General features: G+C 29.8%; 104 protein-coding genes, 3 rRNA genes and 7 pseudogenes (1 of these 114 running past the window's edge). 25 read left to right on the top strand and 89 right to left on the bottom strand.

The genetic code is table 11. The features are described from left to right. Window positions 1-79: 79 nt before the first annotated feature. From VLK81_RS01915 to VLK81_RS01895, 5 genes and pseudogenes are all read right to left on the bottom strand, one after another. Window positions 80-1,303: a DUF4097 family beta strand repeat-containing protein gene (locus VLK81_RS01915; RefSeq protein ID WP_324618819.1), complete on the bottom strand. Its 1,224-nt coding sequence runs from the start codon at window positions 1,301-1,303 to the stop codon at window positions 80-82. Between the two features lie 24 nt (window positions 1,304-1,327). Beyond that, window positions 1,328-1,690, bottom strand: coding sequence for a DUF2089 domain-containing protein (locus VLK81_RS01910; RefSeq protein WP_324618818.1), 363 nt, complete (start codon window positions 1,688-1,690; stop codon window positions 1,328-1,330). A 280-nt stretch (window positions 1,691-1,970) separates the two neighbouring features. Further along, a pseudogene (locus VLK81_RS01905) lies at window positions 1,971-2,790 on the bottom strand (tRNA 2-thiocytidine biosynthesis TtcA family protein). 19 nt (window positions 2,791-2,809) lie between these two features. Then, entirely contained in the window at window positions 2,810-3,289 is a 480-nt protein-coding gene (gene rlmH, locus VLK81_RS01900; protein ID WP_324618817.1) for a 23S rRNA (pseudouridine(1915)-N(3))-methyltransferase RlmH, read from the bottom strand. 1 nt (window position 3,290) lies between these two features. Continuing rightward, a complete protein-coding gene (locus VLK81_RS01895) occupies window positions 3,291-4,079 on the bottom strand; it encodes an MBL fold metallo-hydrolase (protein WP_324618816.1) in 789 nt (262 codons plus the stop codon). Window positions 4,080-4,357: 278 nt separating this feature from the next. Between VLK81_RS01895 and VLK81_RS01890 the strand changes: the two genes are divergently transcribed. Then, window positions 4,358-7,060, top strand: coding sequence for a calcium-translocating P-type ATPase, SERCA-type (locus tag VLK81_RS01890; protein ID WP_324618815.1), 2,703 nt, complete (start codon window positions 4,358-4,360; stop codon window positions 7,058-7,060). Between the two features lie 653 nt (window positions 7,061-7,713). Here the strand turns inward: VLK81_RS01890 and VLK81_RS01885 are convergent. From VLK81_RS01885 to VLK81_RS01875, 3 genes are read right to left on the bottom strand one after another with little or no spacing between them, the layout of a single operon-like run. Next, on the bottom strand, window positions 7,714-8,547 hold the full coding sequence (locus tag VLK81_RS01885) for a serpin family protein (protein ID WP_324618909.1): 834 nt from the start codon (window positions 8,545-8,547) through the stop codon (window positions 7,714-7,716). A gap of 19 nt (window positions 8,548-8,566) precedes the next feature. After that, window positions 8,567-8,695, bottom strand: a complete 129-nt coding sequence (locus tag VLK81_RS01880; protein ID WP_324618814.1) for a hypothetical protein — start codon at window positions 8,693-8,695, stop codon at window positions 8,567-8,569. A gap of 7 nt (window positions 8,696-8,702) precedes the next feature. Then, a complete protein-coding gene (locus VLK81_RS01875) occupies window positions 8,703-8,936 on the bottom strand; it encodes a hypothetical protein (protein ID WP_324618813.1) in 234 nt (77 codons plus the stop codon). 130 nt (window positions 8,937-9,066) lie between these two features. Between VLK81_RS01875 and tpx the strand changes: the two genes are divergently transcribed. The 3 genes from tpx (at window position 9,067) to VLK81_RS01860 (ending at window position 13,342) form a co-directional block, all read left to right on the top strand. After that, on the top strand, window positions 9,067-9,573 hold the full coding sequence (tpx, locus tag VLK81_RS01870; RefSeq protein ID WP_324618812.1) for a thiol peroxidase: 507 nt from the start codon (window positions 9,067-9,069) through the stop codon (window positions 9,571-9,573). A 630-nt stretch (window positions 9,574-10,203) separates the two neighbouring features. Continuing rightward, window positions 10,204-11,829, top strand: a complete 1,626-nt coding sequence (locus VLK81_RS01865) for a coiled-coil domain-containing protein (RefSeq protein WP_324618811.1) — start codon at window positions 10,204-10,206, stop codon at window positions 11,827-11,829. Window positions 11,830-12,055: 226 nt separating this feature from the next. Further along, window positions 12,056-13,342, top strand: a complete 1,287-nt coding sequence (locus tag VLK81_RS01860; protein WP_324618810.1) for an ABC transporter permease family protein — start codon at window positions 12,056-12,058, stop codon at window positions 13,340-13,342. 267 nt (window positions 13,343-13,609) lie between these two features. Here VLK81_RS01860 and VLK81_RS09745 read toward each other — a convergent pair whose 3' ends face one another. From VLK81_RS09745 to VLK81_RS01805, 14 genes and pseudogenes are all read right to left on the bottom strand, one after another. Then, the gene (locus VLK81_RS09745) at window positions 13,610-13,744 is read right to left on the bottom strand and encodes a PqqD family peptide modification chaperone (RefSeq protein ID WP_378143042.1); all 135 of its coding nucleotides are present in this window, start codon (window positions 13,742-13,744) and stop codon (window positions 13,610-13,612) included. A gap of 129 nt (window positions 13,745-13,873) precedes the next feature. Beyond that, window positions 13,874-15,532, bottom strand: a complete 1,659-nt coding sequence (locus VLK81_RS01855; RefSeq protein ID WP_324618809.1) for an ABC transporter ATP-binding protein — start codon at window positions 15,530-15,532, stop codon at window positions 13,874-13,876. Next, window positions 15,533-15,814, bottom strand: a pseudogene (locus tag VLK81_RS09740) (SPASM domain-containing protein); the annotation flags it as partial. 338 nt (window positions 15,815-16,152) lie between these two features. Next, the gene (locus VLK81_RS01850) at window positions 16,153-16,356 is read right to left on the bottom strand and encodes a helix-turn-helix domain-containing protein (RefSeq protein WP_324618808.1); all 204 of its coding nucleotides are present in this window, start codon (window positions 16,354-16,356) and stop codon (window positions 16,153-16,155) included. Further along, on the bottom strand, window positions 16,356-16,826 hold the full coding sequence (locus tag VLK81_RS01845; protein WP_324618807.1) for a DUF2975 domain-containing protein: 471 nt from the start codon (window positions 16,824-16,826) through the stop codon (window positions 16,356-16,358). The genes VLK81_RS01850 and VLK81_RS01845 overlap by 1 nt, the downstream gene beginning before the upstream one ends. A gap of 19 nt (window positions 16,827-16,845) precedes the next feature. Further along, the gene (gene lipA / locus VLK81_RS01840; RefSeq protein WP_324618806.1) at window positions 16,846-17,700 is read right to left on the bottom strand and encodes a lipoyl synthase; all 855 of its coding nucleotides are present in this window, start codon (window positions 17,698-17,700) and stop codon (window positions 16,846-16,848) included. After that, window positions 17,675-18,106, bottom strand: coding sequence for a lipoate protein ligase C-terminal domain-containing protein (locus VLK81_RS09735; RefSeq protein ID WP_407651954.1), 432 nt, complete (start codon window positions 18,104-18,106; stop codon window positions 17,675-17,677). Before VLK81_RS09735 ends, lipA begins: the two co-directional genes overlap by 26 nt. After that, a pseudogene (locus VLK81_RS09730) lies at window positions 18,104-18,394 on the bottom strand (lipoate--protein ligase family protein); the annotation flags it as partial. The gene VLK81_RS09735 and the pseudogene VLK81_RS09730, both read right to left, overlap by 3 nt. A gap of 20 nt (window positions 18,395-18,414) precedes the next feature. Beyond that, window positions 18,415-18,690, bottom strand: coding sequence for a lipoate--protein ligase family protein (locus VLK81_RS01830; protein WP_324618804.1), 276 nt, complete (start codon window positions 18,688-18,690; stop codon window positions 18,415-18,417). Next, complete coding sequence (locus VLK81_RS01825) at window positions 18,687-19,385, bottom strand: gamma-glutamyl-gamma-aminobutyrate hydrolase family protein (protein ID WP_324618803.1); 699 nt, start codon at window positions 19,383-19,385, stop codon at window positions 18,687-18,689. Before VLK81_RS01825 ends, VLK81_RS01830 begins: the two co-directional genes overlap by 4 nt. Beyond that, complete coding sequence (locus VLK81_RS01820) at window positions 19,378-20,088, bottom strand: gamma-glutamyl-gamma-aminobutyrate hydrolase family protein (protein WP_324618802.1); 711 nt, start codon at window positions 20,086-20,088, stop codon at window positions 19,378-19,380. Before VLK81_RS01820 ends, VLK81_RS01825 begins: the two co-directional genes overlap by 8 nt. Continuing rightward, entirely contained in the window at window positions 20,081-20,635 is a 555-nt protein-coding gene (yfcE, locus tag VLK81_RS01815) for a phosphodiesterase (protein WP_324618801.1), read from the bottom strand. Before yfcE ends, VLK81_RS01820 begins: the two co-directional genes overlap by 8 nt. Window positions 20,636-20,655: 20 nt before the next feature. Further along, complete coding sequence (locus VLK81_RS01810) at window positions 20,656-21,534, bottom strand: thymidylate synthase (RefSeq protein WP_324618800.1); 879 nt, start codon at window positions 21,532-21,534, stop codon at window positions 20,656-20,658. Continuing rightward, window positions 21,527-21,817 carry a glutaredoxin domain-containing protein gene (locus VLK81_RS01805; protein ID WP_324618799.1) on the bottom strand — a complete coding sequence of 97 codons (291 nt, stop codon included), beginning with the start codon at window positions 21,815-21,817 and terminating at the stop codon, window positions 21,527-21,529. Before VLK81_RS01805 ends, VLK81_RS01810 begins: the two co-directional genes overlap by 8 nt. A 122-nt stretch (window positions 21,818-21,939) precedes the next feature. On the opposite strand from VLK81_RS01805, the gene rbr reads away from it, so the two are divergent. The 3 genes from rbr to VLK81_RS01790 all read left to right on the top strand — a co-directional run bounded on the left by rbr (window position 21,940) and on the right by VLK81_RS01790 (window position 23,792). Further along, window positions 21,940-22,521 (top strand): rubrerythrin, encoded by a 582-nt coding sequence (gene rbr / locus VLK81_RS01800; RefSeq protein WP_324618798.1) that lies wholly within the window; start codon window positions 21,940-21,942, stop codon window positions 22,519-22,521. A gap of 351 nt (window positions 22,522-22,872) precedes the next feature. Next, window positions 22,873-23,643, top strand: a complete 771-nt coding sequence (locus VLK81_RS01795) for a hypothetical protein (protein WP_324618797.1) — start codon at window positions 22,873-22,875, stop codon at window positions 23,641-23,643. Then, window positions 23,640-23,792: a hypothetical protein gene (locus VLK81_RS01790; protein WP_324618796.1), complete on the top strand. Its 153-nt coding sequence runs from the start codon at window positions 23,640-23,642 to the stop codon at window positions 23,790-23,792. Before VLK81_RS01795 ends, VLK81_RS01790 begins: the two co-directional genes overlap by 4 nt. Window positions 23,793-23,895: 103 nt before the next feature. Here the strand turns inward: VLK81_RS01790 and VLK81_RS01785 are convergent, their stop codons facing one another. After that, window positions 23,896-24,444, bottom strand: coding sequence for a phosphoribosylformylglycinamidine synthase subunit PurQ (locus VLK81_RS01785; protein ID WP_324618795.1), 549 nt, complete (start codon window positions 24,442-24,444; stop codon window positions 23,896-23,898). After that, a complete protein-coding gene (locus VLK81_RS01780) occupies window positions 24,419-27,595 on the bottom strand; it encodes a phosphoribosylformylglycinamidine synthase (RefSeq protein ID WP_324618794.1) in 3,177 nt (1,058 codons plus the stop codon). The genes VLK81_RS01785 and VLK81_RS01780 overlap by 26 nt, the downstream gene beginning before the upstream one ends. Before the next feature lie 109 nt (window positions 27,596-27,704). Here VLK81_RS01780 and glsA point away from each other — a divergent pair. Then, a pseudogene (glsA, locus tag VLK81_RS01775) lies at window positions 27,705-28,620 on the top strand (glutaminase A). Between the two features lie 36 nt (window positions 28,621-28,656). On the opposite strand, the gene VLK81_RS01765 reads toward glsA, so the two are convergent. From VLK81_RS01765 to VLK81_RS01750, 4 genes are read right to left on the bottom strand one after another with little or no spacing between them, the layout of a single operon-like run. Next, window positions 28,657-29,769 carry a hypothetical protein gene (locus VLK81_RS01765; protein ID WP_324618791.1) on the bottom strand — a complete coding sequence of 371 codons (1,113 nt, stop codon included), beginning with the start codon at window positions 29,767-29,769 and terminating at the stop codon, window positions 28,657-28,659. Next, the gene (locus VLK81_RS01760; RefSeq protein WP_324618790.1) at window positions 29,762-30,409 is read right to left on the bottom strand and encodes an ABC transporter ATP-binding protein; all 648 of its coding nucleotides are present in this window, start codon (window positions 30,407-30,409) and stop codon (window positions 29,762-29,764) included. Before VLK81_RS01760 ends, VLK81_RS01765 begins: the two co-directional genes overlap by 8 nt. Continuing rightward, window positions 30,402-31,217 (bottom strand): hypothetical protein, encoded by an 816-nt coding sequence (locus VLK81_RS01755; protein WP_324618789.1) that lies wholly within the window; start codon window positions 31,215-31,217, stop codon window positions 30,402-30,404. The genes VLK81_RS01760 and VLK81_RS01755 overlap by 8 nt, the downstream gene beginning before the upstream one ends. Next, a complete protein-coding gene (locus VLK81_RS01750; RefSeq protein WP_324618788.1) occupies window positions 31,211-32,041 on the bottom strand; it encodes a hypothetical protein in 831 nt (276 codons plus the stop codon). The genes VLK81_RS01755 and VLK81_RS01750 overlap by 7 nt, the downstream gene beginning before the upstream one ends. Before the next feature lie 555 nt (window positions 32,042-32,596). Between VLK81_RS01750 and VLK81_RS01745 the strand changes: the two genes are divergently transcribed. Then, complete coding sequence (locus VLK81_RS01745; protein WP_324618787.1) at window positions 32,597-32,953, top strand: EamA family transporter; 357 nt, start codon at window positions 32,597-32,599, stop codon at window positions 32,951-32,953. After that, entirely contained in the window at window positions 32,910-33,440 is a 531-nt protein-coding gene (locus VLK81_RS01740) for a DMT family transporter (protein ID WP_324618786.1), read from the top strand. Before VLK81_RS01745 ends, VLK81_RS01740 begins: the two co-directional genes overlap by 44 nt. Before the next feature lie 884 nt (window positions 33,441-34,324). On the opposite strand, the gene VLK81_RS01735 is transcribed toward VLK81_RS01740, so the two are convergent. The 5 genes from VLK81_RS01735 to VLK81_RS01715 all read right to left on the bottom strand — a co-directional run bounded on the left by VLK81_RS01735 (window position 34,325) and on the right by VLK81_RS01715 (window position 43,084). Beyond that, window positions 34,325-35,314, bottom strand: a complete 990-nt coding sequence (locus VLK81_RS01735) for a CAMP factor family pore-forming toxin (RefSeq protein WP_324618785.1) — start codon at window positions 35,312-35,314, stop codon at window positions 34,325-34,327. A gap of 32 nt (window positions 35,315-35,346) precedes the next feature. Then, a complete protein-coding gene (locus VLK81_RS01730; RefSeq protein WP_324618784.1) occupies window positions 35,347-37,035 on the bottom strand; it encodes a CAMP factor family pore-forming toxin in 1,689 nt (562 codons plus the stop codon). 67 nt (window positions 37,036-37,102) lie between these two features. Continuing rightward, a complete protein-coding gene (locus VLK81_RS01725) occupies window positions 37,103-39,580 on the bottom strand; it encodes a lectin like domain-containing protein (RefSeq protein ID WP_324618783.1) in 2,478 nt (825 codons plus the stop codon). Window positions 39,581-40,231: 651 nt separating this feature from the next. Continuing rightward, window positions 40,232-40,528, bottom strand: a complete 297-nt coding sequence (locus VLK81_RS01720; protein ID WP_324618782.1) for an ArsR/SmtB family transcription factor — start codon at window positions 40,526-40,528, stop codon at window positions 40,232-40,234. Window positions 40,529-40,852: 324 nt separating this feature from the next. Next, window positions 40,853-43,084: a C1 family peptidase gene (locus tag VLK81_RS01715; protein WP_324618781.1), complete on the bottom strand. Its 2,232-nt coding sequence runs from the start codon at window positions 43,082-43,084 to the stop codon at window positions 40,853-40,855. Window positions 43,085-43,378: 294 nt separating this feature from the next. Here VLK81_RS01715 and gloA point away from each other — a divergent pair, with 294 nt between their 5' ends. Further along, window positions 43,379-43,753: a lactoylglutathione lyase gene (gene gloA / locus VLK81_RS01710; protein WP_324618780.1), complete on the top strand. Its 375-nt coding sequence runs from the start codon at window positions 43,379-43,381 to the stop codon at window positions 43,751-43,753. A 74-nt stretch (window positions 43,754-43,827) separates the two neighbouring features. Here the strand turns inward: gloA and VLK81_RS01705 are convergent, their stop codons facing one another. The 11 genes from VLK81_RS01705 to VLK81_RS01655 all read right to left on the bottom strand — a co-directional run bounded on the left by VLK81_RS01705 (window position 43,828) and on the right by VLK81_RS01655 (window position 57,455). Continuing rightward, on the bottom strand, window positions 43,828-46,320 hold the full coding sequence (locus VLK81_RS01705) for an ABC transporter permease subunit (RefSeq protein WP_324618779.1): 2,493 nt from the start codon (window positions 46,318-46,320) through the stop codon (window positions 43,828-43,830). 44 nt (window positions 46,321-46,364) lie between these two features. Then, window positions 46,365-46,694 carry a hypothetical protein gene (locus VLK81_RS01700; RefSeq protein WP_324618778.1) on the bottom strand — a complete coding sequence of 110 codons (330 nt, stop codon included), beginning with the start codon at window positions 46,692-46,694 and terminating at the stop codon, window positions 46,365-46,367. A 249-nt stretch (window positions 46,695-46,943) separates the two neighbouring features. Continuing rightward, a complete protein-coding gene (locus tag VLK81_RS01695; RefSeq protein WP_324618777.1) occupies window positions 46,944-49,412 on the bottom strand; it encodes an ABC transporter permease subunit in 2,469 nt (822 codons plus the stop codon). Between the two features lie 157 nt (window positions 49,413-49,569). After that, the gene (locus tag VLK81_RS01690; protein WP_324618776.1) at window positions 49,570-49,749 is read right to left on the bottom strand and encodes a hypothetical protein; all 180 of its coding nucleotides are present in this window, start codon (window positions 49,747-49,749) and stop codon (window positions 49,570-49,572) included. 294 nt (window positions 49,750-50,043) lie between these two features. Continuing rightward, window positions 50,044-52,503: an ABC transporter permease subunit gene (locus tag VLK81_RS01685; protein ID WP_324618775.1), complete on the bottom strand. Its 2,460-nt coding sequence runs from the start codon at window positions 52,501-52,503 to the stop codon at window positions 50,044-50,046. Between the two features lie 44 nt (window positions 52,504-52,547). Beyond that, the gene (locus VLK81_RS01680) at window positions 52,548-52,805 is read right to left on the bottom strand and encodes a hypothetical protein (protein WP_324618774.1); all 258 of its coding nucleotides are present in this window, start codon (window positions 52,803-52,805) and stop codon (window positions 52,548-52,550) included. A 156-nt stretch (window positions 52,806-52,961) separates the two neighbouring features. After that, entirely contained in the window at window positions 52,962-53,222 is a 261-nt protein-coding gene (locus VLK81_RS01675) for a DUF3343 domain-containing protein (RefSeq protein WP_324618773.1), read from the bottom strand. Next, the gene (locus VLK81_RS01670) at window positions 53,215-54,495 is read right to left on the bottom strand and encodes a double-cubane-cluster-containing anaerobic reductase (RefSeq protein ID WP_324618772.1); all 1,281 of its coding nucleotides are present in this window, start codon (window positions 54,493-54,495) and stop codon (window positions 53,215-53,217) included. Before VLK81_RS01670 ends, VLK81_RS01675 begins: the two co-directional genes overlap by 8 nt. Beyond that, window positions 54,496-55,317, bottom strand: coding sequence for a 2-hydroxyacyl-CoA dehydratase family protein (locus VLK81_RS01665; RefSeq protein WP_324618771.1), 822 nt, complete (start codon window positions 55,315-55,317; stop codon window positions 54,496-54,498). A 293-nt stretch (window positions 55,318-55,610) separates the two neighbouring features. Continuing rightward, window positions 55,611-56,732 (bottom strand): ATP-NAD kinase family protein, encoded by a 1,122-nt coding sequence (locus VLK81_RS01660; RefSeq protein ID WP_324618770.1) that lies wholly within the window; start codon window positions 56,730-56,732, stop codon window positions 55,611-55,613. A gap of 15 nt (window positions 56,733-56,747) precedes the next feature. Next, entirely contained in the window at window positions 56,748-57,455 is a 708-nt protein-coding gene (locus tag VLK81_RS01655) for a TrmH family RNA methyltransferase (RefSeq protein ID WP_324618769.1), read from the bottom strand. Window positions 57,456-57,559: 104 nt separating this feature from the next. Here VLK81_RS01655 and VLK81_RS01650 point away from each other — a divergent pair, with 104 nt between their 5' ends. Continuing rightward, window positions 57,560-58,243: a DUF554 domain-containing protein gene (locus VLK81_RS01650; RefSeq protein WP_324618768.1), complete on the top strand. Its 684-nt coding sequence runs from the start codon at window positions 57,560-57,562 to the stop codon at window positions 58,241-58,243. Here the strand turns inward: VLK81_RS01650 and VLK81_RS01645 are convergent. Together VLK81_RS01645 and nagA are read right to left on the bottom strand one after the other, a co-directional pair. After that, window positions 58,240-59,367 (bottom strand): FAD:protein FMN transferase, encoded by a 1,128-nt coding sequence (locus tag VLK81_RS01645; RefSeq protein ID WP_324618767.1) that lies wholly within the window; start codon window positions 59,365-59,367, stop codon window positions 58,240-58,242. The genes VLK81_RS01650 and VLK81_RS01645 overlap by 4 nt on opposite strands. Next, on the bottom strand, window positions 59,354-60,466 hold the full coding sequence (nagA, locus tag VLK81_RS01640) for an N-acetylglucosamine-6-phosphate deacetylase (RefSeq protein WP_324618766.1): 1,113 nt from the start codon (window positions 60,464-60,466) through the stop codon (window positions 59,354-59,356). The genes VLK81_RS01645 and nagA overlap by 14 nt, the downstream gene beginning before the upstream one ends. Before the next feature lie 88 nt (window positions 60,467-60,554). On the opposite strand from nagA, the gene VLK81_RS01635 reads away from it, so the two are divergent. Then, the gene (locus VLK81_RS01635) at window positions 60,555-61,409 is read left to right on the top strand and encodes a universal stress protein (RefSeq protein ID WP_324618765.1); all 855 of its coding nucleotides are present in this window, start codon (window positions 60,555-60,557) and stop codon (window positions 61,407-61,409) included. A gap of 661 nt (window positions 61,410-62,070) precedes the next feature. Here the strand turns inward: VLK81_RS01635 and VLK81_RS01630 are convergent. The 4 genes from VLK81_RS01630 to VLK81_RS01615 form a co-directional block, all read right to left on the bottom strand. Beyond that, a complete protein-coding gene (locus VLK81_RS01630; RefSeq protein WP_324618764.1) occupies window positions 62,071-62,841 on the bottom strand; it encodes a patatin-like phospholipase family protein in 771 nt (256 codons plus the stop codon). 115 nt (window positions 62,842-62,956) lie between these two features. Beyond that, complete coding sequence (locus VLK81_RS01625) at window positions 62,957-63,391, bottom strand: HAD family hydrolase (protein WP_324618907.1); 435 nt, start codon at window positions 63,389-63,391, stop codon at window positions 62,957-62,959. Beyond that, window positions 63,381-63,593 carry an HAD hydrolase-like protein gene (locus VLK81_RS01620; protein WP_324618763.1) on the bottom strand — a complete coding sequence of 71 codons (213 nt, stop codon included), beginning with the start codon at window positions 63,591-63,593 and terminating at the stop codon, window positions 63,381-63,383. Before VLK81_RS01620 ends, VLK81_RS01625 begins: the two co-directional genes overlap by 11 nt. A gap of 17 nt (window positions 63,594-63,610) precedes the next feature. Further along, entirely contained in the window at window positions 63,611-64,030 is a 420-nt protein-coding gene (locus VLK81_RS01615) for a deoxycytidylate deaminase (protein WP_324618762.1), read from the bottom strand. A 341-nt stretch (window positions 64,031-64,371) separates the two neighbouring features. On the opposite strand from VLK81_RS01615, the gene VLK81_RS01610 reads away from it, so the two are divergent. Genes VLK81_RS01610 through VLK81_RS01590 form a run of 5 tightly spaced genes read left to right on the top strand, consistent with a single transcriptional unit; the run spans window position 64,372 to window position 67,490 of the window. Continuing rightward, window positions 64,372-64,737, top strand: coding sequence for a metal ABC transporter substrate-binding protein (locus VLK81_RS01610; RefSeq protein ID WP_324618761.1), 366 nt, complete (start codon window positions 64,372-64,374; stop codon window positions 64,735-64,737). Next, window positions 64,727-65,557: a metal ABC transporter solute-binding protein, Zn/Mn family gene (locus tag VLK81_RS01605; RefSeq protein ID WP_324618760.1), complete on the top strand. Its 831-nt coding sequence runs from the start codon at window positions 64,727-64,729 to the stop codon at window positions 65,555-65,557. Before VLK81_RS01610 ends, VLK81_RS01605 begins: the two co-directional genes overlap by 11 nt. 45 nt (window positions 65,558-65,602) lie before the next feature. Then, window positions 65,603-66,313 (top strand): metal ABC transporter ATP-binding protein, encoded by a 711-nt coding sequence (locus VLK81_RS01600; protein WP_324618759.1) that lies wholly within the window; start codon window positions 65,603-65,605, stop codon window positions 66,311-66,313. After that, window positions 66,313-67,107 (top strand): metal ABC transporter permease, encoded by a 795-nt coding sequence (locus VLK81_RS01595; protein WP_324618758.1) that lies wholly within the window; start codon window positions 66,313-66,315, stop codon window positions 67,105-67,107. The genes VLK81_RS01600 and VLK81_RS01595 overlap by 1 nt, the downstream gene beginning before the upstream one ends. Then, on the top strand, window positions 67,107-67,490 hold the full coding sequence (locus VLK81_RS01590) for a Fur family transcriptional regulator (RefSeq protein WP_324618757.1): 384 nt from the start codon (window positions 67,107-67,109) through the stop codon (window positions 67,488-67,490). The genes VLK81_RS01595 and VLK81_RS01590 overlap by 1 nt, the downstream gene beginning before the upstream one ends. 338 nt (window positions 67,491-67,828) lie before the next feature. Here the strand turns inward: VLK81_RS01590 and VLK81_RS01585 are convergent, their stop codons facing one another. From VLK81_RS01585 to VLK81_RS01560, 6 genes are all read right to left on the bottom strand, one after another. Further along, window positions 67,829-69,004: a sensor histidine kinase gene (locus VLK81_RS01585; protein ID WP_324618756.1), complete on the bottom strand. Its 1,176-nt coding sequence runs from the start codon at window positions 69,002-69,004 to the stop codon at window positions 67,829-67,831. Continuing rightward, window positions 68,991-69,608, bottom strand: coding sequence for a response regulator transcription factor (locus tag VLK81_RS01580; protein ID WP_324618755.1), 618 nt, complete (start codon window positions 69,606-69,608; stop codon window positions 68,991-68,993). Before VLK81_RS01580 ends, VLK81_RS01585 begins: the two co-directional genes overlap by 14 nt. 30 nt (window positions 69,609-69,638) lie before the next feature. Next, window positions 69,639-72,197: an FtsX-like permease family protein gene (locus tag VLK81_RS01575; RefSeq protein WP_324618754.1), complete on the bottom strand. Its 2,559-nt coding sequence runs from the start codon at window positions 72,195-72,197 to the stop codon at window positions 69,639-69,641. Between the two features lies 1 nt (window position 72,198). Then, a complete protein-coding gene (locus VLK81_RS01570) occupies window positions 72,199-72,876 on the bottom strand; it encodes an ABC transporter ATP-binding protein (protein ID WP_324618753.1) in 678 nt (225 codons plus the stop codon). A gap of 115 nt (window positions 72,877-72,991) precedes the next feature. Next, entirely contained in the window at window positions 72,992-74,359 is a 1,368-nt protein-coding gene (locus VLK81_RS01565; RefSeq protein WP_324618752.1) for a Na/Pi cotransporter family protein, read from the bottom strand. Next, complete coding sequence (locus VLK81_RS01560; RefSeq protein WP_324618751.1) at window positions 74,334-74,762, bottom strand: Na/Pi symporter; 429 nt, start codon at window positions 74,760-74,762, stop codon at window positions 74,334-74,336. The genes VLK81_RS01565 and VLK81_RS01560 overlap by 26 nt, the downstream gene beginning before the upstream one ends. Before the next feature lie 186 nt (window positions 74,763-74,948). On the opposite strand from VLK81_RS01560, the gene VLK81_RS01555 reads away from it, so the two are divergent. Both VLK81_RS01555 and VLK81_RS01550 read left to right on the top strand, forming a co-directional pair. Further along, window positions 74,949-75,143: a DUF6440 family protein gene (locus VLK81_RS01555; protein ID WP_324618750.1), complete on the top strand. Its 195-nt coding sequence runs from the start codon at window positions 74,949-74,951 to the stop codon at window positions 75,141-75,143. Next, window positions 75,143-76,795 (top strand): hypothetical protein, encoded by a 1,653-nt coding sequence (locus VLK81_RS01550; RefSeq protein WP_324618749.1) that lies wholly within the window; start codon window positions 75,143-75,145, stop codon window positions 76,793-76,795. The genes VLK81_RS01555 and VLK81_RS01550 overlap by 1 nt, the downstream gene beginning before the upstream one ends. Window positions 76,796-76,845: 50 nt before the next feature. Here the strand turns inward: VLK81_RS01550 and VLK81_RS01545 are convergent, their stop codons facing one another. From VLK81_RS01545 to VLK81_RS01385, 33 genes and pseudogenes are all read right to left on the bottom strand, one after another. Then, entirely contained in the window at window positions 76,846-79,254 is a 2,409-nt protein-coding gene (locus VLK81_RS01545; RefSeq protein WP_324618748.1) for an ABC transporter permease, read from the bottom strand. Continuing rightward, window positions 79,247-79,913, bottom strand: a pseudogene (locus VLK81_RS01540) (ABC transporter ATP-binding protein). The gene VLK81_RS01545 and the pseudogene VLK81_RS01540 overlap by 8 nt, the downstream one beginning before the upstream one ends. Before the next feature lie 4 nt (window positions 79,914-79,917). Continuing rightward, window positions 79,918-81,054: a sensor histidine kinase gene (locus tag VLK81_RS01535; RefSeq protein ID WP_324618747.1), complete on the bottom strand. Its 1,137-nt coding sequence runs from the start codon at window positions 81,052-81,054 to the stop codon at window positions 79,918-79,920. Between the two features lie 84 nt (window positions 81,055-81,138). Continuing rightward, window positions 81,139-81,831, bottom strand: coding sequence for a response regulator transcription factor (locus VLK81_RS01530; RefSeq protein ID WP_324618746.1), 693 nt, complete (start codon window positions 81,829-81,831; stop codon window positions 81,139-81,141). 172 nt (window positions 81,832-82,003) lie between these two features. Further along, window positions 82,004-82,312 (bottom strand): hypothetical protein, encoded by a 309-nt coding sequence (locus VLK81_RS01525; protein WP_324618745.1) that lies wholly within the window; start codon window positions 82,310-82,312, stop codon window positions 82,004-82,006. A 546-nt stretch (window positions 82,313-82,858) separates the two neighbouring features. Then, window positions 82,859-83,365, bottom strand: coding sequence for a DNA-deoxyinosine glycosylase (locus tag VLK81_RS01520; protein WP_324618744.1), 507 nt, complete (start codon window positions 83,363-83,365; stop codon window positions 82,859-82,861). 1,301 nt (window positions 83,366-84,666) lie between these two features. Next, window positions 84,667-84,783 (bottom strand): 5S ribosomal RNA (gene rrf / locus VLK81_RS01515). 53 nt (window positions 84,784-84,836) lie between these two features. Next, a 23S ribosomal RNA gene (locus VLK81_RS01510) occupies window positions 84,837-87,723 on the bottom strand. A 155-nt stretch (window positions 87,724-87,878) separates the two neighbouring features. Next, window positions 87,879-89,396, bottom strand: a 16S ribosomal RNA gene (locus VLK81_RS01505). The 16S, 23S and 5S rRNA genes sit together here, the layout of an rRNA operon. A gap of 319 nt (window positions 89,397-89,715) precedes the next feature. Then, window positions 89,716-90,777, bottom strand: a complete 1,062-nt coding sequence (locus VLK81_RS01500) for a uroporphyrinogen decarboxylase family protein (RefSeq protein WP_324618743.1) — start codon at window positions 90,775-90,777, stop codon at window positions 89,716-89,718. Window positions 90,778-90,783: 6 nt separating this feature from the next. Continuing rightward, window positions 90,784-91,839: an ABC transporter ATP-binding protein gene (locus VLK81_RS01495; protein ID WP_324618742.1), complete on the bottom strand. Its 1,056-nt coding sequence runs from the start codon at window positions 91,837-91,839 to the stop codon at window positions 90,784-90,786. Window positions 91,840-91,938: 99 nt separating this feature from the next. Beyond that, entirely contained in the window at window positions 91,939-92,772 is an 834-nt protein-coding gene (locus VLK81_RS01490; protein ID WP_324618741.1) for a carbohydrate ABC transporter permease, read from the bottom strand. Continuing rightward, window positions 92,762-93,661: a carbohydrate ABC transporter permease gene (locus tag VLK81_RS01485; RefSeq protein WP_324618740.1), complete on the bottom strand. Its 900-nt coding sequence runs from the start codon at window positions 93,659-93,661 to the stop codon at window positions 92,762-92,764. Before VLK81_RS01485 ends, VLK81_RS01490 begins: the two co-directional genes overlap by 11 nt. Next, complete coding sequence (locus tag VLK81_RS01480; protein WP_324618739.1) at window positions 93,637-94,899, bottom strand: ABC transporter substrate-binding protein; 1,263 nt, start codon at window positions 94,897-94,899, stop codon at window positions 93,637-93,639. Before VLK81_RS01480 ends, VLK81_RS01485 begins: the two co-directional genes overlap by 25 nt. 441 nt (window positions 94,900-95,340) lie before the next feature. Next, entirely contained in the window at window positions 95,341-96,120 is a 780-nt protein-coding gene (locus VLK81_RS01475) for a SigB/SigF/SigG family RNA polymerase sigma factor (protein WP_324618738.1), read from the bottom strand. A gap of 2 nt (window positions 96,121-96,122) precedes the next feature. Continuing rightward, a complete protein-coding gene (locus VLK81_RS01470) occupies window positions 96,123-96,458 on the bottom strand; it encodes an ATP-binding protein (RefSeq protein WP_324618737.1) in 336 nt (111 codons plus the stop codon). A 1-nt stretch (window position 96,459) separates the two neighbouring features. Next, window positions 96,460-96,765, bottom strand: a complete 306-nt coding sequence (locus VLK81_RS01465) for an STAS domain-containing protein (protein ID WP_324618736.1) — start codon at window positions 96,763-96,765, stop codon at window positions 96,460-96,462. Between the two features lies 1 nt (window position 96,766). Next, on the bottom strand, window positions 96,767-99,205 hold the full coding sequence (gene gyrA, locus VLK81_RS01460) for a DNA gyrase subunit A (protein ID WP_324618735.1): 2,439 nt from the start codon (window positions 99,203-99,205) through the stop codon (window positions 96,767-96,769). A gap of 16 nt (window positions 99,206-99,221) precedes the next feature. Next, the gene (gene gyrB / locus VLK81_RS01455; RefSeq protein ID WP_324618734.1) at window positions 99,222-101,135 is read right to left on the bottom strand and encodes a DNA topoisomerase (ATP-hydrolyzing) subunit B; all 1,914 of its coding nucleotides are present in this window, start codon (window positions 101,133-101,135) and stop codon (window positions 99,222-99,224) included. Between the two features lie 12 nt (window positions 101,136-101,147). After that, complete coding sequence (locus VLK81_RS01450) at window positions 101,148-101,414, bottom strand: extracellular matrix/biofilm biosynthesis regulator RemA family protein (RefSeq protein ID WP_324618733.1); 267 nt, start codon at window positions 101,412-101,414, stop codon at window positions 101,148-101,150. Further along, window positions 101,411-102,292 (bottom strand): DNA replication/repair protein RecF, encoded by an 882-nt coding sequence (recF, locus tag VLK81_RS01445; RefSeq protein ID WP_324618732.1) that lies wholly within the window; start codon window positions 102,290-102,292, stop codon window positions 101,411-101,413. Before recF ends, VLK81_RS01450 begins: the two co-directional genes overlap by 4 nt. Further along, window positions 102,225-102,482, bottom strand: coding sequence for an AAA family ATPase (locus VLK81_RS01440; RefSeq protein ID WP_324618731.1), 258 nt, complete (start codon window positions 102,480-102,482; stop codon window positions 102,225-102,227). The genes recF and VLK81_RS01440 overlap by 68 nt, the downstream gene beginning before the upstream one ends. Before the next feature lie 12 nt (window positions 102,483-102,494). Next, a complete protein-coding gene (gene yaaA, locus VLK81_RS01435) occupies window positions 102,495-102,701 on the bottom strand; it encodes a S4 domain-containing protein YaaA (protein ID WP_324618730.1) in 207 nt (68 codons plus the stop codon). Then, a complete protein-coding gene (gene dnaN, locus VLK81_RS01430) occupies window positions 102,702-103,820 on the bottom strand; it encodes a DNA polymerase III subunit beta (RefSeq protein WP_324618729.1) in 1,119 nt (372 codons plus the stop codon). Window positions 103,821-104,052: 232 nt separating this feature from the next. Then, the gene (dnaA, locus tag VLK81_RS01425) at window positions 104,053-105,486 is read right to left on the bottom strand and encodes a chromosomal replication initiator protein DnaA (RefSeq protein WP_324618728.1); all 1,434 of its coding nucleotides are present in this window, start codon (window positions 105,484-105,486) and stop codon (window positions 104,053-104,055) included. Window positions 105,487-105,784: 298 nt separating this feature from the next. Then, the gene (locus VLK81_RS01420) at window positions 105,785-107,113 is read right to left on the bottom strand and encodes a sensor histidine kinase (protein WP_324618727.1); all 1,329 of its coding nucleotides are present in this window, start codon (window positions 107,111-107,113) and stop codon (window positions 105,785-105,787) included. Next, window positions 107,110-107,763 carry a response regulator transcription factor gene (locus VLK81_RS01415; protein ID WP_324618726.1) on the bottom strand — a complete coding sequence of 218 codons (654 nt, stop codon included), beginning with the start codon at window positions 107,761-107,763 and terminating at the stop codon, window positions 107,110-107,112. The genes VLK81_RS01420 and VLK81_RS01415 overlap by 4 nt, the downstream gene beginning before the upstream one ends. 107 nt (window positions 107,764-107,870) lie before the next feature. Further along, window positions 107,871-109,247, bottom strand: a complete 1,377-nt coding sequence (locus VLK81_RS01410) for an ABC transporter permease (protein ID WP_324618725.1) — start codon at window positions 109,245-109,247, stop codon at window positions 107,871-107,873. 1 nt (window position 109,248) lies between these two features. Continuing rightward, window positions 109,249-109,891 (bottom strand): annotated as a pseudogene (locus VLK81_RS01405) (ABC transporter ATP-binding protein). A 9-nt stretch (window positions 109,892-109,900) separates the two neighbouring features. Beyond that, window positions 109,901-111,064 carry an ABC transporter permease gene (locus tag VLK81_RS01400; RefSeq protein WP_456151804.1) on the bottom strand — a complete coding sequence of 388 codons (1,164 nt, stop codon included), beginning with the start codon at window positions 111,062-111,064 and terminating at the stop codon, window positions 109,901-109,903. 120 nt (window positions 111,065-111,184) lie between these two features. Further along, window positions 111,185-112,070 (bottom strand): annotated as a pseudogene (locus VLK81_RS01395) (4Fe-4S binding protein). Beyond that, the gene (locus tag VLK81_RS01390; protein WP_324618723.1) at window positions 112,063-112,215 is read right to left on the bottom strand and encodes a CD1871A family CXXC motif-containing protein; all 153 of its coding nucleotides are present in this window, start codon (window positions 112,213-112,215) and stop codon (window positions 112,063-112,065) included. The pseudogene VLK81_RS01395 and the gene VLK81_RS01390 overlap by 8 nt, the downstream one beginning before the upstream one ends. A 21-nt stretch (window positions 112,216-112,236) precedes the next feature. Then, complete coding sequence (locus VLK81_RS01385; RefSeq protein ID WP_324618722.1) at window positions 112,237-113,424, bottom strand: TlpA family protein disulfide reductase; 1,188 nt, start codon at window positions 113,422-113,424, stop codon at window positions 112,237-112,239. 375 nt (window positions 113,425-113,799) lie between these two features. On the opposite strand from VLK81_RS01385, the gene rpmH reads away from it, so the two are divergent. The 5 genes in view from rpmH to jag are tightly spaced (at most 10 nt apart) and all read left to right on the top strand, a layout consistent with a single transcriptional unit that may run on beyond the window. Continuing rightward, a complete protein-coding gene (rpmH, locus tag VLK81_RS01380; protein WP_324618721.1) occupies window positions 113,800-113,934 on the top strand; it encodes a 50S ribosomal protein L34 in 135 nt (44 codons plus the stop codon). A gap of 4 nt (window positions 113,935-113,938) precedes the next feature. Further along, window positions 113,939-114,280: a ribonuclease P protein component gene (rnpA, locus tag VLK81_RS01375; protein ID WP_324618720.1), complete on the top strand. Its 342-nt coding sequence runs from the start codon at window positions 113,939-113,941 to the stop codon at window positions 114,278-114,280. Next, window positions 114,277-114,489, top strand: a complete 213-nt coding sequence (gene yidD / locus VLK81_RS01370) for a membrane protein insertion efficiency factor YidD (protein WP_324618719.1) — start codon at window positions 114,277-114,279, stop codon at window positions 114,487-114,489. The genes rnpA and yidD overlap by 4 nt, the downstream gene beginning before the upstream one ends. A 10-nt stretch (window positions 114,490-114,499) precedes the next feature. Beyond that, on the top strand, window positions 114,500-115,210 hold the full coding sequence (locus tag VLK81_RS01365) for a YidC/Oxa1 family membrane protein insertase (protein WP_324618718.1): 711 nt from the start codon (window positions 114,500-114,502) through the stop codon (window positions 115,208-115,210). Next, window positions 115,210-115,343, top strand: partial view of an RNA-binding cell elongation regulator Jag/EloR gene (jag, locus tag VLK81_RS01360; protein ID WP_324618717.1) — the 5' end (the start) only. 799 nt of this gene lie beyond the right edge of the window; 134 of the gene's 933 nt are visible here — the first part of the coding sequence; its start codon is at window positions 115,210-115,212; the stop codon falls past the right edge of the window. Before VLK81_RS01365 ends, jag begins: the two co-directional genes overlap by 1 nt.

Here is a 115,343-nt window from a genome sequence, read left to right as displayed (position 1 = left end):
AAAGGGATTCTAAACATAGCGTTAGAATCCCTTTTGATTTGAAAATTTTATATTTTAAAAACTCTACTTTTTAATATCTCTAGTCAATATTTGTAGATCCAAATAGAGCCTTTGCTTCTATTATTAGTGAAGATTCATCATCGTCTTTGTAATTATCAGAAAAAGCTATAACTTCGCTCTTTTCATCTATAACTGAAGTGAATCTATTTCCAAAATTAAGGTTGGATGTATTCCTATCTTTTCTTTTATATATAACTTTTACTGCTTGTAGAAGTTTATCAAGAGAAATATTTAGATTTCCTGATACAATATCTACCTTTATTTTTCTAGAAGATTTACCTACTCCATCTATATTTATCTTGCCACTTGTTAGCTCGAAGCTAGAATTTACATAATTAATATCTTCTGCTACTAATTTTCCTGAGACAGATTTTGCTTTTAAATCATCGCCGCTTATTTTTTCTAATAGAACTTTACCATCTACTGTCTCAACTTTAGCATCGCCAAGCTTAGTATCACATACCATAGCTTTACCAGAAATAACTTTTAATTCAGCTTTTTCAGCTTCTACTCCCTTTACTAAAAGTTTTCCATTTGTTACAGATGCTTTTACTGATTTATAGACTTTTTTTGGTAGGTAAAGGTCTATATTTGCCTCAAATGAATCTATTCTAAAATATTCATTTAATGGTTTGATTATTAAAGTACTTCCCTCTTTTGTCATATCAAAGTATCTATTATTTTTGTTTGAGTTTAGCCTATCGTCATAAAAAATCTTTATATTTGCCCTGATATTATTTGGACTTTTTCCTTTACTTTCTTCTTTTTTATCTTCCTTACTTTCTTCTTCATTTAGATTGAAGTCATCACCCTCAGCAAATTCTAAGTCTAAAGGATCTTTCTTTTCATCTAGCTCCTCTTCTTCATCTTCTAAGCCGTGGATGGTAATTTTCCCATTGTAATTTTCAACCTCAATTGAATCAACATCTCCACTCTTTTCCAAATCGTAGTCAAATACTTGTTCAGTCTTTCCCTTAAATTTTGAAAAAGTAGATCCAATATCACTAATGGTCTCCTCAATATTAATCTTTTGTATGGCTTCTTGTGTTCTTCTTCCAATAGATGCAATTGAGTCTGTAATCTTTGAAACAAAATCATCTTCCAAAAACTTAAACTTATTTTCACCAATATTTTTCTTTGTATTTTTATCTTCTCCCATAGCTTCTAAGAGCTTAAGGGCTTCTTCTTCGCTAATTTTACCTTCTTTAAGCATTTGTAGAACTAAAAGTTTCTCTTTACTCATAATTATACCTCCATTTTAATTCTATTATTTATAAGCGTTTAAAAGTTCTGTAGCTTCTTCAGGAGTTATTTCTCCTTCGTTAAGTCTATTTAATATATCTATTCTAGCTTCTTTTACTCCAACTTCGTGTCCCAATGATTTAATTACGCTGTCAAGTTTATTCCTTACAGTAGGATAGGAAATGCCAAGTTCTTTTTCTATTTCTTTGATTGATCCTCTTTTCATAACAAAAACTTCTATAAAGTCTTTTTCTTCAGCCGTTAATTTTGAAAATTTATCTTCTTCAAATTCTCCTCTAATAGTTGTGCCGCATCCGTTGCAGGAAAGTTCTTTTATAATTAATTCTCCTCCACAAACAGGGCATTTAGATAATTTATTATTTGCCATCTCTATCACCTCAAATATATATTAACAACTACTTTTTATTTTGTCAAGCTTTTTAAGTATAAAAATTGATAATATTAATTTTACTTTTAATATATTTAATATTTTTCTTCAAAATGATTATTTCACCTCTAAATATTAATGAATTTTTATTTTGATTTATATGATAGATTTACTTATATCTAATTAAAAATACTTAAATCATTTTTGAAAATAAAAAAACTCTCATGAAAGAGAGTTTAAAAATTATAAATATTTTTATTTAAGTCATAGAAAAGATTTTTTAATATTCATCTAAAAAATTTATTTTTTTACCAGCTTTAGTGTAAGCTAACACCATATCTATATTGACATTTTCTGATGATTTAAAGATTGAATTTTCTACATTTGGGAATTTTTCTTCCAAGCCTTCTATTAATTTTTTTATTTCTTTCCTAGTTCCATCTTCTTTTCTTTCTGTAAAGGAGCAGGCACAGTTCATCGCTTCCAGACCAATATGGTCCCTCCAGCTAATAATTGACTTTTCTCTTATATAATACATGGGTCTAATTAGCTCTATTCCTTCAAAATTTTTAGACTTTAGTTTAGGCATCATAGTTTTGTAGCTTCCTGCCCTTAATATGTTTATCATGGTCGTTTCTATAACATCATCAAAATGATGACCAAGGGCAAGTTTATTTGCTCCAAGTTCTTTAGACTTTGAATAAAGGGCTCCCCTTCTCATTCTTGCGCACATATAGCAGGGAGCATTTTTAGATATTCCTTCTGATATTTCAAAAATATTTGTTTTAAATATTTTAAGATCTATCCCAAGCTGGCTCGCATTTTTTAAAAGTTTTTCTCTATTCTTTTTCGCTATATCCAGGATCCATAGCTATATAAACCGTTTCAAATGAGTATAGTCCATGTTTTTGAAGTTCTTCTATTAGCTTTGCAAGTAATAAACTATCCTTCCCGCCAGATATTGCAACTGCAACCTTATCTCCTTCTTCTATAAGTCTATAATCTTTACAGGCTTTTATAAATTTGCTCCATATATATTTTCTATATTTTTTAATAATTGAATTTTCAGCTAAAAACTTTATGTCTTTATTTTCTTCCATCTTTTTAATCTTTCTAATATTATTTATGGTAGGGCTCACCATTTAAAATTTTAAATCCCCTATAAATTTGCTCTAAAAGTATAACTCTTGCGAGTTGGTGAGGAAAGGTCATCTTTGAGATTTTTAGCCTATAATTTGCTATATCTTTTATTCCCTTTCCTAGTCCATGACTAGATCCTATAATAAAAGTAATCGAAGAATATCCATCTACAGTAATTTTTTCTATCATACTTGAAAATTCTTCACTAGTAAGTTCACTTCCTTCAAGTGAGAGTTCAATTACAAAAGAGGAAGGATTTACTTTACTTTTAATTTTTTCTTCTTCTTTTTCAAGACAATCTAAAATATTTTTTTGAGAAGCCTTTTCTGAAAGTTTTTCTTCTGGAATCTCGATTATTTCCATTCTAGAAAATTTTGAAATTCTTTTTTGATATTCCATAGAACATTCTTTTAAAAATTGCTCTTTTAAATTTCCAACAGCTATTATTGTTATTTTCATTTTATACCTCTACAAGCTCTCCCCTATAATATCTTGATGCCACTTTTAAACTAAGCGTATCGTCAATTTTAAGTCCCTCTCCTTCAAGTATAGCTTTAACCGTCTCATATGAATGATCCTCGCTATTATTTATCTTTGAAACATGTCCAAGATATACTTTTTCTCCATCTCCTCTTAAAAGATCCAAAAGTGCCCTTGCAGTTTCTTCATTTGAAAGGTGACCAAATTTTCCAGAAACTCTTCCCTTTAGTTTAGGACTATAAGGTCCATTAATTAGCATTTGTGGATCATAATTTGCCTCCAAGAAATATAGATTAGAATCTTTTATCCTATCCATCATACTGGAGTTTAATTCTCCTGTGTCAGTTATATAAGAAAGTTTTTTATTTTTTTCATAAAATGCAAAGCCAATCGCTTCCTTACAATCATGCTTTAAGCCTATTGTTTCAATATCTACTCCAAGTACCTCGTTTAAGCTATTCGTCTTTAGAAATCTAATATTTTTTTCTGAAACTTTTCCTATGAATTTACTTATTTCCATATGAGTCTTTTCATTGGCATAGATTGGAATATTGAATCTTCTCGAAAGAATCCCAGCCGCACTTGAATGGTCCTTGTGCTCATGGGTTAAAAGTATGGCATCAATTTGAGACATCTTTTCATCTATTGATTCTATTTCTTTTTGTATAAATCTTCCAGATAAGCCTACGTCTATTAAAAATTTTTTCCCACTTAATTCAATGTATGAACAGTTACCACTTGAACCAGATCTAATTGAACAAAATTTCATAATTAAATATCTCCTCAATATATATTATATCATTAAGATTTTTATTTTAAACTATTAGTAAAATGTTGGTATATGGGTATATAAAAAATTATATAGAAATTAATTTTATTTTGTTTCTATTTTCTATTATAAATTTATTTTAAACTTAAGCGTAATTTGTATAAGGGGAGTAGCCTATAAAGCGCCAATCCGTCAGTACGGAATTTTTCCCGGTTGGCCCCAATTTTTGGAGAGCGAGACCTTACTCAAAAGTCCAAATTTTTTAATGGAGGTATTTTATGAATTGGTTTACCAAAACTACACTAGAAATTGAAAAAGAGCTTTCTAGTAACCTTAAAGAAGGACTTTCAAGCGAGGAGGCTAGTAAAAAACTTGAAAGTTATGGTAGAAATGAATTAGAAGAAACAGAAAAAAGGTCCATCTTCTCAAAACTTAAAGATGAATTTAAAGACCCCTTAATAATTATTCTTATACTTGCTGCACTCATTTCTTTTTACTTAAAAGATTTTATTGAAGGAGTTATTATCTTAGCTATAGTTATTATTAACGCAGCTCTTAGTATCTATCAAGAGGGAAAGGCAGAAGAAGCTATTGACTCACTTAAAAAAATGTCTTCACCCAATGCGAAAATTCTTAGAGATGGAAAAATAAAATCTATTCCTTCAGAAGAAATTGTCCCTGGGGATATAGTCCTACTTGAAACTGGGGATATAGTTCCTGCTGATACTAGATTAATAGAAAGTTCAAATCTTAAAATTGATGAATCTTCTTTAACTGGAGAATCTGTACCAGTAGAAAAAGAAGCGATCGATATAACTGATCCCCATCTTGAAATTGGAGATAGAAAAAATTACTGCTATTCTTCAACTATTATTTCTTATGGCAGGGCTAAGGGGATAGTTACTGAAACTGGGCACAAAACTGAAATTGGTAAAATTGCATCTTCTCTTTTAAAAGTTGAAGATGAAGAAACTCCCCTACAAAAAAAATTAAACCAACTTTCAAAATTACTTGGAATTATTATCGTTGGAATTTGTTTAATAGTTCTAGTCGTTGGTCTAATTTATAAGCATGAAGCCTACCAAATGTTTTTAACAAGTATTTCACTTGCTGTTGCAGCTATACCTGAAGGTTTAGCCGCAATTGTTACAATTGTTCTTTCACTTGGAATGACTAGAATGGCAAAAAGAAATGCCATTGTAAAAAGACTACTTGCAGTTGAAACACTAGGTACTACAACAACTATTTGTACAGACAAAACTGGAACTCTAACTCAAAACGAAATGACTGTTAGAAAGGCATATCTTGACCACAAAGTTCTCGATGTTGAAGGGATAGGATATGAACCGGTAGGTAAAATTAAATATAGTGGAAATAATGCTAGCGAAGAAGATTTTCCTTCCCTATATACCCTAATGACAATTTCAAGTCTTTGTAACGATGCAAAGCTAGAAAGAGAAGATGAAAAATATAAAATAATAGGAGATCCTACAGAAGGAGCCTTAATAACTTTTGCCGGCAAGAAAAATTTAGAAAAAAATAAGCTAGAAGAAAAATATCCAAGGGTTTCTGAACTTCCTTTTGATTCAAATAGAAAAATGATGACAAGTCTGCACAAAGGTTTTATTGATGGTAAAATTTCTTCCTTTACAAAAGGAGCTCCTGATATTGTCCTTGAAAGATGCAGTAAAATCCTTATAGATGGAAAAGTTATGCCAATAAGTGAGAATGATAAAAAGGAAATTTTAGAAAATAATAAATCCTTTGCTCTTTCTGCTCTTAGAGTCCTTGCCTTTGCTTTTAAAAATTTTGACTCCATGCCAGATGACATTAGCGAAGAAAATTTAGAAAAAGATATGATATTTGTTGGACTTTTAGGAATGATTGACCCAGCGAGAGAAGAAGCTATTGAAGCAATCGCTAGATGTAAAAAGGCTGGAATTAGAACAATTATGATTACAGGTGACCATCTTGACACTGCTTTTGCTATTGGAAATAAACTAGGAATTGCCGATTCCATTGATGAGGCTATAATGGGCAGAGAATTAAATAAAATGTCTGATGAAGAAATAAGGCAAATTGTAAAAAAGAAAAATATATTTGCCAGAGTTTCTCCTGAAAACAAGGTTCAAATAGTAACTGCTCTTAAAGAAAATGGCGAGATAACCGCAATGACTGGGGATGGAGTAAATGATGCTCCAGCTATTAAAAAAGCGGATATTGGAATTTCTATGGGAATCACAGGAACAGACGTTGCTAAAAATACAAGTGATGTAATCCTAACTGATGATAATTTTAAAACTATAGTCGATGCAGTTGAGGAAGGAAGGATAATTTATTCAAATATTAAAAAATTTGTTTCCTATCTACTATCTTGTAATATAGGTGAAGTTTTAATAATTTTCATCTCCATTATATTAAATATTCCCCTACCTCTTACAGCCATTCAGCTTCTTTGGTTAAATTTAGTAACCGATTCTTTTCCTGCTATGGCTCTTGGATTAGAAAAAGGAGAAGAAGATATTATGGAATTAAGTCCTAGGGATCCTGACGAAGCAATTATCGATAAAAAATCTGCACTAACAATTGGACTTCAGTCTATATCTATAACAATAGCTACTCTTGGAGCATATTTTTATGGAATGAATGTTTATGGTGTAGATTCTATTGAATCTAGAATGATGTCTTTTACAACTCTTATAGTATGTGAATTATTAAGAGCTTATTCTAGTAGGTCAAACCATCTTACTTTAAGAAAAATTGGCGTATTTTCCAATAAATCAATGGTCTATGCTAGCATATTTTCATTTGCCCTACTCCTATTAGTTCTTTATATTCCATTTTTAAATAATATATTTAAAGTAAGTTCTCCTTCATTAAGTGACTGGATAGTAATTCTTTTATTTGCTATAATTCCAGTTGCCATAGGAGAATTAAGAAAGGCTATAAAAAATAAAAAAAGATTTCAATTAAAAATCTAACCATTAAAATAATAGTATAAAAACTAGCTATAAGCTAAGTTGCTAAAAACCAGCGTCTTAAGTGCGCTGGTTTTTACTTTTTCCAAAGCTAACTAATTTTTCCTCTTTAGCTAGCTTTGAAAGACCTTTTTCATATTCTTTTAGCTAAAAGCTCATATTTTTATGCTCATTTTATCTATTCCTATCTCGCATTTCTTCTATTAACTTATATGTTTTTTTCTTTGCTTTTTTTAATCTCACCCTACTTGCATTTTAAGTTTATATGCCTGTAAAAATCATAAAGGCTCTTTCTCTTTTTAGAAGTCCCATAAAATTTGATATAAATATTTTTTATAAAATGCTTAGAAAATATATATAGAATCTATATTAAATCCTATTTTCATCTATTTTTTGCTATAAAGATAATATGATATTTCTAAATAAACTTTATATGTAATTATAAAATTAAATTTTGATTAATATAAGCCATCTACTGTCGTTTTATCTAAATAGGATAGTTTAGATCCCTAAGTGATTTTATATCTATACTATTATGCTTATCCAAAAAGTATTTGATTTTTAATCTCGCAAGTATTATTTACTAAGAGGCCTTTATTTTACAAAAAAAAGCAAGCTATAAAAAGCTTGCTTTAATTTATATTTTTTAAAAATATTTATTTGATATCATTTACAATCCCCATAAAAAGAATTTCTCCATCATACTCTATAAAGAATAAAAATGGTCTATCAAAAACTAGTTCAATCATTTCTCTTTGGGCAGGAGCAGACATCATTTCCATGCCTATAAGTGTAGCTGCCCCAGCTTCAGTTCCAGTTTCGTTGAATGAAATAAATGTTTTATGGATAATATCAGATACTTTTAACTTCTCATCAGATATTTTAGAAAAATCAGCTTCATTTGAAAAAATATTCTCAATTCCCATATTTTCAAATATTTCCTTCAAGTCGCCCTTATATTCAAAGTCAAATTTAGGGATTTTTACTGTTAAATCGGCGTCTTCTCTGCTTTTACTTATAAATTCAGATATTTTTTCTCTACTTAGTAGGCCTAATTTATCCTCTATTTTTCCTTCTTTTGCCATAAGACCAATAAAGTTCGCTCCAGATAGATATTCTTTTTTAAAACCTTTAAAATCATCATTTTCAAGATAATATTTTTCTGATGAAACTAAAAAATCACATTCCTTTTCTTCCTTAGCTTTAAAGATTAGTTTTTGGATATCATCTTTAGTATATTTCTTTTGCCACTCATCATTAAAATAAAGTGTATTTATTAGAAGCATTCTTAACTCTTCATCTAAGTCATCTAGCATTTTATCAATCTTGCCATTTGTTCCTTCACTTACCCAAGAATTAATCTTTTCAAGTGTAGATTTATCAAAAGGCTCCTTAAATACTTCCCCAGAACTTTCTTTTAAATAATCTTCTTTTACACTAAAATTATTCTTTATCCAAATTGAATTTAAAGATTTAAAGCTAGGATCTATTTCATAATAATCTTTATTTTCATCTATATTTTTTTGGATTTTTTTCGCCTATATTTTTCGCTCTATTACTAATAGTATCTACATCGCCGCCAAGTAGTTTTTCAATTTCTTTTAAACTTTCTCCCTCAGCTCCCTTAGCTAAAAGCAAAAGAGCCTCATTTATAGAATATGGAGAAACGAGTAAGTTTTCGCCTTTTTTTCTTTTTTGTTTCCCTTTCTAAAATGTTTATTGGGTAGTAGTCTGAACTCATAAATACTTCTCCTTTATTAGAATTATTATCATTTTCAACAGTTTTATTTTCATCTTTTCCATTCTTATCTTTATTATTTTGACAAGAAGCCAAAATAAATAAGGCAAGTATAATATATATTATTTTTGTCTTTTTCATATATAATGCCTCCTTTTATTTCTAAGTATTATTTTATCATAATAAATAAAATTTCGCAAAAAATTTTTAAGCCTTATGATAAATTGGGTATATATATGTAGGAATTAAAATTTAAATGGAGGTATTAATTATGACAAGACAAACTAAAATGGGAGATAGTAATTTAACTTTAAAAGGTGAAGAATTAAAAGCCGGAGACAAACTTTCTTTTCAAGCTGTAGATAAGGATATGAATGCTTTTAATCTGGATGAGATAAAAGAGGATATCAAATTTATATCTGTTGTTCCTTCTTTAGATACAGGCGTATGTAGTCTTCAAACCCAAAGATTTAATGAAGAAGCTAAAAAATATGAAGGCAAAGTACGTTTTATAACTCTATCTAAGGATCTTCCTTTTGCAGCAGATAGATTTTCTAAAGAAAATTCAATTGAAAATCAAACTCTTGTTTCTGACTATAATAAAGGAGAATTTGGAGAAAAGAGCGGATTTTTAATCAATGAATTAAATCTTTTAAATAGAGGTATAATTATTTTAAACAAGGATAATGTTGTAGAGTATGTAGCATATAATGAGCAAAATACTGATCCTGTAGACTTTGATAAGGCTTTAGAAAAATTAGATGAATTAGTAAAATAGGCTATTTTAATGAATATGAACTTAGATGATCTGAAAAAGAAAGTGTCTTTTAAAAAGAGTTTTTTAACCATCATAATAGTTTGGTGCTTCAAACTTTTTTTAGATTTAAATAATGAAAATTTTTCTTTTAAAAATTTTATTATTAATACACTTGCACTTATAATTTCTTTTGTTTTGTCCTTTTATTTTGTCAGTGACAAATCTTTTGAGGATCTAAATGTTTCAAGATTTGCGTCTATGGTTCTACCCATAACTCTTTTAGCTTTATTTTTAGTAAATTTAATTATTTAAAATTTTTTAGTCCCATACTTTTGTATGGGATTAGACTGTTGACAAAGTGGCAAAATCCAAAAGGTACGCTGCATACGAAAGAAATTGTAAGAAATTCAAATTGAAATAATTCGCCCGTAAATCGCACTGTTTGAGCGTTAGCGAGTTTGCGATTTACAGGATTATGAGATTTAGAATTTTGGGGTTTCTGCAGTCGGATAAGCGTTTTTGGATTTTGTCTACACTCTGGTCCCATACTTTTGTATGGGATTTTTAATTTAAAAGAAAAATTAATAAAAAGCATAAAAACAGTCTAACTTCTTAAGTTTTATAGTATAATAGACTTTGGAGGAATTTAAATTGAAAAGGATAAAGGAATTTTTTGCAATAAATAAATTATATATATATACTTTTTTAATCTTATGCTTTATTATTTCCTTTTTCTATGGTTTTTCAAGTTATGGGTATTTTTTTAGAAATACCTTTGATTCTTATTTAAAAAATTTTCAAAAAGAAGATATGATGGTATTTTCTTCCTATGGCTTTGACAAGGAAGAATTTGACCTTATAAATAAAGATTCTAAATTGGAATATGTAAGTTCACTTAGAACTATAGATGTTAACATAAAGGACACTAACCTAATATTAAATGTTGAATCTATGCCAGAGTCCTGGGTTAAGTATGAACTAATTGAAGGTAAGTTTCCTTCTTCCAGCGGAGAAATTGCCATAGAGAAAATAAAAAATAATAATTATAAAATAGGCGATAAGATTAGCTTGGTAAAAAGAGGGGCTTTTTCTTCTCTTAGGCTAAAGATTGAAGAATTTACCATTTGCGGCTTTATTTCATCTCCTCAATCTATTTTAGCAGAAGGTTCAGCATCTTCAATTATTTCAAATTCTAAAATAGATGGATATGGATTAATTATTGATGATGATTTTAATATTAGCTATGATAATCTTTTAAAATTAAAATACAAAGATACTGAAGACCTTTCATATTTTTCTACTGATTATAAGGCTATTAATGATTCTAGAAGTTTAAATTTTTTGGAAGAAAGTGAGAAGTTAAAAGCAGTTAAGAAAACAAAGGTAGAGAAAAATCTAAAAGACCTTTCTTCTAATCTAGAAAAAGAAATTGTTAGGCTGGATAAAAAATTAAAATCTGACAAGGAAAGTCTAAAAACTAATCAAGATAATCTGAAAAATGAAAAAACTAATTATGATAAAAAAGAAAAGGCCTTCAAAGATAAGCTAAATAAAGCTTATGAACTTGAAAAGAATGGAAAAAAAGAGCTTGAAAAGCTTCAAACATCTCTTGATGAAAGCAAGAAGAAACTTTCAGAAAGTCAAAAGCTTTTTGAAGAAAGTAAGGATAAATTCAAGGAAAAAGATGATGAGCACAATGCACTTGAAAAAAAGATAATAGAAAATGAAGACGACTATAATTCTAAATCCACAAGCTACAAAAACTCTATTCAAGAAAAAAACCAAGATATAAGCTCCTATAAAAAAATTATTCAGAAGAATAATCAAAATCTAGGTAGCTTAAAGATACAATATGCTCTTACTTTTTCTAAAAATAAAAATCTTCAAAAAAGAATTATGGACCTTAATGGAGAAAATGGAAGGCTAAATGCTCAAATAACTTCATTGCAAAATGAAATAAGTCAATTAGAGAACCAGTTAAATGGGCTTGTTAGTGTATTAGATGAGATAGAAAAAGATAGACTTACACTTAATTCTCTTAAAGATGAATTGGCTACTCTAGAAAAAAATTTAAAAGATAGGGAAAAAGAATTATCAGATGATAAGTCTAAGAATGAGGACTTAAGTAAGAAGTTAGAGGAATATAAAAAAGATTTAAAGGAATCTACTGAATTTCTAAGGGATAAAAAAGATAAGGAAGAAAAAGATTTAAAAGACTTGAAGGAAAAACTCGATAAAAATAAGCTTATCTACGAAGAAAAAAATTGCAAGTCTTAAAAAATCTATAGATGAAGACACCTATACTATTAATTCCAACAAGAAAACTATTCCTGAAATAAAAAAGGAATTAGAAGAGGGGATAAATCCAGTTTACAATGTTATTTCTACTTCTTCTCTTGGCCAAATTGAGCATATATTCAATATAACCAAGAGAATTGATAGTGAGTTTTTTGCTATACCATTTTTAATCCTTCTAATATTTGGATTTGGACTATTTGAATTTTTGCTTAGAAAAGAAGAAATAACTGATTTTACTACCGGTGGAAAGACTAAGGCTATAAAACTTATTATAAGCTTACTTTTAAGTTTAATTTGCTCTATTTTTATAAGCTATCTAATACAAATCTTCCTATTTAACTTAAATGGTGGATCTAAACTTTTAAATTATAGCAAAATAACCCTATCCTTCCACTTATTAATAAGCTTAATCCCACTTATATCCATTATTCTTGCTATTTTTATAAATACAAGAAAGAAAGACTTTAAAAAGAATTTTATGAAAAGAATTAGCCTAGATTTTTTAAGTCTAACAGTATTTTGCTTAAGTTTAACAGCTAGCTTGATCTTTGCAATTCTTTCAAAAGACTCAATAAAGCTGGGTCCAAACTATCAATATTCAAAGATAATAAGTCCAGACTCTTTTATAGATATATCTAATGAATCAGAAAAAAATACACAAATCTTAAACTACTTTTTAGATTCTGTTGCAAATACAAAAAGTAGAATGGACTATAGGGCTGACTCTGTAAATATTTCAAAAGCAGGATACCCAAATATAGACGCAAATATCTTTGTTTTTGAAAATGATAATGATGCAAATAAATTCTTTTCAATGGGAATTGAGGACTTTAAATTAAAAGACAATGAGATTGCTATTTCATCTGGGGCAGCTAATCTTATGGATCTTAATATAGCCGATGAAATTTATGTAATAAATTCTAAAAATAAGACTGGAAAATTTAAGATAAAATATATTTATACAAATTATATAGGAAACTACCTAGTAATAAATAAAGACGGCTTGGAAAAACACCTAAAAGACACTTACAGCCTAAAAAAAGCTGTAAACTTAAAGGATACTTCTGATTTTGCTATTAAAAACTATCTGGATAGAATATCTAAATATGATTTTCTAGGTGCAGTTACTACATCAGAAATATTACAAGGAAAAGTTGAAGAACAGATTAAACCTTTCCTAGATCTATATGATTTCTATATTTTATTTATATGTTTTGCTCTTAGCATATTTGTAATAGTTAAATCAAATAGAATTTATAAGGGTAAGGAAAACATAGAAAAGTTAAGCATTAAAATAATCCTTTCGGCAATTCTTTCAGTTTTCCTAGCCTACGGCCTAATTAAATTAAAGTTTAGAGTTAAAACTTATGACAATATAAATCTTGTAAAAGATTTAAATCCTTTAAATTTTATAATGCCTATTATCTTTGTATCGGCTTTTTTAGGAATTGTAATTCCTATTATAAAAGCTAGGCACGAAAAAAACACCTAAAAGTATATTTAAAACTTTTAGGTCAAGTTGTTGACAAAGTAGCAAAATCCAAAAGCTAGCGATCCATACGAAAGAAATTGTAAGAAATTTAAATTGAAATAATCCGCCCGTAAATCGCACTGTTTGAGCGTTAGCGAGCTATCGATTTACAGGATTATGAGATTTAGAATTTCGGGGTTTCTGAAGTCGGAAAAGCGTTTTTGGATTTTGTCTACACTCTGACCTTTTAGGTGTTTTTATTTTTGATATAAATTTATTATATATAATTTATTCTTCGATAATCTTATTTTCTAATAGGAATTTTATAAAATCATTAACATCCCTTCTTATTTGATCCTCATAACCCTTATACTTATTCGCTAAGATTTGGTTAATTTCCTTCTCCTCTTTTCCCTTTAATATTAGATTAAAAAAGTCTTATCCCGATTCATCTAACTCATAATTTTTACTTTACTACGCTATCAGATATTAGAGTTTTGTCATTCATAGAAATATAAGAAATATTTTTAGATATTTTCATAGATTATCCACCTACTTTATTTTTAGAGCCTTTCCATCTTTTAACTCATAGACCGAGTCGCAATACTCTAAAAAATTCATATTGTGACTAATAGAAAGAACAGTTATATTTTTTTCTGAAACTAGTCTTTTTATATTTTCCTTAAGAATATTCTCTGTTTTTTTATCTAGGTTAGCTGTAAGTTCATCGAGTAGATAGACGCTTTTCCCCCTTAAAAGAGCTCTAGCAAATGCAAGTCTATTTTTCTCGCCACCACTCATCATCTTTCCAGCTTCACCTATATCTGTATCCAATCCATTTTCTAGCTTTTCTATAAAATTATCTAAACAAGAAAGTCTAATAGCTTCGTTAATATCTTCATCCCTTAAGTCCTTTTTAACAATCATTAAATTATCCCTTATGCTGCCAGGAAAGAAAAATAAATCTTGAGAAACTTTTGTAATCTCATCTCTTATTGAGAACCTAGAAATTTCACTTAAATCTACTCCATCAACTAAAATTTCACCATCATCATAGTCGTAAAATTTTAATAGTAAATCAATGATAGTCGTCTTGCCAGCTCCACTTTCACCTACTAGAGCTGTCCAATGTCCCTTTTTAATCTCAAAACTTAGATTATTTAGCACCTTTCTATCTTTATAAGAAAAACTTAAGTTATTTATAGAAATTGTATCTTCAAATTTAAATTCTCTACTATCATTTTCACTACTTTCCCCCTTAAGATAAAGGTATGAAAGCATTTCTTTAAATTCTGCATTCTCTTTTGCTAAATCAATTCTACTTCTAAAAACTTCATCAACAGTTGCATAAAGATATGAAACAAGACCTATAATTTGAATAAGACTACCAATTGAAAGACTTACTCCACTTGATGAAGATATAATATAAGCTCCAACGCCAAAAGTTAGTCCTGTAAATAAAGCCTTTAAAAATCCACTAACCCAAATACCTGTTAATGAGTCAAAAGCGGCTACCTTTCCCCAGATAGAGACAATTTTTAAATTCTCTTTTTTTACTTCATCAAGCTTTTGGTGCTCTAGCCTATATGCTTTTATTAATTCTATTCCTTTAAAAATATCAGCCCTAATTTGAGCAATTTTAGCATTGGAAGATATAGCAACTTCAATATTTTCAGAAATGCTATCTGAAATTTTATTTACTGGATAAAAGGCCAGAGGAATAAAAAGTATCTGAATAATAGCTAGTTTCCAAGATATAGAAAAAATAATAGCGTAGATAAAAATTAGAATAATAATACTTGCATAGTATTTAGGAAGAATAGATACATAAAAATTCACATATTGTACAGCTTCCTTACTAGCATAAGTTAAAAGTTCAATAGAATTATTAGTATCAAAGAAAGTTATTTTTTGATCCATTAAATTTTTAGTAATCTCTATTGAAATTTCATTTCCCTTATTTCTTGCAAATTTTATAGTTAAGTAGTTAAAAATAGTCTGTAAAAGAATATTAATAAAAGGAATACTCACAAATAAAATAATCCCAAAAATAATATTCTTATAATCTTTTGATGGGATATATTCATCAATTGTTCTTTTCATAATAAGTGGTGGCAAAAGATTTATGCCTGTTATAATAACTATGATAAAAAAAGAAATTATACTCCACTTTTTGATTTGTTTGTCTTTGTATATAAATTTATTCTTCATCTAATCTAACAAGCCCTTTCTGGAAGTACAAAATTCATCTGATATTTTAAAAATATCTGAATTCTCGTTAATATTACTTGCTAAGCATGTGTAACATTCTTCTTTGATATTACAATTTTTACACTTATCAAAATGATTTTTATTGATACTTCTAATTATTTTTAAAAAGTGAGATGTATTCCAAATATTCTTTAATGATTTTCCCCTAATATTTCCACATGAAGTATTAAAGAAAGTACATGGAAATACATTTTCGTAAATGTCTATACTGATAGATTTTCTAACAGCTGAACATAAAAAGCCTTAGCTATAAATCTAATATTATTATAACATCTATTATATTTGTGTTGGCATCTTAAAGTATTTAGTATTTTTTATATTAGATCTAGGACTTTCTTTTCCTTTCCTATTTGTTTTTTAGTTAAGTAGTTAAAAATAGGCTGTAAAATAATATTAATAAATGGTTTATAAATAATAGTATATTTTATTAGAAATCTAAAAATTTTTTACCTATCTCATAAACTAAAAAAAGGTAAGTAGGGGATGCTTTATAAGATATAAGAAAACTCCATACTTACCTTTTTTTATTCTAATTTTTAAATTTTTAATAGTTAACTAGCTTATTTTTCGTATTCTAATATATCTCCTGGCTGACAATCTAACGCTTCACATATTTTTTCTAGGGTTGAAAATCTAATGGCTCTAGCTTTCTCATTTTTTAAAATAGAGATATTTGCCATAGTTATACCAACTCTTTCTGATAACTCTGTAACGCTCATTTTCCTTTTTGCCAACATAACATCTAAATTTACTCTAATAGCCATTATATTATAAAATCACTTTCTTCTTTTAGCTCAACAGCAAGTGTGTAAAGCTTTTTAATAATTGAGGATATCATAGCAAGTGCTAAAAATCCAAGTTCTGCGATTAATAGTGAAATCATTGCAGCTGATATAGGTACTCTTTTTATAATTACTAATAAGAGGGTTACTAGATATAAAAAAGCTCCAATTGCAGAAGAATATTTTATTATATCGAACTCTCTAATTGCCTTTCTGTCAAATTTTCTTTCTTTTTCTATAATATTTAATAATTTAAAGGTACTATAAATTATAAGCCCAACAGGAACTAAACTTATATATACTATAATTAGAAAGAAATTTTTATAAGAAGAAAAGTCCCTATACTTTAGGGCAAGTCCCTCAGCTATCTCAGGCATTATAAAAATCGCTACATAAATAACTGTTAGAAGGATCATCACAAGCACTGCTCTTAAAAAGTTTAATTTTTTCATATCTAAATCTTTCTTAAAACTAATCACTTATCTCATCTTCATTCAAAGCTGAAGCATGATAAGAGCTTCTTACAAATGGAGAGGATTCAACTCTTTTAAAGCCAAGTTCAAGTCCTATCCTTTTATATTCTTTAAATGTATCTGGGGTAATATATTCTACAACTTCCATGTGCTTAGTTGATGGTTGTAAATATTGTCCTATAGTTAACATATCGCAGTCAATTTCTCTTAAATCTTTCATAAGTCCAACAACCTGATCAAAAGTCTCTCCAAGTCCAACCATAATGCCAGATTTGGTAACTAGTCCTTTTTCCTTAGCGTATCTTAAAACTTCAATTGAGTTTTCATAATTTGATTGAGGACAAATTTCTTTGTGAAGCTCTTTTACAGTTTCCATATTGTGATTTAAAACTTCAGGTTTTTCATCTAAAACTATATCTAAAAGCTTATGGGAAGCGTGAAAATCTGGTATAAGCACTTCAACAGTTGTATTTTCGTTAAGCTCCCTTATTTTTCTAATACAATCTCTAAAATGACCTGCTCCCTCATCCTCTAGATCATCTCTATCTGGAGAAGTTAGTACAGCATGTTTTAAACCTAATGTCTTTACCGCTTCTGCTACGTGTAGAGGCTCTTCACTATCTAGTGCAGCTGGCCTTTTTGTCTCAACATTGCAAAACTTACAATTTCTTGTACAAACATTTCCCATAATCATAAAAGTTGCAGTTCTCATTTCATAACATTCCATTTTATTGGGACAGTTTGCAGCCTGGCAAACTGTATTTAGTCTCATTGTTTTGAGAACTTTTTCAACTCCATCTTGATTTTTTGAACCCTTGATTTTTAATTTAATCCATTCTGGTTTCTTTCTCAATTTTCTCTCCTATTCTAAGAAGATCTTCTACAAAATCTTCCATTTTTAAACCTACTATAAATTTTTCTATATCAATATCTTTAAGAGCATATTCTATGCCTTCTTTTGAATAATCTGATCCAATAAGTTTTTTTTCTAATTCAGAAACATCTTGAATTTCAAAAAAATCTCCAAAAATTCTTATATCCATAATCTTCCCATCTTTTAAAAGTAACTTATAGTCGTAAAGACCTGAGTCTCTTTTATTAGAGTAGGAGATATATTTTTTAAAATCTTTTCCGAAATTCCACTCGTCACTTCTAAACCTATCAAGATATTTACTAGCTTTTTCAATTATTTCATCGTCAACTTCTATAATCTTGTCTATCTTATAATAGTCAATTATATATGAACTTAATCCTTCCATAAATTCATCAATAGAGATTCCATTTAAGTATTCCTTGATAGTTCCTATTCTTGAAACGTGAGACTTAACTGCTTTTTTTTGAAATTTAATTGGCCTTGAAACCATAGATGCCTTTATACTTTCAAGGTCCACATCAAAAAGAAGGGTTCCATGATGAAGGGTAGCTCCATTGATCTTATACTGAGCATTTCCAGATATTTTCTTTCCATCTATTAGTATATCATTTCTGCCAGAAAATGTTGCATCAAGTCCAAGGGATTTTAAATACATAACTACAGGCTTTGCAAAAAGGCTAAAAGAATTACCCTTTAGAAAGTCCTCCCCCTAGCTATAAAAGTATATTGCATATTGCTAGGATCTGTATAAACCGTTCCCCCACCAGAAAGTCTCCTAACGATTTGTATATTTCTTTTTTGTGCTTCAGGAATATCTATTTCCTGATAAACATCTTGATTTTTACCAAGAAGTAAAGTTTTTTCATTTCTCCAAAGAGAATAAACATCCTCCTTTGTATCTCTTAAAAAAAATTCTTCTATTGCGTGATTTAAACAAGGATCTGTATTTTTGTTAATTAAATATATCATAAATATTCACCTAAAAAGTAATCTAATATTTTTCCTTCAAAACTATTTTCTTGAATAAGTCCAAGATCAAAAACTATGCCTAGGGCTTTCTTCTTTTCATCTTCAAAGGCTTCAACAAGTCCATCTTGAGAATATATAAGCGGCTTTAAATTTCTTCCAAGTTTACTAATTCCGCCCCTGTGCTCTGATCTTACAAAAGTTCTTTTTTCTCCTATTTTTTTTGAAAAAGAATAAGATTTTATGTCTATAAAATGATAGGACTCACTTGTTATGTCTTCAATTATATGGCTTACAGCTTCCTTACATTCATTTTTTATAGACTCAATCATCTCTCCTCCATAAAAAGCATTAAGAGCAAAAGCCCCTCTTTCTAGTCCTAAAATAGGTTTATTTAAAGTAGCCATCTTCTCAATTAATTTCATATTGAAAAAATCTCTATCTAAATTATAAGCTTCTATCTGATACTTAGAGTCTTTACCATAAATAACCGGACATAAGTCTCCCTTACCACAAATAATAATTGCATCTAAAAAATTACAATATTCACTTATAAATTTATCATCTAAGGTAAAGGGAATTAAATAGGATAGGTAATTTTTACCTTTTATATTCTTTAATATCCTATCTTCTATTTCATAAGACTGTCTATGAGATCTAATTCTTCTATCAAGGGCTATTCCAATTTTCTTATTCACCATATCCTCCTAAAAAGCTTTTAAAAATTTTATTAAAATCTTCTTCTAGGTGAAGTCTTTCAGGATGGAACTGGGTAGCAAGAAACTTCTTGTAGTCTTTAAGTTCAAAGCCTTCAACTATTCCATCAGGACTTTTACAATTTATAGCTATACCCTCCCCTAGATTTTTTACTGCTTGGTGGTGGATAGAATTAACTCTAAGCTTTTCCTTTCCAAGTATCTTATATAGAAGGGAATCTTTATTAATATAAACATAATGATAAACTTCATCTATAAAAGGATCTTTTTCTTTTTTTGTGTGGATAGATTCAGTAAATCCACTTTTTACAAGATCTTGATAAAGACTTCCTCCTCTTAAAACATTTACTAATTGAAGGCCCCTACAAATCGCCAAGATGGGTAGGTTTCTTTTAATTGCCCCTTCAAAAAGTCTAGCTTCAAACAAATCTCTCTTATCGTGAAAGTCCATTTCAGTTACTACATAATCGTCATACATAAGTGGGCAAATGTCTATTCCTCCTGAAAGAATAAGACCATCAGATAGGTCAAGATAGGAATTTACTTTTTCTTCATCTTCTTCTATGCCTATAGGAAGCGGCAAGGCTCCAGCATTTAAAACTGCATTTGTATAAGCATTATCTATTCTAACTATATCCTCTTTATCTCCAAAAGAATAACTACAAGAAATTAATATTTTATTCATCTTCACCCGCCATCTTAACCAGCTTAATAATAGATAAATCTTCTAAATTGTATAAATAAAAAGTACCATCTTCATATAGGGCAAATGACTTACAACAATCCTTTGGAATGGAAGTAGAACCAGGATTTAGTACCAAAATCTTATCCTTTTCTAATCTTTTTACATGAGTATGACCATAGAAAAAACCATCATAACCCTTTGACTCAGCTCCACTAATCTCACTATTTATATTTTTTCTATGACCATGACTTAATAGGAATTTAAAATTATCAAATTCAAGTAAAAGATATTTGTCTTCAATTTTCTTTGCTGTAACCATCTCATCTACTTCACTATCACAATTTCCCTTAATAAAAATGAACCTATCATCATTTTTTATAAGCTCTGCAAGACTTTTTGGATCATATCCATCCGGTAAGTCATTTCTTGGTCCATGATAAAGCACGTCCCCTAAGTGCAATATATAATCTGCATCTTCTAAAAAATCATAAGCCTTTTTAAAATCACCAAAAGCTCCATGACTATCACTTATTATGCCAATTTTCATATTATCTCCATTTTCTAAAACTATTCTGCTATTTCAATATTATATTTTTTTAAAATCGGTTTATATCCTTCTAAAACAAAATCATCTAACTCAAGGTCGTAAAATCCCTTATCATTTTTAATAGAAAATCTTGGATTGGATTTATTTTCTTTTAAAATTTCTATATTCTCATCCGATATAATCTCTTTTAAAATTTCTATATGGCGATCATATATGTGAAGATTTTGGGTAAAATGAACAAATCTTCCAGGTTTAAGGGAGGTTTCTTTTGCAATAATTAAAAGAAGAAGATAATATTGAATCTCATTTATACCTCCTGGAGAAGCTGCTGCAAGAAAATCTCCGCTTCTCTGAATAAGACTTAAATCCAAATATCCATCCTCCACAGTCCACATAGTCATAAAGGCGCAAGGAATAAGAGTCATCTTGTGTAGGTCTGTAAAATCAATAAGACTTGTAAAATGTCTTCTGTTAAGCGGATTATTTTTAATATTGTAGATGAGCCTATCTATTTGGTCGGTTAATTCTTTGCTTTCGGGAGATATGAATTTTTTTGCAATTTGGTAGCCATAGCTGGTGCCAAGGCTTCCATCTTCATTTTTCCATTTATCCCAATAATTTACTCCATATTTCTCAGAAAATAAATTTACATCATTGGACTTATCCCTATAGATCCAAAGAATCTCTTTTAATCCACTTTCCCAGTAAATTCTCCTTATAGAAGTAAGTGGCACTTCCCCTCTTTCGTACTCGGTTATTATCTGGGGAATAAAAAGTGTGTAGGCGGCTTTTCCATCGCTCCACCTTGGCCTTACATCTTTAGAAATATCCTTTTCATTTATTCCTTCTTCTATTAGCCTTTTTGAAATATCTATAAAATATCTATCAGCCTTATTCATGGGCTTTTAACTCCAATAAAATACTTTCATCTATATCATTGAGGTCTAAAAAAGCCAACTCTTCATTTAAAATAATAGCTGGTATTCCTATAGTTTCTGTAGCTTTAACGCTTTCAAAAGCTTTTAAACTGTCCCTATAAAAAAGAAATCTCTTTAAGGCTCCTAAGGACTCAGAAATATCAAATTTAGCAAATTTTATTTCATTATCGTTTAAGTACTTCTCAAATCTAGGACAATCAGGACACATACTTGATGAAAACAAGTAAACTTTATTTTTTTTCACTTAAATCACCTCTTTTAAATAATACCCAAATCAATTACATTTTTTTCTTACATATTTCTATATTAACATATAAATTTACAAATATAAATACTTATATTATAATTAATATAGAGGTGATTAATATGAAACTAAAAGGTTCAAAAACAATGAAAAATTTAATGACAGCATTTGCTGGAGAATGTCAAGCAGCTATGAGATACATGTACTTTGCTAAGACTGCTGACAAGGAAGGATTCGTTCAAATTTCAAGAATATTTGAAGAAACTATGAGAAATGAACAAGCTCATGCAAAAAGATTATTTAAATATTTAAATGAAGAGCTTAAAGGTGAAGAAGTAGAAATTGAAGCTGCTTATCCAGTTCAATTAGGAAACACTAAAGAAAATCTTGAATCAGCTTATAAGGGAGAAAATTTCGAAGCCGAAAAAATGTATCCTGAATTTGCAAAAATTGCAGAAGAAGAAGGCTTTAAAGAAATCAGCCACACATTTACAGAAATTGGAGAAGCTGAAGAAGCACACGAAGCAAGATATAGAAAATTACACGATAATATTGTAAATGACCGTGTATTTAAAAGAGAAGAAAAAGTTAAATGGCTATGCCTTAACTGCGGATATATTCATGAAGGCAAAGAAGCTCCTGAAAAATGTCCAGCTTGTGACCACCCTAAAAAATACTTTGAATTATTTGTAGAAAATTACTAAAAGAAAAGAGCAGTGCTAAATGATAATCTTATCATAGCACAGCTCTTTTTTAATATCCTAATTTAAATCTCTTGAATAGATTTTGCACCATTTAAGTTAATAGAACATATTAAGCTTTATTTTGTATTCTACTTCCCTTATCTAGCTAATCATAATATAGTTTTATAAGGAATTTTACCCAAACACCTTGTATAAAATTTTTCTAAATTATAGCTATGAAAGATATAACTTTATCCTTATGATATAAAATATCAGACTTTATATTTTTGAATTTTTTGTACGTTTTTAAATATTATGATATAATATAAATATATTGAAATTCATGATATTTTTTAAGGGGAGTGATTTTAAATGAAAAAAAAGTTTTATTTACTTTTTGTGTTTCTTATGGTATTTAGTTTAGCTTTTCCTTTATTAAATGTAAAAGCAGATAGTCTACTTCCAGATTACAATGAAGTTCAAGAGACTTTGAAAAATGTAGATATTAACAAAGAATTAGATAATATATTAGAAAAAATAGAAAAAACTGCTAGCTTACGGGATGCAGAATCTATAAAGATTGGTGCATCAGATTATAGAATGGAAGAAAAATATGGAGAATATAATGACCTGTCATTAAATGAAAAAAGAGAGTATGAATTTGGTCTAATGAAAGAGCTATTAAGAGTCAATGGTTATTCTTTTGAAGAAGCAATTGAAAAATATCTTGAAGATTCAAAAACTAAGTTTGATTTAAATCTACAATCAAAAGTAAGAGATGGCGTTGATGAAATATTTGGCCTAGATGCTTCAACTTATTCGGTAGTACCATCGGACCCCTCTATTGTAAAAGGTAAATTCGGAGATAGGGCAATTGCTCTAGCAGTTAATGCTTATTTTGACATAAAAGGATATAATTTTTCATCTCTTCTTTTATCAAGAGCACTCTTTGATAACAATAGCGATGAATTCATTCCAACAAATGAGGAGAAAAACTTTCTCTATAATACAATAGCGTATGATTCACTAAGAAGAAAAGACAGATATCCAGCAGGATCTACAAAAAAGGAGAATTTCAAAATAGGACTAACCGAGACGAAGCCGATGCATATTATTCAATCCATAAATTTAATGCAAAAATGACAGATAATAGGGTTATAATTACCGACTACTATGATTTTGAAAAAACTGACGAAGTCACATTCTCAGCAGTTGCTATTAATGCCTGCAAAAGACTCCAAGACGCTGGAGAATTAACAACTTTTCCTATAAGAATCCATCTAAAAAGATAGTAAATATTTTTAGATTATAGAAAAAATTTAACCCCCATAAGCTATATTAGTTGTCAATTTATAGCTTGTGGGGGTTGTTTTTTATTTTATAGATTTATTTTACTTATTTTGAAAAGTATTCTTTTGCATTTTTAAAGATATTTTGCATCTTATTGCCAGGAATATTTTTTAATAAGTCTTCTTCATATCTCTCTGAGTGACCCATCTTTCCTAAGATAAGTCCATCTTCTGAAACTAAGCCTTCAATTGCATTTAATGATGAGTTAGGATTAAATCTACCATTCATTGTAGGATTATTATGACTATCTACATATCTAAATGCTACAAGGCCTCTTTCTTCAATATCTCTAAGAGTATCACTATCTGTTTGGAACTTTCCTTCTCCATGTGAAACTATTGTCTCAAATACTTCTCCTTCTTTAAATCCAGAAAGCCATGGTGAATTTGCTCCTTCATATCTTGTTGAAACAATTTTAGATACGTGTCTTCCAATATTATTTCTAAATAGGGTAGTTACTTTTCCATCTTTTTCTCCAAGTTTTGAGTATGGAAGTAGGCCTGATTTTACGAGTGCTTGGAAGCCGTTACAAATTCCTAGTATAAGTTTTTTATCTTCAAGGTGCTTTCTAATGCTTTCTTTGATTTTTTTCATTTGAAAGAACATTTGCAATGAATTTTGCTGAACCGTCTGGTTCATCTCCCATAGAAAATCCACCAACTAAAGTTAAGATGTGGCAAGCTTCAATTTTCTTACTTAACTTATCTACTGATTCTAATAGATTTTCCTTGCTTAAATTATTTAAGACAAATACTTCTACTTCAAATCCTTCTCTTTCAAATGCTTTTTTAGTATCATATTCTGAGTTAGTTCCAGGGAATACTGGAATTAGTACCTTTGGTTTGTCTACATTTTCCTTGTATTTAAAGTTATTTTTAGGACTTTTAGTCTTTATATCTAAAGCTTTTTTATCTTCTTCTATATATATTGGGTAGATTTTCTTTAGAGTTTTTGTTAGTAGGTCCTGCGCTTCATCAAAAGAATAATCTATTCCATTTATTTTAAATGAATTTAAGTTTGTCTTTCCTAAAAGAATAAAATCTTCTTCACTTATCTCTTCCCTAGCTTCTATAAGGATTGATCCTGGCATAGGTGAAAATATATCCTTAGCTTCTATTTCAAAGCCAACTCTGTTACCAAGTCCCATCTTAAAGGCTGCTTCAAGAACACCTCCAAGCTTAATTGGCATAGCAGAAATAATATTTTTCTTTTCTATATTTTCCATAACTTTTTCAAAAACTTTTTTGGTTCTTTCGCTATCATTTTTGAAATTTTCATCTAGGTGTGATTTTGCTAAATATATATAAGAATCTTCTTTTTTAAATTCTGGGCTAATAATTTTATCTACTTGTGATGTGTTAACCGCAAAAGTTACAAGGCTTGGTGCAACATTTAAATCTTCAAATGTTCCACTCATTGAGTCTTTACCACCAATAGATACTACATCAAAATCAAGCTCTGCATCTATAAGTCCCAGCATTGCTCCTGTAACTTTTCCCCACTTCTTAGGATCTTCTCCAAGTTTTTCAAAATATTCTTGGTTTGTAAGTCTTGATCCCTTATAATTTCCTCCAGCTGCAACTATTTTTGCCAAGGCTTCAACTACAGAGCTGTAAGCACCAAGATATGGTGAATATGATGCAATAAATGGATTGTAGCCCATGGACATAAGACTTACTGTGTTTGTCTTTTTAAATGTAGGGATCTTTTGAATGGAGATGTCAGATTCTGTTAATTGATATTTCCCACCATAAGGCCATAGGACAGTTGAACGTCCAACTGAAGCATCGAATTTTTCAACCATTCCCTTTTGTATATTTACATTTAAATCAAGAAGTGTTTTATCTATATTTTCTTTATTTACTTCTTTGGAAACTTTGTAAGGATTATCTTCTAGTAAAACGCCCTTTATCTCAACTTTATTTTCTCTACTAGCTCCATTTGTATTTAGAAAATCTCTAGATAGGTCTACTATATATTCTCCCTCATACTTCATTCTAAGTCTACCATTTGAAGTAACCCTAGCAACTAAAGTAGCATCAAGGTTTTCTAGTTTTGCAAGCTTTGATACTTTTTCGTAGTCTTTACTATCTATTACAATAGCCATTCTTTCTTGAGATTCTGAAATTGCAATTTCTGTCCCACTTAGGCCCTTATACTTTAATGGAACCTTGTCCAAATCTATATCTATTGAATCTGAAAGTTCTCCAATGGCAACAGAAACTCCTCCTGCTCCAAAGTCGTTTGATTTTTTAATAAGTTTTGTTAATTCACTATTTCTAAATAATCTTTGAATCTTTCTTTCAATAGGAGCATTTCCCTTTTGTACTTCTGCTCCAGAGCTTTCCAAGGAATTTTTGTCGTGAGAAATAGAAGAACCAGTTGCTCCACCAATTCCATCTCTACCAGTTTTTCCGCCAAGTAGAATAACTACATCCCCTTCTTTTGGTTCAAGTCTAACAACATTTTCTTTAGGAGCTGCTGCAATAACTGCACCTAGTTCCATTCTCTTTGCCTTGAAACCTTCGTGGTAAAATTCTCTAACAAAAGTGGATGCAAGTCCAATTTGATTTCCATAAGAAGAATAACCATTAGCAGCTTCTTTTGAAATTAGAGCTTGAGGAAGTTTGTTTGGAATAGTATCCTTTATGTCCTCTAGTATATTTCCAGCTCCAGTAACTCTCAAAGCACCATACACAAAACTTCTTCCAGAAAGTGGATCTCTAATAGCTCCGCCAAGACAAGTTGAGGCTCCGCCAAAAGGTTCAATCTCAGTTGGGTGGTTGTGAGTTTCATTTTTAAACATTAAAAGATAAGGAACTTTTTCTCCATCTTCATCTACTTCAATTTCTATAGAGCAGGCATTGATTTCACTTGTTTCTTCTTGGTCTTTCAATAAACCTTCTTTTTTGAAATACCTTCCCACAATTTGAGCCATATCCATAAGTGACATTTTTGAATCTTCTCTATTTAAAGACTTTCTAAGTTTTAAATATCTTTCAAAAGCTTTTTCTATTTCGCCTTTTAAATTATCATCCATAACTTTAATATCTTTAAGGCTAGTTTCAAAAGTTGTGTGTCTACAGTGGTCTGACCAGTAAGTGTCTAAAACTTTTAGTTCAGTTTCACTTGGATCTCTCTTCTCTTCATTTTTAAAATAATCTCTTATGAGTAAAAGGTCTTCTAGGCTCATAGCCATTTTTCTTCCATTTAAGAAATTTTCCATTTCCGTATCAGATAAGGATATAAAACCTTCAATTCTCTTAACCGCATCTGCTTTTTTATAGCTTTCAAGCTCAAGCTTATCTAGGTCCTTTATCCTTGACTCAACAGGATTGATAAGGTATTTTTTAATAATTTCATAGTCCTTTTCAGATATTTCATCTTCAAAAACTATAAGCTTTCCACTGGTAATTTCAGCATCAGAAGAACCTGATTTTAACATAAGGCACTGCCTAGCAGAATCTGCTCTTTGGTCGAAGGCTCCAGGTATAAATTCATAAGAAATAAATGTCTTATTTTCCAAATCGATCTTATCAAATATTTCATCGGTAAATTTTTCAGTTAGAACTTCTTCCTTTAAATAAGTAAGGTCATCACCCTCTACATCAAAACAATCATAAATATTGTAAATTTTTAAAGCACTTAAGGATTTAATATCTAACTTCTCATTTAAATCCTTAAGTAAAAGTTCTTCTTCCGTTCTAAAAATTTCCTTTTTTCTAACAAAAAATCTTTTCTTCAAAATCCAGCCCCCTCAATTATTATTTACCTTTATTATATACTGAAACTATTCTTTTTTCCACATATTGACATTTTTACACATAAAAGCTATATTCTATCTAGGTGATAAAATGGACAAAAAAATTATAGAAGAAATATTTGAAAAAGTAAAAAAAGAAAAAACTGGAGGAGCTCTTGCAAGTTATATTCCAGAATTAAAAGCACAAAACCCAGATGATTTTGGAGTTTCAATAGTTGGGGATAACTTTTCTTATGAAATAGGAAATAGTAGAAATCCTTTTACAGTTCAATCTGTTTCAAAGGTTGTTATCCTTGCCCTTGCCCTAGATGAAAATACATTTGAAGAAGTTGAGGATAAAATTTCATTTGAGCCTTCATCTAATCCATTCAACTCAATAAAAGATTTAGAAATAAAAAATGCCAACAGACCTCTTAACCCTTTTATAAATGCTGGTGCTATAGCAACAACAAGTCTTATAAAAGGTTCCTATAATGAGAAATTTGAAAAAATAGTAAACTTATTTGAAAAACTATCTGGCGAAGAAATTAATTTAAATGAAAAAGTTTTTAGGTCTGAAAAAAAGACTGGCGACCGCAATAGAGCCCTTGCTTACTATATGAAATCTACTTCTATACTTGACTTAGATGAGAATATTGAAAAACTTCTAGATGTATATTTTAAAACCTGTTCACTATCTGTAAATAGTTATATTTTATCTAAAATAGGATATGTACTTTCAAATTCTGGATTTAACCAAAGTGGAGAAAAAAATCCTTTCAAGTAAGCTAGTAAAAACTTTAGTCGCTACAATGGCCCTTTGCGGAATGTATGATGAATCTGGAAAAACATCAATACAAATAGGAATCCCATCAAAAAGTGGAGTAGGTGGAGGAGTTCTATCTGTTGTACCAAATAAGTATGGAATAGGACTATACTCACCCCTACTCAATGAAAAAGGAAGTTCTATTAAATCTTTTGAATTTTTAAAAGAACTTTCAGGTAAATTTGATTTGAGTATATATTAAAAAGGCTAAAACAAAATTTGTTTTAGCCTTTTAAAATTAATATAACAAGCTTTCAAATAGGACTTTTCCATCCCTAGCATCTAAGGACTTTACTCTTATTCCATCATTTCCAAGTATATAGAAATTGTAAACAGGAATTAGGGTAACTTTATTACTTCTCAAAAGATTATCTCTGGACTCTTCAATAAAAGAGTATAATAATCCTTCAAATTTTATCTCATTATCTTTGGTGATAGGGCTTAATTCTAAGTCTTTTTTTACTATTTCATAAGCCTTATCTTTAGAAATTATATCAACATTTTTTTTACTATAATTTTGATCGGTAAAATAAATCATTTGAAGATAAACTATCTCGCCATTTTGAATTATAAAATAAATATCTCTAGATAAAATAACTCCCCTTGATGACTCATCTGGAGAATCAAAACCGTAAATATCTGTATATAAACCTTCGTAGTTTTGAGTGTATTTTAACTGAATTGAGTCGGATACAACCTCATTTAAATTTACGCTCGTTCCATCTTTATATACAATCTCTCCCTTATCATTGTCCTCTATACCCGCTACAATATCTTCTTTTTTATATTCTTCAGCGCCTATTAATTTAAAATTATTTACCCCAATTGAATCAAAAAATTTATTGCAGATAGCTTCGGCTTTTTCCCTAACTTCTTTGCTAGCTTCCTTATTCTCAAGACTTTTATTACTATTGATATTTAAAAACTGATTAATATACCTGCTATTAGGCTTAGATGCATAAATCCTACCTGGCCCATTTGCAAGTTCTTCTCCGCCCGCATATATATAGCTTTTGCCATATTCTACAGGAACTGTTTCTACTAATTTGGAGAAGTTAAGTGCTTTTTCAATCTTTTCCTTATCTATATTTACTAAAGTAGTTTCAATCTCATAGACATTTTCGCTTGTTAAATCTGAAGAAAATAAATTTGAAAACCTATTTTGATCTTCTTTTTTCTCTTCCTCGCTTCTTTCCTTTATCTTGTATCCTTTACCAGAAGAATCTTTTGAACTTACTGAGCCGTCAATGTTCTTTTTAAGTTTTTCCTCTGAATATCCACTTCTAATTTCATTTCGGCAAGAAACTAAAAGTAGGGCAATTGATAAAATAATAAATAACTTTTTAAACATTTTCTATCACTTCCTTAATCTCTCCCCTATCTAATCTTATGATTTCGTCAGCTAAATAGGATATATCGTCCTTGTTGTGACTTGTAATAAAAATTATTCTATCTTCATTTTTATAATTTTTTACAATCTCTCTTATTTTTTCTACCGACTTATCGTCTAAGCCATTAAATATCTCATCCAAAAAAATAATGTCCGGCTCTTCAAGAAGAGCCATAGCTATAGCTAGCTTTTGTTTCATGCCCATAGAATAGGTCTTTACTGGTTTTTTTAAATCTGGATCTAAAGAAACTTCCTTTAAAATTTCCCTTATCCTATTATCATCAATAATATTATTAATCGAAGATATATATTTTAGATTTTTATAGGCGGAATAGTCTAAAAGGAGTCCTGGACCATCTATTAAAATTCCTGCGTTATAGATAAAGTCAATATCTTTTCCTACTTGTAAACCGTTAAATAAAACCTCCCCCTTACTAGCTTTTAATAGGCCCGATATACACTTAAGCAAAACACTCTTACCAGATCCATTTCTACCAACTAATGCGTAGATTTTACCTGAGACAAAGGTATGATTGATATTTTTTAATGCAGTATAGGACTTAAATTCTTTTGTAAGATTTCTCACTTCAATCTTATTCATACAAATTCTCCTTTTTCCTAAAAATAAAGAAACTTAATAGGCCAAGAAAAATAATAATAAGTAATAATATTTTACTTGCTCTTGTATAAGTTAAACTTTTATATACCTTATCTTTCGCTATAACACACAAATTCAAATAATTAGAAGGAAAAAATCTATCAAATGTTGGATTACCTAAAAATTTATTATATGAATCTGATAGGATATAAATTCCAGCCACAATAGGACCAAGATGAATCTTGTGATTATAAAGATTAAATACATAAATTATTATGCCGATTAAAATAACCTCCAAGTAAAATATCAAATTAAATATCATAAAAGCTTCCAGACCACTAAATCTAGAAACAATATAATTATTAAAAATATTTATGGATCCAGATGATCTCGCCATACTTGTTATAAATATTCCCCAGTCCTTAATAAAAACAAGTCTATCTATAAAAAAAAGCAAGGTTATTAAATTTGAAGCTATTACAAAAAATAGACTAATTAATAAAATATATAAAATGTTTGAAAGATTTAATCTTCTCTTACTAAATTTATTGATGTAGGACTTACTATATCCATCTAAAAAAGGAGCATTTAAAAATAAAAGTACAGAAGTAAATAAAATAAAATATCTAAAGCTTGAGTTTGAAGAAACTAATGGCAAAATAAAAGGAGATATATTTAAATCAACATTAGTTAAAACTTTTCTTATCTCAAGTAAATTATCTACAATAAGTATAAAGAAAACTGCTAAAGCATAGAATATTTCTTCTGATTTCAAAAAATTACTTAGCCTTAATTTTACTAGCTTTAACATTTAATCACCTTCTTTATTCTATCTCTAGAGAAAATATAAATAATGTAGAGAAAAAGGCAGTCTATAAATACGCCCATTAAGAATGAAGAAAAAATTCCGCCTGTATCTAATAAAAATCTAGTATAGTAAAGTGGGTCTATTAACCTCATAGCTGGGACAAAAGAATAAAGGGCAAAAAAACTAGTATAAACCAAACTTGGAAGTATAAAAAGTGCTTTTTTATTTGAAATAAAAAGACTAAGTAAAAATCCAGCCGCACACCAAATCGTATAATAAAGTGAATATGAAATGCTTAATAAAAATATAAATAAAAAAGGGCTAATATTTCTAAGCTCATAAAAACTAATGTCTATCTTAAATTCCTGATAAGGTGGTTCTTTTGGCCAGGCAAAATTTAAAAGTATAAAATATAAAAGCAAAAAAGAAATAAGGCATACCAAAAAAATAGAGATATACATACTTATTAGTTTAGCAAAAATATATTTTTTCTTCCCAGTCTTTGTAATATAATTTTGATAATATTTTGAAAAATAATCATTATAAAAGCTAAATCCAAAAAAAACTGTTAGAGAGGCAAATAAGAGTACATTTAAAAAACTTCCGAAAGCATTTTGGAAGAAATTCAAAATGTTTGGATTAAAGGCTCCCCTAAGACTTAAAATTATACTATCATAATTTACATAGAGCTTAATTAATAGAAAAATACCTATTGAGATAAGAGTATTCTTGTTTATAATATTTCTATATAACTCTAAATTTAATAGTTTGCTAGAAGATAAAAGCTTGTTTTTGTCTTTATTTGTGCTTAAAGTGTCATTTGACATAAAATCACCTTTGCTATTTGATGTCTAAATTGATTTATTAGTTTTTATTCTTCTCTTAGTTCCACCATAATTTTTTTAAAATTTCACTATTGTGAATTTTAATTTTATTAGCAAAATAAGAGCAGCTTTCACCAATATTTAGATATATCCTCTTAGATTAAATCAGAGTAGTTATAGTTTTTATAATGTAAAATTACAGCAGCAATTAATTTAATATTTCTAGTAAAATATTTTCAATTAAAAGATAGGTAAATTTAATAGAAAATAAATTTTAAAATCAAAAATCCATATATTAAATTTAATCTAAATAACTTTAATTATTATATGGCAATTTAATAAATATACCAGCTTTTTATACTCTTTTTATAATATATATTTTACACTAATATTTTATAGTTTGTCAATGTTTTTTTTTGAAACTTTGTCTTGATATATTGTTACTATGAATATGTCGCTGGTGTATATAGTTATTTCATAGGATAAAATATAACTATATATTTACCATTCTTATTTTATTTATGTTTATGGTATGATATAAGATAGAAAGGAGTTATTATGAATAGAAAAAAAGGTATAATTGCTATAATAATTTCAGCTCTAGGTTTTTCCCTTATGAATCTTTTTATTCCTCTTTCTGGAAATCTACCAACTATACAAAAAAGTTTCTTTAGAAATTTAATTGCTTTTTTAGTGGCATCCTTTGTATTATTGAAAGATTATAAGAGTGGAAATTTCTCAAAAGCTGACTTTAAAAATGTAAGTTTTAAAATTCTTATATTAAGATCTATTTTGGGAACTATTGGTATTTACGCTAACTATTACGCACTGGATAAGCTACTTATTTCTGATGCTTCAGTTTTAAATAAGATTGCACCTTTTTTCAACCCTTATTTTCTCTTTTCTTTTCCTTAAGGAAAAACTCTCAAGAGAAAATATTATTTCTATAATTATTGCATTTATTGGTGTTATTTTTGTTGTAAAGCCAAGCCTATCTTCAAGTGACATTCTCCCATATCTTATAGGTATTTTAGGAGGTTTATCAGCTGGCGCTGCCTACACGTCCGTTAGGGCATTAAATAAAAGAGGGGTTAACAGTTCCCTAATTGTTGGATTTTTTTCACTTTTTTCAACGCTTGTTTCCCTTCCATATCTTTTATTTAACTATACTAAAATGAGCCTAACATCTTTTTTGTGCTTAGTTTTAGTTGGAGTTTTTGCATCTATTGGACAGTATGGAGTAACTCTTGCTTATAAATTTGCCCCTTCATCTGAAATTTCAATTTTTGACTATTTTACTATTATCTTTACAGGTATTTGGGGACTTCTATTTTTAAATCAAAAGCCAGATATTTTAAGCTTATTAGGATATGTTATTATCTTTTTCGGCAGTTCTAATTAATTTTATATCCAATAGAAAAAAGCAAAGTTTAAATTCCATAAACTAAGCCAAAATTTAAGCTTAATTTTAACTAGTTTATGTCCCAGATTTTTCTGGGACTCAGACTGCCTACAAAGTGGCAAAATCCAAAAGGTAACGCTTTATACGAAAGAAATTGTAAGAAATTCAAATTGAAATAATTCGCCCGTAAACCAAACTGTTTGAGCGTTAGCGAGCTATCGATTTACAGGATTATGAGATTTAGAATTTCTCAGTTTCTGCAGTCAGATAAGCGTTTTTGGATTTTGTCTACACTCCACGTCCCAGATTTTTTTCTGGGACTTTTTTGTATGCAATTTTTTATATTTTATCTTTCTAAAAAACTTAAGTTTTACTAAAAATTTGCTAGCCATAAAATGCTTTTTTGAGATTTCTTAATTTATTTATAATTTCTTTTTTAAAAGTTTTTTAAATCTTACTTCAAATAAGTTCTTAATTCCCTAAACAATTTCTATAATTAAGACTTATTTTTCTAATATTCTACTAAAATTAATTTATTTTTTGTAAATTTTACTATAAATTATCTTATTATAAGTTTTGATTGATTTTAATTTTTCCAATTATAGGTTTTAATTTTTTCTTATCTTTTTAAAAAATTTTCTTACTAAAAACTTATTTCAATTAAGTTCTAAATTTACTAGATAATTTATTCATCTTCTTTATAAGACTTATTTACCTTATTTTTTTAATTTATACTGATTTATAATCTTTTCTCTATAATAAATTATCTAACTAGATATATTATAACTAAATTTAATAAAAGAAATAAAAAAGACATAACTCGTTTCAAACAAGTTATGTCTTTAAATTTAATCTCTTTTAATTAATTGTTTAAACTTTTCAGATTATTTATAAAGACTTTGTAGAGTCTTAGTAAATCCAACAACCTTAATTCCTGAAGGTCTTAATAATCTTAATTCGTCTTGAGCGTAGCTTATAGCATCAGCAACTTCTTTTCTCTTGTCGCCATGTCTTCTTGCTCTCTTAGCTTCTTTTATAGCTTCTTTAAGATCTTGAATTTCGTATTTAGTTGCTCTGTAATCTTCTGAGTTAAGAGCTACAGCTACAGCTTGGTCTAATCTATCAGATGCTTGGTAAATTTCAGCAACAGTTGATTGTGGTCTAAGTCTAATAGCAGTTACTTCTCTAATTTCAGAATCTAATGCTCTTATTACGTGAGTTGGTTTGTCTTTAAGTTCGTTATATTTCATAAATCTTGCTTTATGAAGTTTATGGTCTAAATCACTTCTAACATATATGTTAGCTGTGTCGTTAAGACCCATATCAGGATATCCTAATAATTTTTGTGCAAGTGCATCATATTCAGCCATATAAGCTTTCATATCTTCTACTGAGTGGAAAGGAGATACAGCTATAACAAGTCCTGCAAAAATATATTCAGCTATTTCAGCGTGAGCTGCGTCAACTTTATATCTTAATTCAGTTGTAGCAAATCTCATTGCTCTACCAAGTCTTCCTAGTAGAATAAGTCTTTGTGGAATAGATGATAAATCATATACTGATGAAAATCCCATTCCAATAGCTCCAACAGATGAATGTTCAATATTATCAGATAATTCTAAAGATTTTTCATTAAAATCTTTTTGAACATCGTAGTGGATTGGTTTTGAAAGTTCAAGAGAGTTAACATCTCCTTGGATTGACTTAATTTGTTGTTTGTAAACTTCTACCTCGTCCATTTCAAGAGCTGGAACATCAGTAGTTTCTGTAGTGTCATCTATAAAGTCTGGAGCATCATTGTTAGCTGCAAGAGAAGCAGCTGGAGTTAATGCAAATGAACATGCTAGTAAAAAAGCTAAAATTCTTTTTTTCATTTTTTTATTTCCTTTCTTAAATATATTTTTTATTAATAAGTTTTGCTAAATAATTCGATTTGATCTTCTAAAGTTACAGATCCGTTAAATTCTTTTCTCCAAGTACCAAAGTCAAATCCTGTGTATCTAACTTTACCATAACCATTCTTTAAATAAACTCTTTCGTTCTTAGTTCTGTTACCAGAAGTAACTACTAGACTAACTGGTCCAGTGTATCCTTCGCCGTCTTTTGTAGCTTCGATTTCTATATCAAAAATACCAGCTCTTCTCTTTTCAGATAGTTTAACTGAAGTAATTTTGTAAACAGATACATCTTCTGCTTTTTCAATTACAACTGGGAATTCTTTGTGAACGCCATTTGTAGCAGTTACTACAATCTTTGTTTTTCCTTCTTTAATTCCAGTAATTTTTCCAGTTTCGTCTACAGTTGCTATAGATTCATCTTCAGATTTGAATGTAACTGATTTATCAACAGCAGTCTTAGGGAATACCATTACTCTGTTTTCAAGAGAAAATTCTTCTCCAACTTTGAAGTTTGCTCTCTCTAATGTAAATTCAATTGCATTTACTTCGTCTGTTTCATAACCAACTGGTCCAATATGACCTCCGTCAGGTTTGTTAATAACTTGGTTATATCCACAAGATTTCATCATTGGGATTCCATCTATATATTCGCCTGGTTCAAGGATATATAAGTCAAAGTATGCTTTAACTCCAGTATCCTTTGAGATAGCAACTATCTTAACATTTCCAGGTTTTTGTGGAATTATTGCTCCGCCAGAAACTCTAGCTATATAAGCATTTTCTGAATAAACAGTTACGTCTTTTATAGGAGCTTCGAATGGAAGAGTAACAGGAGTTACAGTAGTTTTTTGGTCTACAGGAATTGCTCCCTTATCTCCTTCTTCAAATGTAATCTTTTCTACTCTTATCTTAGGTCCAGTAATTCTTTCTATTGCTTTATCAATAGCTTCAATTGCTTCATCAACTTCTCTACAAATAGCTTGGATTTTCCACCATACAGCTGAACCTTCTTTTATCTTTGCATCAAGTGCTCTAGCTAAGAATTGCTTACCTGTTCTATTAGCTTGATTTCTAATTTTTCTAGCTTCAGATAATTTTCTAGCTAATGAAGCTTTTTTATAAATAGTTGCAATATCATTTGGGCTAAGATCAGGATAAGATAAAAGTTCTTGTTCAAGAGCATCAAATCCTTGAATGTAGTCCATTATTCTTCCTTCATCAGCGAAAGGATTTAATATGTGTAAAATACCTACTAGGATATATTCAGTTAATTTAGTGTGAGCTGCAACAACCTTGTTAGCAAGTTCAGTTGAACCAAATCTAATTGCTCTAGAAATTCTAATTAATAATTGAATACGAGCTGGAATTGTTGTAACGTCAACTATAGTATTTCCTACAGGTGTAAGTTTAGGACTAGCTCCTACTCTTTTCATACCTTGATCTTCTGCAAGAGAAATTTCTCCATCTAGAAAATCTCCAGCTTCATTAAATTTTGCTACTAATTCTTCTTCGTCTTCGTTTTGAGGTTCAAAACCTTCCATTGATCCAACGGCAGTTGTCAAATCTTCTCTTAAATCAGAAACTTCAAGTTCAATTTCTAATTTTTTAGTTTCTTCGCTCGCATAAACTGCCGGTGCTAAAGCACTTAAAATCATAATAAATGATAGAAAAAGTGCTGCAAATCTTTTCTTATTCATCTTCATGTCTACCTTTCTAAATATATTTATGTCAAAGTAAGTTAAAACTTACTAGTAACATACGAGTTTAAAAACCGTATTTAATTGACTGTTCAATATCTCTTATTTTAATAGTAGTTTCAAATTCTTTTCTCCAAACTCCAAAATTAAATCCATTGTATTTAATTTTTGCCTCGCCTCTATTAAAATAAATTCTATTTTTTCTTACTCTATCTCCTGAAACAGTTGTTACATCTGCAGGTCCAGAATATCCTTCTCCATTTTCTGTGGCTTTGAAGGTAACAGTCCAAATTCCAGCTTTTCTTTCAGAGTTACGCATATAATCTACAGAAAGTTCTTTTAGTTCAGTTCTTGGTAAAACTATAAAATTAAATTCCTTTTTAAATCCTTCTTTGCATTCTATAGATACATTCGCTTTTCCTGTTTTATGTGCAGTTGCAATTCCATTTTTATCAACAGTTATTATTGATTCATCATTTGATAGATAAGTGAATTCTCTATTTGCTGTCTTTGGATAAACGCCAATTTTTTTGTCTAAATCGAAAGTGTCCCCTTCTTTTATAACTCCCATATTAGTTGTTAAATACATATTTCTAATTTCATTAGGGTCATATTCGATTTCTGGTTTTGTTGGTTCAACATAATCAGGTTCGCTAGGTTCGATCTCTTCCATCCATTTTGGATCAAAGTCATTTTCACCTAAAACAGGGATTGGATCATATTGTTCATTTCTAAAATCTTTAGGGATAACTTGAACAAAGAAATTAGCTTTTAGTGATCCATCTTCTGTTGAAGCTTGGATAACTGTCTTACCAACTGATCTTGGATAAATTGCTCCCTTATAATATACGGCAACATTATTATCTTGCGATTTAAACTTTAGATTATCTGTTGAAAGAGCTTCTGGTTCTATTATAGCTGTAAGTGAACCCTTCTTGTCTACATTGATAAATCCAGACTTTCCTTCTTTAAAATATAAATTTCTTGGCTTAACATGTGGATCGTCATGAATTTCATCGCCAATTTTTTCATCTGGAGCAGTATCTCCAGCAGTAGTGATAGCTTTTATACAAGCATTTGCATTTGGAACTTGTCTTGTTAAGTCTCCCCAGCTTTCTCCATCAGCTGAAACGTAAGATTGTCCAGGGCTTGCTTCGGCTTTACTTGTAAAACCAGTAATTCTTGTTTCAATTGGCATTGGATATCTATAATCAGCTTGTTCTGAGTTCATATAAACTACAACTGAAAAATTTTCGTCTTTAGTTAATTTTACTGGGTCAATATCTATAGTGTAATAACCAGGATATTCCATAAATCCTTCAGCTACAAGCTTTCTATCGGATTTTAATTGAGAAGTTTTTTCTAGATTTTCAACTACATAAATTTCATATCTTGTTCTTAAAGCTACATTATATAATCCAACTTCATGTAGAAGTTCATCTCTACTTGCTTTGAAGATGTTTGCCATATAACCTTGTTTATTGTATCCAACAGATCTGGTAGCTCCAAATTTATCATATTGATAAATTTCTCCAGTTTCATCTTTAGCTTTTGGAACAAAAACTGCATTTGACTTACCACAGAATTTATCAAAATAAGAAACATAGTAGAAACCATTGTCCATATATTTTGGTCCCCATGAGTTCTTAACTATCCATGCTCCATTATCAGGTGCTACAGATGAAAAACCATTTTTAGAGAATGAATCATCCCAACCAACAATAGTTACTGCATGGTCAGCTTTTCCTCCGCCTGGATTATAATATGAATGACTTTCAGGTCTTTCATAATACTTAGAAGAATTTATTGTTGTATAAACTCCACCATATTGCATAATTGCATTTTTAATAGCTACTGTATCTCCTATTGAAAGAACATCTGGTAAGTAAATAATTTCTTCCATATCTAAAGCTCTTTTTACATTTAGAGGAGATGCAGAGATAACTGGGTCATAAGGATCTTGTGACTCCCAAATAGGACCATCACCTCTTGATAGATAAGCCGCTGCAATATCTCTATTTCCGCCATCATCTATCGACCAGTCAAAGCCATGCATATTTCTCATATGTTTTTCAGAAAAATCAAAACTTCCAAATCTTGATAAGTATGATTCCATCGCACCATATGCTGCAAAAGCCCAACAGGAACCATTTGTACCTTGATTTTTAACTGGAGTTACTCTGTTGTAATCCCTTAAGTTAAAATATTCTGGAAGTGCTGCTCTAGCTCTGTAAGTAGGTCCATCATAAGATACTTTAAGTGGTCCAGCACCTTGAGCGTTATCTGGTGAAAAATCTTCATTTAGTGGAGCTATTTCAAGATCTCCCAAATCATCATCCATGTCATAGATTATCCCATTATCACTCTCGCTTAGTTTTTCTTCGCCAGCTTCTTCTTTATTTTCTTCTTGATAGCTTTCTAGCTTTTCACTCTCCTCCTTTACTATTGCGCCCTCGCTCGCAATAGCAAAAGATGGAAGTGTTGTGCTAAGAAAAACTAGTAAGGCTAAAAATAAAGATCCGATTACCTTTTTATTTCTAAACATTTTCTCCTCCTTTTTTGTCATTTGTACGACTTGTATAATTATGCACTATTCTATAATCGTTTTTTATAAATTATTTGCCTCCACTCTAATTTCTAAAGCTAATTGGCATTTCTTTTTCTTCATTTTTATGATACAACCTGTGAATTTAATTGTCAAGCAACTATAAAGTCTAAAAACCGATTAAATCAGTATGGTTTTAATTCCGATAGTATTTTATTTGAATAATGATATTTATTTTAAATTGTTTAGTTAAAATACTTTTAAATATTATACTTTTTATTAGTATAAAAACTATTATTTTTAAATTAATTATCGAATTTAAATTATTTTTGATAAAACGTTTTACTAGCTTTATAAAAATTTAAAAATGTGCAGAATATATCACATTGTTATTCTAAAGGCTCTAAATTTTTTTATTGTAAATGTTTTTATTTATTTAGTTTATCTAGGTAAATTGATTTTGCGATAAAATTTATACAGTTAATTTGAGGTATTATTAATTAAAAATAAAATTTTTTTTGCATAAATCTAATTAAATTTACTACTAAAAATTTGGTTAATAATTTTAGACTTCAATTAAATTATTTAATCATTTATTTTCCCCAGAAAAAAAACTGGACTAAAATGTCCAGTTTTATAAGTAAATAAAATTTATGCCTTTTTATTATTTTCTTTGCTCCTATTTGCTATTGATGTTATATAATTAGCTGTCTCATAAAATCTTTCGGTATCTATAGTGTAGAAACTCCATTTTCCTTCTTTTCTTGTTTTAATAAGTTTCGCATTTTCTAAAAGTTTTATGTGATAAGAAAGCGTTGGTTGAGAAATATGAAAATTTTCTAAAAGCTCACAGGCACACATTTCGCCGTCAATTAAATGTGCTACTATCTTTAGCCTTGTTGGATCTGATAGTGTTTTAAATATTTCATAGATGTCATCTGCTTTCATAAGTTACCCCTTATTTATGTATTTTTACTATAGTTATAGTAGCATATTATACTGATTTTTACAATTTTCTGGAAATTTTTCTTTCTTATTATTAATATTTTATGTATGCTAAATATTTTCTAGTATATATTCTTCTAATACTTATTCCCACTATTTTATACTTGCTTTATTATTACCTTCTTTCGCTATATTAATTTATTAAGTTCTTTTTTATTTTTAGATAATTTATACTGTTTGAATTTTTCCTAATGCTTTTTTAAAATTAATAAAAGAGCGGCATCTCATTTTGAGTCTGCCGCTCTATTCTTAGATATGTCTTTTTTTTTATTTAACTTCAATTGATAAGTCTAAACTAGTATTGTCATATCCTTTTATATCTGAAGTTACTTTAACTGTATATTTTCCAACATTATTTAATTCATATACTGAGAATGGAAGTAAAAGTTCTCCATAATAGTCTGTATATTTTGTAAAGTTAGATTTTTTACCATTTGGATTTGTAACTTCAACCAATATTTTTTCATATCTCAAGTTTTGGTTTTGTTTATTCTTTGCAGATATTTTTAAACTTATTCCCCTATATCTTGAAGTTTCTTTTATATTTGTTAAATCTTTTAAGATAACTGGATTTTCTAAAACTACATCTTCATCTTTTTCTTCTTCACTTGAAGATGTTAGTTTAAATGTCTTTTCTATTTTAGAGCCTTTATAGCCATATTTACTAGCTTCTAGACTAAGTCTATATTCTCCTTCTAAATTAAGGTCACTATTACTTAGTTCTAAAATTGCTTCCCCATAATAGTTTGTGTAAAGACTTCTATACTTTTTACTTCCATCTGGTTTTTCTAGATTAACTTTTAGGGAAGAACCGCTTAAGGATTTTCCATTTTCATCTTTTGTTGCAATCTTTATAAGAGATTTTTTATTGATTTCTAAGTCGTCTAAATTTGATAAGATAGAAATATTTACACTTTTTTCAGCTGGTTCTGGATCAACAGGATCTACTGGATCTACAGGATCTACTGGGTCTACTGGGTCTACTGGGTCTACTGGATCTACTGGATCTACTGGATCTACTGGGTCTACTGGATCTACAGGGTCTACTGGATCAACTGGGTCATCATCTCCTTCTTCAGCTTTTACTGTGAAAGCTTTTAAACAAACATTAGTATTGTAAACAGTTCTATTCATATCATTCCAATTTTTTCCATCGAATGAATAGAATGATTGTCCATATAATGCTCTAGCTTTTTGTGAATAATTTCTAATAGGAGTTTCTACTGCAATAGGATACCTATTATTTGGTGTAGTTATTTTTATCATAGGAGCAAATTTTGATCCCTTTGTAACCTTAACCTTATCGATATTTATTGTATAATATCCAGCAAATTCAAGGCTTCCTTCAGCTACCTTTTTCATATTTTCAAATTTACCAGACTCATTATACTTTCCATCTAGATAAACTTCATAGTGAGCATTATTTGATGGAGCATAGAAAGCAACTTCTACAACATCACTATCTTCCTTAACTGGTCCAAACACATTTGTAAACCAAGCAGTTTCACCATCACCAAAAGACTGAGTCATACCAAGTTCGTCATACCCCCAATTTGTCTTTTCGTTAGATTTTTCTTCTAAGAAAAATACTGCATTATTTTTAGCTACAAACGCATCTTCATAAGATATATAGAAGTAACCACCATCTATTCCCCATTCTTGTCCCCAAGAATTTTTAACAATCCAAGCTCCGTTAGAAGTCGGTTTAGTTTTAAAATTATCTCTAGAATAATTATCATCCCAGCCAACTATAGCTACCGCATGGTCTGCATTTCCAACTCCTGGATTATAATGACCCATTGTTTTGAAATTTGTGTAGTATTCATTAGAACAAATTGTAGTGTAACTTGCACCATAATCCATTATTGCCTTTTTTAAACTTTGAATATTTTGATAAGAGTCTGCGTTAGGTAAAAATAAAACCTTATCCAAATCTTTAGTTCTAACTAAATTTCTATCGGAATAAAATCCAAATGGACTGTAAGGATCATCTGCTTCATTTATAGGTCCTTGCCAATTTGCTAAATAAGCAGTTGAAATAAGATGGTTTCCACCTTCGTCAGGTTTCCAATCATAAAGGTGAGTATTTCTAAGATGTTTTTCTGAAAAATCATTCTTTTCACCTGGAAGTAAAACAGATTCTGCTGAAGCATAAGTTGCAAAAGCCCAACATGAACCATTTGGCCCTTGATCTTTTACAGAAGTTACTCTATTTTCGTCCCTTAGATCAAATCTTCTAGGTAGATTTTCACTTTTTAAAGGCGTTCTAAATCCTTTAAATCCATCTTCACCCAAACTGAAAGGAATTGGTTTATAACCAGTTTTCCTTCTCGAACTTCTAAAATTATAACGACTACTTGTTGTTTCAGTTTTAAACTCACTTGATAGTGGTTTAAGACTTCCTCTTGCTCCATAGTATGCACTAGCATTTTGTCCAATTAGACTGGATGCTGAAATAAGTAGTGCAAGTGCATAGCTTACGACTTTCTTACTTTTCATATAATCTCCTTTTAATAATATATTATAGGCACAATAATTAAATGAAATATTTAGAACAACCTCGCAATAATTATTCTTTATATAAAATAATTTAATATTTATACCTACATGTCTAATGATAGCATGCTAAAATAAAAAAATCAATAGTCTTACAACTATTTCTTTATAATAGATTTATATAAAGATAAGCAATTATTTTCATAATATAAAAGTAATATCTTCTAAAAATACAACGATTTAGTTGAATGTAATTTTTGAGATTCTTATAATGAATTTAAAGGGGGTATTTACACGATGAAATTTTTACACACATGTTTAAGAGTAGGAAACTTAGATAGGTCTATTGATTTTTATAAAAATGCACTAGGCTTTGAGATTTCTAGAAAAAAAGACTTTCCAGAAGATAAATTTACTCTTTGTTTTTTAAAACTGGCAAATTCAAGTTACGAGCTAGAGTTAACTTATAATTATGGCGTGTCTTCCTACGAAAAAGGCGAGGCTTATGGACACATTGCTCTTTCTTGCCAGAACTTTGAAAAAACTTATGAAAGACTCAAAAATGATGGTTACAAGGTAACAGACCTATATAAACTTTCAGATAATTCAGACGAGTTTTTCTTTATAACAGATCCCGACGGATACGATATAGAGATTATTAAAGCTAAGTAAGATTTTATTTTAATTATTTTTTATAGAAGTAGTTATTAAATTAAAAATGAGAATTGATTTAACAATTCTCATTTTTATTTAACTTCTTTTTTCTTAACTATATAAAGGCCTACTAGCAAAAGTATTATTGTCCAAATAAATAGGACTGTTAGACTTAGGTAGATGTTATTTGTCTTTATTCCACTTCCTATTATTGTGCTTCCATTTGCCATTTTGCTTGCTTTTATATAGCTAAACGGGCTTATGATTTTTATACTGCTTTTTACTAGGCTTTGTAGGTAGGCTATACCAGATACTATTCCTAAGCTTACTGCTACTACTTTTAGTTTTTCTTTTATGAATATTGATACTAATGCTCCTAGTGATGATATGAAGCCTATTTGGAAAATGTAGCTTATTATTAGTCTTAGGTTGTATTTCCAGATTGGTGTTAGTTTAAAATATGAGTTTTTTTCTAGTATTATTTTTTCTGGATCTATTTCTTTTATATATTCTACTACTGGAAATCTCGCATCTCCTATTCCTTCTGTTACTAGGCCTAGTATAAATAGGAGTAAAAAAACTCCTAGTAGTGTTATTGTTCCTACTGTAAATGATGCCAGTATTTTTTTTATGTGGTATTTTCTTCGCTCTACTGGCTGTGTGTATAGTAGTTCTATTTGGTTTCCATTTTCTTTGTCGTAGCTGTAGGCTCCAAGTGCTACTATGCTTATTAATACTAGGATTATTATATCTATTGGGTAGGTTCTTTCTATTCTTCTTGGTAAATATAGGCCCGAGTGTGAGTAGATGCTATCGTCTAAGTATGAGTATGCGTTTGGTACAAGCTTTTCATAGGAAGACCTAAATATTGGCTGATTTATTAAAACTGGCAATATATCTTCCTTTGAAAGATATTTAAAAATAAAATCTGATTCTTCATAAGACGGTGCTGTATAGCTTATCCCTCTTATAGCAGGAGTACCTTGGGAATTCCTATAATTAAATTCAGTTTTTTTAAGCTCATAATATTTTTTCCCATCTCCACTTAAATAATAATCATATATTTTGAGGGCCTTATTATATAAAATTTTATATTTTTTGTATTCGTTAATAAAATCTTTTCCAAACTCTAAATTGTTGCTATCATTATCTTCTAAGTCTTTTATGTCAATAGAATTATGGATGGCATTCATCTTAGCTTCATATAATTTCGTTTCAAAATATGAAGCTGAATGAAGTTTATATCCATTTTTTAGATTTTTGTCCTTAGCAAACGTTGTAAAAAAAGCAAACAAAATAAATAAAAATATTATAGCTATTTCACTATAAAACATTTTATTTTTAATTATTTTATTTATTTCAATTATAAATAGGGAATTTTTCTCCTTTTGACTTTCCTTATAAGTATTTTTGAAATTTATAAGATTTAAGCTTGAAAGATAGGTGAATAAAAATGAAATAGCAAAATAGAAATAGTAAATATATATTTTATTTTTAAAAATATATGATTCGTTATATTCTCCACTAATTTTAGAAAAAGCCCTACTTATATATCCTGTTATATTCTCTTTAAAAGCCAAAGCATATATTGGATTGTATATAGATTTTAAAAAGTCTATTTCTTTAGTAATTAAGCTTAATATAATAATTATTCCGCTAATGGCAATTGCAGAACTATAATAGTTTTTTGAAATCGAGGAAATATATAAAATTATTGAGCTAAAAAAAGTTAGCATAATTATAAAATAAAAAATAATTTTCAATAAAAGCTGATAGGCTAGTAAATAATGGGTCCCACCATCTTTAGTAAATATTCTGTATGCTTCTAAGTGACCATTATGCCAGTTAAGTCCAATTATTTTTGCAAATATTATACTAAAAATAAAAATACAAAGGACATATACTATACCAAGCAATATAATAGATAGTTCTTTAAAAAAAATAATTTTGTATCTTTTTACTGGACTTGTTAAAAGTAAAAGACTGCCATCCTCTCTTTCTTTTGATAAGTTGGGGATAAAAATAAGTAGCAAAAAAATAATTGGAAGTATGCCGAAGAAAAAATTAGAATTAAATATAATAAACCTAATTGGATTATTTGATCTATCCCAAAAAGATAAATTATTTAGTGAAGTTGAATTTTGGATCATTAATTCTTTTTCAAGCCTATTCCAACTAATAGCTGTCTTCTCTTCATCACTTAATTCTATCTCGTATTTTTCCAATAGATTTAATAATTTATTCTCATAAGAAAAAATTACATCTCTAAACTCAAGAGAGTCATCTTCGGAGTTTTTATCTAATTTATCAAAATCTAAATTTAGTGACCTGTCCATTTTTATATCGATCAGATCACTAACGAAAGATTTTTTTTCATCATCAGATAAAGTATCGCTACTTATTGCCTTATCCTCTGCCCTATCGAATATCTGACCTATTGAATTTACAAATTTTTCATTGTCAACAATAACCATATCGCCATATTTTAATATTGAAAGTTTATAAATAGGTAAAATAATGGATAGAAAAATAAAGAACAATAAAATTCGTTTTTTAAAAATCTTTTTAAGTTCAAATTTAAGCATATTACACTCCTATGTATAATCTCACTTATAGTGAGATTATTAAATTAGTCATCTAAAAATAAGGTTCCACTAAATTTTGCTTTTATTTCTCCGCCATAAAACCCTCTACCTTTTAAATCCAAACTACCACTATACCAATGTCCTTCTCTTTCAACTCTTCTATAGATTTTATCTCGAGAAAACTCATCTTCTCCTCTTGGAATATATATATCTATAATAATATAGTTTTTCACAGGTCCCAAGAGCTTGTCCTCTGTTTTTACATCTTCTATAGTTTTAGCAAATACTGTAAGTTTTGGAGCAAATACTAAAGCTACTAAGGCAAGTAATAAAATTATCTTCATTCTCATCTTCGTCTTCGTCTTCATCTTCATCTTTTTTCCCTTCTTTCTTTTAATTTTATATAAAAGACTGGTAGTCTATTATATACCTTTTTAAAAATCCTTAATATTTATTTTTACTATAACATTTTTTTAGCTATTTGTCAACTTTTTGTTTTATTATATTTTCTAATTATATCGATGCTTCAGTATCAGGTTCGTTTTCGTATTAAAGATTCTTTAAAAGAAAAAGAGCAAGCATTTATTTTACCTTTATCCCAACTAAACGCTGCTCTTTTAACTCTATTTAACTTCTTTTTTCTTAACTATATAAAGGCCTATTAGTAAAAGTATTATTGTCCAAATAAATAGGATTATTAGACTTAGGTAGATGTTATTTGTCTTTATTCCACTTCCTATTATTGTGCTTCCATTTGCCATTTTGCTTGCTTTTATATAGCTAAATGGGCTTATTATTTTTATGCTGCTTTTTACTAGGCTTTGTAGGTATGCTAAGCCTCCTATTATTCCTAAGCTTACTGCTACTACTTTTAGTTTTTCTTTTATGAATATTGATACTAATGCTCCTAGTGATGATATGAAGCCTATTTGGAAAATGTAGCTTATTATTAGTCTTAGGTTGTATTTCCAGATTGGTGTTAGTTTAAAATATGAATTTTGTTCTAGCATTATTTTTTCTGGATCTATTTCTTTTATATATTCTACTACTGGAAATCTCATGTCTCCTATTCCTTCTGATATTAGGCCTAGGATAAGGAGAAGCACAAATATTATTCCCAGTCCTAATAGTCCTACTAAGAAGGAGGATAGGACCTTCCTGGTGTGGTATTTTCTCCTATCTACTGGCTCTGTGTAAAGGAATTCTATTTGGTTTCCATCTTCTTTATCAAATGAGTAGCCACCAAGTGCCATCATACTTATTATGCCTATTATTATAAGGTCTAGAGGATAGGTTCTCTCCAGTCTTCTTGGTAGGTAGAGGCTGGAGTGGGAGTAGATATTGTCGTCCCTGAAGCTACTTGCCTCCTTGGCCATCTCCTGGTAGGCTGAAATAAAAATGGTATAGGATAGGGTTAGGGGTTTTATGTCATTTTCTGACAAGTACTTATACAATTCGCTCGACTCTGTATAAGAAGCTGTATTTGCTACATAGTTATCAATTGACATATGTCCTGACCTATCAACATTTTCAAGTTCTGTTACTTTTAGACCATAATAGTCATTCCCATTTCCTTCTTTGTAGTAGTCATATGCCTTGAGGGCTTCCTGGTAGAGTTTTTCAACCTTTTCCACTTTTGCCTTTTCACTTGCTGGTATTTCGTCTCCTGTAAATATGGCAGCATTTTCAGCATTTTCCACAACATTATCTCTAAAATTTTTGATATCAAAAGCTAATCTACCATTACTGTTATAGTCATCCATCTTAATATCTTTTGCAATTAATACTGAGAAGATGACAATAAATATAGAAATTGATGCAAATATCATTATTTTAAAACTAGGAGCTTTTGTAAGCTTTTCAGCTTCAAATCCAAAATGGGATTCTGCACTCTTCCCCTTCCTCTTTTGCCCCTCCCTAACTGTCCACCAATTTTTCTCAGATAAGAATAAAAAGACAATGGATAAAATAAGATAAACATAATATTGGATGTAACCATTATTAACAATATATATTTCTTCTAAATAGTTCTTGCTTTTAGAATACTCAATATAGCCTAATATATTATTCTTTATATTTAGGCTGTAGACTGGATTAAAAGCTAGCCTAAAGGACTCAAAGGAATTTGTTAACACATAAAGGATAAGTAATATAGTAGAGATGACAAAAATTTCAGAAAAGTGATTTTTTACCTTAGTTGAAATAAGTAGGGCAAGGGATTCAAAAAACATGAACATCATTAGGAAGTATAAGACAATCCTTATTAATAGTTCATAGGCTAAATAGTACTTAAAGCTCCCATCTTCTGTAAAGATCCTGTAGACTTCTAGATGACCATTTAACCAGGGGTAGCCAGCCTTTCTCGATAATATTAAGCTAAAAGCTATGGCAAAAATAGAGTAAAGTATAGCCAAGACAAGCCCTACAAGTAACTTAGAAAGAACTACATCTCTAGTCCTTATTGGTTGAAATTTTGAGAAGAAAAGACTTCCATTTAATTTTTCTTCTCCAACCATGGATATTGAAATAATTACAATTGCAAGTATTGGAATTATAGAAAAAAGAGAATTAGATGACTCAATAAGTACTCTAAATGGATTAATTGCATATAGAGAAGATGGGGAATCAAACAAGAATGTATTATTCTTTCTTATTATTTCTTCTTCAAAATCATTCCAGTCCATATCTTTTTGCATTTCTTCAGGCACTTCTATCCCAAATTTGTCTATTATCTCTTTCTGTCTATTTGCATATTCAAAGGTAGCTTCTCTGAAGATAAGTAATTTTTCTTCCTCATCTTTAGCCTCATCCGCCTTATTATATGTTCCATCAAGAAAGTTTAAACCCTCAGCTAACTCTATTCTCTCTAAGGCTTTTTTATCTTCCTCCGATAGATTGAGACTGTAAATATTATCCACTAAATAAGAAAGGTATGAGCTTCTTTCATAGACATTTTTTACATTTTTATTGTCTATCAGATGCCATTTATTTATAATACTCAGCTCATTTAAGGACAGGGTAAAGGCTAAAATTAAGATTATAATAATTGGGTATTTTAATTTTATAACCTTTTTGAACTCAAACTTAAACATTATTTACTCCTAAAAAAGCTAGCTTTTCAGCTAGTCTTTTTCACTATCTTACTAGTTTTAATGTACCTTTATAAAAGTACACTTTATCCAAACCAATTTCTTGCGGATAACATTTAATATAGCCTTCATATAAATGTCCTCCTATTTGTATACTTCTTCAAAAATACTCTCCCCTATAAAGGTAGTGGACTTCTTTGTATGGATACTCTTCATATACTGGTGCCCTAAGTTCTACAATTTCAGTATTCTCTAATTCTGCCGCTAAAGCATTCATATTTGGCATAAGAACAAGTGCAGCTAAAAGAATAGCGGAAATAAACTTTGAGATCTTTTTCATTTATTTCAGCTCCTTCTTATTAAAAATAAATATAAAGTTAATTATATACATGCACACTGATTCCTTAAAATAAATTCAATTATATTTTAAATACCTTATGTGTTCATATTATCATGATAAATTGTCCTTGTCAAAGTATTTTTAGAAATTTCCCTATTTTTATTAAAAATTTATATTTCAAAAAAATTACTATATACACTAATAGCCACGCCAGCTAAGGATACGATACTTCCACTTCGGTCAGAATGACAGGCTGGTGTAGCTATTTTAGTTTGTATTTTTCTTTATTTTTTTCTACCTAACTTCCTTTTTCTTAACGATAAAGCTTCCAATAAGTGTAAATACTAGTGTCCAAGCTAGTAATACTCCCGGGCTTAGGTAGAAGTTATTGGCTTCTAGGCCAGACCCAACTATTACACTGCCATTCGCTAGTTTTGAGGCTCCCATGTGGCTAAATGGTGATAGAATCCTGATTGGACTCTTTACCAGCTTCATAAGATAGGAAAATAGTCCTGTTATTCCAAGTGTAAAGCCGACTACCTTTATCTTCTCTTTTACAAAGATGGAGATAAAAGCACTCAGACTGGCTAGAAAACCTATTTGGAAGATATATGATGCTAGGAGCCTTAGGTCGTAGACCCAGATTGGGATTAGCCTAAAGTATGAAGTATCACCTGGCTTCAGGTTTTCTATATCTATGTCTTTTACATATTCTACGATTGGAAAGTTTGGGTCTCCAAATCCTTCTGATATTAGGCCTAGGATAAGGAGAAGCACAAATATTATTCCCAGTCCTAAAAGCCCTACTAAGAAGGAGGATAGGACCTTCCTGGTGTGGTATTTTCTCCTATCTACTGGCTCTGTGTAAAGAAATTCTATTTGGTTTCCATCTTCTTTATCGAATGAGTAGCCACCAAGTGCCATCATACTTATTATGCCTATTATTATAAGGTCTAGAGGATAGGTTCTCTCCAGTCTTCTTGGTAGGTAGAGGCTGGAGTGGGAGTAGATATTGTCGTCTAAATCTTTATAAGCATCTGGCTTAAGTTTTTCAAATGAAGATAAAAAAAATGGTTGTTTTATTTGAAGGGGACTTATATTTTCTTTTGATAGATATTTTAAAACTTCTCTTGACTCTTCGTAAGTCGCTTCAGAGTAGTATCCACTTTCTAAAATTTTATTACTCTCTCTTGCCCTATCTCCAAGCTCTGCAAGTTTAACATCATAATATTTCTTACCATCTTTATTCTTATATGCCTCTAGACCTTTAAGAGCCTGGTCATATAAATTTTGATAGATTTTAACTTCCTCTAAAAATGAATCATTAAATTCTTCTAAGCCATCTTCATCGGTGTCAACATTTACATTTGCATTCGCATTCATCTTCCACACATCTAAAGCAATTTTAAAGTATTCAAGGTAGTAATCATTATAAATTCTCTTTAAATCGTTATCCTTATTAAATATAAGCATAAATATTATAAAAATTAATATAGTAGAACTTGCTATTCCAGTAATATAGCTACTATTATGAATTATTTTCCCCAATTCCATATCAAAAATTGACTTAATTTCTGTATTTCTTGATTTACTAGTATTATTTACTCTAAATAAGAAATCTTTACTTAAATATATAAAGACAAAAGAAAGAATAAGGAAAATATAATAGTAAAAAATCGGTTTTTGATTAATATATTCGTAGTCAACGTCTGAGAACTTGATATATCCTAATATATTATTTTTTATATTTAGTGCATATACAGGATTTAATGGAGTTCTCAAGCTGCTTACATTATTCATAATAAGATTAATAATAATTAGCAGGCTAACCAAAATGGTTGTCCCATTATAATGATTTTTAGAAATTGAACTTGTAAATATAATTATTGAGCTAAAAAAAGTTAGCATAATTATAAAATAAAATATAATTTTTAATAGCAACTTATAAGCTATTATATATTTTAAATCTCCGTTCTGAGTAAATATCCTATATATCTCTAAATGTCCATTGTGCCAATTTAAGCCATTTAATTTGCCTAATATTATAGAAAAGATGACAATGAATGCTGAATAAAGGATCCCACTAAGAATAATTAAGGCCTGTTTTGATAAAATAATCCTTAGCCTATTTTTAGGATTAGTTAATAAAAGCTGAATTGAGCCGTCTTCCCTTTCTTTAGATATAATATATAAAAAGAGAATTGATAAAATGATTATAGGATATAAACCAAAATATGAGGCTGAATAATAAATTAAAACTCTTATCGGATTAATAGAAAATTTACTAAAAGAAGCTTCAGAAAGAGGAGTATTATATTCTAGCATCTTACTCTTTTCAATCTTTTTCCATTCAATGACTTTTTTATCTTCTTCACTTAACTCAATATTATATTTTTTAAGTAGATTTAACTCCTTTTCATCTCTTTCTAATATTACATCCCTTACTTTTATAGCATCCTTTTCAGAATTATTATCTATATTATCATAATCAATATCACTTATAAACTCCCTAAAAATCTTACTATTATCTCCATTAAACGCTTTCTTTTCCTCATCAGTGAACTTATCTGATTCTAACATGTCCCTTTCTATGTCCATTATTTTATCACCTAAAGAATAAGCTACATTGTCTATAGATATAATTTCAAAACTTTTTATAGAAAGATACTTAGTAAAAACAATTATAAAAGCTAAAATGGCTAGGATCAAAAATATTTTTCTTTTATGCGCCTTATATATTTCAAACTTTAACATTTTGACCTTCCTTTTGTAAAAAGGCTAGCTAAGCTAGCCTTTTATTAATCATCTAAAAATAAATAGCCAGTAAATATTGCATAGGTCTTATGGTTGCTAAATTCTTTGAAATACAAACTTCCACTATATTTATGGCCATTATCATAGACACTTCTATAAATGGTATTTAAGCGGTACTCGTCACTTGATTTGTGAACATATTCTTTATACTCAATATACTCCCTAACAGGTGCTCTAAGTTCACTAATATTAGGTCCTTGAATTTGAGCTGCACTTACATAATTTTTAGGAAATACACTCAAAAAAGACTAGCGTTGTAATTAGAAATAATTTTGATTTTTTTTTCATTTTTTATCCTCCTGGTTAATTATTGTTTTATTAAATATTTTGGTATTTAATAAAGTTTTTTTATACTAACTATTATAAAATTCTTTATTTCTTATTTTCAAAAAAAGCTTTTATGAAAATTTAAGTCTATTTGGATTGATATCTTGAACAATCGTGTAAATTTTTTTATATTTTAGGGCCTTTATTTCAGCAAGCTTTTTTATTTTTTCTATTTCCTTCTCATCTTCAAACAAGATAGTAACTCCGCAGCACTTCTCGATTTCTTTAGGTGTTGGAGCTAGGGTTGCTTTTATTCCCTCTTTTTTTATCTCCTCATAGAAGCTCGTAGCATCTGAGGAATTATCAAAAATTATATAGTTTTTTTTAGGCATCTTTTAAAAGTTCTAGGAAGGCACCAATTCTAGTTTTTAACTGTTCAGCATCATTGTCTGAATAATCAGTTTCTATACCAAGAACTGGAATATTTTCTTCCTTTAGTCTTCTTTCAACTTCTATACCTTCAGTGTCATAGATTTGACAGAACTTTAGGTTTACATCTATTACTCCATCTGCTTTAAAATATTTTGAAAGTCTTATTATATCTTCAATTCTTTCATCGTTTGGAGTATAGCAAGCGCAATTAATACCTGACATATATCTGTCAGTTAGTGCATCTATCATTTCTTCGATTGTCTCACCTGATTCATCTACAAGTTTTTCAAAATATCTAGATCCTGTACACATTTCTTCTCCAACAACTGCCGCTCCTTGAGTTTCTATAATTTGGTGTAATTTCCAGTTTGGAATAGAAAGTGGAGTTCCTGAAAGCATAACTCTAGGTGCATCTTTAGGATATACGCTTACACCATTTTTCACTCTTTCGTCAAGTTCATCGCATAGCTCATTAAGTTTTTGTGTAAATCTAGCTGGGTCGTCATAGAAGGCAATTTGTGTTATTAAAAGAACATCCCTTCCTGAAATAGGAACATTTTCTAATGTTCTAAATGCGTTTAGTCTTTGTAGTGCACGTCTTTTATTGTTTATTAAAACTATAGCATCCTTTAAACCTTCTTTTGTAAGAGTATTTCCAGTTAATTCTTCAATTCTCTTTATATATCTTCTAACTTCATCCTTGAAAAATTCCCTATCCTTGTCCCTCTTCATTTGAGGAAGGTCAAATATATACATTGGAGCGTCTTTTGATAATACTTCCCAGGCTTTTTTCTTTCCATCGCAAGTTGTTTCTCCAACAAAAAGGTCTGCTAATCTAAAGAATGGGCAAGTTCTCTCAAATCTTGCTCCTAGTGAAGCCTTGATTAACGGGCAAGTAGCTGAAGGAAGAACTTTTTCTCCTCCTGGAACCCAGAATTGTGAACCAGAACAAAGTCCAGTATTTATAGCTCCAAGTGCAAAAACAATTTCATCTGGAACGTGAATACAGAAAGTTCCTACAACTTTTCCGCCATTTTTTTGAAATTCTACAAGTTCTTGAGGTCTAATACCATGAATATCAGCTACAACCATGTTAAAATAGTCCATTTTTTCAGGTCTATTTTCTTGAGATAGATAAACATCTCCAAAAGCCTCAGGTAGCGCTTCACAAAGAAGATCGTGTTTTTCTACATCCATTCCTAAATCTGTCCAAAATTTTCTGTTGTCTGCCATTTAAATTCCTCCTAAATAATTTAATTTCTTGCCCTCATCAAATGGGCATCCCCTAATTGAATAGTCGAATTTTACTATTCTTTTTTTGCTGTACTTTTCCTCAAGATAGGAAAGTAGGTCATCATTTTCTATAATAAAAAAGTTTTCACCCTCACAGCCGCACTCTAAAAGTACTTCATCTCTTGAAGATAAATTATGATAAATTCCGCAGCCAGCACATACTTTAATATAATCTTTTTTTAGCTTTTTTAAGTTTTTATATTTTTTTAAAATCATTTCTAAAAAATGTATTCTTTCATCAAGATTAAGTATAAACTTTGAAAAATATTCAATTTCAAATATTTCTTTTATGTCCATATCAAGTTTTCTAATATCTAAAATAAGATTATTTAAAATAATAGACTTTGCTGTAACCTCCTTTAACTTCTCCATATCAAGTTTTTTCCCACTAATATCTTCCAAAAAGCTAGTAAAATCTTCAAAGGTTTTATATACATAGATTTTTTTATCGGTAGACCTATATAATAGGTCATTTCTCTTTTGGCAAAAATCATCTACTACAAAAAAACTAGACGAAAACATCAAGGGACATTTGTCTTCCCTTAAGTAAATTTTTGTAGAGTTAAGTAAATCGCAGAGATTTTCATCTTTTTTAAAATTTTCCATAACATAAAGATCTATCCCATAGCTTGGGACGGAAAATAGAGAAAAAGAATATATAAGTTCCCAGGGAACTCTACCAAAAGTTGAAACAAATTTATTTTCACCCTTTAAATTAATAGCTTCTATGTAAGCCTCTCTTCTCAAATCTTCGTATTGCATATAATCACCTATATAATTATTATATCATTGATTTATGCTTGTATTCATTAGATTTTTTTATAGATAATCATTTACTATAAGATAATCTTATGGAATGTGTTATGATAATATTTTTTAGTATGATAGTTAGTTTTATTTATTTTTATTCTATAAATATATTTTTTATATCTAAAATTTATTCTAGCTTCTCATCTTATTTATCAGCTTTTTTCTTCCCTTACATAAAAAAATGAGCTAGGAATTTTTTCCCGCTCATTCTAATAAATATAAATTTTTTAATTTAAATAAATTTTCTAATCCCTACCATTAGATGCCCTATGAACTAGGTATCTACCATAGCCAATAACAACCCTATAGTATCCAGAAAGCTTTTTATCTACCTCATCGTCAAGGGTATAAATTAATAAATCATTATCTCCCAGCCCTTTGAGTTTACCTTCTGTAGCTATTATTGTAATATCATCTTTTTCTAAAAGTCTTAGGACATTTTGAGAAAGCTGCTGGTTCCCTCTTCCAAACACATAGCCTTGACCTCCCATAGGTGTTACGATTAGTTTAGCCTTGTGGCCTTTAATAATATCTATTATTTCTTTTTCATTAACATCCTTAGCTACAAGTTTTTTATTTTGAACTATATCTACGCCAAGAATTGTATAGTCAAGTCCTAACTCTTCTAAAATATGCATTGGAGTTGTTCCAGAACCGATTATATAATATACATCATCCTCCATACTATCTATTATTTCAAGAGCAATAGATTCCTGTGCTTTTTCATCGCTTTGAGGGGTAGGAGATTTTTGGTTTTGTAGATAGGTTTGATCAAAAGGAACTTTTAGATAACCGAATAGCCTAACTTCTACCTTGTCATTCCTAAAAGCTTCTTCATCCAAATCTACTACTTCTTCATCCCTATAATCTAATTCTTTCCCATCTATAAAATCTCTTACAAGCCTACCAGTAAGCTCTGGTGTTTTCCCGTAGACTGGCGAGTGAATTTTAACGCCTGCCGGAACTCCTACTGCTGGTATTTTTGTTTCTACAGCGGAAAATATATCTCTAGCAGTTCCATCTCCACCAACAAAAACTATTAAGTCTACTTTTTCTTCAAAAAGTTTTTGAGCAAGTTTTAAAGTGTCATCTCTTGAAGTTTTTTTACCGGGATTATAGATTACTTCGTACTTATAACCTAACTTATCTACAACATCTTCCCCCATTTCTCCAGAGGCAAGATAAATAATAAAATCATCTTTTACGTCTTTAAGTTCTTCAAGCGCTCTTTGAGCTTTTATGCCTGACTCTTTTTTGGAGCCAAGTTCTATCGCTTTTTCTATAATATTTTCTCCGTCTGTTCCCTTTAGACCAACTCTTCCTCCCATGCCTGCAATTGGGTTTATAATCAATCCTATTTTTTTCAAAAAGACTCCTCCTTTTTATAAATTATCTTTCATAAAATGATATAGACTTACTGTAACTGCTGAACTTAAATTTAATGAATCAACGTCCTTTGACTGTGGAATAAATACACTCCTCGAAATATTCCTATAAGAATCGTCAAGACCATGGGCCTCATTTCCAAATATAAGGCTAAATTTACCTTTATTATCAATTGTATTTAATCTCTTTGAGTTTTCATCTAATATAAAAGAATACATGGACCTATCTTTACCAAAATTAGAAAGATATTCTTCCTTATTTTTATAAAGTTTTTTTCTAACTTTGAAAAAAGAACCCATAGAGGCCCTAATAACTCTTGGATCAAAAATATCTATACTGCCAATTATAGCTAAATCATATAAGCCAAATGCCGCCATAGATCTAATTATAGTTCCCAAATTCCCCATATTCTCTGGATTATCGAGGACAACATGATTTTTATCTTCTAAGTTTTCCTGGTATTTTTCAAAAACACCAGCAATATAAATATTTCCCTTATTTTGCAATCTAGTAATATCGTTACCTACAGAGTACTTTATACCCAATTTATTTAATAGGTCAAAAATCTCATCTCCATCATTTAACTTATTTGAAATAAGAACTTCCCTTACAATTTCTTTTTTTGTATTTAGTAGTTCAATTGTTGGAAATCCACCGAAAACAAAAGAGTATGGATCATCTTTTTTATATTTTTTATACTTCATAGTTCCTCTTTTTCGTTTGTAAAAAATTTTTAAATTATTCTTGCCAAAATCCTCTAATATCTACTATAATATTATAGGTAAATTTAAAATATTAGGAGGTATTTATGATAGGTTTAATTACTGACTCACTCGGTATTTTTATAGGAGCTTTTATAGGCATTTTACTTAAAAAAAGAATTACCGAAAATCACACACAAACAATATTTACTATTATGGGTATTATCACAATAGTTTTAGGTTTGCAGGGAGTTATAGAATCGGATGCTATACTTATAGTTATAATTTCACTATTTATAGGCTCTATCTTAGGTGTAAGCTTTGATATAGACTACAGAGTAAAAAGATTTGCCCAAAGGTTTACCAAGGGATCTTCTCACTCAGTAGAAGGAATAGTTACAGTATTTATGGTTCTAGCAGCGGGCGCTCTTTCTATAATTGGACCTATGAAAGCTGGTCTTGAAGGAGATCTTAGCATAATGAATTTTAAGGCTGTATTAGACTTTGCTTCAGCCGTTATTTTTGCAGCAATATATGGAAAAAGTGTATATGTGGTGTCTATCTTCCTTTTTATATATCAGCTTATAATATTTTTATCATCAAAAATAATCGAACCCTATCTTACTCAGGCCCTAATAGATCAAATCTCCCAGGTTGGTTCAATTATACTAATTGCAATAGGTTTTGACCTCTTAGACCTCAAAAAAATACAAGTAATTAATTTACTTCCTTCTCTTTTAATGCCAATTTTAATTAATATAATTATATATTTTGCAGGAAATTTATTTTAATTTTTTGCCCCCAAGGACTCAACCTTATCCTTTAAATTTTCCGTAATAAAGGTAGATCCATCACTTAATATAAAATATGCTCCAACATCCTCATGCTTTGAAAGTAGGGCCTTGGCATCATCTAAGTCTAGTAAAAATAAACAAGTAGATAGATAATCTGCCAGTCCAGAATCTTCTGTGACAACGGTAACAGACCTATAATTATTCTTTGGATAAAAAGTATCTGGATCAATTAAGTGATGGTAAGTTTTTCCATCTAACTCAAAAGCTCTTTGGTAGTCCCCTGATGTTACGCAGGAAAGATTATTTATAAATAAAACGTCTTTTATTTTTTCATCTGATAGGCCTATAGCATTATCTGGATTTTGTATTCCAACTCCAAATTTAGTTCTATTTCCATCTTGAGGCTGGCCTACCGCCTTCACATTACCGCCAGCTGAAATAATAAAATTTTTAAGGCCCTTCTCTTCTAATAAGTCTGAAACAAGTTCAGTTGTATATCCTTTTGCAACCGCCCCTAAATCAATTTTTGTATCCTCATTTAAAAGTTTTACACTTAAATTTTTTTCATTTAGCTCTATCATATCAACGCTAGCCTTACCATTTAAATTTTTAAGTTCTTCACTAGTAAGAATACTAAAATCTTCTTCACGATCCTCATTTCCATCCCCATCTTCAAAATAATCCCTAAGATCGCTCCAATACATTGTAACTTTTCCCATAGCTATATTAGTTCTATCAGAAATATTTTTATAGGACTCTTTAGAAAATTTTATTAGGTCAAATAATTCTTTTGGAACTATAACCTCAGTTCCTGGATTGTCATTAATAGTCTTAACATTTACAACTCCTGGATAATCTTTATAATTATCAAAAATATCATTGTATTTTTTAAAATTATCTCTAACAATTTTTTTGTAACCCTCAAACTCATCTTCACTTGTTGTATAGCAAGAAAAACTAACTATCGTATCAAATGTTTCATAAAAAGTATCTTCATACTTTATATAATCTTTTTTTGTAATTTCTTTTTTTGTTTCACCCTTATTTCTATATTCCTTATTACATGAAGCTAAAAAAATCATAGCTAAGCTTAAGAATAAAACCATCTTAATTCTCTTCATATTTTAAAACCCCCTCTACATAAACCTTTTTTAAATTGAAATTTTTATCAAAAACTATTATATCAGCAAAATTACCTTTTTTTAAGCCCAAAAAATCATCAAACCCATGAGCCTTTAAGGCCATCCCACTAGCCATATAAAAAGCATCATTTAAACTTTTTATTCCATCTTCATATATATTTTTTACCCCATCCAAGAGTTTTAAATTGCTGCCGGCTAGTTTGCCATTTTTTAAAAGACTTTTACCATTCTTTTTTACTACATCAAGTCCTCCAAATTTATAATTACCATCAGGTAAAAAGAGAGTCTTGATTGAGTCAGAGATAAGAAAAGTATTTGGATTAAGCCTAGTTAAAAGCTTTGCCGATATTATGTCAACATGATTTCTATCATAAATAAGTTCTGGATATATATTATCCTCTAATATTAAGCCCAAAATTCCTGGATCTCTGTTTTTGTAGGGTCTCATAGCATTAAAAGTATGGTTTAATATTGATGCACCTAGGTCCTTACAAGTTTTAGCATCAGAATAATTAGATCCGCTGTGGCCAAGACTTACATTTATTTTTTTATCTTTTAAGATTTTCGTAAATTCCTCGCTTCCCTCAAGTTCGGGAGCTAATAAGACCTTATTAATAAAGCTCCCAAATTCTTTATACAGATCTAAAATAAATGAAGGGTCAGGTTTTTTAATATATTTACCCTCCTGGCTACCAGAATAACTACTAGAAATAAATGGCCCCTCAAGAAAAACTCCTAAAGGTTTAGAACCAGTAAATTTTTCCCTATTTTCATAAAAATACTTTATTCTTTTATATATATTATCATAAGAGGATGTCTTAATAGTAATTAAAAATCTAGTAACACCACATTTAAGTAGTCTATTTGAAAAGTCTTCTATGGAAAAATTATCCTCAGAAAAATCATATCCAGCAAGGCCATGAATATGCGAATCAAAAAGGCCTGGCCCTATATATAATTTATCAGAATAGTCTTCCCTATCTTTAAGTATTTTTATATCTACTATTTTCCCAGAAGAAAAATCTACTTTCCCATAGATAATCCTATCTTTTAAAATTAAATTCCCTTCTAAAATCATTTTTCTCACCAAGCTAATTATATCATTAAAAGAGCTTATTTAAAAAATGGGTATATACTAAATAAATAAATTAATAAAGGAGCTTATTATGACAAGATATTTGGTAGCAATAGACGGTTCAAAGTATTCTGAAATGGCTTTAAAGACTGCTATAGACTTAGCAGAAAAGACTAAAGCCTCAATAACTCTTCTTAGCGTTATAGACATAGACCAATACTTAGGATCAACATCACTTCAAGATTTTACCTTGGAAAGCAATAGAGATATAACAGAAAAAATGTTAGCTGAAGTAATCGAAAAATATCAAAATCAAAATGTAAAACTTGAAAAATTAGTTACAACAGGTTCAGTTGCAAATGAAATAATAGCTGAATCTAGAAATGATTATGATCTTGTAATAGTTGGATCTCGTGGACTTGGAAAAGTGAAGAGGACATTTTTAGGTTCAGTTTCAAACAAGGTTGTAAACCAAGCTGCAAATTCAACTCTAGTTGTAAAAAATTATCATAAAGATGGATTTTCTAGAATTTTAGTTCCGCTTGACGGCTCTAGAAACTCAAAAAGGGCCTTATATAAAGCTACTAAAATTGCTGAAAACTTCTCTTCAGAATTACTTATAATTAGCGTAGTTAAGGAAATAGAAGATTCAATATTTACATTTGACAAAGAGCGTGAAAAAATATTACAAGAAGAAAATATCAAAAAATCTAAAAAGATTTTAGCTGATGCCCTTGAAAGTATTGATAGCTCAAAATTTAAAGTTTCTACAGAATTAATTATTGGTAGTGTTGGGGAAAGTATTATAGAAAAAGCGGAAGAAAATGAATACAACCTAATAGTTATGGGATCAAGGGGACAAAACTCTATCTCTAGAGCATTCATGGGCTCTGTTTCAAATGAGGTAATGCACTCTACAAGAAAATCTGTTTTAATCGTAAAATAAATTTTTCATAAATTCAAAATATTTTTAATCCTTTTAAACTACAAAAGGCTGTTGGTTTAATTCCAATGGCCTTTTATGTTTTTAAATTATAAGTCTTGTAAAATTAATTAAGCTTAAAAAATATTAAATTATTCACTTTTAAAATGAACAAAAAAACAATTATAATTTAAAACTACTTCCCTTAACCTAGGCTTTTAAAGCTAACTAAATTTAAATCCAAAGCAAAAAAGTTTTAAAGGATAAGCTATTACATCTTAAAGGCCCTTATAAAAATTAAAAAATATGTAAAAAGGAAATAGCCTTCTTGATATCAAGAAGGCCTTTGGAGTTAATTATGATGAAAAAGAATAAACTTATCTTTAAGTTTATTATGTTTATATTATATTCTATAAAATTCTTTTTGTCAACGTTTTCCTTAAAATAATTTCATCTGGATAAAAGCTCTATTTTTAAAGCTTTATTTAGAAAAAAATGTTTTTCCCTTTAAATTTTTGAAAAAGTTAGTAAATTCTTTATAAAAATAGTAAATATTTTAAATTAAGATAAAAATTTTTTATCAAAACTACTTCTTTCCTAATACTCCATTAGATTCAAAAATTTATAGACACAATAAATTTTCTAAAACAGATCCCAAAAGCAATTGAGAAAAGTAAATTTATATCTATTTTAAAGACTTAAGAAAAGCGCTAGCATCCTTATAGCCTAAATCCATAGATCTTTTTATAGACTCCTTACTAAAATCGTAAGACTTAGTAAGCTCTTCACTCGCTTTTATATTATAGATTGTTTTTTTTGAATCTTTAGGTAGTATATTTTTAATGCCAATTCCTTCAATTTCTATAATAAATATCCTATCAACATCTTCCTTTTCTAAAAATATTTCAAAAGGTAGATTGTTAGAAAAGGCTCCATCAAGATAGGTATCGCCTTCAATTTCCTTTTTTTCAAAAACAGGAAGGGAGCTAGAAGCTATTAAATAATCTGTTAATTTTTCCTCTCCAATATCACGAACTTCAACTAATTCACCCTTGAGGTTTGATAGGTTAAATGTAGATATATAAAAATAATCCGAATTTTCTAAAATTTTATCAAAGGATAATCTATCCTCAAGAACATTCTTTAAAAAGGAAGTATTTACCCCCTTATCCTTAATAATTTTTGAAAAAACTTTAAATTTTTCTGAAAAATTCATATCGTCTTTAGATGAAACAAAGTCTGCAATTTCTTTTTCAAAACATTCATAAACATTTAAGTTTTCCCAAAAATCCCAAAGGGCCTTAGCATCTCTGCTTAAATAAAACCCTGCATTTAATGAGCCGATAGAAGAAGCGCTTACCGCCCTAAACTTTAGGCCATTATCTTCAAGAGCCTTTAATACACCAGCCTCGTATGCTCCTTTTGCTCCTCCACCTTCTAAAACAAGTGCATCCATATTTTTCTCCTTATATTATTAATTAAAATAAATACAGCAAATTTTTAAAGTTATTAAGTTTATAAAAATTTTAACTTAAAAATCTATTTTGAAATTCTCTTAGAAATTTTTATCTTTAGAAAATATTTCTTAAGTCTCCTATCTCTTTTATGGCAAAATCAGATAGGCTCTTAGCCATATTAAAATCTTCCCTTCCATTTTTGTCCTCAATAGCTATTGGAATTATGTTGGCTTTCCTAGCTACTTTTAAAGCGTAAGAAGCATCGTCAACTAGGTAAGATTTTTCATTGTTATTATATTTCTTAAGCCCATATTCAAAAAACTTTGGGCTTGACTTGGAGTGATCAATTAAATCTGGAGCTAGTATAAAATCAAGATAATCATTTAGAGAAAACCTTTCAATAGCGAGCTTGCAATATTTGTAGTCTGTCATAGTCGCAAGCGATAGATTGTGACCCTTTGACTTTAGATAGTCTAAAGTCTCTAAAACATCTTTCCTAAGCTTTAGATCTCTCGAATAGCCACAAAAGAGTTTTCTTTCAAAAAAAATTTTCTATTTCTTCATAGTTAAAATCAATTTCCAGTACATCTCTTAAATACTTTATCATTTCCTTTTCAGTTAGAGAATTTAAAAGCCATAAACTTTCGTTATCTATTTCCTTTCCATAGGACTCTACAAAATCTCTTTCTAAATTATTCCACATAGGCATGGAATCTAAGAGGGTTCCATCAAGATCAAAAAAAATATTCAAATTACTTTCCTCCAGATCTAAAGCTTAATGTAACTTATTCCATTAAGTTTTAAAAGCTGGGTAGCATAATCGTCAATCCTATATCCATTTCTATAATATATTTTTGAAATGCCAGCTTGAATAAGAGCTTTAGTACAATTTAAGCAGGGAAAATGAGTTACATAACAGATGCATCCATTTACTTTAATTCCCTCTTTTGCACAATATAATAGAGCATTCATCTCGGCATGAAGAGTCCTTATGCAGTGACCATCTCTTAAGTAATGTCCGGCTTCATCGCAGTGAGGATTTCCCTTTAATGATCCATTATATCCAGTTGAAACTATCCTATTTTCACTATTTACAAGTACGCATCCAACATAGGCCCTATCACAGGTTCCTCTTGTAGCAACATTTTCTGCAAGTTCCATAAAATATTCTTCCCAAGATTTTCTCACACAATTCACCCCTTCTTTTTATGATTTAATTATACATAAAATACTTATTTTTTTAAAGTTACTAACTATTAGCTTTTTATTTTAGAAAATCAAATTAGCTAGAATTTTTTTCTTTATTTAATTAATATAAATTTTCTTTATTTTTACTTAGACTATTTTTTGAAATAACCACAAATTTTTAGTCAGACAAATTAATTTTAGCTTTTAAAAAATTTTGAGGAAAAAAATTTACTTTTATGAAAAAATTTCTAAAAACGTATTGTAAAATTTGTTTTTTTATCTTATAATTTGTTTTGCAAATCATTCGCATTTGCAAAATAATTTTATAAGGAGATTATACGATGAAAAAAATATTAAGTTTATTCTTAGCTTTTATTTTTATTTTTACTGGATGCACTAAAACTAATCTTCCATCTAGTTCAAAAGATAAAGATAGTAAAACTATTGAAACAGAAGACAATCAAGCGAAAAATCAAAAGAATAGTAAAGAAAAATTGAAGGTTATCTCTTCAATTTATCCAATTTACGACTTTACAAGTAAAATTGCTGGCGATAAAATAGAAAATGATTTATTAATCCCAGAAGGGTCTGAGCCGCACGATTTTGAAATCGGTCCTAAGGAGATGAAAAAACTTCAAGAAGCCGATATAATTTTTATTAATGGTAAGGGTATGGAAGAGTGGAGCGAAAAAGCTCATGGAAGATAAGGACTTTAAGGAAAAAATTGTTGTCCTATCTGATGAGATGGATGAAGAAGATTTAATTAAGTTTGGTTTAGATGACAATGGTGAGAAAGATAGCCATCATGATCATGATAAAGACGATGATAATGATGGAATTGATGATCATGATGACCACGATGAAGATGATCATGACGATCACGATGACCATGATGAAGATAATCATGACGATCATGACGGTCACGATGACCATGATGAAATAGATGATCACGATGATCATGACGATCACGATGACCATGATGAAGATCATCATCACCACCATCACGGTCTATACGACCCACACACTTTCTTATCTTTTGATGGAGTAGAAGATTATTTTGAAAAAATAACTGATGTTCTAAGTGAAAAGTCTCCTGAAAATAAGGATTTCTTCTTAGAAAATAAAAAAATAAATACTGAAAAATTAGAATCTTTAAAGGAAAGGTATGAAAAAGACCTATCAGCTCTTAAAGGTAGGAATATTATTGTTAGCCATTCAGCTTTTGCCTATCTATTTAAACCACTTGGAATAAATGAAATTGGAATTAAGGGAATTGTTCCCGAAGCTGAAGTATCTGCTACTAGGATGAAAGAGGTAATAGAATATATCAAAAAAAATGATATAAAGGTTATCTACAGCGAAGGTGGATCTTCTAGTAAAATTTCTGAAACTATAGCAAAAGAAGCTTCTATTGAAATCCTTCCTCTTTATACATTAGAGTTTAGATCAGTAGATCAAGTTAAAGCTAATAAAGAATATTTTTCTATTATGGAAGAAAATCTTGAAAATTTGAAAAAATCTATTTAAGTTAAGTGAGAGAGTGTATATTTAATTGAAAGTTTTGGTGAGTTAATGGAAGTTGTAAAGACTAAAGATCTAGCCTTTTCTTATGGGGATCTAAATCTATTTAAAAATGTAAATATAGATATTAAATCCGGCGACTATGCTATTATTATGGGAAATAATGGAGCTGGAAAATCTACCATATTAAAGCTTATCTTAGGAAAACTTAAGCCTAATTTGGGTTCTATTTTTGTTTTTGAAAAAAAAGTAGAATCTTTATTGAAGGATACTAGAGTTTCCTATGTTTCTCAATTTTTAAAAAGTGAGTTTCCCATAGAGGTTAAAGAGTTTATGGAGCTTGGAATGTATTCTAGAATTAAAAGGGAAAAATTATCTAAAAATATAGTCCTAGATGAAATAAAAAAATATTTAAATCTTATTGATGGAGAGGCTTTACTTAGAAAATCTCTTGCTGATCTTTCTGGAGGGGAGAAAAGAAAAGTTTATCTTGCTAATGCTCTCATAAAAAAACCTGATCTTTTAATATTAGATGAGCCAACTAGTAATTTAGATGAAATATCGAGGGATAAATTTCACAAGATAGTTAAGATGGTAAATAGAGATAATAATCTTACCATTCTTGCTATTTCTCACGATGTTAGAAGTATTATAGATGATGCCAATAAATTTTACTGTTTGGAAAATGGAAGTTTAATTGAGCTTTCAAAAAGTAGTCTTAAAGAGGAATTAAGTCATATGCATAAGCATGGAGGTAATTAATGGATATTTTTTCTTATGATTTTATGATAAGGGCAATTCTGGTTGGTTTTATGCTTGGAATAATTATTCCCCTAATTGGTGTCAATGTAGTTGTTAAAAGACTTTCTATGATAGGAGATGCCCTTTCACACTCCTCTCTCGCAGGGGTTACAATAGGACTATTTTTTGGATTTAATCCCCTACTGGGAGCTTTTATTGCATGCCTTGTGGCAAGTTTTTTAATTGAATTTATTAGAAAAAAAAGTAAATTTTTTGAAGAGATGTCGATTTCTATTGTCCTTAGTTTTTCCCTTGCTATAGCAGGTATTATGTCTGGACTAACTAAAAATTCAAGTAATCTTTCCAGCTTTTTATTTGGATCAATAGTTATGATATCTGACATGGAATTTTATTTCACTATTGCTATTTTTTTATTGGTCTTAATTTTTATGCTTATATTTTATAAAGACCTTTTATATTTGTCAGTTGATCAAACTTCTGCTGAATTAAGCGGGATAAACACGAAACTAATTAATAGTCTATTTACATTTTTAACTGCCTTAACTGTTTCGATAGCTTCAAGGAGTGTGGGAACGCTTATGGTTAGTTCTTTAATAGTTCTTCCAGTTGCTTCAAGTATAAAGCTTACAAAAAGTTACAAGGGCCTAAATCTCTTATCAGTTTTAATTGGTCTTATAACCATAGAGCTAGGTTTATTTATGTCTTTTTACTTGGACTTAAAACCAGGTTCAACTATTGTTTTATTAAACTGTATTTTATATATAATACTTACGATATTTAGGAGGGGTAAATAATGGTAAGAATGACAAGAATTAGAAGATTGATTTATGAGATTTTAAAGGATACTACTATGCCACTATCCTGTTTAGAGGTTAGAAATAAGCTCTTGGAGATGGGTGCTGATGTTTTTCCATCAACTGTTTATAGGACTATGGAATTTTTTGAAGAAAATAACATGGTTTTAAAAGCTGATCTTCCAGGCTCTTTGGGAACTTACTATATTCTTAAGGAAGATTCCCATAAACACTTCGCTATCTGTTTAAATTGTAAGAAAAAATTTGAAATTAAGGGCTGCCCAGTTTCAGATACAATAGAAACTGAGGATGAAAATTTTAAAATAACCTCACATAAGTTTATGGTTTTTGGTTACTGCTCTGATTGCTCAAAAAATAATTAAATAAAAAATGAAACCACCTTACTTTGAACTGACCTTCTTTAAAGTTGTTTCTAGGTCCAACTTTTTTGGGTAAGTTCATTATGAAAAGGTGGTTTTATGTTGCTTACAAAGTGGCAAAATCCAAAAGCTAGCGATCCATACGAAAGAAATTGTAAGAAATTCAAATTGAAATAATCCGCCCGTAAGCCAAACTGTTTGAGCGTTAGCGAGCTATTGATTTATAGGATTATGAGATTTAGAATTTCTCAGTTTCTGCAGTCGGATAAGCGTTTTTGAATTTTGTCTACACTCTAAACCACCTTATAAAAGGTGGTTTTCTATTTACTAATAATTTTTTACTATATACTTAATTGCTTGTAATATTTTATATTAAATGAAATATTACCGTCAGCATACTCACAGCTTATCTTTCCGCCGTCTTCCTCAATTATAGATTTACATAAATTTAATCCTATTCCATAATTTGTATTTGTAGACATTAGTTTATAATACCTATCAAAAATCTTTTCTTGTAATGGCTTATTTAATGGCTTTGCCCTGTTGGAAATTAAAATTTCAGTGTATGTTGGCTCTACTCTTGCACTTATGTGAATATCTCTTTCTAAAGAATGTTCGATAGCATTTTTTAAAAGATTTACATAAGCCTCTTTCTCCCACCTATAATCTCCAATTATACTTTGACTTTCTAAATTACTTATAATTTCTATATTATTTTTCTTAATTATCGGATTTAAAACTTTTTCTACATCCATTAAAAGATCTAGAAGTTTTATTTCCTTCTTTTTGAAATCTAGTGTTTTTGAAGTAACTACAGCCTCATTTAAAAGTAAAAGTATTAAATCAGTTATATGGTCTACCTCAAGTTTCAAATAAGATAAAATCTCTTTTCTTTTTTCCTGGTCAAATTCTTCATCATTTAAATTTTCTATAAGAAGATTTATAGATGTGAGGGGATTTTTAATCTGATGGGATATATTTTCTAAGTCTAGTTTTAACTTGTCTCTGGCAAATTTAGAATTTTCTGCTTCTTCCTTTAACTTAATAGTAACTTTATAAAGTCCATTTTCCAGAATAGAAAAATCATCATCTTCATTTTTAAGGCTTAGGTCGTATATCCCCCTATTTATTTTCTCAACATTTTTAATAAGCTTTTCTATATTTCTTTTTGTATAACTTTTATAAATTCTATTTAAAATAATGAAAAAGGCTACTATTAAAAAAATTATCAATGAAATGGAAAATATTTCAAAAGGTCTTATATCGCTTAAATCAAAAATTTCTCCATCATAAATCCCATACTTTTTTAGATCCAAACTTTTTGCATCCTTACCACTTAACTTAATTAGGCTACTTATATCAATTTCTGGGTGAGATTTTTTAAGCTCATAGATAAGTCCAGCAAATTTATTATTTAATTTACTTACATAAATATTTCTTAAAGCAAATAAAAGGCTAAAAGTAAGTAAGGAAAAAAGAATAACTATAAATATAGTCTTTTTTCTAACTTTTTTCATCTAAAACATACCCCACATTTTTTACCGTCCTTAGAGAAGATAAATTAAGTTTTTCCCTTAATCTCTTAACATTTACGCTCAAGGTGTTGTCATTTATAAAGATATCATCTTCTTCCCAAAGTTTAAAAAGCGACTGTCTTTCAATAACAATATTTTTATTTTCTACAAAATATAAAAAGAGATCATACTCTCTAGGGCTTAGTTTAATTTTTTCCCCTGCCTTATAAACTTCTTTTTTATCAGTATCTATAACAATACTTTTAAATTTAATGACCTTTGGAAAAAGCTTTTTTATTCTAGCCAAAAGTTCCCCCATCTTAAATGGCTTAGTTAAATAGTCATCTGCTCCCATATCAAAAGCCTTAACAATTGTCTCTTCCTCATCATTTGCTGTTAGAAAAATTACCCTAATATCTTTTTGCATCTTATATATTTTATAAAGATCAAGACCTGACCCGTCTTTTAAACTTATATCCAATAAAACTAGGTCTATGTCCCTAAGATTTAGATCTTTAGCTTCTTCAAAGGAAGAATAAGTTTTAAAGTCATACAAATTTTCAAGTTTTATTTCTAAAGCTTTTCTTATAGCTAGTTCATCTTCCACTAAAATTATCCTTATCATAACTCTATTATACTATATATTTTCTAGTCTTATATTTTCTATAATATTTTCGGCTTTTATTTTAGATAATTGATAGCTACTTATAGATAGGGCTAAAGCAAAAGCCAAAATTATACAAATAACTACTGCTCCAAGTGGAAAAGAATATTGAAGCTCCAAGTTTCTCCTTATAATAATATTTATAATAATAGAAAATAGTATTCCAATAGGTAGTCCAATTAAAAGTGCCCTAGAGGAAATAAATATCCCCTCCAATAAATTCATTTTTTTAAACTGTTTATTTGTCATACCATAAGATAAAAGAGATGCAAACTCTCTTTTTTTAAGAATAATACTTGCAGAAACAGCATTGAAAATATTGGTAATTCCAATTAAACTAATAACTATTATAAAACCATAGCTAAGGATTTTTAAAATTGTAAGAATATTATTTCTCATCTTACGGGCCTCATCCAAATTATCAAAATACATTTTTTCAGTCTCTGATATTCTTTCATAGTCAGCAATTTTATCTAAAGTACTATGTGGATTAATAGAATTTATATAGAGCACTTCATCTGAAAATATAGGATTTTCTTTAAAATCTGACTCTTTTACAATTAAATTAATTCCCCTATTGCCATCTCTCTCATCAAATCCTATAGGAACTTTTTTTATAAATTCTAAATTTACATCTTCCTTAAAAGAAATTGGATTTTCTATTTCTTCATTCCTATAGTTATTTTGATCGTAGCTATATGAAATACTTTTGTCCTTAAATGATTTAAAAGAATATTTTTTGCCATCATCTGTCTTTATAAAATACTCATTACAAGCAAGATATAATCCATTACCTTTTAAGCCATTTTCCTTTAATGTCTTTTCAAATGACTTATCATCAAGTACATTTATAGTTATACCTATACTTTTATCATCTTTACTATAGCCTTGTTTTTCCTGAAAAAACTTTAACAAATCTTCACTTAAATACTTAGTTTCCATATAAGCATAAAATCTTTTAACTATTGAATATTCTTCATCCTCAATAACTGATTTTACTAATTTGTCTAGATTTTTTCTATACTCATCAATACTACCATTATCAGTTTCATTAGTAGACCTATTAATATAACTTACCAAATTGTAATTTTTATAGGCATGCTCCAATCTAACACTCTTCTCAAGCTGACTTACAAGAGAGTAGATAGATATAAAAACTATGATAGATATTGATATAGCTATAACACTTGCCCTATATCTCTTCCTATTCCTCTTCATATTCTTATAGGAAATTTCTCCACCAATGCCAAATATAGAAGAAATGAATTTTGGAATTTTAACATCTTTTTTTCTAATAAGTATATCGCTTGTTCCCTTTATTGCCTCTATTGGACTAATTTTTTTAATACTAATTACCTGCCTACTACTAGATATTAAAGATGTGATTACGCCTAGGGAAAATGCTACCATTAAAGCAATTAAACTTATTTTAAATTTAATCCCCATACCACTAATAAAATTAACTAAAAGACTATTTATAACAGCGCTTACTATAAATGAAGCTAAAAGTCCTAAAATAACTCCAAAAATACTACCAACAAGCCCCAAAACTAAGCCTTCAAACCTTAAACCGTGGGCTAAATCCTTATCTCTAGCACCGAGGCTCTTCAAAATTCCATACTCTTTTTTCTTTTCAACAGTTGATATAGAAAATGAACTCCCAATAATTGCTATAGAACTAATTACTATAATAAAAACTAGAAAAATTCCTAAAGCTAAAATCATCTTCATCTCACTATCTTCACTTTTATAACTTTGAAGTTTAATTAGGGGTGAATTTATAATTACATTATCGGCATCATCTGAAAAAATATTTTCAAGCTTTTTATAATAATCATCTACGCTTTTAAATGAAAAATAAGCATCCTTAGATACTACCTTGTCCTTATCAGAATCTTTAGTAATCAAGGTAAAAGCTGCATCATCAAAACTCTCTATCTGGCTAGTAAATCTATCTACTATACCTACAACTTTCAGCCTTTCACTTCTATCTAGACTTTTAAATTTTTCACCATCTCTAAGATATCCTCTTTCTATTTTCCCTTCGTCTGAAAATCTTTCAATATAGTCTAAATCAATATAATCACCAAGCTTTAAATTTAACTTGCCATATAAATTTAGGGTATCTGGAATTATGACTTCATTTCTATTTTGAGCTAACCTTCCTTCTTTTAGTTTAAAATTAAACCTTTTTAGTGAATCACTATCAGCAGAATATAGGGCAAGATAGGGTTTATATTCATTTTTAGATTTTGACCTACTAGATCCTAGAAAATTTAAAACTCCCAAGTTTCCATCAACATCTCTATTTATCTTTAAAGTATCAATATAAGAAGAAGCATTTTCATACTTAAAATTAAATTCACCTTCTCCAGTTTTTACATAGTCAATCAAGGAAGTTCTAAGTACATAAACCATATTTAATACAGTAAATATAAGAGCTGCTGAAAGACATATTGCAAAGATAGTCATTAACGTTCTCTTTTTATTCTTTTTTAAATAATTTAAACTAAGGCTTCTAATTAATTTCATATTATTTCCTCACATCTGATTTAATCTTGCCATCTACTAATTCAATAACCCTATCTGCTTGATTTGCAATTTCGGGGTTATGGGTAATTAGTATAATTGTTTGCTTATAATTTTTATTAAATTCCCTTAAAATATTTATTATTTCATCAGAATTTTTAGTATCTAGGTTTCCAGTTGGTTCATCTGCTAGAACTAAGCTTGGCCTATTAATTAGGGCTCTTGCAATAGATGTTCTTTGCATCTCGCCTCCAGATAATTGATTTGGAAGATTATTTCTTCTATTTAATAGACCCATTCTCCTTAAAATTTCATCCATCTCTTCCTTTTCTACCGTTTTATCGTCTAATCTTTTAGAAATTGAAATATTTTCCTCAACATTTAGGGTAGCTATTAGATTATAGAACTGATAAATTATTCCAACCTCTCTTCTTCTATATATAGCAAGCCTTTCATTTGAAAGTTTTGTTATATCTTCTCCGCCAACAATTATCTCTCCACTGTCCTTTCTGTCAACCCCACCTATTAGGTGAAGTAATGTGGATTTTCCAGAGCCTGAAGGCCCAATTATAGCTAAAAACTCGCCCTTTTCTACCGAAAAAGAAACATCATCCACCGCTTTAACTAAATTATCTCCAAGTTTATAATATTTTTTTAAATTTCTAACTTCCAATATATTCATTATTTTCACCTCAAGTTAATAATATTATATGTAAGTGACAGTAAAGTGACAAATAAAAATACCCTCCTTACTGGTATGTTCAGTAAAGAGGGTTCAAATCAAAATTTAGGTCTTCTTAATTTTTCATTGGAAGTCTAAATTCTTCTCTTAATTTCTTGTATGTTTCTATAAATTCAGGATTTTCTTTTAAATTAGCTTTTATATGTTTTGTTTGATCAAGCTCTTCTTCATACATGTGATCTAAAGAAACTCCAATATTTGAAATATGGTCAGAAATACGTTCTACTGAAGTTGTAATATCAGATAGAATAAATCCAAGTTCTATAGAGCAAGTACCAGCCTTTACTCTTTCTATGTGACGAAGCTGAATTTCGTCTGTCATATAATCAACAAGTTCTTCATAACTTTCTATTTTAATAGCTTCTTTGTAATTTAGACTTTCAAAAATATTCTTAGTAAATTTTATTGTTTGAAGCAAGGCTTTTTTATAAACTTCCAACTCTCCCCTAGCCTCATCTGAAAAATTAAGCTTTTTATCATCCATCTCCTTGGCTGATTGAGCAATATTTTTGGCGTGATCACTCATTCTTTCAAATTCTCCAATCGCCTGAAGAATAACTGAAGCTAGTGCCTGGTCAGACTTTAAAACAAGATTTTTAGCTATAAATGAAACATATGAACCTAATTTATCTTCATATAGGTCAATTGCTTTTTCTAGTCTTACAACGCTATAATATTTTTCTTCATTAAAATTTTCTACTATATCTACCGCTTCTTCTACCGCTTCTATGGTAAGATCAAACATTTTATTGGAAATATCAAAGGCTTCTTGAAGAGCAAGTCCGGGAGTTTCAATAAGTCTTGTATCTAGTCTAGAAAACTCTCCAGCTCCAACAATTTTACTGTCACTTTTAGCAGGAACAAGCCTTTTTGTAATTTCTACAAATTTATTTGTAAATGGAAAAAGAACCATAGTAGTAAGTATATTCATTATTGTATGGACAGTTGCTATATTTACAGGAGTTATAAAATTATCCATAAAGGAAAATGGTCTAATAGCATTAATTATATAAAATAAAGTTAGGAATAAAAATGTACCTATTATATTAAATAAAAGGTGGATTATACCAGCTCTTTTAGCAGGTTTACTTGCACCAACTGTTGATATAAGAGCTGTTGCGCAGGTACCGATGTTTTGTCCCATAATAATTGGTATAGCCGATCCAAAAGAAACTATTCCCTGTGAAGATAGGGACTGCAAGATACCAATAGATGCTGATGATGATTGAATAATAGCTGTTATTGCTGCTCCAGCTAAAACCCCAAGAATTGGATTAGAAAATAGCATCATAGCATTTGTAAATTTTGGACTTTCTGCAAGTGGACTCATGCTTGTACTCATTGAGTTCATTCCAAACATAAGAATTGAGAATCCCATAAGTATTTTGCCTATCTCCTCACTCTTCTGAGACTTTTTCTTCATTATCAAAATAACACCTATAAGAGCTAGGATTGGCGAAAAAGGAAGTTGGTTTAAGTAATTCAATCAAAAGATTATCTGAGGAAATAGATGCAAGGGAAAGAATCCAAGCCGTCATAGTAGTACCTATATTTGCACCCATTATTACAGAAGCCGCTTGATTAAGAGTCATTATTCCGGAGTTTACAAGTCCAACTACTATTACAGTTGTTCCAGAAGAAGACTGAATAATTGCAGTTATACCAGCCCCAAGTAAGATTCCCTTTAAATTACTGGAAGTTAAACTTTCTAAAATCTGTTTTAATTTTGACCCTGATACTGATGCTAGGGCATCACTCATAAGGTCCATGCCATATAAGAACAGAGCCAGCCCACCTAATAAACCAATATAATTTAGTATATCCAAATCAATTACTCCTTTTTTATTTATCTATTTCATTTTAACATATAATTAACTATTTTTAAATCAGATTAACTTTTATTTAATATAGTTTTTATTATAAATGGAAAGTTTATTAAGAAAAAATAAAGTATTTTGAGTTTTTCTAATTAATGATAAAATATACTTATAGAAATAAAAAGGAGTGATTTAATGAAAAAGAGGTTTATTAAAACACATGATAATAAGGGTATTTTTGAAAATTTAAAAGTTTTTGTAGACTCTGAAACTGGTGTGAATTATCTAGTTTATGAAAGTTCTACTTCTTCAATAATTCCCCTACTTGATGAAAATGGAAAAGTTAAAATTTCTGATAAATATGAATACTATGAGGAGGCTAATGAATAATGGATAATGGTAAATTCCAAGACTTTTCAGCTTACACTTTTAAGGATATTTTAAAAAATAAATCAAAGATTAAAATGGACAGGAAAAAATTTGATTTAAAGCTTAGTAAGGGAAAAAGCATAGGTCTTTTTATAATAATTAGCTTTTTATTATTTTACTTCCTGCTTCCACCTATTAATATCTTCTCTCCATTTTTTATAATATTTTTAGCTATGGAGTGTGGTCTTTTTCTAATAACAATAGGTCCAAGTTTTTCAATTTTTAAAATATCTATTAAAATAATGGCGGTATTTTTTGCCTTGTATGTGATTCTTAACATAGCTTCAAGTGAATTTTTCCACGCTAAAAGCTATGCAAACATATTAAATCCTATAAATGGTGATTTTTCTAAACAAATATCTGAGATAAAGCCTGAAGATATACCTACTATTGATAGGGATACTGCTGAGAGACTTGGCGAGAGAAAGATGGGAGAAATCTTAGATTTAGTTAGCCAGTTTAATATTGATAGTTCTTATACACAAATTAATTATAAAAATAACCCTGTAAGAGTAACTCCCCTAGAATATAATGGATTCATTAAATGGCTATCAAATCAATCAAAGGGAATCCCTCATTATCTTCTAGTAGATATGAAAGATGGAAAAGTAGATTTAAAAACACCTAATAATCCAATAAAATATTCTAAAAGTGAGCTCTTCTTTAGGGATATAGAAAGGCTAATTAGGTTCAAATACCCTACTAAGATTACTGGGGAAATTAATTTTGAAATAGATGATGAAGGAAATACCTACTGGATAACTCCTACATACAGTCCTAGAATATGGATGAAGGCTCTTGATCCAAATGGAGCTATTATTGTTAGGGCTGATACAGGAGATGCTAAATATTATGATTTAAAAGATATTCCTAGCTGGGTAGATAGGGTTTTCTCTTCAGAAGATATTTTAAGACAGCTTTCTTGGAATGGAAAATATAAGGGAGGATTTTTTAACTCTTTTATATCTCAAAAGGGAGTTCTTAAACCAACTGATGGATATAACTATTTAGCTGTAGATGATGATGTCTACTTCTATACTGGAATTACATCCGTTGCAAAAGACTCTTCAAATGTTGGTTTCTTCTTAGTAAATTTAAGAACTAAGGAAGCTGATTTTTATCCTGTTTCATCTGCTGAAGAATTTTCTGCAATGGCATCAGCAGAAGGTGAGGTTCAAGAGAAAAACTACACAGCAACCTTCCCTCTTTTATTAAATATAAAAGGCGCACCAACTTATTTTATTTCACTTAAAGATAACGCTGGTTTAATTAAAATGTATGCTTTTATAGATGCTAAAAATTACCAAAATGTATCAATTGGAAATACTGTTTTACAGGCCTATAATGCACACATTAATGAATCCAGTTTAAGCTCTACTCTTGCTCCCGAAGAAAAAGAAATGGAAGATATATCAGGAAAAGTTGTAGACCTTAAGGAAGTTGTAATTGATGGAACAACTAATTATTATATCCTGCTTGATAATGGAAATATAGTTATTGCAAGTATAAAACTTGATGAAAATTTAGCTTTTCTAAAAGCTAATGACAAACTAAGCGTAAAGGCCTTTATGGTAAAGGATAAATTATATAATGCTATTTCTATTGAAAAATAGCTAAGCAAAAGTCCGCCAAATTCTGTAAATTAGAATTTTAGCGGACTTTTTTATTTTTCTAAAATTAAGCTATCAAAAGAAAGCTTTATTGTTATCTTATTTATAAAGTAAATAATTGATATAGTGCTTAAGATGCTTATTAGAGGATATATTAAAATATTTAAATTAAATATTAAATTATAAAATAATAAACGCTCGATCACTATCAATATAAGAATACTTAGAATAATTGAGTAGATAGACGCAGGTATTAAAATTCTTCTTGACTCGTGATTAAGTATGCCCTTAAGTTCTTTTTTAGTAAGTCCAATATTTGATAGAAGCTTAATTTCATCTTTTCTGGAATAAATATTTGAAATTACCGCATTTGTTACATTAAATATTGCAAGGATAAGTATTGATAGAGAAAACATTATAGAATATTTTGTTATTAATGAAAACATTCTATTGGTCCTATTGTAATCTGAAAGAAAATAATCAGATATCATTTTATTTATCTCTAAAAATCCTAGGACACTTTCAGCATCCGTTGAGTTTTTTAAATTAATTAAAAGGCTTGTTTTGAGTTCATTTAGACCTGATCCAAAAATTCTACTTGCCTGTTTTTCTGTAAAAACAACCACCATAGTTGGTTTTGTAATATTTATTTCTTCTTTATTTATTGGAGTTTTTTCAATAACTTCCAAGCTTTTGTAAAGTTTTGAAGATAAGCCAATACCAATCTTATCTACCTTAGGCTTATAAGGCACTTTGGACTTACCTTCATCTATATAATAGTAAGGCCTATCTGAATTTTCAAATTGAACTAGACTTCTATTTGAAATTCCTCCAAAAAACTCTTTAAATTTTTCATCATCAAGAACTAGGACCTTTTGATTATAATAGGTAGTTACATTTTCTTTCTTGTTGCTTTCCAGATAAAAAAGATCATTTAAATATGAACCATCTATATCAAAAGCTGCGGGTAGGTCCCTATAAAAAGAATAGTTTAGGATTTTATCATTGGAACTTAATTTTTCCTTTAAATCATCTGTTACAAATGTGTCTTCTGCAAGTGTTGCCACTATATCATTCACAGCTTTATTCGTATCTATCATATATTCTTTTACAAAACTTATAGAAATTGAAGTAATAGTTATTAAAAAGGCAGCAGTAACTATAGAAATCTTTTGAAATAGGATGGAACTATTATTTATAAGAGAACTTTTTCTAGCTAGATATGCCTTAAAGCCAAAAAATAATCTATAAATTCTATATTTTTTTCTCTTTATCTTTTTTCTTAACCTGTCACCCATATATTCACTCCTTTCCCCATATTCATCTTCACTTCTTTGAACAATAGCTGTAGCAACATATATCATAAAGAAAGATAAAAGACTTATAATAAGGTTTGGAAAGGTATAAATTTTCATCTTAAAAGAAGATGAATCTAGCATTACATATATCTCTCTTAACTGTTTGAAGCCTACAGTTTTTAAAATAGAAAGACCTAAAATTTGTCCAATGGGAATAGCTATTAGGGAGGTGAGTAAAATTTCTCTTTTAATTATCTTTTTTATCTGACTATCAGTTGCTCCAACATAGAATAAAAGAGAATAGTCATCCTTTCTTTTCTTGTAAATAGCTGAATAAACAGTATAAATTCCGCCAAAACTTAAAATGTAGATGATAATTGTAAATACTAAACTTATAAGAAAAGATACTTTTTCAGGCCTATAATCACTATAAATATAATTTACCTGAGGATTATTAATTGCCCAATCCAGACTATAATCATCTATAATTTTATCTAAAAACTTCTGCTTATCCACGTTTTTATTCAAATAAAAATAAGTATCAAATCCACCTTCGTTTTTTATATCTAGATAAGTCATAAAGCCGCCCACTAAATTTTTAGAGTAAAAATTATCTACTGTTACAAGCCCACTAATAATATAATATTTTTCTAGCTTTTTTTCAGGTGTATTGTAGCTAAGCTTAATTTTATCTCCAATATTTGCTTTTATATTTAACCTATCTAAAAGATTTTTATTAACCACAAGTTCAGAGTTATTTCTTGGAAAAACTCCCTTAACTAAAGTAGCGGAAACAAGTCTTTCAACATCTCCATAATATTTCTTAGCCTCAGTATAATTTTCTGAAAATCTATTTAAATCATAAGATTTTCTATTATAAGTAATCTCCTCAACAAGATGGGATTTCTTTACAGCGATCCCCCCATTGACTTTGTTATTTAGCATTACTCGGTCAAAAAAATCAGAATTAACATTATCTATACTAATATCAGAATTAGTATAAAGAACAGAATATTCATATTTTAAATAATCTCTTAAAATAATGGAAAAATTAAAAACCAAGGTCAAAAGACCTACAGAAACAATTATGGATATTATATTTAAGATACTTATCTTTTTATTTTCATGCATATATTTAGTGTATATATCAGAAAAATTATTCATATATAACACCATCACGAAGGTTAATAGTTCTATCTGAAGCTTTGGCAACCTCATAAGAATGCGTTATTAAAATAATAGTTTGGTCATAAGCCCGACTAGATAATTTAAGCAAATTTACAATCTCTCTACTCATAGCTGTATCTAAGTTTCCCGTAGGTTCGTCTGCCAAAATAATAGATGGCTTTGAAATTAAAGCTCTTGCAAGAGCTGTCCTTTGCATCCCACCTCCAGAGAGTTCTGATGGAAGAAAATCAAGTCTATCACTTAGGTTTAGCTCTCCTACTAACTTTTTAAAAAAAAGCTTCATCTACTTTTCTATTATCTAAAAGAATTGGAAGAAGAATATTTTCTCTAACGCTAAGAACAGGAACAAGGTTGAAAAATTGAAAAACAAAACCTATCTTTCTTCTCCTAAATATAGCCAGATTATCTTCTGATAACTTTTGAATATTTAAACCGTCTATAAATACATATCCAGTATCCGGCCTTTCAATTCCCCCAATAATTTTTAAAAGAGTCGACTTTCCTGAACCCGACGGCCCAACAATAGAAACAAATTCCCCTTTTTTAATATCTAAGTTTACATCCCTTAAAGCCCTAACTTCAACCTTACTAGATCTATATGTTTTATTTATATTTCTAACTCTAAGAATACTCATAAAATCACCTTGTCTTTAGAAAAACAATATCGAATTTAACTCCATTTTCTACATTTGTAACATCAATTAAGCCTTTTTGAGCCTCTATAATTGACTTAGTCATATTTAAGCCAATTCCAACGGAGTCTCCTTCTTTTTGCCTGAAAAATCTTCTAAAAATTAAATTTGGATCCTCTAGTTCAATCTTTTCTCCAAAATTTATAATACTTAAGGTAGTTGATGCTTCATTATTTGTTATATTGCACTCTATAGTTTTATTTTCAGGAGAATATTCAGTTGCATTTTTCAAAATATTAATAATAGCCTCTACCGTCCAGTCCCAGTCCACAAAAAAAGTAGCATCCTCTGGGCCAGAGATTTTAAAAGAAAGATTTTTCTTTTGAAAATTGGCCTCTAAAGTTTTCTTGGCAGCCTTACAAAGATCATAAACCTTATAATCCTCCCTTTTAAAATCTATTGCATCAGCTTCAATCCTAGCAAGATTTAAAAGATTAATAATAAGCCACTGCATCCTTTCAAACTGTTCTTGAGACTTTTCTAAAAAATCCGACCTAAGTTCCCAAGGCATATTTTCATCATCAAGCATAATATCATTAAACATTATTAGAGAAGAAAGTGGAGTCTTAAGTTGGTGAGAAATATCCTGCATAGTATTTTTTAGAAATATTTTTTCCCTCACCAAATCAGAACTATTTGACCTAATAATCCTAACCATCTTATTAAATTGATGATTTAAAATATCTATAAGACCGTCACCAGACTCATCTAGCTGAACCCTATAATTTCCATTGATAACTTTTTCCGCTTCAGTATATATAGAAATAAGTTTTTTTTCTAAACTTTTTTGATATAGGAAGTAAATAGAAAGTAGAAGTAAATATCCGCCTAGAGAAATAAGAAAAGTCTTTAAAATAGAATCTTTATAAATACTTTTTAAAACATTCTGATCATCCGGGCTTTCAGTATAAGAATATTTATCTAAAATTTCAGTGCCTAGTTTTACATCATCAGAATCTATACTTTTACTAATATTTTTTACAACATCCTCTTCAAGTTCCCTGTGATCCCTTAAAATAGAACCGGCAATAGCGGCATTTTTATTGTAAATCTCATTTGAGATTTCTCTATAAGTCTTATTCAAAAAAATAAAATAAGCTAAATTAAGACCAATAAATAAAATAAAAGAGTATAAAATAAATTTTTTAAAATCTCTCACCCTAAACATTTAAGCTCTTCTAACCTCTTTATCCCACCTATAACCAGCCCCTCTAACAGTAATAATATATTCTGGGCTAGCTGGATTAAGCTCAATTTTTTCCCTTAACCTACTTATATATACAGAAATAGATGAATTACTTATTGACTTATCATCTGTATCCCACAAAAACTCAAGAGCCTTTGCCCTATCAATTACTTTTTTAGAATTTTCCATAAAATAAGAAAGTAACTTAAATTCAGTTGGAGTAAGATAAATATCCTTTTCTCTAACATTACATTTTCCTTCAATCTGATCTATTCTAACATCCCCAGAAATTAAAATATTAGAAGTATTTTTAGTAGAATACCTTCTGAGAACACTCTTTACCCTAGATAAAAACTCATATTTTCTAAAAGGCTTAGAAATAAAATCATCAGCACCTTTTTCCAGCCCCTTAACAACATCCTCCTCCTCATCTCTAGCAGTTAGAAAAATAATAGGAGAAATATTTTTAAGCCTAATATACTCACAAACCTCAAAGCCAGAACCATCAGGTAAACCAATATCTAATATAAAAAGAGAATAATCACTATAGTCAATATATCTAATGGCATCTTTTTTAGTATATGCATAGTCAACACTATAACCCTCACTCTCTAGCATATATTTTAAACCAGTAACCAAACTCTTATCATCTTCAACCAATAATATATCACTCAAACCAAAGGCCTCCTTTTTAAAAGTCTTCTTATATATTATTCTATCACAAAATAAAGCCTCCTAATCTTACAATTTTGTAATATTAGAAGGCTAGCATGTAAAATATATAATTAATTTTGTAAAAATAATGCATTATTAGAGAAGCAAATAGATTTAAGTAAATTTAGAGAACCTAGTCAGATTTTTTTCTGTTTTTTACTATATAAATTGCTCCAACAATAAATACAGTCAAATCAAAAATAAGTAAATATTTGTTAAGTCTAAAGAAATTTTTAGCTTGAGCTTCAGAAATAACTAAATTATCATAAGTTTCATATTCATTGATAAAGAACAAAAGTCTAGAGATAAGTAAAATAATAGATACTACTAAACTTCTAAATGAATAATCTTTTCTAGAAAAAGCTACAATTAAAGATAAAATATTAGCTGTACTCATAAGAATAAAGCCAATTTTTACCAAATTACCATATTCGATTAACATTCTGTCCTCCTCCTTACAAGTAAAATCACTTGGATTAGTTCTAAAAGGTTCTAAATTCCAAATTTGCTTAAATAATTGATATCTAACGTGACAAAAAAAAGTTTTCTCATTGATTCAGTATTTTTCCATCTATAATCACCAGAAAATCTAGCTTGGAGAGCACCACCCCATGCAGTATTTATTTCCTCATTAAAATATCCTAAAACATTTTGGCTAGGAAGTACTGTTAAACACCACTCTTTTCTTCCTATATCAGAATAATTCTATATTGCCAGTAAGCATCTTTAAAATAATAATCAAAGCTATTTGCACCTGGACCTCTATATCGAAGAATTTCTGAATTAGCTAGATTAAATGATTCAATTTTTTTAACCTTAGCAGCTTTCACATCTGACCAGCTAAAACAAAATACTTATAAAATTAACACTTAAATTTTTTATTCACATTCCCTCCTTAAATTTGTTGGTCTATAATAATAGACTATCAAAATAAAATATTTATGTCAAATAATGGAAATAAGTTTACTAATAAAAAATTTAATTACATTTATAAATAGCTCAAAATTATCTTCCATGAATCAACAAGATCATCTAAACTATATCTAGCATTAAGAGGGCTTGTAGATGGAAGCTTAATTCCCCTAATAGAAAAATCTTTCAAATTATTTTTCTTAAAATACTTATAAGAAGTAGCCCCATTTAAGAAAACTTCTCTAATTTCAGAATTTTTTATAATAGACTCAATATCAGATAAAACTACATTTTTTATACTGGAATCACTGGACATAATAATATCACACTGAAAAATAGAATCATAAAGGGCAATTTTATTTTCACTTAAAAATTTTTTTCTCTCATCAATATCTCTAGAAAGACTAGTATTAAATAGAATTTCCATAAGCTTCCAAAATCTATTTTGAGGATGACCATAGAAGAATCCATACTCCCTAGTTTTGATAGAAGGAAAGGAACCTAGTATTAAAATTTTAGAATCTTTTTCGTAAAAAGGATTTAAAGGATGGATAACTCTTTCATAGCCGTCTAGTTTTTTCATAAAAACCTCCTATATCAATTTAAATTTAAAGTGTCATATAATATATTAAATAATTTATATAATTAGAAAACGAATTATTTATCATAAAAGTTAGCTTATTCATAAGTATCTATTAGTAGAAATACAGTAATTAATCTAATATAGAGATTTTTTCTATATATTCTTTTATAAATTTATCCTATAATTCTACTTTCAAACAAACTTTAATTAAATCTTTTTTATAGATTTTTCTATTAATTATAATTCTTACTTAGTAAAAGGCGTTTTATTTTTTCAAAACTTATACTTAACTCTTTATAATAAAATTATATAATTTATCTCTTTCAATTTTTTAAAGTTTTGTTTTTTCTATAATTGTGCAGGCTAGAAAATTTTTTTTTCTTTAATTTCTTATTATTCTAACCTTTCCCAATATTTTCTTTAAGACTTGTTTTATAAATTTGTATTATTTATCTCTTACCCAATTTTAAATACTGTTATATAAACTTTTCTTTAAACTGTTTTTTTTAACTTAATATAAGGTACTTTATATTTGTTACAGAATTTTTTAAGCCTTTGTGAATAAATAATTTTGTAACTTTTCTTTTTCTATCCTTAAGCTTTTGTTTCATATTTTTTAATTCTATAGGCTTACAAAGTTTACTTAGTTTTATTTTATAGAATTTTTATTAAATTTACTTTCCTTAAAAATTTATTCAGATTTTATTTTATAATTTTTCTATTAATTATTTTTTTTAAGTAAAGTAAAACTTACTTTGCTTTTTTTAAATCTTTATATTAAGTACAATTTTATTAACTATTCTATAATCTATCTCTGAAGTTTTTTAAGTCTTATTTTAAATTTTTCTATAATTCCACATGCTTACATAGTTCATTTAATTTTATTTTATAGAATTTTTTTATTAATTTTACTTTTTTAAAAATTTACTCAGATTTTATTTTATAATTTTTCTATTAATTATTTTTCTTAAGTTAGTAAAACTTACTTTGCTTTTTTTTAATTCTTTATATTAAGTACAATTTTATTAACTATTCTATAATCTGTCTCTGAAGTTTTTAAAGTCTTATTTTTTATTTTTCTATAATTCCACATGCTTACATAGTTCATTTAATTTTATTTTATAGAATTTTTTTATTAATTTTACTTTTTTGAAAATTTATTTTTCTTGTTGAAAAAAATATTTTATCATAAAGCTTATAATAGATCATGACTATTAAAACTGATATAAAATTTATACTTTTTAATTTTAGTAATAAATTTTTAAATACAAAAAAAGCATCCAACAATGGATGCTCTCTTCGTCTGGCACCGTGCTACTCTCCCAGTTCGTTTCCAAACTAGTACCATCACCGCTCGGAGACTTAACTTCTGTGTTCGAGATGGGAACAGGTGTATCCCTCCTGCTATTAGCGCCATACATATAAACCTTAAAACTTAAGATTTAAGTATTACTTAAAGTAATACATATATCCGGTCAAGGATTCGAATTATTAGTATCAGTTAGCTGAAAATATTACTATTCTTACACCTCTGACCTATCTACCAGATTTTCTGTCTGGATTCTTAAAGAAATATCATCTTGAGGGGGGCTTCGTGCTTAGATGCTTTCAGCACTTATCCTTTCCAAACGTAGCTATTGGGCTCTGCTCCTGGCGGAACAACCCATACACCAGAGGTTTGTCCATCCCGGTCCTCTCGTACTAAGGACAGCTCCTCTCAAATTTCTTACGCCCACGACGGATAGGGACCGAACTGTCTCACGACGTTCTGAACCCAGCTCGCGTGCCTCTTTAATGGGCGAACAGCCCAACCCTTGGGACATACTCCAGCCCCAGGATGAGACGAGCCGACATCGAGGTGCCAAACACCCCCGTCGATGTGGACTCTTGGGGGGTATAAGCCTGTTATCCCCGAGGTAGCTTTTATCCGTTGAGCGATGGCCCTTCCATGCGGTACCACCGGATCACTAAGTCCGACTTTCGTCTCTGTTCCACTTGTTGGTGTCACAGTTAAGCCTGCTTTTGCCTTTGTACTCTTTGAATGATTTCCAACCATTCTGAGCAGACCTTTGAACGCCTCCGTTACTCTTTAGGAGGCGACCGCCCCAGTCAAACTGCCCAACTGACAGTGTCCCTGTACCAGATTCATGGCACCAGGTTAGAATTCAAAAGTTAAAAGAGTGGTATCCCAAGGGTGACTCCACTAAAACTGACGCCCTAGTTTCTTTGTCTCCCACTTATCCTGTACATTTAACTCCTAAATCCAATATCAGCCTGCAGTAAAGCTCTACGGGGTCTTTCCGTCCTGTCGTGGGTAATGCGCATCTTCACGCATACTACAATTTCACCGGATCCATTGTTGAGACAGTGCCCAAATCGTTACACCTTTCGTGCGGGTCGGAACTTACCCGACAAGGAATTTCGCTACCTTAGGACCGTTATAGTTACGGCCGCCGTTTACTGGGGCTTAAGTTCTAAGCTTCGCCTTGCGGCTAACTCTTCCCCTTAACCTTCCAGCACCGGGCAGGTGTCAGCACCTATACTTCATCTTTCGATTTAGCAGATACTTGTGTTTTTGGTAAACAGTCGCTTGGGCCTATTCTCTTAGGCCGAATTTTGCTTTTAAAGTAAATTCTATACAATCTTCGGCATCCCTTCTCCCTAAGTTACGGGATTATTTTGCCGAGTTCCTTAACAATGGTTCTTCCGCGCGTCTTAGGATTCTCTCCTCGCCTACCTGTGTCGGTTTGCGGTACGGGCAATTACTTACTCGATAGTGCCTTTTCTTGGCAGCCTGGAATCTACTACTTCACTACTTATTTTTCGCTCCTCATCACATCTCGGTATTTTTAGCTCTGCGGATTTGCCTACAGTGCCTACCTACTTGCTTGAACGTACTCTTCCTTCCGTACGCTTAGTATATCCTTCTGCGTCAACACTTCTCTCTAACGCTTGTAATTGGTACTGGAATTTCAACCAGTTGTCCATCGCCTACGCTTTTCAGCCTCGGCTTAGGCCCCGACTTACCCTGAGTGGACGAGCCTTGCTCAGGAAACCTTGGGCTTTCGACGGGTGAGATTCTCACTCACCTTTTTCGCTACTCATGCCAGCATTCTCTCTTGTATAGGGTCCAATTTGCCTTACGACTTATCTTCTTCCTCTATACATTGCTCCTCTACCGATTAGTTACCTAATCCCAAAGCTTCGGTAATGGATTTTAGCCCCGTGTATCTTCGGCGCATTACCACTTGACCAGTGAGCTATTACGCACTCTTTGAATGTATGGCTGCTTCTAAGCCAACATCCTGGTTGTCTGAGTAGTATTACATCCTTTTCCACTTAATCCATATTTAGGGACCTTAGCTGTTGATCTGGGTTCTTTCCCTTTTGACTATGAAGCTTATCCCACATAGTCTGACTCCTATTTATATATATCAGGTATTCGGAGTTTGATAGGCTTTGGTAACGTCTAACGCCCCTTAGCCATTCAGTGCTCTACCCCCTGTATACTTAAAATAAGGCTAGCCCTAAAGCTATTTCGAGGAGAACCAGCTATCTCCAGGTTCGATTGGCTTTTCACCCCTATCCACAAGTCATCCGATAACTTTTAAACGTTACCCGGTTCGAGCCTCCAGAGAATTTTACTTCACCTTCACTCTGCCCATGGATAGATCACCTGGTTTCGGGTCTACACCATGCAACTTATTCGCCCTATTAAGACTCGGTTTCCCTACGACTTCGTAACTTAATTACTTAATCTTGCTGCATAGCGTAACTCGCTGGCCCGTTCTACAAAAAGTACGACATCAGAGCTTATGCTCCTCTGTCTGCTTGTAAGCATAAGGTTTCAGGTTCTATTTCACTCCCCTCCGGGGTTCTTTTCACCTTTCCCTCACGGTACTTGTTCTCTATCGGTCACTAGGTAGTATTTAGCCTTAGGAGATGGTCCTCCCATGTTCACGCATGATTCCTCGTGTCGTGCGCTACTCGTTTGCTAAGTCCACTTTACTCTTTCGACTACAAGACTGTTACTTTCTTTGGTGCTTCTTCCCAAAAGCTTCGTCTAGATTTACGCTTCTCTTAGCTGGGCTCTTCCCCGTTCGCTCGCCGCTACTTAGGGAATCGATGTTTCTTTCTTTTCCTCGGGCTACTTAGATGTTTCAGTTCGCCCGGTTTAGCTCCTGTAAAGCTATTTTGTTCACTTTACGGTACTTGAAGTTTGTTCAAGTGGGTTTCCCCATTCGGATATCTGTGGTTTATCGTATATTTGCTACTACCCACAGCTTTTCGCAGCTTATCGCGTCCTTCTTCGCCTCCTAGTGCCAAGGCATCCGCCTTATGCTCTTTGTTTCTTGACCGGAAATATCTATCACTTTAATTCTATTTTCTCTTCTTTGTTTGAAGTTTCTTTACTTATATCTCTCGTTCTATTGGTTTATATTTAGTTTTTATGGTTCGGTATTTTTTATGACCAAATTTTAGAAGTACTTTGACGGAACACATACATCCTTAGAAAGGAGGTGATCCAGCCGCACCTTCCGATACGGCTACCTTGTTACGACTTCACCCCAGTCATTAGCCCTACCTTCGGCACCTGCCGTGAAGCTCAGTGACTTCGGGTATTTCTAACTCCCATGGTGTGACGGGCGGTGTGTACAAGACCGGGAACGCATTCACCGCAGCATTCTGATCTGCGATTACTAGCAACTCCGACTTCATGCACTCGAGTTGCAGAGTGCAATCCGAACTGGGATCGGCTTTATGAGATTCGCTTAATATCGCTATCTTGCTTCCCTTTGTTCCGACCATTGTAGCACGTGTGTAGCCCAGGACATAAAGGGCATGATGATTTGACGTCATCCCCACCTTCCTCCGGTTTGTCACCGGCAGTCTACTTAGAGTCCTCACCCGTAGTGTTAGTAACTAAGTATAGGGGTTGCGCTCGTTGCGGGACTTAACCCAACATCTCACGACACGAGCTGACGACAACCATGCACCACCTGTATGGCTGCTCCGAAGAGGGCACGTATCTCTACGTGTTTCACCCATATGTCAAGCCCTGGTAAGGTTCTTCGCGTTGCCTCGAATTAAACCACATGCTCCGCTGCTTGTGCGGGTCCCCGTCAATTCCTTTGAGTTTCACACTTGCGTGCGTACTCCCCAGGCGGAATGCTTAATGTGTTAACTGCGGCACCGAGGTTTGACCCCCAATACCTAGCATTCATCGTTTACGGCGTGGACTACCAGGGTATCTAATCCTGTTTGCTCCCCACGCTTTCGTACCTCAGCGTCAGTTTGTGTCCAGAAAGTCGCCTTCGCCACCGGTATTCCTCCTAATATCTACGCATTTCACCGCTACACTAGGAATTCCACTTTCCTCTCCACTACTCAAGTCTACTAGTTTCAACTGCTTAATAGGGTTGAGCCCTACGATTTCACAGATGACTTGATAGACCGCCTACGTACCCTTTACGCCCAATAATTCCGGACAACGCTCGCCCCATACGTATTACCGCGGCTGCTGGCACGTATTTAGCCGGGCTTCCTCCTAAAGTACTGTCATTATCTTCCTTTAGGACAGAGCTTTACAATCCGAAGACCTTCTTCGCTCACGCGGCGTCGCTGCATCAGGGTTGCCCCCATTGTGCAATATTCCCCACTGCTGCCTCCCGTAGGAGTTTGGACCGTGTCTCAGTTCCAATGTGACCGTTCACCCTCTCAGGCCGGTTACCCATCGTCGCCTTGGTGAGCTTTTATCTCACCAACTAGCTAATGGGACGCGAGCCCATCTTACACCGATAAATCTTTGATATTTATTTCATGCGAATTAAATATTTCATAAGGTATTAATCCCGGTTTCCCGAGGCTATCCCTTTGTGTAAGGCAGGTTGCTCACGCGTTACTCACCCGTCCGCCACTTTCCATTTGATCTATTCGACCGAAGTTTCATTTCTCAAATTTCTCGTTCGACTTGCATGTGTTAGGCACGCCGCCAGCGTTCGTCCTGAGCCAGGATCAAACTCTCAATAAAAAGTTTGATTCTAGCTTAAACATTTAAATTATTTTTCGTACGTTTCCTCAAAGTACTTCTTTAATTGTTTGGTTCATTGCCGCCTCTCTTGAGGTGCCTAATTAGTATATCAGGCTTTTTTCCTTTTGTCAACACTTTTTGAAAAGTTTTTTTACTTTTTTTATTTCTTGTTAACTTGGATTTTACTTCAAGATGAAGCAACTGTTATAGTATATCAGCAAAAAAATCATTTGTCAAGTCTTTTTTAAAAATATTTTTAAATTATTTTCTTGATTAGGATTTTTTTGGATACAACTTTTTTATACTAACATCCTTTTTTTTATTTGTCAAGGGTTTTTGAAAAGTTTTTTATTTTTGCCTTTCCAAAGCTTTTTACGACTTTTACAAATTCTTCTATATTCTCTATTGGACATGTTTTAGCTATATCACATCCTGTTGCAAAGATTAAACCACTTTTAGAATCTTTACAGTCCTCATATATTATTTCTAGCTTTTCTCTTATATCTTCTTTTTTCCCAAATTTCATTACATGGACAGGATCAACATTTCCCATTATGGCTATTTTATCTTCTAGAGCTTCTTTAACTTCTTTCATATCTTCTATATTATCTACGCTAAAAATGCTTATATTCATTTCTTTTAAAAATGGCCACATTTTTTTGCTTTTACCACATATATGGATCTGAGGCTTTATTCCTGTTATTTCTCTTATTTTATCAACTAGTCTTGAAAAGTATGGTTTTGAAAATTCTTCATATTGTTTAATAGATATTAGGTTTAGTGAAGATACCGGATCTGCTATATGGAATCTTGTTTTTCCAAATTCACTTGTAAAGGCTTTTACCCATTCTATATTTAATTCTAAAGATAGTTCTAAAAGCTCTTTTAATTTTTCCTTGTTTTTTCTTGTGTCCCTAAGGATATTTTCTGCACTTCTAATTCCGCTGGCAGTTGTAAATGGAGCATTCATTCCTGATCCTATATGAATGAAGTCATTTCTTTTTTTAATATTTCTACCAAATTCTATTATTTTTTCAAATTCTCTTTTTACATCATTTTTCTTTTGATAAAGTTTTTCTAAGTCTTTATAATCTTCGAGCACAAATTCCTGTACCATTTCATTTCCATGTTCATTTACTCTAACTTTAGAACCCAAAAATTTTCCAATAGTACTTTGTCCATACCCTATTCTAACTAGATCTGTATCGAATTTATTAAAGGCTTCTCTTATGACTTCATCATATACTTTTTCATCTTGTAAGTCATTGTGGTCATATCCCATAAAGTGTGCTAGTGCCTGTGTTGATGAGAAGACTTCAAATGGAAAAGAATCTACTTCTTCTCCATTTAAATATCTCTCTAGTCTTTCATAGCTTTTCATAGTGATCTACCTTCTAATTCTCTCTTCTGTTTCTTTGTCGAAAATTCTTACATCTCTTGGATCAATATAAAAAATTGCTTCTTCTTTTGTTTTTGGTTCTTTATTTGAAAAATCTCTAAAAAGAACTTCTTTGTCATTTATTGTAAGATATATATATTTTTCAGATCCTAAGTTTTCTATTTTTTCAATTCTTGATTTTATTTCTAGATCGTCAGAATGTTTTTTTGTAAATGAAATTTTTTCTGGTCTAAAACCTATATAAACTGGCCTATCTAGTTTAAAATCATGCTTATATCCGTTGAATCTTGTGTCATTTGAGTCAAACTCTAGGAAATTCATTGAAGGAGATCCTATAAAGTCAGCCACGAATTTATTATTAGGATCCTCATATAATTCTGTACCTGTTCCCTTTTGCTGAATTATTCCATCATTCATTACAACGATTAAATCTCCCATTGTTAGAGCTTCAATTTGATCGTGGGTTACATATATAAATGTTTTATTTAATTTTTTTTGAAGTCTGGATATCTCTACTCTCATCTGAACTCTAAGCTTTGCATCTAGGTTTGAAAGAGGCTCGTCCATTAAAAATGCTTTTGGAGACCTAACTATACATCTCCCTAGGGCAACTCTTTGTTTTTGTCCACCTGAAAGTTCTTTAGGTTTTCTTTCTAATAGTTCTGATAGGCCTAGGGACTGAGCTACCTCATCTACTTTTTGATTAATATAATTTTTGTCTAATTTTCTTATTTTTAATGGATATGATATGTTTTCCCTAATTGTCATGTGTGGATATAGGGCGTAGGATTGAAAGACCATAGCTAAGTCTCTATCTTTTGAAGGAAGGTCGTTTGACCTTACACCGTCTATATATATTGATCCTTCGCTTATACTCTCAAGTCCTGCTATCATTCTTAATGTTGTACTTTTGCCGCAGCCTGAAGGGCCAACCAAGACTACAAATTTTCCATCTTCAAATTCTAGATTTAAATTTTTTACTATATAATTCTTTCCATCGTATGTTTTCTTAACATTTTCAAGTTTAATAGTCAGTTTTTTCACTTCCTCTCAATTTGGATAATTTTTTATTTTGTGAAAATATTGTAATTTTATTAAATTTTTGTCTTTTTGATATTTTCATAATATTTATTTTCTATACTTCTATCCCTTAACTCCATCTGTAGTCATTCCTTGTATAAGTTTCTTTTGTATGCTAAGGAAAATTAAAAATGGTGGAAGACTTGTTATAACAGATGCTGCCATTTGTAGTTCCCAGCGAGTTTTATAAAGATCTTCAAAACTTGTAAGTGCTTGGGATATTGTTCTTAAATTAAAGGATGTTATAAATGTTCTTGCAAATACTATATCTCCCCATGATGCTATAAAGGCAAATAGGCCTGCTGTTATAATTCCTGGCATGGCAAGAGGTAGTATTATATCAAAAATTCCTCTTACTCTTGAGCATCCATCCATCCAACTAGACTCTTCATAGTCTTTTGGGATTTGGGAAAAGTATGAGTATAGGAGCCAAATTGTCATAGGCAAACTGCTTGCAAGGTTTGCAACTATTAGTGAAATTCTTGTATCTAGTAAATTTAAACTTCTAAATGTTAAATACATAGGATTTACTAAAAGAACCGGAGAAAACATCTGAGTTAATATTATTGCCATTAGAAAAGTTTTTTTACCAATAAATTCAAATCTAGTTACGCTATATGCTGCAAGTATTCCTATAATAATACAGAGAATCATAACTATTAAAGATATAAAAAGGGAATTTAAAAATGGATTTAGGATCGATTTTTCTCCAAATAAAACCTCTTCGTAGTTTACTATTTGAGGGTCTTTCACTATCCACTTTGGTGGCCATTTTATTAGATCGTTGTAGCTTTTTATTGATGATGATATCATTACAAAAACTGGAAATAGATGAAAAATCATTAAAATTCCAAGAACAACTGATAATATTATTTTCTTTATATTTTTAGCTTTCATTTTCTTTAAATCCTTTTATATAAAAACTTGTAAGTATCATAAGAATAATTACTGTAAATATTGACAAACTAGCTGCTAGACCGATATTAAATCTTGAAAATGCTTCTTGATAGATTTTCATGATTAAAGTTTCAGTAGATCTCATCGGTCCACCTTCTGTTAGCATAAATATTACATTAAATGAGTTGAAAGTCCAGATAGTAACTAATATAGTAACTGTCATAAATACTTTTTTTATTCCACTTAAGGTAATATCTTTAAATATTCTAAGTCCCCCAGCTCCATCCATTTCTGCCGCCTCGTATAGACTTTTTGGAATCTGTTCTAGGCCAGCTAAAAACATCATACAAACAAGGGGTACTCCCATCCAAGCATCTATAAAGGATACTAGGTAAAATGCTGTCTTGGGATCAGATAGGAAGTAAAGACTTTTATCTATTATTCCAAGTTTTTGTAAAAAATAATTTATATATCCATAATTGCCGTCTAGCATCCACTTCCAAATTGTTGAAACTGCAACTTGAGGAATTGCCCATGGAATAAGTATTAAAAATCTATTGAGCTTTTTTAAATAAATATCTTTATGAAGTATATATGCAAATAAAAATCCTAAAGAAATTTTAAAAAATACTGTTATTAATGTATATTTAAATGTTATAGATAAACTTTTTATTATTTGCCTATCGCTTAAGAAACTTTTATAATTTTCTAGTCCGACAAACTGCATATCTGATGTTAAAAGACTTACTTTATTGAAGGACTGTATAAATGTTAAAATAATAGGATACCCATATAGAGCCAGGAGTATTATAACTCCTGGCATCAATAGTACATAAGGTATCCATTTTCTTGAATTAGTATTTTCTATTTGTTTACTTCTTCTTGACATGTCTTTAACGCCTCTTCAGGACTAGCTTGTCCAGTTAAGCCTTTTTGAACTGCAATTGTGAAGCTCTTATTGAATTCATCCCAGTTAGGAACGTGTGGTTCTGGAATTCCATTTGGAATAATTTCCATAAAAGGTTTCATATTTTCCTCTTTATATCTATCTCTTGATTCTTCTGCTTTAGTTACTGGGAACCAGTTATAAGCATCAGTTACAGTTTTTTGAATTTCTGGATTTATCATAAATTCTATAAATTTGAATGCTTCATCTTTATGTTCTGATATTGAAGACATAACATAAGAGTCAGTTACTAGTGTTACAGATTCTTGTTTTCCTTTTGGAAGTTTTGCTATACCATATTCAGCATTAGCTTCATCAAGGTTAGGAATTTCCCAAGCACCAGAAACAAACATAGCAAGGTCTCCATTTATAAACATCTTAGATTGTTCATCTCTCTTTGTAGAAACTGGATCTGGAATAATATCCTTAAATTTAGATAGGAATGTTAATGTTTCAATGTTTTCTGGACTATCAATTACAAAGTTTCCATTTTCATCAACTATTCTTCCGCCGCCTTGGTAGAAGAAGTTTAATAATTCATCTGTACCAGATTGAATATCTGTAGGGAAAGCAAATCCTTTCATATTATTTTCTTTGGCTACTTTTTCACTTATTTCTAATAATTCATCCCATGTAGTTGGTGGCGCTTGAATTAAATCTTTTCTATAAAATAAAGCTCTTGATGAGAACGCCATTGGAATACCATATTGGCCTCCATCAATCTTACCAGTATCCATTACATTACTAACTCTTTCTTTTTGAATTTCATCAGTAATATATGAATCTAAGTTTTCAAGAATTCCAAGTTCCTTAAATTGTTTAAGTGATCTTGATCCAAGAAGCATTATATCAGGAGATTGTTTTGCTTGATATAATTGAACAACCTTTGAGTTTAATTCTTCCCAACCTGCTGAAACAACTTCGATTTTAACATTTTTGTTTTCACTTTCGTATTTTTCAATTGCAGAACTTAATTGGTCTTTTAAATATCCTTCATCAAATCCTGGAACTAATACTTTTAGTGTTACTTCACCTGTGCCAGTATTATCACTAGTAGAAGTTTCAGTTTTACCATTAGTATTGTCATCTGTTTTCTTACCATTGTTTGCATCTTTTGTACATGATGCAAATATCACCATAGCTAAAACAAGTGATAAAATTAACCTAAATTTTGCTTTCATTTCTTCCTCCTAATAAGCTTTTTTAAAAAGAAATTTAAAAACTAGTTTGTAAAAATAGTATAGTTTTTTAGATTTTCTTTTCTTAAAAGTATTAAAAATATTTTAGTTAAGTAAATACAGTTTAAAAATTATAAAAATAATATAATTTTTAAAACATCTACTTACTAAATATAGATTAGCATTGTAAATTTTCTTTGTCAAGAAATTAGTTGGTTGTTTATATATAAAGTGTTTTTTTTAAAATGTTTTAAAATAAAAAAATCCAAAAGCAATATTTGTAGTTAAAAATAACAAAATCTAAATTTTATCTTAAATTGTTGAATAGCTAAAATTTTCTTAGCGCTTAGCTTAATTTAGGATATTTTTAGTTTGTTTTTCTATCTAATATTATACTGCCTTTGAATTTTATAATCTTATATTTTTTCTAATATTTTAATAATTTTAATCTTCAAGATTTAGGTTCTTTTTAAATCTTTCAATTATTTTTTTCTCAACTCTGGAAACTGTCATTTGGGAAATTTTTAAAGTTTTAGAAATATAAATTTGAGTCTTCTTTTCAAAATATCTTAATTTTAAGATTTGTTTTTCTAATTCTTCCATCTCGTTCATAGTTCTTATAACAAGATCTTTAAATTCAACATTATCAAATGTATCGTCAACTTCTCCTATAATGTCTCCAAGGGAAAGCTCTTTATCCCCATCATTTCCTACAGTTTGGTCAAGTGACTGAGGAGCATAAACTTTTCCAGCTTCTACTGCTTCTAGAACTTCTTCTTCTGTAATATTTAAATAATCTGCTATATCTTTTACAGATGGGACTCTTTGAAGCTGCTGGCCAAGTGTGCTTCTAGCTATATTTACTTTTTTTGAAAGTTCCTGAATTCTTCTAGGTACTCTAATGACCCAGCCCTTATCTCTAAAGTATTTCTTAATTTCTCCAACTATAGTAGGGGTGGCAAATGAAGAAAATTCAAAGCCTTTTTCAACATCATACCTATCTACTGCTTGAATTAGTCCAAGGGAAGCAACTTGGTAGAGATCATCATATTCTATTCCCTTTCCAGTATATTTTTTTGCTAAAATATCTGCTATATATAGGTGTTTTTTAATTAAATCATCCCTGAGTTTTTTATCTTTGCTTTTTTTATATTCTAAAAATTCTTCTTTTATTAGATCTTTTTCCGACTTTTTATCTTCCAGCTTTTTACTTTTATCTACCATGATTATTTACCTTTTAATAATTTAAAAGATATTTTATCTTCATCTAAAAAAACCTCATCAGATAAGGCCTTCAATATTTGAACTCCTAAATCTTCTTTATTTATTATAGTTTTTTTATCTCCCCTAACTTCGATTTCTATAGATTCATTTTGAAGTTTATAGGTAATGTCTATTTTGTCTGAGTCAATATATAGATTGCAGGCTTCTTGTACAATTACTCTTAAATCTTCTATTTTTTCTATGTCAAAATCTAGGCAAGAAGCAAGAGAAGTTGAGGTTAGTCTTACAGTTTTCATATATTCGCTTTTTGAAGCAATTTGTAATTTTATAATATCCATATTAATCCTCTAACTTAAATATCTTATCTAATTCAGTAATAACAAATATTTTTTTAACACTTTTTTTAGGATTAATTATTTTAAAATCATTTTCCTTTTCTATGTTTTTATATAGGGAAATGAATGCCCCTAGGCCTGTTGAGTCAATATAATCTAAATCTGTTAAATCTACAATAACATCTTTTTTATTCTCATTATATTTTTCTAATAGCTTGTCTGAAAAATTTGTGGATGAGTAAATATCTAAATCTCCCTTTAGTTTTACTACTAACTTGTCATCTTCTTCAAATATAATATCTAAAGCCATATTACACCTCTTCCTCAATAAACTTAGTAACAGCCACTATTTTATTAGTATTCTTATCAATATCTTTTATTTTTACTCCTGATGTGGATCTTCCTTGAGTTGATATATCTTTAGCATTTAATCTTATTATGTCATTATTTAATGATGCAAGTATAATATCGTCTTTTGCATCCAAAACTTTAGCTCCAACTAAATTTCCAGTTTTTTCCTTAACTCTATATGTTAGTACTCCCTTACCTGCCCTATTTTGAGCTGTATAATTACTAATTAAGGTTTTCTTTCCATATCCAAATTCACTTGCTACGAATAGATACTTAGAATCGTCAATTATTTCCATGGAAACTAAACTATCATCTTTTGATAAATTAATTCCTTTAACTCCTAGAGATTTTCTTTGAGAAGGTCTAACCTGGTTACTTGAGAACCTAATTGACATACCATGCTCTGTAACTAAAACTATATCTACATCATCATGAGCTTGCCTAATTGAAACTATCTTATCACCTTCTCTAAGGTCTGTAGCTATAATACCTGTTTTTCTAATATTCTTATAGGCATTAAGTGGAGTTTTCTTAACTAGGCCATTTTTAGTAGCGAAGATAAGATAATCATTTTCTTCTTTTACTGGAACTATAGCTATAACTTTTTCATCTTTTTCAAGAGTTAGTAGATTAACTATATTTGTTCCCCTTGAAGTTCTCCTGCCTTCTGGTATTTCGAAGGATCTTAAAGAATATACTTTTCCAATATTTGTAAATAAAAGAATCTCGTGATGGGTATTTACTATAAACATATTTATAGCAAAATCATCTTCTTTAGTTCCAAGTCCTACAACACCTTTACCTCCTCTATTTTGAACCTTAAATTCATCAACTGGAGTTCTCTTAACATAACCTTGGTTTGTAAGAGTTATTAAAACTTCTTCTTTTTCTATAAGCTCTATTGTATCAATCTCTTTTGCATCAGGTAGGATTGCAGTTCTTCTCTTGTCTGCGTATTTTTCCTTAATTTCATTTAATTCTTCTTTTATAATATTTTTTAAAAGTCTATCACTTGCTAGTATCTCTTTTAATCTAGCTATTTCTTTGATTAAATCTTCATATTCCTGATCAAGTTTTTCTCTTTCAAGACCAGAAAGTCTTTTTAATTGCATATCTAATATAGCTTGAGACTGTCTATCTGTTAACTTAAATCTCTTATAAAATATTTCCTTAATTTCCTTATCAGAATAAGTATTTCTAATTATTTTTATAATTTCATCTATATTATCTATGGCTATTTTTAAACCTTCAATTATATGAGCCCTATCTTCCTTCTTTTGTAGGTCGAATTTAGTTCTTCTTGTAACAACTTCGATTTGATGGTCTACATAGTATTTTATAAGGTCTTTAAGACCTAGAGTTTTTGGAATTCCATCTACTAAGCAAAGATTAATTATTCCGAAGGTTGTTTGCATTTGAGTATATTTGTATAGATTATTAAGAACAACACTACTATTTGCATCCCTCTTAAGCTCTATTACTATTCTCATTCCCCTTCTATCAGACTCATCTCTAAGGTCTGATATACCTTCTATTCTCTTATCTTTAACAAGATCTGCAATTTTCTTGATTAGATTTGCCTTATTTACCTGGTATGGAATTTCAGTAACTATAATTTTTTCCTTGTTTTTAGACTGTTCTATCTTTGCTTCAGCCCTTAAAATTACCTTACCTCTTCCAGTTTCATAAGCATCTTTTATGCCCTTTACTCCCATTATATTTCCATAAGTTGGAAAATCAGGACCCTTAACAACTTGCATTAACTCTTCCAAACCTACATTTTCATCTTCAAGATAAAGGTCTATCGCATCAATTATTTCTCCTAAATTGTGTGGAGCCATATTTGTTGCCATACCTACAGCTATACCACTTGATCCATTTACTAAAAGATTTGGAAATCTTGCAGGAAGAACAGCTGGTTCTTCTTCCGATTCATCGTAGTTTGGCTGAAAGTCAACTGTCTCTTTACCAATATCTCTTAAAAGTTCAGTTGTAAGTTTTGTCATCCTAACTTCAGTATAACGCATAGCAGCGGCTCCATCTCCATCAACAGAACCAAAGTTACCCTGACCATCCGCTAAAAGATATCTTGTTGAAAAATTTTGAGCAAGTCTAACAACTGCATCATAAATAGCAGTATCTCCATGAGGGTGATATTTTCCCATTACATCCCCAACAAGTGCTGCAGATTTTCTATAAGGCTTATCTGGAGTTAAGCCAAGCTTGTGCATACCATAAATTATTCTTCTATGAACTGGCTTTAGCCCATCTCTAACATCTGGTAGGGCTCTTGCAATAATAACACTCATAGCATAATCAAGATAGGCATTTTTCATTTGCTCTTCAATATCTACTTCTTCTACATTTACATGCACATATTGATCTAAATTATCTGTCATTTTTCCTCCCTTTCTCTTAAGCTTGAGCGTCTATATTCTTAACGTATTTTGCATTTCTTTCAATAAATTCTCTTCTTGGCTCGACCTTATCTCCCATAAGAGTTGAAAAAACATCATCTACTGAAGTCGATTCATCATCTAAATTTACCCTAAGAAGAACCCTATTATCTGGATTCATAGTAGTCTCCCAAAGCTGATCATCATTCATTTCTCCAAGACCCTTATATCTTTGGATTTTGTGACTATCTCTTCCTAACTCATCTAGACTATTTTGTAATTCCTCTTCCGTATAGCAATATTTTACAACCCTATTACCTTTTTTAATTCCATAAAGTGGTGGCTGGGCAATAAATACATGGCCATGTTCAATTAGAGGTTTCATAAACCTGTAAAGAAAAGTTAAAAGTAAGGTCCTAATATGAGCACCATCAACATCGGCATCGGTCATAATAATAATTTTTCCATACCTAAGTTTACTTAGGTCAAAATTTTTACCAAAGCCTGTCCCAAAAGCAGTTATCATAGCTTTAATTTCTTCATAACCTAATATTCTATCTATTGTGGCCTTTTCAACATTCATTATCTTTCCGCGAAGTGGAAGTATAGCTTGAAAAACTCTATCTCTACCAGTCTTTGCAGAACCTCCCGCAGAATCCCCTTCGACTATAAAAACTTCTGTTTCTTCAATATCATTTGACTGGCAGTCAGCTAATTTTCCTGGAAGGGTTGTATTATCTAAAATAGATCTTTTTCTAGTTAAATCTCTAGCTCTTCTTGCAGCTTCTCTTGCTCTTTGGGAACTTAAAGCCTTATCTATAATAACCTTAGCAATCTTTGGATTTTCTTCTAAGAATGCCCCAAATTTTTCTGAAAAGAAACTATCTACTTCTCTTTGAGCTTCGTTATTACCAAGTTTCGCCTTAGTTTGTCCTTCAAATTGAGGATTTTCTATCTTAACACTTATAATTGCAGTAATTCCCTCTCTTACATCATCACCTGATAGGTTTTCTTCTTTTTCCTTTATTAAATTTTTTTCTCTTGCATATGCGTTAATGGTTCTTGTTAAACTTGTTCTAAAACCTATTAAGTGAGTACCACCTTCAGGTGTGTGAATGTTGTTTGCAAATGAAAGAGTATTTTCAGAATAAGCATCAGTGTATGCTAGGGCTATTTCAATATAAACACTATTTTGCGATCCTTCAAAATAAATAACGTCCTTATGAAGTGGAGTTTTTGACCTATTTAAATATTCAACATAAGACCTAATTCCACCTTCGTAGTGAAACTCTTCTCTTTCTCCAGTTCTTTCGTCTTCAAGGGTAATTCTTATTCCCTTATTTAAAAAGGCCATTTCCATAAATCTTTTTTCAAGTGTACTATAATTAAATTCAACAGTATCAAAAATAGTGTCATCTGGCTTAAATTTTATGGAAGTACCAGTTTCCTCAGACTTTCCAATTATTTCTAATTCAGTTTTAGTTTTTCCTCTTTCAAACTCCTGCTTGTAGATATTTCCATCTCTTTTAACTATGGCTATTAAATGTTCAGAAAGTGCATTTACAGCAGAAACACCTACACCATGTAGACCACCTGAAAATTGATAGGCTTTTGAATCAAATTTTCCTCCAGCATGAAGGACAGTAAGTACAGTTTCAAGAGTAGATTTACCAGTTTGTTTATGTTTAGAAACTGGAATTCCAGAACCATTATCCACAACTTCAAGATAACCATCTTTATATATTTTTATATTTATTGTATCGCAGTCTCCAGCTAGGGCTTCATCTATAGAGTTATCAACAACTTCATATACCAAATGATGAAGTCCTCTTTCTGAGGTTGAACCTATATACATTCCAGGTCTTAATCTAACTGGCTCTAAGCCCTCAAGAACCCTAATATTATCAGCTGAATAGTCTCTTTTATTTGTCATTTTTCACCTAAATTACATTATCCTTTCTTGTAATTTCTCTTTTAATCTCTTAGAGCTAAAACTAGTTTTATAGATAACTTTTCCATCTTTTCCACTTGTAAGTACTAGAGATCTTGCTTGTGAATCCTTGGTAAGATTAATAATACTTGCATTTTTCTTGTAGTTTAAAACTAAGTTTTTCTCCTCCTCTATCTCTATTGCGTTATTGTAGTCTAAAATACATACAATATCGTCTACATTTATTAAATTTTTATCTCCTAAATCTAAATAAAATCTCAATTTTCTCTTACTACTCCCTCTCTAATATAAAATATCTTTGCATCTAATCCTTTATCTAGATCATTTGTCGTAATTATTGATTGAGAATCCTTAATAATTTCTAGAACTCTTTTTCTTCTATCAAAATCTAGTTCAGAAAAAACATCATCCAATAAAAATATTGGTGAACTACCTTTTATTTTTTTTATATTCTCCAATTCAGCTATTTTTATAGAAAGAATAATTGACCTAATTTGTCCTTGAGATGAAAATTTTTTAGCTGAAAAATTATTTATCTTAATATCAATATCATCTCTTTGAGGGGAAAAATATGTATATCCCCTTTCCATATCCTGATCAAGCCTTGTCATTATTTTATAATAAATTTCATCCTCTTCAAGTCCATTAAAAAAAGAAAGATAATTAAGTTCTAATTTTTCACTAGAGTCCGTTAAAAAACTATGAACTGACCTAGCTGTATAATTTAAACTTTTTATATATTCCCTTCTAAGATAGGATAGGCTTTTAATGTAAGTGGATAAGGACTTAGTAATTGCAATTATTTGTTCTTTTTTATAGCTTGTATTTTCTCTTAAACGAAGTATATTATTTCTAGCTAAAAGAAGTTTATTAGTATTTAAAAAAATCTTTTTATAAGAAGGTTTTAAACTAATAATTTGGTTATCTACAAGTTCTCTTCTAAGCTGAGGCCCTTCCTTTACTACTCTTAACTGATCTGGTAAAAAATATACTATATCAAATTGATTATTCATCTCCTTTAAAGAGTCCACTTTTAAACCATTGATTTCAATATATTTTTCTTCCCCTATTTCAATCTTTATAACTTTTCTTCTGTTTTTCCTTACAATATGACCAAAAAAGACTTGAAGAATTTTCACCAAATCGTATTATATCATTATCTTTTATTTTTTTAAAAGAATTCGCCCTAGAAAGATAGTAAATAGATTCTATTAAGTTGGTCTTACCTTGAGCATTTTTCCCAATCAAAATATTGGTGTTTTTAGTAAAAGTAACTTTTTCTTCCTTGTAATTTCTAAAATTAATTAGTTTTAAATGTGATATATACAAGTTAATCCTCTTTTATTCAATTAAAAAAATCTTACCCATCACTTCTACTTTATCACCCTTAAAAAGTTTTCTACCTCTTCTTTTTTCACTTTCTCCATTAACCAAAATATCTGAATTTTGAATAATAAATTTTGCATCAGTTCCACTTGAACAGATATTAGTAAATTTCAAAAGCTGGTCTAATTTGATAAATTCTGTACTTATTTTAACCTTTTCCATCTAAAAATCCTCACTTTTTATCCTAACAGGAAGTACTAGATATGAAAAATCTATCTTTTCTAAATCTTCTACAATAAGGCATGGGTCGTTTGATCCTGAAAAAAGAACTTTTACCTCATCTTTAGATAAGACCCTAAGACCATCTAAAAGATATCTGTAATTAAAGGCTATATTTATCCCTTCTCCCTTAAATTCTTTTATTTCAACAATTTCAGATCCCTTACCTATTTCATTGTTGGATGTAATATTTAATTCTTTTTCATTAATATTTATCTTAATTAACCTGGTGTTTTGGGAAGTAGTTATAAGAGATATTCTTTCAAGGGCGTCAATTAATGACTTTTTATCACAAGTAAAAGAGCTTTTAAAGTTACTTTCTAAAATTCTTTCATAATCAATAAATTTACCATCTATAAGCCTAGTGTAAAATCTAGTAAATTCAAGGTCAAACAAAATATGATTATTATCAAAATATAAATTAAATGAAAGATCATCAGAAGATTCAAGAATTCTAGATAATTCTATAAGCGCCTTTGATGGGATGATACTATAAACTTTTCTATCCAAAACTTTTTTAATCTTTGATGAACTAATTCTATAACCATCAAGGGCTATAAAATTTAACTTATTGACATCTCCATCTAGAAGAACTCCCATAAATTGAGGTTTAGAGTCATTATCTGCGACAGAAACTAAAGATTTTTTAACAGCTTCTAAAAAGAAATCTTTTTCAAAAACAACTCCATTTTCTTTCTTAACCTCAACCAAACTTGGATAATCTTCTTTTGAAAAGGCTGATAGAGAGAAAAATGAATTTTGACATTTAATATCCACTTTTTTATCGTCTGCCTTAAACTCTATAGTATCAGAAGGTAATTTTCTTATTATATTTCCAAGTAAAGAACCCTTAATAACAGCTGCTCCAGATTCAATAACTTCTGCATTTTCCTCTGTAACTATAGAGATTTCAAAATCTGTTGATGTAAGACGAATGCTATTATTATCAAATGCCTCTATAAGAATACCCTCTATCACTTCCATAGTAGTTCTTGAAGAAATTGCTTTTTGAGAAATATTTATTGCGTTTAAAAAATCTTCCTTGTGAATTCTAAATTCCATTTTATCCTCCCATTATTGTTATTATTATAAAAGAGTAGAAGTAATAGTAGTATATGTTTAAACTGTTGATAAGTACTTAATATAATATAATTAATAGCCTTTAGATACTTGATAATTATGTTAATAGCTTACTTATAAATATCTTAGATATTAACATTATCAAGATAGTATTTTTTATCAGCTAAAATTAAATACTTATAAACATCTTATGAACATAACTTATAAACAAATGTTACTTACTTCTAATAATTTCCGTTATTTTTTCAATGTCATCTTTTACTTTGTTGTCTGTTTTTACAAGATCTTCTATTTTATCTATTCCATGGATTACAGTTGAGTGATCCCTATTAAAAGAAGAAGCAATTTTTAGTAGGGAAAGGTCAGTTAGTTTTCTAGATAAGTACATGCCAATTTGCCTTGGAAGAGCTATATTTTTTGATCTTTTTTTAGATTCTAGATCATTTTCTTTTAAGTCATAAAAACTAACAATAGTATTTTTTATAAGTTCAATAGTAATTTCTACTTCTTCAGTGTCACTTATTATTTTAGATAGAACTTCCTTTGCAAAGTCCAGATTCATATTTTCAATTTTCATTAAAGACTTGTAGGCAGCAACTTTAAGTAGGGCTCCCTCAAGTTCTCTGATATTAACTTTTACATTCATTGCAATATACTCAATTACATCTTCAGGAATATCTATTTTTTCTGTTTCTACCTTATTTTTAAGTATAGCAACTCTCGTTTCAAAGTCAGGTTTTTGAATATCGGCAATAAGTCCCCATTCAAACCTAGATACAAGCCTATCTTCCAGAGTTTTAATCTCCTTTGGTGGTCTATCTGAAGATATGATAATTTGCTTATTATTTGAATAAAGTTCATTAAATGTATGGAAAAATTCTTCTTGAGTACCTGTTTTACCTGCAATAAATTGAATATCATCAATAAGTAAAACATCAATATTTCTGTATTTTTTTCTAAACTCCTCATTTTTCCTTGTATTTATAGATCTAATAAGTTCATTTGTAAATGATTCACTACTTAAATAAACTACTTTCTTTTCTGGAAAACGCTCAAGAATAGCCTTAGCAGTTGCGTGCATTAGATGGGTCTTACCTAGGCCCGCTCCGCCATATATAAATAGAGGGTTAAAACTTCTGCCTGGAGATTTTGAAACAGCAATTGATGCAGAAAGTGCAAATTCATTCGACTTACCGGCAACGAAATTTTCAAAAGTGTACCTATCTGAAAGACCTATTTCTTCAAATTTATAATCCTTTGAGTCATCGTATTTTAAAAGCCCGTCTTCCACCATACTTTCATCATTTCTTTTTTCTAAATCATCTTTATTAAAAGCATTAGTTTCATCTGAAGAAATATCAAAGTTTTCCCTATCATTTTCAGATACTTCTACATTATCCATAGAAGGATCAGTTACATAGATTTTTATATCTCTAGAAGTAATAGATTTTAAATATTTAGCCATACTATCAGCATATTTTAAATTTATCATATTTCTAGTAAATTCATTTGGGGCATGAATAGTTAAAACATCATTTTCAAGGCTTTTTGGCTCAAGCCTACCTATCCAAGTATTGTAAATCATCTCCGTTAATTCACTTTTAAAATAATTTGTAACATTTTGCCATATAAGGGCTAGTTCATCCATACTTATCCTTTCATTATCAACATAAATATAAAATTAATTAATAAATCCTATTTCTTTAAATGGCTTAATTTAGCCAATATAATTAATATAAAAAAATTTTAAACTTATGCACAAAATTGTGGATAACTTTTATAAAGTTATCAATATATATATGAAATATAGTTATATTCGGTATTTAAAGGGAAAAAATCAAAAACTTATCAACAACTTATCCACAAAATGTTTATTAAATATTCTTATAAATAATTTTTATACTATAATTATAACATATACTAAAAAATAATTTTTTAAAAACATTCTATTTATTAATTTTCTTTAATTTTATTTTGAAAATGAAAAATGAGTCCTTCCTTTCAGCCTTATATTCAAATTTATAGTTTGAAAGTAAGTTTCTAACAATATAAAGTCCCAGGCCATTGCTATTTTCTTTGTTAGCATCAAAGTTTACTTCAAATATTTTTTCTAAATCTAAGTCTTTGTCATTTTTAAATGTGTTTTCAATGAAAAAATAATTTTCCTTTATTCCTATATTTATAAGTCCACTTTCTTCTGTATATTTTACAGCGTTACTCATAAGATTTGATAGGATAATTTTTAAGGCTGTTTTACCAATATATATTTCTTCATTTGATAAATTATTTGAAATTTTAATATTTTTTTGATTAGCTAGAACTCTATATTTTTCTATTACATCTTTCATAAGCTTATTTATAAGTAAAACTTCTTCATCATCTCTTAAATTTTCTAGGGATGAAACTGTTAAAATCTGAGAAATATTTTGACTTAGGCCATCAACTATTCCTATACAATTTTCTATATAAAGGTCCCTATTTTTATATTTTCCTATATTATATTTCATATTTTCTAAAATTATTTTTAGGCTGGCAAGTGGAGTTTTTAATTCATGAGATGCCCCCCTAAAAAAATCGTATTTTAATTTTTCTAATTTTAAAATTTCCTTGTTTTTTATCTCTAAACTATCTATTGAATTTAATAGGGTAAGATATAGCGCGTTAATCTGGTCTTTTAACTGACCAACTTCATTTTTTGAGTCTACAATTAGTTTTGCATCCCTATCTAGGCTCATCATTTTATCAGTAATATTTTTTATTTCTTGAATATTATTTTTAATTGACTTTGCGTACACTAGAGAAACCACTATTGAAAATAAAAAGGAGATTAGAAGGGAAAATGGCAAAAATTTAAAACTTAGATTTTTTGCATCTTTTTGCATATCAGCAGTAGATATAAATTGCAAATAGACTTTTTCTCCATTGTTCGTTGAAATTTCTCTCTCTTCTATTATTAGAGAGTTGTTTTTGCTATCCATGTCGATATTTAAGTCTTTTTTTATCTTTACTTCATTTGACCTATTCTTATCTCTTACAAAAGCTTTGATTTCACTATTTTCTGAGTAAAAGTCTAGGGATTTTTCTATATAAGACAAATCTTTTTTATCTAAATTAGCTGAAATTTCATTTGCTTTGGAAGTTATTTCTTCCTTTCTAGATTCCAGATATTTTTTTGGAAAAAGAAAAAATACTAAAAGGTGAACTAAAATAATAATTATAGCAAGTACAGAAAAAATCTGTATAAACATTTTAGGAAATATTTTTAAATTTTTCATTTTCTCTCCAATTTATATCCTACATTTCTTATTGTTACAATACAGTCAAGATCGAGTTTTTTTCTAAGTTCCTTTATATAAACGTCTATTACCCTATCAAAAGGAATCTCATCTGTCTCTTTCCAGACATTTTCTATTATTTGGTTTCTTGTAAGGGCTTGGCCTTCATTTTCTAAAAGGTACTTTAGTATTTCAAGTTCCTTTGCATTTACATCTACACTTTTTCCACTTATGCTTGCAGTGTAGCTTGTAAAATTTACCTCAGTATCCTTATATTCAAATTTTTCTATTTCACCAAATGATTTTTGTATTTGTGAATCGACCATAGCCTTAAGTACAGCTAGTGAAAAAGGCTTTTCTATGTAGCCGTCTACTAGGTTTGTAAAGGCATTTATTTTATATTCTTCGTCGCTAAATGCTGTAAGTATAAGTACGGGAACTTTGCTAGTTTTTCTAATTTCCTTTAAAACCTCTAAGCCATTTATAAAGGGTATTTGAATATCAAGTATTACAAGATTTATATCTTTATTAAAATTTGATAGAGCCTGTCTACCGTCTTTTGCTTCAACAATAGAGTATCCATATTCTGATAAAAATTCACTTATTCCCTCTCTTATCATAGAATCATCTTCAACAACTAGTATTTTCATTCCTCTCTCCTTTTCTATTTATAAATCAATTATATATTATTTTCTTTATATTATATAATATATTTTTCTAATAAAAAAATAATATCGGTGCCAAAGCACCGATAAAATTAGTTGTTATCAATTAGTAGTTCCTTTGGTTTTTTCTTCAGTATTCCATAAGAAGATAGGAATAGAGAGATTAAAAGAACGACTGACATAAATATAATAACATAAATTAATGATTTAGGGGAAATATTTATATCTAAGCTAGTAAGTGTTTTATTGAATCCATCAACTTCAGCTCCACCTCCTAGCTGAGATGACTGAGCCTGTTTAGATACTTGTTTTGCTATATCTCCTGTTACCTTATTTAGAATTTTATTTCCCATAATTTTTCCTGTGTAATTAGCTAAGAAATATGATCCTATAAAGGCTGGGATTGATATAAAAATTAATTCAGTGACAAATTGTCCAAAAATCTGCGCCTTTGAAATTCCAAGTGATAAGAATACTGCAATTTCTTTTTTTCTGGCATTCATCCATAAAAATAATAAAAGAGCTACTACTATTCCGGCAAAGACTATTGAACCTATAAATAATTTATTTGCAATTCCATAAATACCAGAAATTGACTGTTGAAGCATTGGATAGTTTGATGAACTTTTAATTAAGTTATATTCTTTCCAATTTATATCTAGATTTCCTAGATTTTTTATAACCTTATCTAGATTTTTATCTCCTTTTACAAAAAATGTTGCGTCTTGATATACAGCTGTATCTTCCGTATTTCCATAAACTTTTGCAGCTGTATCTATATCTGTAATAAGAGTATTTTCATAAAGCTCTTGAGCTGCACTTACACCGCCCTGATTGTGACCATCAAAAAGTCCCTTGATTTCAACTTCTACAGTTTCATCAGCTCCTTTTTCATTGTCCGCATCGAATAAATTGGATTTAATTTTTATTTTATCTCCAATTTTTAAATTATTTTTCTTCGCTAAATCAGTGTGCATTAATATTTTATTTTTATCTTGATTTTCTAAGTGACTTCCTTCTACTAAGGTATATGCACCAGATACAAACTTGGTTTCTTTAGATGAGTCATTAACTCCTGTAAGCATTACTGTTCTTTTGAAATTTTTAGCTCTTTCTTCAGATAGGTTTGAAAGAGTTTCTTCAGTTTCTATAATATCATTATCTACTAGGTCTGCTACGCTATTAATTCTCTTAACATAGCCGTCTATTTCTTCTGAGTCAGATATTTTTTTTATGTCCTCTCCCTTAACATTTCCTGCTCCCCTTGGAGTTCCTGGATTTACCTGCCTATTTATTTCCATGGAGAAACTGTTGGTAATATTTCCAAAAGTTTCTTCGGATGCCTTATTAGTTGCATCTTTTATTGATAAACTTATTAGGCTAAGAGTTGACATTGATAGTACAACTAAAAGTATTATAAGGGATTTTAAACTTTTTCTAGTTACATATGCTAAAGCGTTTTTAATCAATTTAATCCCCCCTAACTTGTCTTAATTTTTTGTCTTGAAGTTCTAATACTGTATCGGCTGCTTTTGCCACTTCCTTACTATGAGTAACTACAATTACGCACTTATTTCTTTCTTTGGCAAGTTTTTTTTAATATTTCTATAATTTCACTTGCAGTAGTATCATCTAAGTTTCCTGTTGGTTCATCAGCTAGGATTATTGGAGCATGAGAAACTAAAGCTCTAGCTATTGCAACTCTTTGCTGCTGACCGCCTGAAAGTTTCATTACATTTCTATTTATTTGGTCCCTATCAAGTCCTAGTTCAAGAAGTATATCTTCACTAGCATCTTTATTTACTAATCTAACATTTTCTATTGGAGATAGATAGTCTATAAGATTATAATTTTGAAATACCAGAGAAATATTGTTTTTCCTGTGGTTGCTATAACCCTTTTTTTCTATATCTTCATTTTGAAATAGGATTTTTCCTGATTTTGGATTATCTAGCCCAGCAAGTAAGGAAAGTAGGGTTGATTTACCTGTTCCCGACTTACCTACTATGGCGTAAAACTTTCCCAGTTCAAATTTTTGATTTACAGCTGATAGTACTTTTTCCTTAGAATTGGAATAATTATATGTTACATTTCTAATTTCTAAAACTTCCATTACACTCTCCTAACTTATTTTTGATAATATTTCTTTTGGTTTTTTTACTAAAATCATTATACTAGATATAATAACTGAAATTATTATAATAGCTAATAAAATTCCGTAGCTTTCTATAAATGTTATAAATGAATTTATAAATTCACTATTTTTAGCTAGACTTTCAGGTATTGAAACTGAACTATCACTAGCTAAAAAGCTTCCTACAATCTTACTAGATATAAAATTTCCTACAAGTAGTGATCCAAGTATTGAAGGAATTGATATTAGTATGAGTTCAAATATAAACTGACCTACAATTTTTTTCTTATTAAATCCTATCGAAAGAAGTATTCCTATCTCGTATATACGCTCTCTTAACCAAAGCATAAGTATAAGGGATAAAACTACTACCCCAGCTATCATAATTGAGATAGTCATTATATTTATTATATGACCTATTGCACTTAAAGAATCGAGAGTTTCTTCAAAAACTTTAGTATCTTTTTCAAGATTATATTCTGACCAGTTTATATCAAGGGCCTTTATTTCATCAAATGCTTTTTTCATGTTTTCTGGATTATCTGAAAAAAGTGAAAGTTTATTTATAAGCCTAGTTTTATTATTTAGGGCAAGCTGACTAGATTCATAGTCAAGAAAAACCATATTTTCACTAAAATCAGAAGAAAGTCCTGTGTACATTTCTTGTTTTTTACCAGAGAAAATTCCCACAATTTCAAATTCATAATCTTTATTTTGATTATTTTCCACAGGGCCTAAGAACTCAAGTTTAACCTTATCATTTAATTTCAAATTATTTTTCTTAGCAAAATCTTCATGAATTAGTATTTTATTTTTATCAGTTTTTTCTAAGTGTCTTCCCTCTTTTATATTAAATACACCGCTTGTAAAGAGTACATTTTTTTTAGTGGTATTTGTAGCTTCTACTGAAACGATATTTTTAAATTCATCAGCTAGGTCATCTCTTTCTACTTTTTGCTGACCTTCAACTACTTTTGCATCTTTAGGTTTGGCAAGGGTAAAATACTGATAAATAGATTCGCTAATTTCTTTTATATCATTTATCTTTTGAGTTTTTTCTATCTCAAAAAATCCATTATCTTTTCTTGTTAAGACAAGCTGTGAATTTGAAGATTTATATAATGAATTTTCTAGGTTTTTACTTGATTTCATAATATTTAAACATGAATATAGACAAGAAAGAACTATAGTAAGTATTATAAAAATTATAAGTGATCGCTTTTTCTTTCTTGTTACATATTTTAAAGCATTTTCTAGCAATTTTATACTCCTTTAGTTTTTGATTTTATAATTTATAGCTTTTACAGGGCAAGCATTTTTGCATCTTGCACATCTTATACATTCTAAGTGATTACAATTTTGAACTGGATCTATATTCATTTGACAGACCTTTTTTGCACTTTCCGCACTTTATACATTTATCCTTATCTAGCTTATATTTAAATACTGAAATTGGATTAAATACTGAGTAAATAGCACCTAGAGGACAAATATATTTACAGAAAGGTCTATAAATTATTATAGAAGCAAATATAGTAAGCCCCAATATAAAGGCTTTCCACTTATATAAAAATCCAATAGCACTTCTCATACTCTTATTAAGTAAAACAAGAGGAATTCCGCCTTCTAACATTCCAACCGGGCAAATTAATTTACAAAAAAATGGAGAACCTTGCCCTAAAACATCAACTACAAAAAGAGGAAGAATTATAACAAATACCAATAAAATTAAGTATTTTAACTTTCTCAAGTGTTTATCAAATTTAAAAGTTTTTATTTTTTTAACAAAGGGGATTTTATATAATAAATCTTGAAAAAGTCCAAATGGACATAGCCAGCCACAGACAAATCTACCAAAAAGTGCTCCTATAAAAAATAAAAAACCAACTATATAATAACTGAATTTAAATTTGGAATTTCCTATAACTGCCTGCAAGGAACCTATTGGGCAAGATCCCCTTGCCCCCGGGCATGAATAGCAGTTCATGCCCGGCACGCAAATCTTTTTTAAATCTCCACCATAAATTTTACCGCTCTTATATCCTTCAAGGTAAGAATTTGTTATAACAAACCACACAGTTTGAAAGATATGTCTTATGCGGTCACGCACTTTATAATTATTTGCTTTAACTTTATTTTGAACTTTAATCTTATCCAATTCCAATACACTCCATACATATTCTAATTGCTTTATCTAAAACAATTTTTACCTCTCCCCTGTTAAAGCCGTATATAATCATAAATACGCTTACTATGAGGATTAAGAAAGATAAATATTCTTTTTTTAAAATTTTAGCTTTCATAAAGTTTTATCTCAGCTCTTACTATTTTTTTAGATTTTCTAATTCTTTTTCAACTATTTCTCTCCAAGCTTTTAAATCATGTGAGCCAGAATATGTTTCACCAACAATCTTTCCATTCTTATCTACAAAGAAAGTTTCTGGAAGTGCTTGAATTCCATTTAATCTACCATTGAAATTTGTTTTGTCAGGCATTAAGAATTTGTAATTTGCCTTAGTTTTTTCCTTGATAGTTTTAGCTTTTTCTAAAGCATCTTTGTTTTCACCCTTATCATCAACCGTATCTGTAACTATACCAACTATATTTACTCCCTTATCCTTCATTTCTTCTTGTAGTTTAATTAAGTCTGGGATTTCCTTTATACAAGCTGTACACCAAGTTGCAAAAACATTTACCATTGTAAGATCATATTTTTCAAAATCTTTACTTGAAAATTCTTTTCCTTCAATATCCTTTGTTACAACACTACTTATATCTTCGACTTGATTAGCTCCAAAAGCTTCAGTATTTTCTAAGTCAGATTTTTCAGATAATACAAAACCATTTTCTGGTCTTTCTTTCTTTTCTATAATTTCAGTTTCAGTTTTATTAAATTCACTTGCAAAATCATTTGAATCCTTTTTAGAGCTTAAATAATACTCATATTTACCATCACTAGATTCTCCAAGTTTTTTATGGCTGTCACATTTTGTAATTTTAGATATTTCTTCTTCAGCCATACCCTTTTCAAACATTCCTAGGCTTCCAAATCTTTCTAGTGATTCTTGCCATTTGTCATATTCATCGCCCATTTTACTTACAACAGCATTTTTTTGTTCTTCATTAATACTGCTGAATGTTAGAATAGCATACTTTAATTCTTTATCAATTGGACTTTGGTCATCTAACATTGCTATGTTTTTATCCGCCATTTCAGTTTTGATTTTTTCAGGAAGCTTAAATTTAAGACCTAAAAATTCATAAGTAAATTCATCCTTTGGTTCAAGTGAGTAGTCAGCTGGTTTAAAAGTGTCATTGCTACTAGGGTTATTTTCCTCCATAGTCATACCCGCTTCTTCAGGGCTTATAGCATTTTCGCTATTTTCACTTGTCTTAGTACTTGTGCCATTTTCTTTTCCGCCATTAACATCATTCTTTTTACAAGAAACAGCACTTAAACATAAACTTAATACTAGTAATACAGATGTAATTTTTAAAATATTTTTCTTCATAATTTTTTTCTCCTTCAGATTATTAATTTTAGTGTAAATTCTATATTTTGTTTTTTTAAAACTAATCTAGATTTACTTACAAGATAATAATAACAGGCAATTATGAAATGAATATGAAATAAAAAAAGTTTTTTTAAAAAAATTTTTTTTGCTTTTTTCCCCTATATAAATAGGAAGCTTTTAAAAGTTAATTTTTCTAATGCAAAAAAATATTTTTTTTTAAAAGAAATTTTTAATAGATAGTTTTAAAAAAAGGCTTAAAGCTTTAAATACGATATAGGAAGAACAATCTATTTCTTGACATAGATATATATTATAAATATAATATTATATGTGTTTTTATATCTAAATTGGCAAGTGGGAGGTGTAGAATATATGAAAAGAACTTATCAACCTAATAGAAGAAAAAGATCTATGGATCATGGTTTTAGAAAAAGAATGAGTACTAGAGCTGGTAGAGAAGTGTTAAGAAGAAGAAGGCTAAAAGGAAGAAAAAGACTTTCAGCATAATTAAATGGAAAAAAATTTAAGACTTAGAAAAAATGAAGATTATAAAAAGGTATATAGTAGAGGTTTCAGGTTTTATAACAAAGATTTTAATGGCCTTTGCCTAGATAGTAAAAATAATGGACCAAGGGTTGGCTTTACCATTACTAAAAAGTATGGGAAGGCAAATATGAGAAACAGGACTAGAAGAAGATTAAAGGAAATAGTAAGACTAAATCGAGATATTTTGCCAAATTTAGATATAATAATTGTTCCTAAAAAGCACACATATACTATGGATTTTAATTCGCTTAATGATTCTTATTTAAACCTTATTTATTTTATGAACAAGAGGTATAAAAGAAAATGAATAAATTAGCTATTTCGCTTATTATGTTCTATAAGAAATATATTTCTCATTATTTAGGGGAAGGTAAGTGCAAATTTACGCCAACTTGTTCTAGCTATGCCATTATGAGCTATAAAAAATATAATTTTTTTAAGGCAACTTTTTTAACAGTCTGGAGAATTCTAAGATGTAATCCATTTAGTAAAGGGGGATATGACCCTTTAAAATAGGAGGTTATTATTGCAAATATTAAGTGATTTTTTGGGTAAGATACTCAAATTTATCTTTGAAGCTCTTCAAGGAATTGGCGCAGAGCCTGCTAGCGTTTCTTATTATGCTCTATCCATTATACTTATGAGTGTATTAATGAAACTTATAACTATGCCGCTAATGCTAAAATCAAGCAAGAACGCTGAAAAGATGCAAAGTCTTGGACCAAAACAAAAAGAAATTCAGGAAAAATATAAAAAAGACCCTGAGACCTTAAATAGAGAACTTATGAAACTGTATAAAGAAGAAAACATTTCACCAACTGGTGGTTGTCTTCCAATGATTCTTAATCTAATTATAGTTTTTGCTATGCTTTCAGTTATTAGAGATCCTGCTAAACACATGTTTGAAAATAAGGAACTAATAAATACTATAGCTAAAAACTTCTTTTGGATAAAGGACATTACTGGACCAGACCCACTAAAGTTTGGTTTACCACTTTTATATTCTTTATCAATGTTTTTATATTCTTCAATTTTAAGTTCACAAACTCCTAAAGCTCCAAACCAAAATATGCAGTCAATGAATATGATGACTAAGTATATGCTTCCAGTTATGATGTTCTTCTTTTCATGGACATGGCCAGCAGGACTTTTACTATACTGGGGAACAGGTAATGTTGTGGAGATTTTAGTAAGATTTATTTCTAAGAGTTTTATAAAACAAGGGGAGGAAAAATAGTGAGACAAGTAGTAAGAACAGGAAAGACAATAGACGATGCTGTTAATTCTTGCTTAAAAGTCCTTCAAGTAGACAAAGATAAAGTTCAAATTGAAGTTATTGAAGAACCTAAGACAGGTTTGTTTGGAATAAT

The organism is Citroniella saccharovorans, assembly GCF_035481615.1.
Classification (GTDB): Bacteria; Bacillota; Clostridia; order Tissierellales; family Peptoniphilaceae; genus Citroniella; species Citroniella saccharovorans.
This window is presented reverse-complemented; position numbering and strand designations above follow the sequence as displayed.

What these genes read in the sequence shown, in the direction of transcription:
- VLK81_RS01915 (WP_324618819.1), bottom strand. Translation starts at nt 1,303, where the DNA reads ATGAGTAAAGAGAAACTTTTAGTTCTACAAATGCTTAAAGAAGGTAAA.
- VLK81_RS01910 (WP_324618818.1), bottom strand. Translation starts at nt 1,690, where the DNA reads ATGGCAAATAATAAATTATCTAAATGCCCTGTTTGTGGAGGAGAATTA.
- rlmH (WP_324618817.1), bottom strand. Translation starts at nt 3,289, where the DNA reads ATGAAAATAACAATAATAGCTGTTGGAAATTTAAAAGAGCAATTTTTA.
- VLK81_RS01895 (WP_324618816.1), bottom strand. Translation starts at nt 4,079, where the DNA reads ATGAAATTTTGTTCAATTAGATCTGGTTCAAGTGGTAACTGTTCATAC.
- VLK81_RS01890 (WP_324618815.1), top strand. Translation starts at nt 4,358, where the DNA reads ATGAATTGGTTTACCAAAACTACACTAGAAATTGAAAAAGAGCTTTCT.
- VLK81_RS01875 (WP_324618813.1), bottom strand. Translation starts at nt 8,936, where the DNA reads ATGAAAAAGACAAAAATAATATATATTATACTTGCCTTATTTATTTTG.
- tpx (WP_324618812.1), top strand. Translation starts at nt 9,067, where the DNA reads ATGACAAGACAAACTAAAATGGGAGATAGTAATTTAACTTTAAAAGGT.
- VLK81_RS01855 (WP_324618809.1), bottom strand. Translation starts at nt 15,532, where the DNA reads ATGAAGAATAAATTTATATACAAAGACAAACAAATCAAAAAGTGGAGT.
- VLK81_RS01850 (WP_324618808.1), bottom strand. Translation starts at nt 16,356, where the DNA reads ATGGCTATTAGAGTAAATTTAGATGTTATGTTGGCAAAAAGGAAAATG.
- VLK81_RS01845 (WP_324618807.1), bottom strand. Translation starts at nt 16,826, where the DNA reads ATGAAAAAATTAAACTTTTTAAGAGCAGTGCTTGTGATGATCCTTCTA.
- VLK81_RS09735 (WP_407651954.1), bottom strand. Translation starts at nt 18,106, where the DNA reads ATGGAAGGATTAAGTTCATATATAATTGACTATTATAAGATAGACAAG.
- VLK81_RS01830 (WP_324618804.1), bottom strand. Translation starts at nt 18,690, where the DNA reads ATGATATATTTAATTAACAAAAATACAGATCCTTGTTTAAATCACGCA.
- VLK81_RS01820 (WP_324618802.1), bottom strand. Translation starts at nt 20,088, where the DNA reads ATGAATAAAATATTAATTTCTTGTAGTTATTCTTTTGGAGATAAAGAG.
- yfcE (WP_324618801.1), bottom strand. Translation starts at nt 20,635, where the DNA reads ATGAAAATTGGCATAATAAGTGATAGTCATGGAGCTTTTGGTGATTTT.
- VLK81_RS01810 (WP_324618800.1), bottom strand. Translation starts at nt 21,534, where the DNA reads ATGAATAAGGCTGATAGATATTTTATAGATATTTCAAAAAGGCTAATA.
- rbr (WP_324618798.1), top strand. Translation starts at nt 21,940, where the DNA reads ATGAAACTAAAAGGTTCAAAAACAATGAAAAATTTAATGACAGCATTT.
- VLK81_RS01795 (WP_324618797.1), top strand. Translation starts at nt 22,873, where the DNA reads ATGAAAAAAAAGTTTTATTTACTTTTTGTGTTTCTTATGGTATTTAGT.
- VLK81_RS01790 (WP_324618796.1), top strand. Translation starts at nt 23,640, where the DNA reads ATGACAGATAATAGGGTTATAATTACCGACTACTATGATTTTGAAAAA.
- VLK81_RS01785 (WP_324618795.1), bottom strand. Translation starts at nt 24,444, where the DNA reads ATGAAAAAAATCAAAGAAAGCATTAGAAAGCACCTTGAAGATAAAAAA.
- VLK81_RS01765 (WP_324618791.1), bottom strand. Translation starts at nt 29,769, where the DNA reads ATGTTTAAAAAGTTATTTATTATTTTATCAATTGCCCTACTTTTAGTT.
- VLK81_RS01760 (WP_324618790.1), bottom strand. Translation starts at nt 30,409, where the DNA reads ATGAATAAGATTGAAGTGAGAAATCTTACAAAAGAATTTAAGTCCTAT.
- VLK81_RS01755 (WP_324618789.1), bottom strand. Translation starts at nt 31,217, where the DNA reads ATGTTAAAGCTAGTAAAATTAAGGCTAAGTAATTTTTTGAAATCAGAA.
- VLK81_RS01750 (WP_324618788.1), bottom strand. Translation starts at nt 32,041, where the DNA reads ATGTCAAATGACACTTTAAGCACAAATAAAGACAAAAACAAGCTTTTA.
- VLK81_RS01745 (WP_324618787.1), top strand. Translation starts at nt 32,597, where the DNA reads ATGAATAGAAAAAAAGGTATAATTGCTATAATAATTTCAGCTCTAGGT.
- VLK81_RS01735 (WP_324618785.1), bottom strand. Translation starts at nt 35,314, where the DNA reads ATGAAAAAAAGAATTTTAGCTTTTTTACTAGCATGTTCATTTGCATTA.
- VLK81_RS01730 (WP_324618784.1), bottom strand. Translation starts at nt 37,035, where the DNA reads ATGAATAAGAAAAGATTTGCAGCACTTTTTCTATCATTTATTATGATT.
- VLK81_RS01725 (WP_324618783.1), bottom strand. Translation starts at nt 39,580, where the DNA reads ATGTTTAGAAATAAAAAGGTAATCGGATCTTTATTTTTAGCCTTACTA.
- VLK81_RS01720 (WP_324618782.1), bottom strand. Translation starts at nt 40,528, where the DNA reads ATGAAAGCAGATGACATCTATGAAATATTTAAAACACTATCAGATCCA.
- VLK81_RS01715 (WP_324618781.1), bottom strand. Translation starts at nt 43,084, where the DNA reads ATGAAAAGTAAGAAAGTCGTAAGCTATGCACTTGCACTACTTATTTCA.
- gloA (WP_324618780.1), top strand. Translation starts at nt 43,379, where the DNA reads ATGAAATTTTTACACACATGTTTAAGAGTAGGAAACTTAGATAGGTCT.
- VLK81_RS01705 (WP_324618779.1), bottom strand. Translation starts at nt 46,320, where the DNA reads ATGCTTAAATTTGAACTTAAAAAGATTTTTAAAAAACGAATTTTATTG.
- VLK81_RS01700 (WP_324618778.1), bottom strand. Translation starts at nt 46,694, where the DNA reads ATGAAGATGAAGACGAAGACGAAGATGAGAATGAAGATAATTTTATTA.
- VLK81_RS01695 (WP_324618777.1), bottom strand. Translation starts at nt 49,412, where the DNA reads ATGTTTAAGTTTGAGTTCAAAAAGGTTATAAAATTAAAATACCCAATT.
- VLK81_RS01690 (WP_324618776.1), bottom strand. Translation starts at nt 49,749, where the DNA reads ATGAAAAAGATCTCAAAGTTTATTTCCGCTATTCTTTTAGCTGCACTT.
- VLK81_RS01685 (WP_324618775.1), bottom strand. Translation starts at nt 52,503, where the DNA reads ATGTTAAAGTTTGAAATATATAAGGCGCATAAAAGAAAAATATTTTTG.
- VLK81_RS01675 (WP_324618773.1), bottom strand. Translation starts at nt 53,222, where the DNA reads ATGCCTAAAAAAAACTATATAATTTTTGATAATTCCTCAGATGCTACG.
- VLK81_RS01670 (WP_324618772.1), bottom strand. Translation starts at nt 54,495, where the DNA reads ATGGCAGACAACAGAAAATTTTGGACAGATTTAGGAATGGATGTAGAA.
- VLK81_RS01665 (WP_324618771.1), bottom strand. Translation starts at nt 55,317, where the DNA reads ATGCAATACGAAGATTTGAGAAGAGAGGCTTACATAGAAGCTATTAAT.
- VLK81_RS01655 (WP_324618769.1), bottom strand. Translation starts at nt 57,455, where the DNA reads ATGAAGTATAAAAAATATAAAAAAGATGATCCATACTCTTTTGTTTTC.
- VLK81_RS01650 (WP_324618768.1), top strand. Translation starts at nt 57,560, where the DNA reads ATGATAGGTTTAATTACTGACTCACTCGGTATTTTTATAGGAGCTTTT.
- VLK81_RS01645 (WP_324618767.1), bottom strand. Translation starts at nt 59,367, where the DNA reads ATGAAGAGAATTAAGATGGTTTTATTCTTAAGCTTAGCTATGATTTTT.
- nagA (WP_324618766.1), bottom strand. Translation starts at nt 60,466, where the DNA reads ATGATTTTAGAAGGGAATTTAATTTTAAAAGATAGGATTATCTATGGG.
- VLK81_RS01635 (WP_324618765.1), top strand. Translation starts at nt 60,555, where the DNA reads ATGACAAGATATTTGGTAGCAATAGACGGTTCAAAGTATTCTGAAATG.
- VLK81_RS01630 (WP_324618764.1), bottom strand. Translation starts at nt 62,841, where the DNA reads ATGGATGCACTTGTTTTAGAAGGTGGAGGAGCAAAAGGAGCATACGAG.
- VLK81_RS01610 (WP_324618761.1), top strand. Translation starts at nt 64,372, where the DNA reads ATGAAAAAAATATTAAGTTTATTCTTAGCTTTTATTTTTATTTTTACT.
- VLK81_RS01605 (WP_324618760.1), top strand. Translation starts at nt 64,727, where the DNA reads ATGGAAGATAAGGACTTTAAGGAAAAAATTGTTGTCCTATCTGATGAG.
- VLK81_RS01600 (WP_324618759.1), top strand. Translation starts at nt 65,603, where the DNA reads ATGGAAGTTGTAAAGACTAAAGATCTAGCCTTTTCTTATGGGGATCTA.
- VLK81_RS01595 (WP_324618758.1), top strand. Translation starts at nt 66,313, where the DNA reads ATGGATATTTTTTCTTATGATTTTATGATAAGGGCAATTCTGGTTGGT.
- VLK81_RS01590 (WP_324618757.1), top strand. Translation starts at nt 67,107, where the DNA reads ATGGTAAGAATGACAAGAATTAGAAGATTGATTTATGAGATTTTAAAG.
- VLK81_RS01585 (WP_324618756.1), bottom strand. Translation starts at nt 69,004, where the DNA reads ATGAAAAAAGTTAGAAAAAAGACTATATTTATAGTTATTCTTTTTTCC.
- VLK81_RS01575 (WP_324618754.1), bottom strand. Translation starts at nt 72,197, where the DNA reads ATGAAATTAATTAGAAGCCTTAGTTTAAATTATTTAAAAAAGAATAAA.
- VLK81_RS01570 (WP_324618753.1), bottom strand. Translation starts at nt 72,876, where the DNA reads ATGAATATATTGGAAGTTAGAAATTTAAAAAAATATTATAAACTTGGA.
- VLK81_RS01565 (WP_324618752.1), bottom strand. Translation starts at nt 74,359, where the DNA reads ATGAAGAAAAAGTCTCAGAAGAGTGAGGAGATAGGCAAAATACTTATG.
- VLK81_RS01555 (WP_324618750.1), top strand. Translation starts at nt 74,949, where the DNA reads ATGAAAAAGAGGTTTATTAAAACACATGATAATAAGGGTATTTTTGAA.
- VLK81_RS01550 (WP_324618749.1), top strand. Translation starts at nt 75,143, where the DNA reads ATGGATAATGGTAAATTCCAAGACTTTTCAGCTTACACTTTTAAGGAT.
- VLK81_RS01545 (WP_324618748.1), bottom strand. Translation starts at nt 79,254, where the DNA reads ATGAATAATTTTTCTGATATATACACTAAATATATGCATGAAAATAAA.
- VLK81_RS01525 (WP_324618745.1), bottom strand. Translation starts at nt 82,312, where the DNA reads ATGTTAATCGAATATGGTAATTTGGTAAAAATTGGCTTTATTCTTATG.
- VLK81_RS01520 (WP_324618744.1), bottom strand. Translation starts at nt 83,365, where the DNA reads ATGAAAAAACTAGACGGCTATGAAAGAGTTATCCATCCTTTAAATCCT.
- VLK81_RS01500 (WP_324618743.1), bottom strand. Translation starts at nt 90,777, where the DNA reads ATGAAAAGCTATGAAAGACTAGAGAGATATTTAAATGGAGAAGAAGTA.
- VLK81_RS01490 (WP_324618741.1), bottom strand. Translation starts at nt 92,772, where the DNA reads ATGAAAGCTAAAAATATAAAGAAAATAATATTATCAGTTGTTCTTGGA.
- VLK81_RS01485 (WP_324618740.1), bottom strand. Translation starts at nt 93,661, where the DNA reads ATGTCAAGAAGAAGTAAACAAATAGAAAATACTAATTCAAGAAAATGG.
- VLK81_RS01480 (WP_324618739.1), bottom strand. Translation starts at nt 94,899, where the DNA reads ATGAAAGCAAAATTTAGGTTAATTTTATCACTTGTTTTAGCTATGGTG.
- VLK81_RS01475 (WP_324618738.1), bottom strand. Translation starts at nt 96,120, where the DNA reads ATGGTAGATAAAAGTAAAAAGCTGGAAGATAAAAAGTCGGAAAAAGAT.
- VLK81_RS01470 (WP_324618737.1), bottom strand. Translation starts at nt 96,458, where the DNA reads ATGGATATTATAAAATTACAAATTGCTTCAAAAAGCGAATATATGAAA.
- VLK81_RS01465 (WP_324618736.1), bottom strand. Translation starts at nt 96,765, where the DNA reads ATGGCTTTAGATATTATATTTGAAGAAGATGACAAGTTAGTAGTAAAA.
- gyrA (WP_324618735.1), bottom strand. Translation starts at nt 99,205, where the DNA reads ATGACAGATAATTTAGATCAATATGTGCATGTAAATGTAGAAGAAGTA.
- gyrB (WP_324618734.1), bottom strand. Translation starts at nt 101,135, where the DNA reads ATGACAAATAAAAGAGACTATTCAGCTGATAATATTAGGGTTCTTGAG.
- yaaA (WP_324618730.1), bottom strand. Translation starts at nt 102,701, where the DNA reads ATGGAAAAGGTTAAAATAAGTACAGAATTTATCAAATTAGACCAGCTT.
- dnaN (WP_324618729.1), bottom strand. Translation starts at nt 103,820, where the DNA reads ATGGAATTTAGAATTCACAAGGAAGATTTTTTAAACGCAATAAATATT.
- dnaA (WP_324618728.1), bottom strand. Translation starts at nt 105,486, where the DNA reads ATGGATGAACTAGCCCTTATATGGCAAAATGTTACAAATTATTTTAAA.
- VLK81_RS01420 (WP_324618727.1), bottom strand. Translation starts at nt 107,113, where the DNA reads ATGAAAAATTTAAAAATATTTCCTAAAATGTTTATACAGATTTTTTCT.
- VLK81_RS01415 (WP_324618726.1), bottom strand. Translation starts at nt 107,763, where the DNA reads ATGAAAATACTAGTTGTTGAAGATGATTCTATGATAAGAGAGGGAATA.
- VLK81_RS01400 (WP_456151804.1), bottom strand. Translation starts at nt 111,064, where the DNA reads ATGAAATCAAGTAAAAACCTAGAAAATTCATTATATAAATCTTCAAAT.
- VLK81_RS01390 (WP_324618723.1), bottom strand. Translation starts at nt 112,215, where the DNA reads ATGAAAGCTAAAATTTTAAAAAAAGAATATTTATCTTTCTTAATCCTC.
- VLK81_RS01385 (WP_324618722.1), bottom strand. Translation starts at nt 113,424, where the DNA reads ATGAAGAAAAATATTTTAAAAATTACATCTGTATTACTAGTATTAAGT.
- rpmH (WP_324618721.1), top strand. Translation starts at nt 113,800, where the DNA reads ATGAAAAGAACTTATCAACCTAATAGAAGAAAAAGATCTATGGATCAT.
- rnpA (WP_324618720.1), top strand. Translation starts at nt 113,939, where the DNA reads ATGGAAAAAAATTTAAGACTTAGAAAAAATGAAGATTATAAAAAGGTA.
- yidD (WP_324618719.1), top strand. Translation starts at nt 114,277, where the DNA reads ATGAATAAATTAGCTATTTCGCTTATTATGTTCTATAAGAAATATATT.